This window comes from Reyranella sp. GW821-FHT14A01 (assembly GCF_058803965.1).
On the sequence record NZ_JBXAPM010000013.1, the window covers coordinates 57672 to 168878 of the forward strand.

Here is a 111207-nt window from a genome sequence, read left to right on the forward strand (position 1 = left end):
CGATGCGTTTCGTCCTGCCGCACGAGCCGCACCTGCGGCCGCGCTGGATGCTGCGGCTGGGTCTGTTTCTCTACGATCATCTCGACTGGCACATGACTCTGCCGAAGTCGATCTCGGTCGATCTGCCCACGTCGAAGTTCGGCGTCGGCCTCAAGTCCAGCTTCAAGAAGGGTTTTGTCTATTCCGACGGCTGGGTCGACGATGCCCGGCTGGTGATCTCCAACCTCAAGTCGGCGCGCGAGATGGGGGCGAAGATCTATGCCCGCCACCGCTGCGTCTCGGCCCGTCGAAGCGCCGACGGCAAGCTGTGGAACATCGAGCTGGCCGGCCCCGGCGGCGCGCCCGTCCATCTGCAGGCACGTGGGCTGGTGAACGCCGCCGGCCCATGGGTGAAGCGCTTCCTCGACGAGGAAACCGAGGTCAGGACGCCCAAGCGCGTGCGCCTGGTGAAGGGCAGCCACATCATCGTGCCGCGCCTGCACGAGGGCGACCACGCCTTCATCCTGCAGAACAGCGACAACCGCATCGTCTTCGTGATTCCCTACGAGCGCGAATTCTCGCTGATCGGCACGACCGACATCGCGGTCGAGGACGGCGAGCATCCCGTCTGCTCGCCCGAGGAAATCTCTTATCTCTGCGACCTCGCTAGCCACTACATGGCCAAGGCGGTACGGCCCGAGGATGTGGTCTGGACCTATTCCGGCGTCCGCCCCCTGTTCGACGACGGCGACGACAATCCCTCGAAGGTGACGCGCGACTACCACCTCGAGGTCGACGGCGCCCCGCAGCAGAAGGCACCGATCCTCTCGGTGTTCGGCGGCAAGATCACGACCTATCGCCGGCTGGCCGAGCATGCTCTGCGCGACCTGGAGCCCTATTTCCCGCGCATGGGCGGTCCGTGGACCGACAGCCGCGCCGTCTACGACGGGGAGATGGCCGACGCCCCGACCTTCGAGCAGGCCTTCGACAATTTCGTGGACGGCGCCGCGGCCAACACACCCGCGCTCCCGAAGGACCTCGTGCGCATCCTGGCCCGCCGCCACGGGTCGGGCCTCGAGGATCTACTGGAAAATGTGAAGACCGTGGCCGATCTCGGCCGGCATTTCGGCGGCGCCCTCTACGAGGTCGAGGTCCGGCACCTGGTCCGCGACGAATGGGCGGTCGAGGCCGAAGACATTCTCTGGCGGCGGACCAAGGAAGGCCTGCACATGACGCCGGGCGAACGCGAGGCCTTCGCCGTCTGGCTGGAAGAGCAGCGGCCGAACTTTACATAACTTAACCTTGGGACCGGGCACGTCGGACGGCCTGCGCTCGTAAGTCAGGAACAGCCCATTCACGGTGAGGTTCCGATGTCGATCCGCTCCCTGCTCCTGCCGTCCGCCCTCGTCCTGGCGGCCGGCTTTGCCTTCGCTACCCCTGCCTCTGCCTTTGATTTCTTCGCTGGCGACGACACGATCGAGCTGGCGCAGGCGACCCCGCCGGCCCCGCCGCCGCCTCCCGGCCCGCGCGGCGAGCGTGCCCGCGGCGAACGGGGCGACCGCGCCGTCGAGCGCAGCTTCTCGCCCAAGGCCGTCTGCATCGACATGGTCGCCCGCCGCATCGGCGACCGCGCCTACATCAAGGCCAAGCTTGAGCTGAAGCCCGAGCAGATGACGGCCTGGAACGCCTTCGAGAAGGCGGCCGACGAGGCCAGCGCCAAGTCGATGGCGCGCTGCCAGACCCTGCCGACCGAGGTGAAGGAGCGGCCCGGCCTCGTCGAGCGCCTCACGATGGAAGAGGACATGATGAAGGCGCGCATCGCCACGATCGAGGCGGTGAAGCCCTCGCTGACCGCCCTGGTCGGCGTCCTGACGGCCGACCAGAAGGCCATCCTCGACCGGCCGCGCATGGCCCGCTGGGGCCATAGGGGCCACGAGATGGGCCGGCCGGGCCCGCGCTAAATCCTACCAGTCGCTGTGGCGGACGATCTTCAACAGGTCGTCCGCCATGGTGAGCGCCGTCAGCACGCCGGTCTTGGGATTGTCCGGCATGGCGCGGCCCAGTCGCTCCAGCTTCAGCTCGCCCGAATCGGCCACGACTTCCAGCTTGCTGGCATTGGTGCCGGGCGGCAGGGTCGGATCGGCCACCAGCTCGATCTCCGTCTTGTCGAGCCCCGCGCCGCACAGCGCCACCGTCACCGCCAGATTGGCGTTCTTCGGGTAGAGCCGGCCGGCATCGGCGGGCTTGCCGCGGAAGATCACCGTCGGTTCCTTGATCGACGGCAGGTCGAACTCGGTCTCGGCCGGGGTACCAGTCCAGGCATGCGGCGGCTTGATCGAGATGTATTTCACCTTCTCCAGCGTGCCCAGCCGCATGGCGAGCAGCCCGTCCAGGCCGGCAATGGCGCCCGACGGCAGGCGCAGGCGAGAGCCGCCCTTCTTGGCCGCCTTCAGGTGCTTCTCCCATAGCGCCGGGTCGCCGTAGGCGCCGGTCGCGATCACCATGAAGTCGAAGCCCTTCTTCAGGATGGTCTCGCCCCAGTCGCGCACCGCCTGCTGGCTCGCCGCCTCGACCACGACGTCGGGCTTGAGCTTCAGCAATTCCTTGAGATTGTCGACAACCGCGGCCTTCTTGCCGAGCTTCTTCTGGGTGGCCACGACCCGGCCCTTCCGCACCAGAACACCCACGATATCGATGGGCGGCTTCTTCTCGCGAAACACGTCGAACAGCATCTGGCTGATGGCGCCATAGCCGATGAGCGCGATTTTCAGCCGTTTTTCCTTTGCCATTTGTCCCCCGGGGAGCCGATTTCGCGGCGACTATAGCGGGCCGCCGCGGCCCTTGCGACCGCGGGGGGTCGCGGCTATAACCCCCGCCTCATCGCGGGCCGGAGTCCGTACACCTGACGGAGCGTAGCTCAGCCTGGTAGAGCACTAGCTTCGGGAGCTAGGGGCCGGAGGTTCGAATCCTCTCGCTCCGACCAATAAAGCCCAAGGGCTTTCGCGACGAGAGTGCCGCGTCATCAGAGATGGTGACGCGGCACGTTTCTTTTGGAAACCAACGATTTTCGCCGGGGCAGCACGGCCAACCGGCGTGCTCGCATCCCTATTGCCTGTGGCCCTGCACGACGCCCACAATGGAGGGACGTTGACGAGTTCGCTCGAAGGCGAACACGGTGTTGTCGTAACTGAACTCCCACGCTGCGGTGTCGAAGGCGAAGGGAAGTGCGATGACGGACTCGACCTGGACCAAGTCGACGATCTGCAAGGGATGCTGGCAGCAGATGCACGTGCCCATCCCGTTGCGCGGCGTGTTGTCGGCACCGTTCCGTGCCTTCGGAGTCCGGCCGAGCCGCATGAACCCGAATGTCTGCACGATCTGCGAGCTCATGTTCACGAAGGTCATGAAGGCTCGCAATGTGAAGACGGACGCCACGATCCTGTTTGCAGACCTCAGCGGCTACACGAGGCTGTCTCAATCCCTGTCGTCCGCCGACATGGGTGACCTGCTCGATTCATTCTACGACGAATGCGCCAGCGCGATCTGGCACTTCGACGGCTTGCTCAACAAGACGATCGGCGACGCCGTGATGGCCGTCTTCAATTTCCCGATCAGGAACACCGACCACACGACGCAGGCCTTGCTCGCCGCCCGCGAGATCCAGAACCGCTTCGAAGCGGTGCGAAGGGCGTTCGTCGATCGTCTCGGCGGCGATACCACGCGCGCAGTCGGCGTGACGGTTGGCATTCACTGCGGTGAAATAACCTTCGGAGAATTCGGCCACGCCCATCGCGACATCACGGCCATCGGGACGGTGGTCAACACGGCCGCACGAGCCCAGTCGGCCGCCACGGCCGGCCAGATACTGGTTACGGAGGCCGTGTATGAGCGAGCAAGGTGCGACCTCTCGGGAAGCACCGCGCGAGACTACCAACTGAAGGGGTTCGACGCTCCGGTCCGGCTGTATGCCGCTCCGGCGGCCGCTGAAGCCGGCTAGAAAACCCCGGGAATCGCTGCCCGGGGGGTTTTCGTTTCGTTTGTTTCGTATATTTCGTTTATTTCGTTTGTGCGACTTCGACGATGTCGCCGGAGCGCGGGTCGGATGCCCGTTTCGTTCAGCCGGTCAGAGGAAAGTGGCAGGCGACCTCACGGCTCGGCGCGATCGCGCGCAGCGGCGGCACTTCGTCCGTGCAGCGTGGCTGGGCGTGCGGGCAGCGGGTGCGGAAGCGGCAGCCCGAGGGCGGGTCGAGGGGCGACGGCGGGTCGCCCGGCTTCAGCTTCGTATCTCCCAGCGGGATGTCGGGATCGGGCACCGGGATCGCGGCCATGAGGGCGGCCGTGTAGGGATGCGCCGGCGTGGCGAACAGCGAAGCGGAATCCGCGACCTCGCAGAGCCGGCCGAGATACATGACCGCCACCCGGTCCGACACCGACTTCACCACCGCGAGATCGTGGGCGATGAACAGGAGCGTCAGGCCGAAGCGCGCCTTCATGTCCTCGAGCAGATTGACGATCTGCGCCCGGATCGAGACGTCGAGCGCCGAGACCGGTTCGTCGCACACGATCAGGCTAGGCTCGAGCACGAGGGCACGCGCGATGGCGATGCGCTGGCATTGGCCGCCGGAGAATTCGTGCGGCCTGCGGTTCCACACGAGGTCGGGATCGAGGCCGACCGCCTCCATGACGGCGCGCACGCGGCGGGTGCGCTCGGCGGCATCGGACACGCCCGACACGACCAGCGGCTCGGCGATGATCTCGGAGACCTTGCGGCGCGGATTGAGCGAGGCGATCGGGTCCTGGAAGATCATCTGCAGGCGCGGACGCACCGCGCGCAGCGCCTGGCCGCGCATCCGCGTCAGGTCCTGCCCGTCGAACAGGACGGCGCCGGCCTTGGGCGGCGGTAGTTGCAGCAGCGCGCGCGCCAGCGAGGATTTGCCGGAGCCGGATTCGCCCACGAGGCCCAGCGTCTCGCCTTGCTTCACTGTGAGCGTGACGTCGCTCACGGCATGGACGTGACGGCCACCGCCGACCGGGTATTCGACCACGAGGTTCTGGATGGCGAGGAGATCGCTCACACGCCCACTCCTCGCGGGTGGAAGCAGGCATAGCCGCGCGCGGCTTCCCAGGTCAGGGCCGGCTGCTGCTCGTCGCACCGTTCCGTACGGTAGAGGCAGCGCGGCGCGAAGGAGCAGCCGCCGCTGCGCCGTGCGAGGTCGGGCGGCCGGCCGGGAATGGCGCTGAGGCGCGTGTGCGTGGGATCGGTGAGGCGCGGCAGCGAGCGCAGCAGCGCCTCGGTGTAGGGCATGCGCGGCGAGTGGAAGATCTCGCGCGTCGCCGCTGCCTCCACGGCGCGGCCGGCATACATCACCATGATGTCGTCGGCGCGACCAGCGGCCACGCCGAGATCGTGAGTAATCAGGATCATCGCCATGCCGCGCTGGCGCTGCTCGCGCTGCAGCAGGTCAAGGATCTGGCGCTGCACGGTGACGTCGAGCGCCGTGGTCGGCTCGTCGGCGATCAGCAGCTTGGGCGCACAGGCGATGGCAATGGCGATGGCCACCCTCTGGCGCATGCCGCCCGATAGCTCATGTGGATACTGAGCCGCGCGGCGCTCCGCCTCGGGGATACCGACCTCGCCTAAAAGCTCGACGGCGCGGCGGGCCGCAGCCCTGGAATCGAGCCCGCGGTTGAGGCGCAGCCCCTCGCCGATCTGGCGGCCGATATTCATCACCGGATTGAGCGAGGTCATCGGGTCCTGGAAGACGATGCCGATCTCGCTGCCCAGCACGGTCCGGAACTCCTTGGGCGACAGCGCGCGAAGATCGCGGCCCTCGAACAGCACCTGCCCCGCCACCTGGGCGCCCGAGCTCTCGCCCACCAGGCCGATCAGCGAGCGTACGAGGACCGATTTGCCCGACCCGGATTCTCCCACGATGCCGAGCGTCCGGCCCGCGTGCAGGTCGAACGAGACGCCGTCGACGGCGCGCAATGGCCCCCGCGCGGTGGAGAAGCTCACCTGCGCGTCGCGCACCGACAAGAGTGGTGCGCCGGTCACAGCGCGGACCTGCGTGGATCGACCATGTTGCGCACCATGTCGCCCACGAAGTTGAGCGACAGGACGGTGGCGAACATCACCGCGGCCGGAATCAGCGCCGTGTGCGGCGCCACATCGAGCGCCTCGCGGCCGTCGGCGATCATGCCGCCCCAGCTCGGCTGCGGCGCCGGGATGCCGAGGCCGAGGAAGGAGAGCGCGCCCTCGGCCACGATGATCACGCTGATCGCCACCAGCCAGAAGGCGAACATGGGCGGCAGCAGGTTGGGCAGGATCTCGCGCGTCAGGATGCGCCAGTTGCTGGCGCCGATGGTGCGGGCGGCCAGCACGAAGTCGCGGTTGGCCCAGGCCAAGGTGTTCGCCCGCGACACGCGCGCCGCCGCCGGGATCGACAGGATGCCCAGCGCCAGGGTGACGTTGAACAGGCTCTGCCCGAGATAGGCGGTGAAGGTGAGCGCCAGCACCAGCGACGGGAAGGCCAGCAGGATGTCGATGAAGCCGACCGCCAGCAGGTCGACCTTGCCGCGGAAATAGCCCGCGCTCATGCCGATCGCGCCGCCCACCAGGAAGCCGAGGAACGGCGCGCAGATGCCGACGATCAGCGAGGTCCGGGCGCCGTAGATGATGCGCGAGAGCATGTCGCGCCCGAGATTGTCGGTGCCCAGCAGGAATTCGGCCGACGGCGGCTTGCGGCGCAGGATCAGCTCCTGCGCCGACGGATCGGGCAGGCCGATCCAGTCGGCTGTGATCGCCAGGAAGACGACCAGCAGCAGCCAGGCCAGCGGCAAAGCGAGCGCCCAGTGCCAGCGGCGCCGCGGCCGCGTCGCGGCGATGACCGCGCCCTTAGCTGCGGAAGCGGACATGGCGAACCCTTGGATCGAGCACGGCGTAGAGCATGTCGACCAGGAAGTTGATGACCACGAAGCCCACCGCGATGAAGGCCACGGTGCCCTGCACGAGGATCAGGTCACGGTTGAAGATGCCCCCCAGCAGCAGCCGGCCGACACCCGGCAGGGCGAAGATCTGCTCGACGATCACCGCGCCGCCGATCAGCCCGCCGATATTGAGGCCCAGGATGGTGATCAGGGTGAACGACGAGGGGCGCAGCGCATGCTGCAGCAGCACCCGCCACGGCGGCAGCCCCTTGGCGCGCGCCAGCAGGATGAAGTCCTCCTTGAGCGTGGTCAGCAGGTCCGAGCGCAGCACGCGCATCAGCACCGTCCATTCGATCAGGCCCAGGGTCAGCGACGGCAGGATCATCGATTCGATGTTCTCCCACAGGCCTTCCGACATCGGCGCGAAGCCGGTCGCCGGCAGCAGGTCGAAGCTCACCGAAAAGAGGTAGATCAGCACGATGCCCAGCATGAAGTTGGGCATCGCGAGGAAACCGAAGGCGGCCGAGGCGGAAATGCGATCGAAGATGCCGCCCGGCCGCCGCACCGAGAGCAACGCCACCGGGATCGCGATGCCCAGCGCGATGAGCTGGGCCATCACCATGAGCTGCAGCGACACCGGCAGCCGGTCGACGATCGCCTGCACCACCGGCTCGCCGTTGCGGTAGGAACGGCCGAGATCGCCCGACAGCGCCGAGCCCAGCCAGTCGAAGTAACGCACCAGCATCGGCCGATCGAGGCCGAGATCGGCGCGCAGGCCGGCAATGTCCTGCGGCGTGGCGAGCGATCCCAGGATCACGATCGCCACGTCGCCCGGCAGGATGTTCACGATGAAGAAGGTCAGCAGGGTGACGCAGAACAGCACCACCACCAGCCGCACCAACTGGCGCAAGATCCACGGCATCGCGCGACGCCCTACGCTACCCTACTCTGCACCCGTCGTTACTTCGTGAGCCAGGCGCCCTCGACCTGCACGGCGCCGCCGCGCAGCCCCGGAATGCCGTGCACGTTGGCGCGGGTGATGGCGAAGTCGATGTTGCTGCCGGTCCACAGCCACACCGCATCATCGTTCAGGATCTTGATCAGGTCGCAATAAGCCTGCTTGCGCTTGTTCTCGTCGAGGCTGGTACGGCCGATCAGCAACAGCTTGTCGACTTCCTCGTTGTTGTAGCCAGAGAAGTTGATCGGGCTCTTGGAATGGAAGTTGGCGAACATCTGCGGATCGACGTCGGCCAGGTCGATGATGCGCCAGCCGGTGATCTGGAAGTCGCGCGACAGCGTCTCCTTCACGAGCTGGGTCTGGTCGACCGGCTTGATCTCGATGTCGATGCCGGCCTTCTTCATGTCGGCCTGGAAGACCTGCGCATTCTCGCGGCCGCGCGGCGTGGCGGTGACCGTCATGGTCATCTTCACCGGCTTGCCGTAGTCGGCGATCAGCTTGCGGGCGGCCTCGGGATCGTACTTCAGCGCGCCGGTGTCCTTGCACTCGATGCCCGAGTTCGGCCCGTACGGGTCGTCATGGACGGGACGCAGGCCCTGGGTCAGCACCTGGGCGTTGGCCTTGCGGTTCAGCGCCATCGAGACAGCCTGGCGAACGCGCTTGTCGTTCAGCGGCTCGCGCTGGGTGTTGAGCGGCGTGACCAGCGCACCGCTGCCCACCCAGGTCAGGACCCGCAGGTTCCTGTCCTTCTTGGCCTTCATGATGTTCTCGGCGCGGTCTTCCCAGATCACCTGGACATCGCCCTTCACGAGGCTGGCGTAGCGGGCGTCGGAATCCGGCAGCGGCCGCACGGTCACGCGGTCGAGATAGGGCTTGTCCTTGTCCCAGTAGTCGGGGTTGCGTTCGGCGACCAGACGGTCGGCGGCGCGCCATTCCTTGAACACGAAGGGGCCGGTGCCGACGGGATTGCGGTTGTAGTCGGCACCCTTCTCCTGGGCCAGCTTCACCGGGATGATCAGCGTGGTGACGGTGGGCTGCGCCAGGGTCCGGGGCAGCGCCGCGTTGGGCCCGCGCATCTTGAACACCGCCGTCAGCTCGTCCGGCACCTCGACCTTGTCGATGGCGAGATAGGCGCGGCCGGCGAAGCGGTTGGCCGGATCGATCAGCCGGTTGAAATGGTCGGCCACGTTCTGGGCGGTGAACGGCGTGCCGTCGTGCCATTTCACGTTCGGTCGGATCTTGGCCGTCCAGACGCTGCCATCCTCATTGGGGGTCATGGACAGGGCCAGCGCCGGCAGCAGGTTGCCCTTGTCGTCGAGCCGCATCAGCGTCTCGTAGAACAGCGAGGCCGCCGTCACCGTCGAGTTTGAATAGACGCCGGCGCGGACCGGATCGAAGCCTTCGAAATCGCTCTCGACGCCGATCGTCAGCGCGCCGCCGCGCACGGGCGCCGGTGCAGGCGCCTGGGCAAAGGAAGGCGCCGCGAAAGCCGCGACCAGCGCCGCCGCCAGACCAAATCTGCGAGAAAACAGTGCCATCAGGCCCCTCCCATGGATCGCGCCGTAGACCGGCATCAACTCTATGGACGGGAAGATAACGCGATGGTCGCCGCGAGCCTAGAGGATTGCGGAGGCTCTGAGGTGCCGCACGCTACATGCAGTAGGTCTACATACAATAAGCCTGGGCCGCGACGACAGCGTTGAGGCCCTGCATTTCCTGCGGCGAGAGGTTCGACGGATTGAGCAGGTTGCCGGTCGCGCTCACCGACTGGTTCGACTTGCGCAGGCCGAGGATGGCGTTCGGGCGCTGGTCGGCCGGGATGCGCGCGATGATGCATTCGCACGTTTTCTGGGAAGCGGTGACCAGGCATTCGGTCATAAGTTCGTCGGCACGGGAGGCGGACGAAAAGCCCACGCTCATGACGAGGGCGGCAAATCCGGCGGCGATGATACGCATGCAAGTCTCCATGGATGGTGCATCATACACCGCCTCTCAGGCAACCAGCCAGTTCCTCAAGAGGCCGAACAGGCCGGTCAGGAAAAGGATTGTGAGAGCCACGTTACGGTAGAGTCGCTCGCTGGCGAGGCCGTGGAACAGCCGCCCGCCGGCCCAGGCACCCAGCACCATGACCGGAAACAGCACGACGGCACGGACCAGCGCATCGACGCCCGCCACGCCGGTCGCCAGCACGATCACGATCAGCAGGAACTGCGTCAGGAAGTAATAGGTGACGATGTTGGCGCGGTTGACCTGCGGCGGGTCGTTGCCCGACAGGAGATAGAGCAGTACCGGCGGGCCGCCGATGCTGGTCGTGGCCATCATCGCACCCGAGATTCCGCCGACGATCACCGTCGCCACGGTCGAACGCCGGCGGGTGTATTTCCAACCGCTCCACATCAGCAGCACGAAGGCCACGATCACGGCCGATACCGCGGTCACGATCGTATTCTTGTCGACGTGGGCCAGCAGCCACACGCCCGCCGGCATGGCCAGGCACGCCGCGAGGCTCATGGGCGTCAGCAGCTTCCAGTCGGCATGCCGGCGGACCTGCGGGAAGAGCTGCAGCGACACGACGAGCTCGATGGCGACCACGGTCACCACCATCTCGGCCGAGCCGAACAGGATGGCGAAGATCGGCGCCATCAGCATCGCCGAGCCGAAGCCCGCGAAGCCTCGCATCAGGCCCGCGACCAGCGTGACGCCCAGCGCGGTCCACAGGCCGGTCTCGACGAACAGGGATTGGATGTAGGGGAGCATGAAGCGACGGACTCGATCGGATTGAAGACGTTCGACGACACTGATCCGCCGCCCGAAGGGGGCGGATCAGCGAATAACTCGAAGCGTCGTAAGTCGCGTCATGATGGCCGGAGTGTCGGTGATGGCGAAAGAGTCGTCAACAACGCCACTGCCATTTTGAAGAAATCGAAAGGTCCCTCGCTACGCTCGGGATGACAACGTTGTTGGATCGCACGCTGTGCGCTAAGGCAAAATTGTCATCCCGAGCGTAGCGAGGGACCTTTGCGTCATACGTGGCGGCGCTCAGCGCTTCGCCTGCCCCTCGCCCGTCTTGTCGCGCAGGCGGCGCATGCCGCGCAGCCAGCGGTCGCGGTCGAGCTTGCGCGTCATGTATTCCTTCACCTCGGGATGCGGCAGGATCAGGAAGCGTTCCTCGTCCATCGCCTCGATCACCGTCTGCGCCACCGCATCGGTGTTGATCACGCCGTCTACCGACGCCGCGGTCGCGCCGGCCATGCGCAGCATGTTGGTGTCGACGGCCTGCGGGCAGAGCACCGACACGCGGATGCCGCGGTCGCCATACTGGATCGACAGATGCTCGGCGAGCGCGACGCCCGCGTGCTTGGTGACGCCGTAGGGCGCCGAGCCCATCGAGGCCAGCAGGCCGGCCGCGCTCGCGGTGTTGAGCAGGTAACCCTCGCCGCGCTTCAGCATCTGCGGCACCAGCGCCCGCGCGGCATAGACATGCGCCATGACGTGGATGGCCCAAGAATCGGCCCAGTCCTTGTCGGTCGCATCCTCGTGGCCGCCACGGCCGATACCGGCATTGGAGAAGAAGATGTCGATCTCGCCGAACTTCTTCTCTGTCTCGGCGATCAGGCGCTTCACCTCGGACTCCTGGCCGATGTCGCCCGCCACCGCCAGCGCGCCGATGTCCTTGGCCACCTTGTCGAGCCGCTCGGCATCCCGATCGGCCACGACCAGCCCCTTGGCACCTTCCTTCGCATAGCGCCGCGCGATCGCCTCGCCGATGCCGCCCGCGGCGCCGGTGACGACGCAGACCTTGCCCTTGACCTTCATGTCAGCCCCACGATTGTTCGATCAATTCGATGTACTGCGCCCGGGTCGGCTGGCGCGGCGTCGAGAGATGGCAATGGTCGCCCAGCGCGCCGTCGGCGATCTTCTCGATCGTGTCCTGCGCCAGGCCCGCCGCGCCCAGGCCCTTCGGAATGCCCAGCCGCTCGTTGAGCGCCGCGACGGCATTGGCCACGCCGGCGGCGCTGGCTTCGCTTTCAGGCAGCCCCATCACCTGCGCCACGCGCTTGAACTTGTCGCCGACCGCCGGCTCGTTGAAGCGCAGCACCGCCGGCAGATAGATCGCGTTCAAGGTGCCGTGGTGCAGGCGGTAGCCCTTGAGGCCGCCGGTCGGATGCGAGAGCGCATGCACGGCACCCAAGCCCTTCTGGAAAACCATGGCGCCTTCCATGGCGGCCACCGCCATGTTGTAGCGTGCCTCGCGGTCCTGCCCGTCCCTGGTGGCGCGCTCGACATACTTCCAGGCCTTCTCCAGACCATCGAGCGCGATCGAATCGGCCGGCGGATTGAAGACGTTGGCGAGGAAGCATTCGATATTGTGCGTCAGCGCATCCATGCCGGTGCCGGCCGTGAGACGCGGCGGCAGGCTCATCGTCAGTTCGGGATCGATCAGCGCCAGCCGCGGGATCAGGTACGGGCTGCCGATGGCGAGCTTGCGGCCCGAATCCATGATGATGACGCCGCCGCGGCTCACCTCGCTGCCGGTGCCCGAGGTGGTCGGGATCGCGACCATCGGCGCCACCGCCGCGGTGATCTTGCCGGCGCCACCCTCGACGAAGGAATAGGCCTGCAGCGACGGACCGGGATGCGTGGCCATCAGCGCGACCGCCTTGGCGAGATCCATGGGCGAGCCGCCGCCGATGGCGATGATGCCGTCGCAGCCCTCGTCCTTGTAGATCTTCAGCGCGTCGCGCATGGCGGCCTCCGTCGGGTTCTCCGGCGTGCCGTCGTAGATCGTGATCGGCATGTTGCCGGGAAGCTGCTCCTTGACCTTGGCCCACAGGCCCGCCGCGATGACGCCCTTGTCGGTGACGATCAGGGGCCGGCGCATGCCCATGAGCTGCAGTTCGGACTCGAGCAGCTTCAGCGCACCGAAGTCGAACTGGATACGGGTCAGGTAGGTGATCAGGGCCATCCGTTGATTCCTCTCGATTTTGCGCGGAGCCTACGCGAGAAAAAGGACATGAGCGACACTCCCGTCCTGCGCACGGCCGGCATCGGCGATGCAGCCACGATCGCAGCCACCATCGCCGCCTCCTTCGCGCAGTATCGCTGCGTGCTCGTGCCGGAATCCGGCGCCTTCCGGGAGACCGCCGACGGCATCGCGGCCGAAATGGGCAAGGGCGCGGGGGCGATCGTCGCGGAGCGGAACGGCGAGATGGTGGGCTGCGTGCTGGTGGAAGAGATGGAAGGCGATCTCTATTTCGGCCGCCTCTCCGTCCTGCCGTCCTCGCGCGGGCTGGGGCTGGCCCAGCGATTGATCGAGGCCGTCGAAACCGAGGCTCACCGCCGCGGACTCGCGGGTGTCCGGCTCGGTGTGCGCATCGTCCTGGCCGACAACCAGCGCCTGTTCCAGGCGCTGGGCTATCGCGAGACCTCGCGCGAGGCCCATCCCGGCTTCGACCATCCGACCTCGATCAACATGCGCAAGCCGCTCCGTTGATCGGTCAGGCGGTCGTGCGGTCCGGCCGCAGGGCGTGGAGCACGATCAATCCGATGCCGAAGAGATGGGGCGTGTAGAACCGGACTTCCGCCGACGGATAGAGCACGAAGCGGATCGCCGCGCCGGCCAGCAGCGCCGCCAGCAGCAGGCTTGACCAACGATCTCCGTCCCGCCGCGCGAGCAGCAAGATCGCGATCAGGACCGCGGCCACACCGGCATGCATCCAGCCCAGATGGGAGACCCGGCCGATCTGGACCATGAGGACCTTGAAATAGAGGCCGGGATCGAAAGCCGGCCGGAAATCCGTCAGCACGTTCTGGAGCTCGACGAAATTGAAATAGAACTGAGGCCACCAGCCGATATGGCGGCTGGCGAGCATGTTCATCGCATAAGCGGTGGCGGAGCCGACGAACAGGACCAGCGCCGCACCGTACTGCCGGCGCAGTGCCAATGCGGCGCAGAGGACGACGTTCAGGACGATGCCGTCAGGCCGCAGCAGGACGGCCAGCAGAAAGCAGAAGACCGCCGGACGCACCCTGTCCGACAGAAGGGCCGCGAGGCCCGCGACAGAGGCGAAGGTGAAGACGGGATCGGGCGACACCATGCTGGCGAAGCTGCCCAGACCGAACAGCAGCACGATCGGCAGCCATGCGAGCGTGGCGATGCCGTCGAGACGCCAGGCGGCATGAACGAGGATCGCCAGGATGCCGATGGCGCTCGCCAGGCTCACCAGGACGATGGCGCGCACCGGGTCGGCCGCGAGGGCGACGAGTTTCAGCAGCAGGATATAGCCGTACTTGCTCTCGTAGAGCGGGAGCTGACTGAACAGCGCGGCCGGGTCGAGATATTGGGCCTCGGCGTAGCTGCCCGTCGTCAGATAGGCCAGCCCTTCGGGCGACAGGTGTGGCTTGATCGTCGCCCAGGTGCGGGCATGAAGGGCCGCGATGTCGACAGTGCCGTCGGGCGCGGTCGCGCCGGCCTTCAGGATCGCCATCGTGTAGGGAATCACGTCCCAGTCGAGCGCCGGGCGGGTGATCGCGAAATAAGCGAAATAGAGGGCGATCAAGGTGGCCAGGATGACCGAGACCAGGCGCCAGCCTCTCCAATCCGCAAGCGCGGTCATCATGAATTTTTCTCTCCCTGCAGGCAGTATGCGCGACCGTTTGACCGTTGAGCAACGGGGGGCGTGATCTGCTATTGTATAGTCATGAGCAGCCGCACCCCCCTTACCGGTCCCTCCGTCTGGCATGGCCAGGACATCAAGAATTCGTCGCGCTGGATTCGCAACCTGTCCCCCGAAGGGGTCGACGAACTCGACGCCGCCGTGAAGGGCCTGCGTGGCATGCCGTGGCAGCAGATCGTCCGCGGGGATTTTTACCTGCCCACGCTCGACGATCTCTTCGACGACATCGCCGACGAGCTGGAGAACGGCTCCGGCATCGTCAAGCTGCGCGGCGTTCCGGTCGACCGCTACGACGAAGAGGACCTGCGGCGCCTCTACTTCGCGATCGGCACGCATGTCGGCACGCCGGTGTTCCAGAACCGCACCGGCGAGCTGATGCGCGCCATCCGCGACGAGGGCGCCCATGTCGGCCGCACCTATGGCGAGACCAAGGACGAGAAGGGCTCGACCTTCCTTTCCTCCTATGCCCGCACCCTGACCAACGGCGCGCTGCGCTTCCACACCGATCGCACCGACGTCGTGACCCTGCTGTGCGTGCGCCAGGCGCGCGCCGGCGGCGTCAGCAAGCTCGCCTCGACGCCCGCCATCCACAACGCGATGCTGGAGCGCCGTCCGGACCTGCTCGAGCTGCTGTTCCAGGATTACTGGCGCAGCCGCTTCGGCGAGGAAGGCACCAAGAAGGACGGCGAGGCGACGACGCGCGAGACCGCCTACCCGCTACCGATCTTCGGCCTGCGCGACGGCAAGTTCACCTCGCACTATTCGCTGACCTTCATCGAGGCCGCGCAGATGGCGCCCGGCGTGCCGAAGCTCACCGACGCCCAGCGCGAGGCGATCGACATGCTGATGCAGACCGCCGAGGAACTGTGCTTCGAGATGACCCTCGAGCCCGGCGACCTGCAGCTGATCAACAGCCACGTCACCTATCACGGCCGCACGCCGTTCGAGGACGATGCCTCCTCGGGCAACGACCGCATGCTGCTGCGCCTCTGGCTCACCATGCGCAACAACCGCCCCCTGCCCAAGGGTCACGAGATCCTGTGGCAGGACATCGAAGCCGGCCGCCCCCGCGGCGGCATCCGCCAGGTCGAACTCTAGTTCTTCGCTGGGGGCGCGCCACTGCGCGCGGGGGTTACCCCGCGCGCAGTGGCGCGCCCCCAGCAATGATTGACTAGGAAATAATAATCGTATAGTTTCCTAGTCAACCAATGACCTCCGATCTCGAAACCCATCTCGGCTACTGGCTGCGCTTCGTGTCGAACCACGTCTCGCATGCCTTCAGCCTCAAGCTGCAGGCGCTCGATGTGACCGTGGCCGAGTGGGTCGTATTGCGCGCCCTGTTCGATGGCGACGGCATCCCGCCCAGTGTCCTGGCCGACCGGCTGGGCATGACGCGCGGCGCGATCTCCAAGCTGGCGGACCGGCTGATCGCCAAGGAGCTCATCGAGCGCACGGCCTCGACGGAGGACCGGCGGCAGCAGACCCTGTCGCTGACGGCGGCCGGACGGAAGCTGGTGCCCAAGCTGTCGGCGCTGGCCGACCGCAACGACGCGGAGTTCTTCGGCCACCTGAAACCTGCCGAGCGCGCGGCCCTGGAGAAGACGCTCCGGGACATCGTGCGCCGGCACGATCTCAAGACCATTCCCACCGAGTAGGACAGAGCCATGGATATCGCCGTCATCGAGGAATGCACCCGGGCCTCCCACGAGGAACGCATCACCTTCGGCGAGGTCGTGGGACGCCTGATCGCGGCCGGCGTCGAGCGCTATCACGTCGACCTCGTCCGCGGCGAGACGACCTACTTCATGCCCGACGGCCCGTCCCATCGCGTGACCTACAAGCCGTTCGAGACGCGACCGGCCGACGCCTTCTCGGCCGACGGCGTGCTGGCGGCAGTCCGGTCGATCCAGACCGGCAGGACCAAGTATCTCACCTTCTGCCACCAGATCCTGGAAGCCGGCTGCGTCGGCTACCTCGTCTCGATGTCGGGCCAGCGCGCCGTCTATTACGGCCGCAGCGGCGAGACCTATGTCGAGCCATTCCCCGGCAACCGTTAGCTTCCTTCGTTCGAGATGACCTCGCCGAACAGCTTCCAGGTATCGCCCTCGAAACGTTGAAGCTGCATGGACTGGATGGGATAGAAATCCGTCGGGCTGGTGTTGAGCTTGATGCCCGGCAGCAGCAGCGGCACTTCGAGGTTCTTCATCCCGGCAACCTGCTTCATCAGGTTGTCCCGAGTCAGCTCGTTGCCGCACCGCTTCAGCACTTCGTGCATCGTCGCCGACACCGCGTACGCATAGGTATAGAAGGCGTCGCCGGCATTGGCAGCCGGCAGGTACTTGGCCATCCACGCCTTCCACTCGACGAAGTCGGGCGTGTTGGCCCATTGCGGATCGGTCGGGTCCTTGTAATAGGCCGCGGTGATGATGCCCTGGCAGTTTTCCAGGCCGGCCGGCTTCAGCACGGCATCGACCGAGATCGAGACATTCACGAGATAGAAGGCGGGCTTCCAGCCGAGATCCGCCGCCTTGCGAATCGCCTGCGACGCGTGCTTGGGCGTGGCATGACAGAAGAAGACGGTCGCGCCGGAGCTCTTGAGCTGGATGATCTGGGAATCGACCGTGGGATCGGTGACCTCGTAGCTCACCGCGGCCGCGACCAGCTTCTCGTTCTCCTTGCCCAGGCCCTTCATGAAGCCCGAGACATAGTCCTTGCCGGAATCGTCGTTCAGCCAGAGCACACCGATCTTCTCGCCCTTGTGCTGGACCAGGATGTGCTTGGCGTAGATGCCGCTCTCCGTCACGTAGTCGGGCTGCCAGCCGATCGTCCACGGGAACTCCTTCGGATTGCCCCACTTGGACGCGCCGGTGCTGACGAAGAGCTGCGGCACCTTCTTCTGGTTCATGAACTTGTGGATCGCGGTGTTGCACGCCGTGCCGAGCGTCTGGAAGGTCGCGAAGACCTTGTCGTTCTCGACCAGCTTGCGCACCATCTCGACCGTCTTCGGCGGCGAGAAGCCGTCGTCGTAGGTGATGAAGTTGATCTTGCGACCGTTGATGCCGCCCTGGTCGTTCACCATCTTCCAGTAGGCTTCGATGCCCTTGCCGATCGTGCCGTAGGCCGATGCCGGGCCGCTATAGGGGCCGGTGTGGCCGAGCTTGATCTCGGTGTCGCTGACCCCGTCGGAATATTTCTTCTGCGCGAACGCCGCCTGGGTGCCGGCACCGGCAACGGCCGCCAGTGCAGAAGTACCGCTCACGAAAGTGCGCCTGTTGATAGCCACGGACGATCCTCCTTTATTGAAGTTGTCCGAAGCTTCACGCCCGTCATTGCGGAACAGAAGCTCGATCGTGGGTTGCTTTCCACGATACGAGCAGGGCCGCGTCAGCGTTTCTGGCGCAGCCTGCCGACGATGCCCGCCGGGAAGAAGTATACACAGAGAATGAAGGCGACCCCGAGCCACAGCAGCCAGCGGTCGGGATGGAACAGGTTGGCGAGCAGCGGCACGCCCGTCAGCGCCTTGTTGGCGATGGCCAGCAGGTCTTGCAGGTAGTTCTGCGCGAAGACCAGCAGCACCGCGCCGATCACCGCGCCGTACATCGTGCCCATGCCGCCGATCACCACCATCAGCAGGATATCGACCATGATGTCGAAGCTGAGCGTCGTGTCGGGATTGGTCTGGCTCGACCACAGGGCCAGCAATGCCCCGGCCAGCGCCGCCGTTGCAGCAGCGATGCAACTCGCGATGGTGCGGTAGACCACGGTGCGATAGCCGATCGCCTCGGCGCGGAACGGGTTCTCTCGGATCGCCATCAGCACGCTGCCGAACGGCGAGTTCACGATGCGCAGCAGGACCAGGATCAGCGCCAGCGACGCGGCATAGACGAGGTAGTAGTCGAGCAGCCTTCCGTTGAGCCGCACCCCGAACAGCGTGTCGCCGAACGAGAAGGACGCGCGCAGGGCCGCCGGCAACCGGTAGTTCAGCCCGTCCTCGCCGCCGGTCAGGTCGGAGAGCTGCGAGGCCAGGATCGCGAAGGCGCTGGCCACGGCGAGCGTGATCATGGCGAAGAAGATCGTGCGCACGCGCAAGCTGAACAGGCCGATCACCGTCGCCAGCACGATGGCGACGATCAGGCCCGCCACCACGCCGACGGCGACGGCATCCCACCCTGCCCCCATCCGCGTCAGCGAAATGGCGACGCCATAGGCACCGATGCCGAAGAACATCGTGTGGGCGAACGAGACGATGCCGGTATAGCCCAGCAGCAGGTCGAACGAGGCAGCCAGCACGATGAAGACGCAGATCTTGGCCGCGACGTTCAGCGATTTGGCGCCCGGGAACAGGAACGGCGCGACCGCCAGCCCCACCAGGATGGCGACCAGCGCCAGCGCCAGCCAGCGGCTCTTAGGCAGGTCATCGGACAGGATCGAGCGAAGCATGGCCCTACCTCTTCGCCACGGGATAGAGGCCCTGCGGCCGCCACAGCAGGACCAGCGCCATCAGCAGGATGTTGGAGCCCAGCGCCACCTTCGGCGCCAGGAAGCCGATGTAGTTGGCCGTCAGCCCGACCAGCAGCGCGCCGACGAAGCAGCCGCCCACCGATCCCAACCCGCCGATGATGATGACGATGAAGACCAGCACGGCGACCTGGGCGCCGATCGTCGCCGTCACCGTCTCCTGGTAGAGCCCCCACATGGCGCCGCCCAGCCCCGCCAGCGCCGAGCCGACCACGAACACGCCGACGAACAGGCGGCGGATGCGATAGCCCAGCGCCTCGACCATCTCGCCGTTCTCGACGCCGGCCCGGATCAGCAGGCCGAGCCGCGTGCGGTTGAGGGTGAGCGCCAGGGCGGCGAACACGACCAGCCCGACCACGACGGCCAGCACACGATATTTCTCGATCGCCACGTCGCCGAACAGGAAGGCGCCGCGCAGCGCCGTCGGCCGGCTGAGCGTGATCTGGTCGGGCCCCCAGATCACCTTGAGGAGCTGTTCGGCCACGATCAGGCCGCCGGTCGTCACGAGAATCTGCTTCAGGTGCTGGCCATAGACCGGCCGCACGATGACCCGCTCGAAGCCGAGGCCCAGCACGCCGCTCACCACCATCGCCGCCAGCACGGCCGGCCCGATCGCTGCGAGGTTGAGCCAGATCGAATCGGAGGTCATCCAGGGCGACAATGCCAGCATGACGCTCGCCGCCACGAAGGCGCCGACTGCAATGAACGCGCCATGGCCGAAGTTCAGCACGTCCATCAGCCCGAAGGTGAGCGTGAGGCCCGAGGCCATGATGAAGATCATCAGGCCCATCGCGAGTCCCGCGACGGTGAGCGTCACCCAGCTCGCCGGCGAGCCGATCAGCGGCAAGGCGCCGATCATCAGCGCCGGAATGAGCAGCAGCGGAAGCCAGTCGCGTTTCATGCGCTGGGGGCGCGCCACTCCAGTGGCGCGATCTTCTCGTTGCAACATCCCATGACGCGCCACTGGAGTGGCGCGCCCCCAGCAAAAGAACTCATTGATGTTCCCCCATACCCAACCCGAGCAGATGCTGCTGCAACGCGGAGTCGGCGGCGAAAGCGGCCATGCTGCCCTGGTGCGCCACCTTACCGTCATCCATCACCGCGACAGAGTCGCCGAGCTGCCGGGCGAAGGCGAAGTTCTGCTCGACCACCAGCAGGGTCGACTCGCCATCCTTCAGCTCGCGGAAGGCATCGATCATGTTGGCGATGATGGCCGGCGCCAGGCCCTTGGTCGGCTCGTCGATCAGCAACAGGCGGCGCGGCTCGATGATGGCGCGCGCCACCGCCAGCATCTGCTTCTGGCCGCCCGACAGATGTCCCGCCGGCAGGGTCCAGAACCGCTTCAGCGCCTCGAAGCGCGCGAAGATCCAGTCGAGTCGCTTCTGATCGGGCGGACCCGAGCGTGCCGCCAGGATGACATTTTCCTGCACCGTCAGGTCGGCGAAGATCGCCATGCTCTCCGGCACATAGGCGATACCCAGCCGCGCGATGTCGGGCGTCGCCAGATGCGTGATGTCGCGCCCGTCGAAGCGGATCTCGCCCGCCGCCGCGCGCCACATGCCCATGATGGTGCGCAACGTCGTGGTCTTCCCCGCCCCGTTGCGCCCCAGCAGCATCGTGAGCCCGCCCTCGGCCACGTCGAACTCGACGCCGTGCAGGATGTGATAGCGCCCGATGTTCGTCTGAACACCGCGCAGGGAGAGCAAGGTCGTCATTTGCTGGGGGCGCGCCACTCCAGTGGCGCGTCTTCGCTTGTTACAGACAATGATCGCGCCACTGGAGTGGCGCGCCCCCAGCGAAGATCTTCACGCATCGACGGCTCCACCCAGATAGGCCCCGCGCACGATGTCGGAGTTGATGACCTCGGCGGGCTTGCCGTCGGCCACCAGTCTGCCCTGGTGCAGCACGACGATGCGGTCGGAGAGCGAGCGCACTACATCCATCTTGTGCTCGACCAGCAGGATGGTCTTGTCGCCGCGCTTCTTGATGGACGCGATGATGTCGAGGATGGTCGGGACCTCGTCGATGCTCATGCCGGCGGTCGGCTCGTCGAACATGAAGACGTCGGGCTCGAGTGCCAGCAGGATCGCGACCTCGAGCTTGCGCTGGTCGCCGTGCGGCAGGGTCGCCGCGATCGCCTGGGCGCGGTCCGCCAGCGACACGGCGGAGAGATGCGCCATCGCCTGGTCGATCAGCTCGCGATGCGTGAGGGTGCGGCTGAACAGGTCGTAGCCCTTGCCGCTCTTCACCTGCACCGCCAGCCGCACGTTTTCGAGCGTGCTGAGGTTGGGGAAGAGATTGGTGAGCTGAAACGCCCGCCCGAGCCCAAGCCGCGTCCGGCGAGGCGCCGCGAAGCCGGTAATGTCCTCGCCGTTCAGCGTCACGCGACCCGACGTGGCCGGGAGCTGCCCGGAGATCAGGTTGAAGTAGGTCGTCTTGCCCGCCCCGTTGGGCCCGACGATCGAGGTGAGCGTGCCCTTCCCGAAGGCGCACGACACCCCGTCGACGGCCGCGTGTCCGCCGAAGCGGATGGTGAGGTTTTCGGTCGCTAGCATTCGTCGATGCAAAGCAAGTTTGTCATCCCGAGGCCGTAGGCCGAGGGACCTTTACTGTCCAGCAAAGGTCCCTCGCTGCGCTCGGGATGACAATCTTCGCGTCAGCGCTTGTTCTTGATCGGCAGCGTCATCTCGCTGGCCGGGATCACGCGCACCAGTTCGAGCAGGTCGACATTGTCCGGCGCATCCTTCTTCATGCGCCAGTGATACATCTCCTGCAGGGCCTGGTGGTCTTCCTTGCGGAAGGTCATCGTGCCCTTGGGCGTGTCGAAGCTCATGCCCTCCATCGCCGCGATCAGTTTCTCGCTGTCGGTCGACTTGGCCTTCTTCACCGCCTCGACGAGCGCGATGGCGGCGCTCATGCCGCCCGCCACGAAGAAGTCCGGCGGCACGCCGTTGTTCTTCTTCTTGTATTCGGTGACCAACCAGTCGTTCACCGGGTTCTTGGGGAAGCCCCAATAGTAGTAGATCGCGCCTTCGAGGCCGGGGAACTGCTTCCAGCCGGCCATCACCGGCAGCAGGTTACCGCCCGGCGCCATCTCGATGCCGAAGCGCTCGGGCTTCAGGTCCATCAGCTTCGGCAGCGGATGGGCGCCGGCCCACACCACGACCACGACCTTGCGGCCGGGCTTGTCCTTCAGCGCGTCGAAGATGCGCTGCGCCGAGGCCGTGAAGTCGGTCGTGGCCTGCGGGGCATATTCCTCGTGCACGATCTTGGCCTTGGAGCCGACAGCGGCAAGTGCTGCCTTCACCGCCGCGACGCCGTCCTTGCCGAAGGCATAGTCCTGGGCGAGCGTAGCGATGCTGATGTTCTCGTCCTTCAGGGTCGCGGCGGAAGCCAGCGCGTCCTGCGTCGAGTTGCGCCCGGTGCGGAAGATGTAGCGGTTCCACTTCTCGCCGGTGATCTGGTCGGCCACGGCCGGCTCGACGATCAGCAGCTTCTTGTATTCCTCGGCGACCGGCAGCATGGCCAACGCGCCGGCCGAGCCGGTCGTGCCGACGGCGATGTCGACCTTGTCGTCGCCATAGGCCTGCTCGAGGGCGGCCTTGGCGAGGTCGGGCTTGAACTGGTCGTCCTTCAGGATGACCTGGATCTTGCGGCCATCGACTTCCATCGTGCCCTTGGTCGCGTATTCCAGGCCCAGCATGAAGCCGGCCTCGGTCTGGCGCGCATAGGCCTCGAGCGGACCGGTCTTGCTGTAGATCAGCGCCACCTTGAGCGGGGGCTGCTGGGCGACCGCTGGACCGGCCAGAAGCAGGCCGGTCAGCGCCAGAAATGAACGACGGATCATTTTAAGAACCTCCCTAGAGGAGGCTCTTCTAATCGATGATCGCGGCTTGCACCATCGTGCGGAATTGATTCCGCAGCGCCACCCGGTCGGGATCGCTCACCTGCACCATGTAGATGGCCGTCAGCTCGTTCTTGGGGTCGACCCAGAAGAGCGTTCCGGCATTGCCGGCCCAGCCATATTCCCCGACCGAGCCCGGCAAAGCCGCCTCGCCTGTCATCGTTCTGACTTCAAAACCCAGCCCGAAACCCAGGCCCGGCGGGCGGCCCGGCCGCTCGCCGGTATGGTCGGCCGCCATGAAGGCCAAGGTCTGCTTGCCGACCAGGCGCTTGCCGTTCAGTTCGCCGCCGTTCACCAGCATGGACGCGAACCGCAGATAGTCGTCCATCGTGGAGGTGAGGCCGCCGCCGCCGGATTCGAACTTGGCGCCATCGTCGACCTTGAAGCGCGGCGTCATCGGCTGTCCGCCGGGACGCGGCCCGGGCTGGGCGGCGCGCGCGACCTTGGCGGCCGGCACCTGGAACTGCGTGTCGACCATGCCGAGCGGCTTGAAGATGCGCTCCGACAGCGACTCGCCCAGCGGGCGCTTGTCGATCACCTCGACGAGGCGGCCCAGCACGTCGGTCGAGACGCCGTATTCCCAGCGCGCGCCCGGCGAGAAGCGCAGCGGCAGGGTCGAGAGCTTGGTGACGAACTCCTCGTTGCTCATCGAGCGGTCGCCGATCTTCGAGGCGACATAGGCCTGGTTGACCAGCGACGCGCCGCGGCCGCCATAGATCAGGCCGGACGTGTGACGCAGCAGATCCTGCACCGTCATCGGCCGCTCGGGGTCGGAGAGGAGCATCGTGGGCGTGCCGTCGGCGCTCATCTTCTCCTGCGCGACCTTCATCTTAGCCAGCTCCGGCAGGAACTTGGACACCGGGTCGCTGACCTGCAGCCGTCCCTCCTCCACCATCTGCATGACCGCCAGGCTGACGATCGGCTTGGTCATGGAATAGATGCGGAAGATCGAATCGGCCTTCATCGGATCGGGTGACGCTGCGGGATCGCGCTTGCCGAGCGTCGATACCCACGCGACCTTGCCGCGCCGCGCCACCAGCATGACCGCGCCGGGCACCAGCCCATCGTCGACATGCTTCTGCGTCGCCGCTTCGAGCCGCTTCAACTGCACCGACGAAAGCCCGACATCCTCAGGCTTCGCCGCCATCGGCAGCACCCAGCCCTCGGCATGAGCAGTCGGAGCGAGCATTGCTCCGGCAAAGGCAAATGACGCGAGCCCTACGGCCGCGACGGCAACTCTCTTCATGGCGTTTCTCCCGGTATGTTTTGCCGGAGCATACGCCGCCGAGAGCGCGCTATTCCAGTGGCAGGCGTCTCGCAGAATGAAGGATCCTTCGCTGCGCTCAGGATGACACTTTGCGCTATTTCAAAAACCAGTGTCATCCTGAGCGCAGCGAAGGATCCTTGTCTCGCATCTACAGCAGTGCTCGCTTGAAGGCATGACGCGCCATCGGAGTGGCGCGCTCCCAGCGCTCATGCCTGCAAACGCCCTTCGAGAAGCGGGCGTTCGCGCTGGAAGAGCGCGATGACCTCGTCCATCACGGCGCGCACTCTCGGCAGGGCGCGCAGGTCGCGATGGACCAGCAGCCACTGGTCGGCGAAGACGTCAGGGATGATGCCGCCGATCCGGCGCAGCATCAGGTCGGGATCGGCGAGATGGCAGGGCAGGACGGCGAGGCCGGCGCCGGTCCGCGTCGCCTCGTGCAGGACCAGCCAGTTGTTGCCGCGGACCTCGGGCCGGCGGCCGCCGCGATAGTCCAGCAGCCAGCTCTGTCCGGTCATCCGGATATGATCGTCGTCGAAGCCGACCCAGGGCATTGCGGCCAACGCCGCTTGGGTGGACTTCTTCACAGCGAGCGTCCGCGCGGCATAGATCGCGAAGGCGACGCGGCCCAGCTTGCGGGCCACGATGCCGCCCAGCTCCGGCACCTGCTCGCGGATCAGGAGATCGGCCTCGCGGCGCGACAGGTTGGCCAGCGTATGGCTCGAGATCACCTCGAACTCGATCTGCGGCAGCCTGGCTCTCAGCTCGGCGGAATAGCGGGCGATCAGCGCGGCGGTCGCCTCCTCGGCCGACAGGCGCACCGTGCCGCTCACCGTGTCGCTGAGGCCGGCGCTGCGGCGGTGGATGGACTGCGCCGCCTTCTCCATCGCCTCGGTGTCGGCCAGCAGCTCCTCGCCGGCGCTGGTCGGCACGAAGCGGTCGGGCAGCCGGTCGAACAGGCGGGCGCCGATCTGCGTTTCCAGCGCCTGCACGCGGCGCGACACGGTCGGATGGCTGACGCCCAGAGCCTTGGCAGCCATCGTCAGCGTGCCGCCGCGGGCCAGGGCCAGGAAAATGCGAAGATCGTCCCAGTTGGGGTCCATGTTCAGAATTGTACAGTGGGCTTTCCGAAATGTGGACTGACGAATACCGGTGTTCGCCCTAGCATCCGATCATGCACATCGAACCCCGCCTGCTGGTTTTCACCAAGGGCGTCCGCGCCCGCATCGCCGCCACCGTCGCCATCGGCCTGCTGGGCGTCGGATGCGGCATCGCCCGGCTCGGCCTTCTCGGCTGGCTGATCGGCCAGATCTTCGTCGGGCGGCCGCTGCAGGAGCTGGTGTGGCCGATCCTGCTGATCGCCGCGGTGATGGTGCTGCGCGGCGCGGCGGAGCATTGGCGGGCGGTGATGGCGCATGAGACGGCGGCGCGGGTGCAGAAGGTCCTGCGCCGCACGCTCTACGACAAGGTGGCCTCGCTCGGTCCGGCAACCGTGGGCCGGCAGCGCTCGGGCGGCCTCACCCTGTCGATGATCGACGGCGTGGAACAGCTCGAAACCTATTTCGGCCAGTTCCTGCCGCAGTTCCTGATCGCGCTGCTGACGCCGATCCTGATCTTCGTCGTGATCTCCTTCATCGACCTGCCGGTGGCACTGGTCATGTTGGGCTTCGCGCTGGTGGCGCTTTTCGCCCCCGCGCTCTGGCACAAGTGGGACGTTCGGGCCTCGATTGCGCGCATGACGGCCTACAAGTCGTTCGCCGCGGAGTTCCTCGATTCGATCCAGGGCCTCGCAACCTTGAAGGCCTTCGGCCAGGGCAAGACTCGCGCTGACAAGCTGGAGGTCGAGGCGCGCGATCTCTTCCGCCGCACCATGTGGGTGCTGGGCACCAACTCGCTGGCGCGCGGCATCACCGACACGTCGATCGCAGGCGGCGCGGCGGCGGCGCTGATCTACGGCGCCTCGAGGGTAGAAGCCGGATCGATGACGCTGACGGCGCTGCTCATCATCCTGATGCTGGGCATCGAAATCTTCCGGCCGATGCGCGAACTGCGCTCGGTGCTGCACCAGGGCATGGTCGGCCTCTCGGCCGCGCAAGGCATCTACCGCATCCTCGACGACACGCCGTCGGTGATCGATCCGGCGCCGGCGCGGCTCGACGGGCTGCTGGCGCCCACCATCGCCTTCGAGGATGTGCGCTTCGCCTATCCCGGCACGCGCCGCACCGTGCACGAGCGGCTGAACTTCACGGCCGCCGCCGGCGAGCGGCTGGGCCTCGTCGGCTCCTCGGGTGGCGGCAAGTCGTCGATCGTGCGCCTGCTGCTGCGCTTCTACGATCCCGACCAGGGCCGCATCCTGCTGGGCGGCCACGACCTGCGGACGCTCTCCTTCGCGCAGATCCGCTCGCTGATCTCGGTGGTGAACCAGGACACGTTCCTGTTCCATGGCACCGTCGAGGAGAATATCCGCCTGGGCCGGCCCGGCGCCTCCCGCGAGGAGCTGGAGGACGCCGCCCGCGCCGCCAACATTCACGACTTCATCGAAAGCCTGCCGCAGGGCTACGCGACGATCATCGGTGAGAAGGGCATCAAGCTCTCCGGTGGCCAGCGCCAGAGGGTCGCCATCGCCCGCGCGCTGCTGCGCGACACGCCGATTCTCGTGCTCGACGAAGCCCTCTCCGCCGTCGATGCCGAGAACGAGGCAGTAATCCAGGAGGCGCTCGACCGGCTGATGCAGGGCCGCACGACCTTGATCCTGGCGCATCGCCTGTCGAGCGTCATCGACTGCGACCGCATCCTCGTGCTGGATCGCGGCCATGTCGCCGAGGAAGGAAGGCACGATGCGCTGATGAGCCGGGGCGGCGTCTATTCGCAGCTCATGGCCGAACAAGCGCGCGAGCAGCAGGCCGGCGTCACGATCGATTCCCTTGCCGCGCCGCAGCGCGCCGAGACGATCGCCAGCACGTCGGGCGGCGCGATGAAGCCCGTCACCGAAGGCATCATCAAGGCCGAGGGCCTCACCTGGTACCAGGTCGTGGTCGCCCTGATGAAGGTCATCATGCCGTGGAAGGGCAAGCTCACCGCCACCTTCGTCCTGGGCGTGGCGCGCGTCGTCGCCTTCATCGGCATCGGCGTGCTCTCGGCGCTGATCGTGCTGGCGCTCAAGAACCACCAGCCTTATGGCGGCCTCGCCATCGCGCTGGCGATCCTCGCGCCGGTCTCGGGCATCCTGCACTGGTTCGAATCCTGGCTGGCGCACGACATGGCGTTCCGCCTGCTGGCCGAGATGCGCATCGACGCCTTCCGCAAGCTCGACGCGCTGGCGCCCGCCTATCTCACGCGCCGCCGCACCGGCGATCTGATGGCGCTGGCCACGCACGACATCGAGCTGGTCGAGTATTTCTTCGCCCACACGGTGGCGCCGGCCTTCGTCGCCATCCTGATCCCCGCCGCCGTGGTGATCGCGCTCGCGGCAAACAGCGGCTGGCTGGCGATCACCCTGGTGCCGTTCCTGCTGGCCGTCGGCCTCAGCCCGTTCCTGATGCGCAAGCGTGTGGATCGGCTGGGCAGCCAGGCGCGCGAGGCGGCCGGCGAACTCGGCGCCTTCGCCGTCGACTCGGTCCAAGGGCTTGGCGAGATCGTCGCCAACCAGCAGGAGCGTGCGCGCGGCGACCGGCTCGACGAACTGTCGCAGCGCCACATCTCGCTGCGCCTGCCCTTCTTCAGCGAGCTGACGATGCAGCACGCCATCCTCGAGGTGCTGACGGGCCTCGGTGGTCTCGCCATCGTCGTGGTCGGCGCGATCCTCGCCTCGCATGGCGCGCTCGATCCCGGCCTGCTGCCGCTGATGACCATCCTTGCCATGTCGGCTTTCCTGCCGGTCTCGGAGATCGCACAGATCGGCCGCCAGCTTGCCGACACGCTGGGCGCGACGCGGCGCGTCTATGCGCTGGCCAACGAGCCGATCCCGGTGCGCGACGGCAAGGGCGTGCCGGCCAGGCACGGTGCGGCGGCGCTGGAACTCGATCAGGTGAACTTCACCTATCCCGGCCAGACGCGGCGGGCGCTGTCCGACGTCAGCTTCGCCATTCCCGCCGGCAAGACGGTGGCGCTGGTGGGGACGTCGGGCGCCGGCAAGACCACGACGGCGCAGTTGCTGATGCGCTTCTGGGATCCCGACTCCGGCCGCATCACGCTGAACGGCGCGGACCTGCGCGACTACAAGCTCGACGAACTGCGCGGGCTCGTCGCGCTCGTGGCGCAGGACACCTACCTTTTCAACGACACGCTGCGCGCCAACATCCTGATCGCGCGGCCCGAGGCGACGGAGGCCGAACTGCTGGCCGCCATCGAGCATGCCTCGCTGGGCGAGCTGGTCGCCGCACTGCCGCAGGGCCTCGATTCGCCCGTCGGCGAGCGCGGCACCAGCCTGAGCGGCGGTCAACGTCAACGCGTCGCCATCGCGCGCGCCTTTCTGAAGGACGCGCCCATCCTGATCCTCGACGAGGCGACCTCGCATCTCGACGCGGTGAACGAACAGGCCGTGCGCCGCGCACTCGATGTGCTGAAGGCCGACCGCACGACCATCGTCATCGCCCATCGTCTTTCGACGGTGCGCGACGCCGACCTGATCGTGGTGCTCGACGAGGGCCGCGTGGCGGAAAGTGGAACGCACGCCTCGCTCCTTGCGCGTGGCGGACTCTACGCACGATTGGTGTCGCGCCAGCTTGCGGCCGTCTATGCGCCGGCTGCACAGTGAGGGGATGAAGCGTACCCGCCAACTCCATATCAATCTCTTCATCCAGAGCCGCGGCCATCACGAAGCGTCGTGGCGGCATCCCGGTTCCTCCCCGCTGGCGCTGACCGACATCGAGTATTTCCGCGATGTCGCCCGGCGCGCCGAGGCCGGCCTCTTCGATTCGATCTTCCTGGCAGACCAGCTCGCTTTGGCCGATACCGTGGCGCATGCCGCCAGCACCTGGCTGGAGCCGATCACGACGCTGGGCGCGCTCGCCGGCTCGACCAGCCGCATCGGCCTGATCGCCACGGCCTCGACCACCTATTCGGAGCCCTTCAACCTCGCGCGCCAGTTCGCCTCGCTCGACCATATCAGCGGCGGCCGGGTCGGCTGGAACATCGTGACCTCCTGGCTCGCGCCGGCGGCGCGCAACTTCGGCGGCACCGGGCTGGTGAGCCACGACGAACGCTACGAGCGCGGCGAGGAGTTCGTGCAGGTCGCGAAGGCGCTGTGGGACAGCTGGGCCGACGATGCCGTGCTCGACGATCGCGCCAGCGGCCACTACGCACGGGCCGACCGCATCAAGCCGATCGACCACGAGGGCAAGTTCTATCGCGTGGCCGGCCCGCTCAACATGCCGCGCGGTCCGCAGGGACGCCCCGTGTTCGTGCAGGCAGGCTCGTCCGACACCGGCCGCCGCTTCGCCGCGCGCCATGCCGAGGCGGTGTTCACTGCGCAGATGGAGAAGAGCACGGCGCAGGAGTTCTATGCCGACCTGAAGAAGCTGGCGGCGGCGGAAGGCCGTCCCGCCGAGCATGTGCTAATCCTGCCCGGCCTCAGCCCGGTGATCGCCTCGACCGAGATGGAGGCCAAGCGGCTGGCGAAGGAACTGAACGAGCTCACCGATCCCGAAGTCGGGCGCAAGCGCCTGAGCGGGCGGTTCGGCGGCCACGATTTCTCGCACCTGCCGCTCGACCGGCCGCTCACGGAAGAGGACTTCCCCGATCCCGGCACGGTCCAGGCCGCGCGCAGCCGCACCGAAGTGATCGTGGGGCTGGTCCGTCGCGAGAAATTCACACTGCGCCAGTTGCTGGCCTATCTCGCCGGCGCCCGCGGCCATTACACCACCGCGGGCACGCCCGAGCAGATCGCCGACCTGATCGAGGACTGGTTCAACGACGGCGCCGCCGATGGCTTCAACCTCATGCCGCCCCTGCTGCCCTCGATGCTCGACGTGTTCGTGGCGGAGGTCGTGCCGATCCTTCAGAAGCGCGGGCTTTTCCGCAGCGCCTATGAGGGCACCACCCTGCGCGATCATTTCGGCTTGCCGCGGCCGGGGACTGCGTCATCCTGAAGACGTGAGTCCGGGAAGAGGCGATCCATGTTCAGTCATGTGACGATCGGCAGCAACGATGTGGGCAAGGCCAAGCCCTTCTACGACGCGCTCCTGCAGCCGCTCGGCCTGGTGCGCCACATGGATTATCCCAATGCCGTGGGCTACGGCCCGGCGGGTGGACGACCGCAGCTCTGGATCGTCAGCCCGATCGACAAGCGGGCCGCCTCGGTCGGCAACGGCATCACCATCGGCCTCGAAGCGCCCGATCGGAGCGCCGTCGACGCCGCCCACAAGGCGGCAATGGAAGTGGGCGGCAAGGACGAAGGCGCACCGGGCATTCGCGCGCACTATCACCCCAACTATTACGGCGCCTACCTGCGCGACCTCGACGGCAACAAGATCTGCGTGGTCTGTCACCGCAAGTCCTAGGCGATCCAAAGCCTGTAACGTCGCGTAGTTCAGTCCATGGCCCTGCTTCACCGTCGCGCCCTGCTGGCCTCGGCCGGCCCGGCTTTGTTGTCTCTGCCGGCCTTCGCCCAAGCCGGGCTTCCCGATCGTGCCATCCGCGTCTGGGTCGGCTTCGCGGCGGGCGGCGGCTCCGACGTCGTGGCGCGCGCCATCGCGCCGGCGATCCAGCAGCGCGTCGGCCGCCCCGTCACCGTCGAGAACCGTCCCGGTGCGGCCGGCGCCACGATGGGAGATGCGCTGAAGAAGGCCGCGTCCGACGGCGCGATCATCGGACTGTTGCCGAGTACCACGATGATCGGGCGTCTGACCTCGCCCGCGACCTTCCCGTTCGATCCCCTGCAGGACCTGACGCCGCTCGGCATGGTCGGGACGTTCGAGACGGCGTTCGTCGTCTCATCCTCGATCGGCGTAAGGACGATGGCGGAGTATGTGCAGTGGGTGAAGGACGGGCCGCCGGAGCGTCGCCGCTTCGGCAACGCCGCACCCGAGACCTTCTCGCAATACTTCGCGCAGCTCCTCGCGCAGCAGTACGAGCTCTCGCTCGATCCCGTTCCCTTCCGTGGCACTGGCCCGCTCTCCTCCGATCTCGGCCAGGGCCGCATTCCCGCCGGCTGCGGCGGCCTCGCGTCGTTCGTGCACCAGCATCGCAGCGGCAAGCTCAGGGTCCTCACCACGTCGGGACCGGCGCGCAATCGCGTGCTGCCCGATATACCCACGGTCGTCGAACTGGGCTTCCCGCAGCTTCAGCTCATCGACTGGTACGCCTTCTTCGCGCCCGGCAATCTGCCGCCACCTCTCATCGCCGCCTGGAATCGCGCGCTGACCAGTGCCGTGGAAGCACCCGATGTGAAGGAACAGCTCACGCAGTATGGCGTCATTGTCGGTGTCACCAAGCCGGACGAATGCGCGGTGCGTCTTGCCGCGGATTACGATCGCTGGCGGAGGCTGCTTGACATGCTGGGCATACGGGCAGCCAATTGAGCTTGATCAGGAGTAGGTCATGACAGAGCCACTGAAGGTATTCTGGCAGCCCGGTTGAACCAGCTGCCTGAGACTCAAAGAGTTTCTATCGGTCCGTGGGATCGACTTCGTCTCCGTAAATGTCCTCGAGGATCCGGCCGGCTTGGCCGAGTTGCAGGCACTGGGCGCGCGCTCGGTGCCCGTCCTGTCGCGCGGCAAGAAATTCATCTTCGGCCAGAGCACGCGGGAGATCGTGGCCTTCCTCGGCCTGCAGGAGAAATCGGGGCCTGAACTGTCGCCGGCCGAACTCTACGCCCGGCTCGACAAGTTCATGACCGCGGCCATCGGCCTGCTGCCGCTCATGCCCTACGAGAAGCTCCATATCCACGTGCCGGGCCGCCCGCGCAGCTATCGCGCGCTCGCCTTCCATCTCTTCCGGGTCGTCGCGGCGTTCCTCGATGCCGAGCAGGGCACGACCCTGGTACAGGCGGCGTTCCGCGAGGAGCCGGCCGCCGATGCCGACATGAAATCCGTCGCGGCCTATGGCGCCGCCGTACAGGAGCGGTTCCGCAACTGGTGGGCCCACGGCGACACCGGCGCCGCGCGAATGCTTGCGACCTACTATGGCGCGCAGAGCCTGCATGAACTGCTGGAGCGCACGACCTGGCACTCCGGCCAGCACGTCCGGCAATGGATGATGCTACTGGAGCGCGAGGGCGTGACCCACCACCGGCCGCTCGGCGCCGCCGATTTCGCGCGCCTGCCCCTGCCCCAGAACGTGTGGGACGGCTAGAATCGCAACCTCCGGAGGGGGTTGGGCGTTTGGTCGCTGACACACCCACCTCAATCTTTCCGGAGGAGCAACCATGCGCGCTGCCAGCCACGCCAACGGCAAGGATCTCGCCAAGGAGATCAACATGCTCAAGGCCCAGCTCGAGGAACTCACGGAGTCGATGAACGGCACCGGACACTCGATCGTTGCCAAGGGCGAGGAAGCCGTGGAGGACACGATCCGCGCGGCCCGCGAGCTGATCGCCAAGTATGGCGACACGGCCAAGGCGATTGCCCAGGATACGATCGACCTCAAGAACAAGGCGACGGACAAGCTGGTCGAGCACACCGAAGCCCGGCCGCTGACCACGGTTGCCGCCATCGTCGGGATCGGCTTCCTCGCAGGCTGGCTTTGTCGTCGGCAGTAGCCGGCCAAAGACTGTCCGGCCCCTCAAGGAAGAGAGACCCTCGATGATCGGCCCCATGCTCCGGGTCGCGGCCAGTGCTGCCGCGGCCCGTTCGCTGCGTACGGCTGCCCGCGATGCCGTCGACCGCACGCTCCTCACCGTGGGCGCGGCGCTCGCCATCGCCGTAAGCGCGGTCTGTCTTTCCTTTTCTGCTTATGCACTGATCGAGCGTCAGCTCGATCCGGCCAGCGCCTCGGCCATCGTCGGCGCCTTCTGGGGCGCGCTTGGCTTGGGCTACTTCGTGGCCACGCGGCGACGCCGGACCTGAATGGGTGCCACGGAAGCAAGCGGCGGCTTGACGGCCAGCCGCTGACTTACCGGCCGATCCTCGGACAAGAGAACTTCCAGCCAGCGCAGCGACGGCAGGTGCGCCGCGACCGTGCTGACCAGGATCAGCAGCGGCACCGCCACGATCGCGCCGATCGCCCCCCACATCCAACCCAGCAGCGCCACGCCGGCGAACACCGCCACCGTGTTGAGCGCACAGCGCCGGCTGACGAAAGCCGGTGTGATGAGTTGCGATTCGACGAAATGGATGGCGGCGAGCACCAGCGGTGCCGCTACCATGTGCATCCAGTCCTCGTAGGTAAGAAGCGCCACGAACGCCACCAGCCCGATGGCAACCGGCGGTCCGACGAACGGCACGAACGACGCCAGGCCCATCAGCACGCCCCACAGCACGGGATTGGGAAAGCCCAGCAAGGCCAGCACGATGGTCGAAGCGACTGCCACAAGCGAGTAGATGACCACCAGCGCGAACAGATAGGTACCGACGCGGTCGTTGATGTCCCGCATGACGCGCGCCATCCGCACCCGCGTATGGAAGTTGAGAGGAACCTTCAGGATCTGGCGCTTGTGGTCGTTGCGATGCGCCAGAAGCATGAAAGCCAGCACGGCCGCGTAGCCCATCTGGAGCAACAGCGCCGGCGTGGTGCTCATGACTTCCGAGATCAGGGACTTGTCGCGCACGACGATCTTTTCGGGTGGCTTCTCTTCCTTCGTGGTTTGCGCCGGCTGGGCCTGCGTCGCCTGCTCCACCCGGTCGGTGACCTGCTTCACGATGGCCAGCGACTTGCGCAGACCTTCGAGCTTCCGCTCCAGCGTGTAGGTGAGATAGGGCGCCTGCTCCGCCCAGCTCGTGATCGCCGGGGCCGACACCACCAGCAGGCCCGCAACGACAAGCGCCAGCAAAGACACCGAGGCACCTGCGGCCACGGTCGGCGGCAGGCGCAGGCGTTCGAGCTTCTTGGCGACCGGCGTCATAATGAGCGCGAGGACAATGGCGGCCGCCGTGGGGATCAGGAAGTCGCGGGCGAGATAGGCGACGACACCGACGGCGCAGACCGCCAACACGATCAGCGGACGACGGATGGCCGAGCCGCCTTGCACATGGACGGTCGGCACGCGCAGGACTGAATTTTCGGCCACGGGACCTCGCTGATCGGCAGTAACGCCGCGATGCAACCGGAGTTCCGCTCTGTTCCTCCCTGCGGGATGGACCGTTTGCCCGCACCTCCCTCCCGCCCCTACGCTCGCCCTCGCATGCCGACTTACGCCGATACCGTTCCCGTGATGGAGCGCCATCGTTTCGACGTGGACTCCCTCGGCCGCTACTTCCGCGCGAACCTCGCGGGCTATCGTGGAGGACTTGAAGTCCGGCAGTTCGATTCGGGTCATTCCAATCCGACCTTCTTCGTTGCCGCCGACATGGAAGACGGCCGCCGCGACTTCGTGCTGCGCAAGAAACCGCCGGGCCAGCTGGTCGCCTCGGCGCATCAGGTCGATCGCGAATTCCGGGTGATCTCCGCCCTCGCCGCCACCGACGTGCCGGTCGCGCCGGCCCGGCTGCTCTGCGACGATGACGCCGTCATCGGCCAGATGTTCTACGTGATGGAGGCGGTGCCCGGTCGCATCCTGGTCAACCCGGCGATGCCCGATCAGACGCCGGCCGAGCGCACGGCGATCTTCGATTCGATGAACGACGTGCTCGCCCGCCTGCACAAGGTCGATCCCGTGAAGGTCGGTCTCGGCGACTATGGCCGCAGCGGCCAGTACATCGCCCGCCAGATCTCGCGCTGGAGCCGGCAATATGCCGAGCTGAAGACCGAGGACATCCCGGCGATGGACAGGCTCTCGGCCTGGCTGCCGGAGAACGTGCCCGACGACGGCGATCCCACCACCATCGTCCATGGCGACTATCGCCTCGGCAATCTGATCGTCCATCCGACCGAGCCGCGGGTCGTGGCGGTCCTCGACTGGGAACTGTCGACGCTCGGCCATCCTTTGTGCGACGTCGCCTACAATTGCCTCGGCTACCATCTCAAGGAGCCGCCGCACGGCTTTGCCACGGTCGACTTCGCCGCCATCGGCCTGCCGACCGAGCAGGACTATGTGGCGGCCTACTGCCGGCGCACCGGGCGACGCTCGATTCCGAACTGGAACTACTACCTCGCCTTTTCCCTGTTCCGCCTCGCCGCCATCGCGCAGGGCGTCTATCGCCGCGGCCTGCAGGGCAATTCGTCCAACCCCGAATCGATCAAGATGAGCAAGTCCGCACGAGAACGGGCCGAGCTCGCATGGAGTCTGGTGTCCTAACAAAAGCGACGTGGAGGAAACAAAAAATGACAATGAAGAAGATCGGCCGGCGTACATCGATCCTGATGACCGGCGCAGCACTCAGCACGCCCCTCATACCGAGCGTCCGCGCCCAGCAGACCGGCCTGCCCGACAAGCCGCTCAAGATCCTGGTCGGCTTTCCGGCCGGTGGCGGCACCGACGTGATGGCGCGCCTGATCGCCGAGCCGCTGAAGCAGCGCACCGGCCGCAACGTCATCATCGACAACAAGGCCGGCGCCTCGGGCACCATCGCCGTGGGCGACCTGAAGAACGCCGGCACCGACGGCACGACGATCGCCTACGTGCCCTCGGCCACCATCGTGCAGAAGCTCACCATGCCGGCGGTGCCGTTCGATCCCATGACCGACATCGCGCCGATCACGATGGCCGGCACGGTGCAGACCGCCTTCTGCGTGTCGCCGACCATCGGCGTCAATAACCTCAAGGAATATGTCGAGTGGCTGAAGAAGAACCCGACTCGGGCCTCCTTCGGCACCACCGCGCTGGGCTCCTTCACGCATTTCTTCGGCGTCATGGCCGGCAAGGCCGTGGGTATCCCGCTGGAGCCGATCCCCTACCGCGGTGCCGCGCCGCTGGTCGCCGACCTGCAGGGCGGCCATATCGCGGCCGGCTGCGGCGGCATCACCGACTTCCTGGAGCATCACCGCGCCGGCAAGGTGAAGGTCATCTTCACTTCCGGCGTTAAGCCCACCACCTCGGCGCCCGAGATCCCGACCATCAGCCAGCTCGGCTACCCGCAGCTCTCGATCCTGGGCTGGTACGTCTTCTTCGCCCCGCCCAAGACGCCGGCACCGCTGATCGATGCCTGGGGCAAGGAGCTGAAGGCGGTGCTGGAGATCCCCGAGATCCAGAAGAAGCTGGTCGAGCTCGGCCTCGACGTCGAGACCTCGACGCCCCACCAGTTCACCGAGCGCATGGCCAAGGACCTCGCACACTGGAAGACGATCATCGACACGATCGGCTATAAGCCGCAGGGGTAAACCTACGGAGACGAGTGCATGCCGATCCTGAAACGGCCCGACGCCGAGATCCATTACGAGGTCCACGGAAAGGGCTTTCCGCTCCTGCTCTACGCAGCCGGCGGCCTGCGCTCGTCGATCGAATTCTGGGGGCCCGGCGCCGACGGCGCGCCGCGTCCCTGGATGGACCCGCGCACGGCGCTGGCCGACAAGTTCACCGTCATCTCGATGGACCAGCGCAACGCCGGCAAGTCGGTCGCCGACGTAAAGCCCGACCATGGCTGGCACACCTTCGCCGCCGACCACCTGGCGCTGATCGACCATCTCGGCTTCAAGCGCTTCGCGGTGATGGGCGGCTGCATCGGCGGCAGCTATTGCTTCGAGGCGATCGAACAGGCGCCGGATCGCGTCGCCGCCGCCGTCCTGCAGAACCCGATCGGCCTGTGGGAGAACCGCGACACCTGGGACGAAGCGGTGAAGGGCTACAGCGCGACCGTGCGGGCGCGCGATCCGTCGATCTCCGAAGAGACGATCCAGAGCTTCGGCAAGAACATGTTCGGCTCCGACTTCGTCTTCTCGGTCACGCGCGACTTCGTGAAGAACTGCAGGACGCCGCTGTTGCTGCAGCCCGGCACCGACAAGCCGCATCCCGCCCATACCAGCGACGAGATCGCCGCCCTCGCGCCCAACATCGAGGTCCAGAAGGACTGGCGGGCGCCGCACTTCCTGCAGGAATCGATCAACCGCGTCCGCGCCTTTCTCGAGAAGAACACCCTATGATCCGGAGACTCACGATCCTGCTCGCCACCTTGCTCGCCACGACCGCGACCGCCCAGGCGCAGGAAGTGTGGGGCGCCGTCGCGACCGACAACGAACGCCTGTTCGGCGTCTCGGCCGGCATGGCGACGCGCGAGGCTGCCGAGACCTCGGCGCTGGCCGAATGCGGACCGCTGGAGTGCCAGATCCGCATGGCCGCGCCGCAGCGCTGCATCGCCTATGCCCATAGCGACAACGGGCAGGCCTCGGGCTATGGCGCCGCCCCGACCCGGCAGGATGCCGAACAGTCCGCCTGGAACGAATGCAACGCGCGGGTGCCCAGCAACTCCTGCACCATCCGCAGCGCGCGCTGCTTCGAGTAGGCTTTCGCGTCGGTCAGGCCGGCGGCCGCGAATTCTCGTCGAGCCACTTCCGTGCCTCGTGCAGGCTGTGAAAGACCTTCACCGGGCGCAGGCCGCCGGTGAGCCTGGCGAACGCCTCGGCATTGTCGGCCGCCTGGCCGGGGCTGACGACGAAAGCCACCGGCCCCCGTGGCTTGTCGCTGTTGTGAGCAAGAACGAGATTGGCGATCGCCTCGACCCTGGCCTTGTCCATCGGCGAGGTGGGCGAGGAGATGTCGATGATCTTGCTGTAGTGGAGCATGTCGCCGGCCAGCATCTTCTGCACCGCGTCGCGGACATCGTCGGCCGTGAAAGCGCCCCGGACGACGGCGATGACCAGCCGGCTGGGATGAAAGACATCGACATGGATCGGCATGGATAGCGGTCCGGGTTGCCCACATTCTACCGCATCCGTGCGGCAGGGTGGCGCGATTACCATGCCCGGCCGTTCGTGCAAACAGGAGTAGTTTTGTGGAAAAGATCGCCGTCATCGTCGTTGTGGCCGCGGTAGCCGGCGCCGCGCTTTACCTGTTCGGCCGCAACGCCTCCTCCCGGCAACGGCTGATACGCTCCGCCGCCGCGACGATCGCCGGTGCACTGGCCGCCGCCGGCGCGGTCTATGGGCTCGAAGCCATGACCGGCGACGATACCCAGATGGTCGACAATGCCATGGTCGAAGCGCGCACCCTGCCGCTGGTCGGCCTGGTGCTCGCCGATGTGCCCGATGCCGAGACGCGCCTGCGCGCCTCCCTGAAGGAGGAGCTGCGCAATCCCACGACCACGGGCGCGCCGCGTCCGCTGGTGCTGATGAGCGAGCTGCGCGCCACCCATATCGTGCCGGCCCTGAAGGCGACTGACGCCGCCGACGCCGAGGGCGTTCTGGCCGCGCGCATTGCCCTGATGCGACATCTCCGCGGCACCAATGTCGCGGCCTGCCGCGAGCTCGCGTTGATCGGCATCCAGCATCCCGACCGGCTCGATGCGCAGGGCCAGAAGCTGATGCGCGAGATGCTGACGGCGATGGAGAAGGCCTATCGCTCGGGACGCACCGCGATGAAATCCGGCACCACCGCGCAACCGCCCGTACCGAACGATACCGAAGCGCGTGCGCTCCTCGTCGAGGGCGGGCTCACGCCGGCCGACTTCGAGAAGCTGCAGAACCTCGCGAAGCTTTCGGGCGAAGAGGCCTGCGAATTGGGCATTCGCCTGAACGCAACGCCGTCCAAGCTGCCGCCCGACAAGGCAGGCGGCCTGGCCCGCTATCTGGCGGCGGCTCAGTAGTACCAACCAGAAAGCACGAAAAGGCCGCAAATCGGGCTTCAAAAATCCTCATGCCACGCGCAATATTCACCCGCTCGCGCAAGGGTGTCGTGGGCAGGTGGGGGATCTCGATGTTCTTCAGGATTGGTGCCGCGCTTCTGGGCGCGATGACGCTTGGATTCCTGCCGCTCGCGCAGGCTTCAGCCGACATCAAGTTACAGGATATCAGCATCACGAAGTACGCTGACGGCAAAGTCGTCGGTCAGGCGCGCAGCGATGCCAACGGGCAATTCGTCTTCAAGGACCTGGCGCCCGGGACCTACACGATCAAGATCGACGGGCCGAGCCTGATGACGGCCGTCGCAAAGTCCAAGCAATCGACCCGTTCCCAGGCATCGTCACCGAATGCGGGCCGCGCCACGACCGGCAATCCCGGCCCGGCGGATGTGAGCGGCGACGGAAAGACGGACGTCGTCGTCTCGATGGGCCTGCTCCTTCCGGCCGTACAGAGGGCCAGGGAAGCCGCCACTCGGGTAGCACCGCAGACCTTCCGCCAACCGGCGACGGCGCGCGGTGTCGACATCACCTTCACCGTTCCCGCGTCGGCAGGCGCGACCAGCAGTTGGCAAGGCACCATCGGACGCGAGCCGTGAGGAGGAAACTTCCCATGCGTTCCGTCACCGTGCTTACGGCTCTCGCTCTCACTGCCCTAGCGCCCGGCCTGGCTCAGGCCCAGGTACCCAATCCAGTGGTGCAGAGCATCCAGGCCGGCTGCTTCATGCGCCAGGACCAGCCTTACAACGTGATCGTCAAGGTGGGTCCGGTCACGGCCAACTATCGCTTCATCTTCGTCAACACCGCCAACCAGCAGACGGCGCACGATCAGGTGCTGGGCCTCATCCATGCAGGCCAGGAGGTGCCGTTCCGGCTCCCCAACGCAGGCACCTACCAGCTCACCGTCAAGTATCCAACCAACGTCACCAACCAGACGCCGGCAACGGCGCCCGGGACCATCGCCGTCAAGCCGGTCATGGCAGTGGCAGCCAACGGACAGAAAGTTTGTCGGGACGCCACGCCGGTGTCGCCGCCATCGGGAACCCGGCCGACGAGCCGTTAGCCGGTATCAGCGCGTCAACGAGGGGAAATGTCATGCGTAAGAAAATAGCCTTGGCCCTGACGGGCATGGTGGCCTTCGACCTGGGAACCGTCGTCGTCCACGCTCAGTCGGCCTCGGTCGATTACTTCCTGAAGATCGACGGTCTCGCCAACGAGTTCAATTTCACCAAGATCGAGATGGACGTCCACAAGACGGCTGGCGCGTGCACCGCCAAGCAAGGGACGCTGGTCGAGTTCAAGGGCGAGAAATACTGCCGCACCGCCAAGGCCGGCGTCGCGACCAAGCAGCCGTCGACAGCCCTCCCGGCGACGGCCGGCCCGGCCACCGCTGTACCGTCGACGACCAGCCCGGCGACGGCGGCGCCGTCGAACCAGCGGCGGTGAGCGAAGAGACGCTGCAGCTCCTTGCCGGCGATCCCGAGCGCGACGCGCTGGTCGTCGGCAAGGTCGTGCTGGTCCTCGCCGACGAGCCCGTCACCCTCGAGCTGATCGTGCCCATGCGCCCGGTCGACTTCGAGGACATCCTGCCCATCCTGCAGGACCTCACCGACTTTGTGGTGGACCGCAGTGTCGTGGCGGCCGAGGCAGAAGGCCGCACGATCTCATGCCGCGCCGGCTGCGGTGCCTGCTGCCGTCAGCTTGTGCCGGTCTCCCAGGCCGAGGCACGCGCACTGGCGGCGCTGGTCGAAGCCATGCCCGAGCCGCGGCGCGGCGAGATTCACCGGCGCTTCGACGAGGCCTTGCAGTCGCTCCATGCTGCCGGCGTGGTAGCGGAGATCGACGCTGCCCGGGAAGACACCGCGGACACCTTGTCCAAGCTGGGCATCCGCTACTTCGGCCAGGGCGTGGCCTGTCCATTTCTCGAGGAAGACTCCTGCTCGATCCATCCCGACCGGCCGCTGAGCTGCCGGCAGTATCTCGTGACCTCGCCTGCCGCCAACTGTACCTCGCCTTCGCCCACGACCATCGAACTGGTGAACCTGCCGACGCGGCCTTCGAAGGCGTTGATGCTGGCCGATGCCGATGATTCCGGCGAGACCTGGATGCCGCTGATCTATGCGCTCGCCTATACCGGCCAGGTTGCTCCGGCCACGCCGACGCGCACGGCTTCCGATATCCTGGGCGATATCTTCGCCCGCTTTCGGACCGACGCCGCTAACTAGGCCACCAGCGGTGCGATCACGGCCTTCAGCACCGCAGCGACGTCCTGCGGGGACATGCGTACCTGCAGCCCGCGCTGGCCGCCGTTGAGGAAGACCAGATCGTGCGCCATCGCCTCGGCCTCGATGGCAGTCCGCACCGGCCGCATCTGGCCGAACGGGCTGATGCCGCCCACCTTGTAGCCGGTCATCCGCTCGGCATCGGCGGGCTTCATCATCTCCGCCGACTTGCCCTTGAACGCGGCGGCCAACTTCTTCATGGAGACCTCGCGGTCGGACGGCACGATCACGCAAGCCGCCTTGCCGTCGACCAGGGTCATCAGCGTCTTGAGGACGCGCTGCGGCTCCTCGCCCAGCGCCTCGGCCGCCTGCAGGCCGACCTTGTCGGCGTCGGGATCGTAGTCGTAGGTGTGGACGGTGAAGGCAACCTTCGCCTGCTCCAGCGCCTTCGTGGCGCGCGTGACCTTCGACATGCCTGCTCCTCGCTCGAGAGGAGCAGGATAGCGTCGTCGCCCCTCAGTTTCCCTTCAGAATTTTCGCCGTCGCGTCGGCGAAGACCTGGCAGCCCAGCACGATGTCGGCATCGTGGGTGTTCTCGGTGAAGTGATGCGAGATGCCGCCGATCGAGGGCACGAACATCATCGCCGCCGGCATTTTCAGCCCGATCACCTGGGCATCGTGGCCCGCGCCCGACGGCATGCGCACATGCTTGTCGGCGGCATGGACTGCGGCCGACTCCTCGATCGCTTCGAGGAAGCGTTCGTCCATCACCAGCGGCTGGGTGCGCGAGAGGTTCACGCACTCGACCTTGCAGGGGCTGTTCTTCTGGTGATCGGCGACGATCTCCATCAGCTTGGCCTCGAATGCCTGCAACACCTTGTAGTCGGCGTCGCGGAACTGGAGGATCATCTCGGCCCGGCCGGGCACGATCGCCGGCGCGCCGGGCTCCAGCACCATCTTGCCCACCGTCCACACGCTGCGCGGACCGGAGACGGCGGGGAACTTGTCCATCACGTCGTTGTAGAGCCGCATCATGGCGACGCCCGCATCCTTGCGGATCGGCATGGGCGTGGTGCCGGCATGGTTCTGGATGCCGCTGAAGGTCAGGCGGAACTGCATGATGCCGACGATGGCGGTCACGATACCGATGCGCTTCTCGCCCGCTTCGAGAAGTCCACCCTGCTCGATATGGGCTTCGAGATAACCGCGATACCTGCCTTCTTCCAGATGCTCGCGCGGCACGCCTTCGAGGCCCGCCGCCTTCAGCGCCTCGCGCATCGGCGTGCCCTCGTCACGGTGCTTGGCCTTGTCGATGTCGGCCTCGGAGAAGATGCCGATGAAGGAGCGGCTGCCAGTCATCTGGCCCCAATGGCCCTCCTCGTCGGCCCAGGAGGCGACGTCGACGGCGAGATGCGCCGTCTCGGGATCCTCCGCCAGCGCCCGCGCCACTTCGAGCCCGTAGATCACGCCCATCACGCCGTCGAGCCAGCCGCCGCGCGGCTGGGTGTCAGAATGCGAGCCGATCAGGATGCGCGGGCCGGTCTTCGGGCTCTTGCCGATCACGGTGCCGATGCCGTCGATCACCGGTTCGAGGCCGGCTTCCTTCATGCGCGCGGCGAGCCAGTGCCGGCTCTCGACATCCTGCGGCGACAGATGCGGGCGATGCACGCCGGTCTGGTAGCGGCCGAAATCGGCAATGCGCCGCAGGTCGCCGAGCAGTCGTTCACCGTTGATCGTGGGCATTGGGATGGCCTCAGTTCAGATGCGCCGCGACCCAGGCGGCAAGGGAAAGCACGCGGTCATCATCGTGACGCCGTCCGACAAGCTGGACGCCGAGCGGCAGGCCGTTCGGGCCGGTACCGGCCGGCAGGGTGACGCAGGGCGTGCCCGCGAGCGTCCAGATCGAATTGAAGACCGGATCACCGGTCGCGGCGAGGCCCTTGGGCGCCTCGCCCGGCGCGCTCGGCGTCAGCAGCAGGTCGACCTTGTCGAACAGCGAGTCGACATGGGCCTTGAAGGCGGTGGCCTTGCGCTGGGCCGCGACATAGCGCTCGAAGGAGACGGCGAGGCCGCGCTTCATCGGGCCGTTCATCAGCTCGTCGCTCACCTTGTCGGGATTGCGCAGCCGCTCGTCGGCATAGTTGCGCACGCTCTCGAAACCGGTGATCGCGGCATGGTCGTCGATGATGTCGGTGAATTGCGCGGCAAAGGCCACGTCGACCACCGACGCGCCCTTGTCGCAAAGCCGGGTCGCGGTCTCTTCCATCAGCGCCTTGGTCTCGGGCTCGGCCTTGTCCCAGACCGGCGAGCGGCAGAAGCCGATGCGCGGCCGGCCGATGTCATGATCGATATGCACGACGGGAAGCTTCAGCACGGCGGCGCGGAACAGCGCGATGTCGTCGAGCGTGCGCGCCATCAGGCCCAGCGTATCGACCGAATGGCACTGCATCTTGATGCCGACGCGGTTGAAGTCACCGTAGGTCGGCTTGTAGCCCACCACGCCACAGTAGGCGGCCGGCCGGATCACCGAGCCGCCGGTCTGCGTGCCGAAGGCCAGCGGCACATGCCCGTCGGCCACCGCTGCGGCAGAACCTGACGAAGAGCCGCCCGGCGTATGCGCAGCATTGTGCGGATTGGTCGTGGCGCCGGCGTGGCGGTTGGCAAACTCGGTCGTCACCGTCTTGCCCATGATGACGGCATTGGCGGTCCGGCAGAGCGCCACGCAGGCCGCATCGCCGAACGGCACCTTGCCTTCGAAGATCGGCGAGTTGTGGCCCGTCGGCATGTCGTAGGTATCGATGATGTCCTTCACGCCGACCGGAATGCCGCGCAGCAGCCCGCCGCTGGCCGCATCGGCGGCCTTGGCCTGTGCGATGGCCTGGTCGGGATCGAGATGGACCCAGGCCTTCACGACATCGTCGCGCTCGGCGATGCGGTCGAGATAGCCGCGCACCAGCTTCTCGGAGGTGAGTGTGCCGGCCTCGATGGCTGCGACGGCTTCGACGGCGGTGATCGTCTTCATGACAGCACCCTCCGCGCCCAGGCCGCGATGTCGAGCAGGCCCGCATCCTCATGCTGGCGGCCCACGAGCTGGATGCCGACCGGCAGGCCCGTCGGCCCCTTGGTCAGCGGCAAGGTCACGCAGGGCATCCAGAGATAGGTCCAGAGCAGGTTGAAGGTGGCATCGCCGGTCCGTTCGAGACCGGGAGGCGCCTCGCCCTTGGCCGGGGCGGTCAGAATAACGTCGATATCCGAGAACAGTGCGTCGACCGCAGCACGGCCGGTCTCCCCGAGCTTCCGCGCGGCGACCCAGGTCGCGTAGTCGATCTTCGAGCCGGCTTCGAGCTTGTCCTTCTTCAGGCTCTCGCTCAGCAGGCCGGGGAAACGGCGCGCTTCATCGGCATGGGCACGCGGCCCGTCGAAGGCCGACAGTGTCTTCTGGCCCTCGGTCATGTCGCGCACCGGCGCGGGCAGCTCGATCTCCTTCACTTGCGCGCCGGCCTTGGCAAAGGCCGCCGCCGCATCGTTCACGGCTTGCGTGCCCTCTGGCGAGAGCTCGTCACGATGATGCGTGAACGCGAACGCGATCCGCGGCGGCCGGTCGAGCTTGTTGATGGGCGTGAAAGGCATCGCCATCAGCGCGGCGCGGAACAGGGCAATGTCCTCCACGCTGCGGGCATAGGCACCGATCGTGTCGAGCCATTCGGTATTGGCCTTCATGCCGGCCGGCGCGAAATGGCCATAGCTCGGCTTGTAGGCCACGACACCGCAGAAGGCACCAGGCCGGATCACCGAGCCACCGGTCTGCGTGCCGGTGCCCAGCACGGTCTGGAAATCCGCGACCGCCGCGGCCGAACCGGACGAAGAGCCGCCCGGCGTATGCGCGGGATTGTGCGGGTTCTTGGTCGGACCGGGATGGCGGTTGGCGAACTCCGTCGTCACCGTCTTGCCGAGCAGGATCGCGCCGGCATCGCGCGCCAATGCGATCGTCGCGGCATCGGCCAGCGGCTGGTGCGTGCGGTAGATCGGCGAGCCGTAGGTCGTCGGCTGGTCGTAGGAATCGATGATGTCCTTCACGCCCATCGGGATGCCGTGCAGCAGACCCTTGCGTGGTCCGCGATCGAGCACCTTGGCGGTTTGAAGGGCAGCCTCGCGCGCGAGATGCGACCAGGCGAGCACGTCGGCGTCGCGTTGGTCGATGCGGTCGAGATGGGCGCGCACGATCCCCTCGGCGGTGGCCGCTCCGGAGTCCAGTCGTTGCGCGAGTTCGGTGGCAGTAAGCGTATTCAGCGCGGCCATGATCGGCAGCAAAACAGCAAGAAGCATGCCGCGTCCAGTGCGCTTCGGGGTGGCTCGCTTCGTGCTTCGTGCAGCGGAACCACGGAGGTTTTTTTATGCTTACCCGTCGCGCCGCCCTTCTCGCCGGCACCGCGCTTTCCTTGATCGGCACGAGCTCGGCAAAAGCGCAACAATCCGCGCCCCTGCGCATCGCCATGACGCTGGCCGACATTCCCGCGACCGACGGCGCGCCCGACCAGGGCACCGAAGGCATCCGCTTCATGGGCTACACGATCTACGATCCGCTGGTCGCCTGGGACCTGTCGTCCGCGACCGCACCGGCGAAGCTCGTGCCCGGCCTCGCGACCAAGTGGTACCAGGACCCGGCCGATCCGACGAAGTGGATCTTCGAGCTGCGCCAGGGCGTGAAGTTCCACGACGGCTCCGACTTCAACGCCGACGCGGTGATCTTCACCCTCGAACGCACCCTGAACGACAAGTCGCCGGCCTTCGATCGCACCGGCCGCAGCATCCTGATCGCCGCCGTCTGGCCGGTGATCGCCTACCGCAAGATCGACGACTACAAGGTCGAGATGCAGACCAAGGGCGTCGACACGATCTTCCCCTCGCTGCTCAACCGTTTTCCGATCGCGAGCCCGGCCAACTTCGAGAAGGTCGGCCGCGACTGGCAGGCCTATCGCAAGTCACCGTCGGGTACCGGTCCATGGAAGATGAAGGCCTGGACGCCGCGCGAGCGTGCCGAGCTGGAGCGCAACAACGACTACTGGAACAAGGAGCGCCTGCCCAAGAGCGAGCGCATGGTGCTGCTGCCGATCCCCGACGTCTCGACCCGCACGGCCGCGCTTCTGTCCGGCCGTGTCGACTGGATCGAGGCGCCCGCGCCCGATTCGCTCGATAAATTGCGCGCCGGCGGCTGCAAGATCGAGACGAACGCCATCCCGCACATGTGGCCCTACACGCTCAGCATGCTGCCGGGCGCGCCGACCGCCGACATCCGCGTGCGCAAGGCGCTGAACCTCGCGATCGATCGCGACGCGATGGTGAAGCTGCTGAACGGCCTCGCCGCGCCGGCCGTCGGCTGCGTGCCGGTCGATCATCCCTGGTTCGGCAATCCGACCTTCAAGATTCGCTACGATCCGGCCGAGGCGAAGAAGCTGCTGGCCGAGGCGGGCTACGGGCCGCAGAAGAAGCTCAAGATGAAGGTCGCGATCTCGACCTCCGGCTCGGGCCAGATGTACCCGCTGATCATGAACGAGTTCATCCAGCAGCAGTTCGCCGAGGTCGGCGTCGACCTCGAATTCCAGGTCATGGACTGGAACGCGCTGCTGAACTTCATGCGCCAAGGCGCCAAGGCCCCCGAGGCCGCCACGTTCAACGCCATCAACGTGAGCTGGAACACGATGGACCCGCACAACGCCTTCATGCGCTTCGTCGACAGCCAGCAGGTCCCGCCGCGTGGCTCGAACTGGGGCTACATCAACGATCCCGAGTTCGACAAGCTCTGCGCCGAGGCGCGCAGCACGCCCGATCCGGCCGAGCTCGACAAGGTGCTGGCGAAGATCAACACACGCATGGTCGACGAGGCGGTGTTCGTGTGGTTCGTCCACGACGTCTGGCCGAACGCGATCTCGTCCAAGGTGAAGGGCTACGTCCACCCCAAGAGCTGGTACGTCGACTTCTCGCCGGTGACGGTGAGCTAACCCGGTTTGCGCTGAGACCAACCGATATAGAGGCCGGCGCCGACGATGATGGCGGCGCCGATCCAGCCGACGAAATCCGGGAAGTCACCGAAGAAGAGATAGCCCACGACCACCGAGCCGATGAGTTGCATGTACTGGAATGGCGCCACGATGTTGGCCGGTGCGTAGGTGAGCGCGCGGGCCACGAAATAGTGGCCCATGGCACCGATCACGCCGAGGCTGCAGAAAAAGAAGATGTCGTGGGCGCTGTGCGGCGTCTTCCAGACGAAGGGCAGGACCAGCAGCATGCCGAAGCCGCCGACGACCGAGCTGTAGATGGCCGAGGTCTCAGGCGTGTCGATGGCGGAGATAAGCCGTGTCAGCACCTGGTAGACCGCGTAGCAGGCCGCGCTCAGCAACGAGAGCAGCGCCGCCCACTGGAAGACCGCGCTGCCCGGCTGGATCAGGATCAGAACGCCTACGAAGCCGACCAGCAGCGCTCCGATATGAGCGCGCGCCGCCCGCTCGCCCAGCACAAGCCAGGCGAGAGGCAGCACGAGCAACGGCGCCATCATGGTGATGGCCGCAGCCTTGCCGAGCGGGATGTAGACGATGGCGAGGAAGCTCGCGGCGTTCGACGTGAAGAGCATCAGTGAACGCATGAATTGCGTACCGAGGCGGCGCGTGCGCAGCATGCCCAGCCCGAAGCGCGGCACGAAGAAGATCAGCATAAAGACGATGTGACCGAAGGCGCGCGCCCACGAGATCTGCAAAGTGTTGTAGTCGGCGCCCAGGAACTTCGCGAACCCGCTCATGACGGGAAACAACAAGCCGGCCCCGCACATGAAGAGGATGCCGGCCAGAATGCGCTGGCCGGGGCGCGCCGGTGGAGGTACCGGCCGCGGCGTCAATGCCCGGGCTTCGCTCCCTGCAGCGCCTCCCAGACGCGCGCCGGCGTGGCCGGCATTTCGAGACGCTCGACACCGGCCGGACGCAGCGCGTCGAGGACGGCCGCCATCACGGTCTGAGGCGCGCCGATGCAGCCCGCCTGGCCCGAGCCCTTGACGCCCAGCGGATTGGCTTCCGTCGGCCTCTCCACCAGTTGGATGTCGAAGTACGGCAGGTCAGTCGCGCGCGGCAGCGTGTAGTCCATCAGCGAACCGCTGAGGAGCTGTCCGGATTGCGGATCGTAGACCGTGTGCTCCAGCAGGGCCTGACCGATCCCTTGCGCAAGGCCGCCCTGCACCTGGCCCTCGGTCAGCATCGGATTGATCAGCCGGCCGTAATCGTCGACCGCGGTGTAGCTCAGGAGATCGATGGTGCCCGTCTCAGGATCGATCTCGACCTCGGCGACGTGGCAGCCGCTCGGGAAGGTGAAGATGTCGGTGATGTTCAAGACATGCTCGCCGAGTCCGGGCGACATGCCGTCCGGCAGGTTCGCCGCCTCCTGGGCGCTGGCCGCCAGCGACGCGAGGTCGATGGCGCGGTCGCTGCCGCGCACCGTGAAGCGTCCCCGGTCGTAGTCGAGCTCATGCTCGCTGGCCTGCAATAGATGTGCCGCCAGTTGGCGCGCTTTTGCAAGGGCTGCATCCATCGCCTTGACCAAAGCCGCGCCGCCCATATGCATCGAGCGCGCGCCACCATGGCCGGCCCCGCTCCTCACGGCGCGTGTATCGGCCTGGACGTAGCGGAAAGCTTCGATGGGCAGGCCGAGATGCCGCGAAGCGATCTGGGCAAAGGAGGTCTCGTGCCCCTGCCCGTTCGATTCGGTGCCGACGGCGATCATGACGCTGCCGTCGGACTCGAAGCGCACTTCCGCGCCCTCGTTGGGCGCGCCACGAGACGTTTCGAGGAAGCATGCAACACCAAGGCCGCGCAGACGGCCGCGCGCGCGGGCATCGGCGCGCCGCGCTTCGAAGCCCGGGGCGCGCGCCACGGCGGCATCGAGATTGGCCACGAAGTCGCCCGAGTCGATGGCCATGCCCATCGCGGTCTTGTGCGGAAAGGACGCGATCAGGTTCTGCCGCCGCAGGTCCGCGGGATCGCGGCTGAGTGCACGTGCCGCCGCCTCGATGGCGCGTTCGACGATGTAATTTGCCTCCGGCTTGCCGGCACCGCGATAGGCATCGACCGGCACCGTGTTGGTGAGGGCGCCGCGCACGTCGACGGCGATCGCGGGAATGTCGTAGACACCGCCCTGCGCCGTCGAGGCCGCGACCACCGAGGCGCCGGGCCCGTTGCCCGACAGGTAGGCGCCGAGATTGGCGACCATCGCCACGTCGAGCGCCAGGATACGACCATCGGAGGCGAGTGCGATCCGCGCCGTCGCCTCGATGTCGCGGCCCTGGGCACCCATCACGAAATCCTCGGCACGATCGGCCAGCCAGCGCACTGGGCGCTTCAGGCGTCGCGCCGCCCACAGAAGCAGGATCCATTCGGGATAGAGGAAGTTCTTCATCCCGAAGCCGCCGCCGACATCGGGCGCGCTGAGCTGGATGCGCTCGGGCGCCACCTTGAAGATGAACTCCGCGAGCTGACGACGGATGCCGTGCAGCCCCTGCCCCGTCAGTTCGAGATCCATCGTATCGGTGGCCGCATCGTAGCGCGCGATGCCGGCGCGCGGCTCCAGCGGCACGACGATGACGCGATTGTTCGTGACATCGACCTCGACAATGTGCGCGGCGTTCTTCATCGCCTCGGCGACAGCGACATGGTCGCCACGCTGCACATGATAGACGAGGTTACCCGGCACTTCGTCCCACAGCGCAAGCGCGCCTTCGGTCAGCGCCGTGCGGCCATGGATCACCGACGGCAACGGCTCGTAGTCGATCTCGATCCGCTCCGCCGCCTCGCGCGCGATCTCCGCGCTGTCGGCCACGACGAAGCAGACCGGATCGCCGACATGGCGGACCCGGCCCGTCGCCAGCGCCGGCCGCGGAGGCACGATCATCGGCTTCACCGCGGCCAGGCAGGGCATGTGACCCAAACCATCCGCCACGAGATCGTCCGACGTCGCGACCAGATGCACGCCCGGCATCGAGGCCGCGAACGACACGTCGAGTGAACGGATCACGGCATGGGCGTGCGGCGAACGCAGGACATGACTGTGGAGAGCGTTTGGTTCCTCGATATCCTCGACGTAACGGCCCTGTCCGGTGAGGAAACGCACATCCTCGAGGCGGCGTATCGATCTTGTATCCTGGCTTCCATCCGCCACGTGGTTTCTCCCGAACCGTTCGTTTGCGACGAGCATACACCATTGACGGGCCGCAACGACGGGCGGAGGCTCCCGTCCCCTGGCTCACGACAAGTCTTTTGGAGGAAGCGAATGATCGATCTGCATTACTGGCCGACGCCCAACGGCAAGAAGGTCACCATCCTGCTCGAGGAATGCGGCCTGCCCTACAAGGTCGTGCCGGTGAACATCGGACAAGGCGACCAGTTCTCCGACGCCTTCCTGGAGATGAACCCCAATCACCGCATGCCGGTGATGGTCGACAACGCGCCGGCCGACGGCGGCAAGCCGCTGGTCGTGTTCGAGTCGGGCGCCATCATGATGTACATCGCCGAGAAGGCCGGGAAGTTCTACCCGCAGGACCTTCGCACCAAGCACGAAGTGAACGAATGGCTGATCTGGCAGATGGCCAACCAGGGACCGAAGAGCGGCGAGTGCGGCCATTTCCGCAGGGTCGACCAGGCCAAGGAAGGCGACCAGAAATACGCCATCACGCGCTTCACCGACGAGGTGAACCGTCTCTATGGCGTGCTGAACAACCGGCTCTACAAGCACAAGTACCTCGCGGGCGACCAGTACACGATCGCCGACATGATCTGCTACCCGTGGACGGTGAACTGGAAGTTCCAGGGCCAGGACATCGAGGAGTTCCCCTACTTCAGGCGCTGGTTCGAGGAGCTGGGTGCGCGTCCCGCCGTCCAGAAAGGGATGGCGGTCGGCGCCGACTTCTCGGTCGATCGCGAGAAGCTGCCGCCCGAGGAGCAGGAGCGTATCCGCAAGATGCTCTATAACCAGCGCGCCCGACCGGTTCGCGTAGCCTAGTCAAAAACGCTGCTCGCTGGAGAGGGGTGGCGCCACCTCCTCCAGCGACTTGCCTTCCGCCGCGACGCCGAGCTTCAAGGTCACCAGCGCCGCCGCGATCATCAGCACGGCGCCCAGCATATAGCCCCACATGATCTCGCCCGAGCTGCCGCCGGCGATCAGCACGCCGAACAGCCACGGCCCGCCGACGCCGCCGAACAGGGTGCCGAAAGCGTAAAACAGCGCGATGGTGAGAGCCCGAATCTCCAGCGGGAAGCATTCGCCGACGGTGAGATAGGCCGCACTGGCCGCCGCCGAGGCGAAGAAGAAGACGACGCTCCACATCGCCGTCTGCGTCGTGGCGTCGAGATGGCCGGCATGGAACATCCAGCCCGTCACCGCCAGCAGCACGCCCGAGATCGCGTAGGTGGCGGTGATCATCTGCCGCCGGCCGAGAGTATCGAACAACGGCCCCAGCAGCAGCGGTCCCAGGAAGTTGCCGATTGCGAAGGGCAGGATGTAGAGGCCGACCTTGTCGGCCGGCACGTTGTAGAACCTGGTGAGGATCAGCGCATAGGTGAAGAAGATCGCGTTGTAGACGAAAGCCTGCGAGGCCATCAGCACGATGCCGAGAGTCGTGCGACCGCGATAGTGCTTCAGCAAGGTGCGCGCGACGGAAATCATCGTCGTCTTGTGCGGATCGCCCAGCGACAGCATCTTCGTCACCGGCTCCAGCTTCTGGCCGGTATCGGCCACCACACGAGCCTCGATCTCCTCGACGACGCCTTCGGCCTCGCGCGGCTTGCCGTGGATCATCAGCCAGCGCGGGCTCTCGGGCAGGAAACGCCGCAGATAGAGGATGACGAGGCCCAGCAGCGCGCCACTGCCGAACGCGACCCGCCAGCCCATGTCGGGGTCGAGCACGTTGGGATCGAGCAGCCAGACCGAGAGCAGCGCGCCGCCCGCTGCACCGATCCAGAAGCTGCCATTGATCGCGAGATCGATGCGACCGCGCAGGCGCGCCGGGATCAGCTCCTGGATCGCCGAGTTGATGGCGGAATATTCGCCGCCGATGCCCGCGCCCGTCAGGAAGCGGAACAGCAGGAAGCTGTAGAAGTCCCAGGAGAAGGCCGTGGCCGCCGTCGCGATCAGATAGACGCCCAAGGTCACGTTGAAGAGCTTCTTGCGTCCCAGCCGATCGGTGAGATGGCCGAAGAACAGCGAGCCCAGCACGGCACCCGCGAGATAGGCGCTGCCGGTCAGGCCGACCTGTTCGGCGGTGAGCTGCAGGCGCGGGCTGGTCTGCAGCGCCGCCGCCACCGAGCCCGCCAGCGTGACCTCGAGTCCGTCGAGGATCCAAGTGATGCCCAGGGCAACGACGACCAGCCGATGGAAGCGGCTCCACGGCAGGCGGTCGAGACGGGCGGGAACATCGGTCTGCACAGGCGGTGCAACGCATCGGCCCGCCGAAGGTTCTACCCGATGGGTGCCTCCAGCTCCGCAAGGCTGGGTTGCCGCGTCGGAGATGGCGACAAGGCGAGCTGCCGCTTAAAGTGGCAGCATGACCGACAATACGATGGCAGCCGGCGCCGCGCCCGTTTCTGCCCCCGCGGCCCCGACCGTTTCGGCTTCCGCCAACAACACCACTTTCGCCGTCATCCTCTCCTTGAGCTTCTGCCATCTGCTCAACGACATGATGCAGTCGCTGGTGCCCGCGCTGTATCCCATCCTCAAGGATTCATACGCACTGTCATTCGGTCAGATCGGCTTCATCACGCTGGCCTTCCAGTGCACGGCGTCGATGCTGCAGCCGGTGGTCGGCATGTACACCGACAAGAAGCCCCAGCCTTATTCCCTGATGGTCGGCATGGGCTTCACCCTCGTGGGCCTCCTGCTGATGTCGCAGGCGAATTCATACCCGCTGATTCTGTTTGCCGCGGCGCTGATCGGCATGGGCTCCTCGGTCTTCCATCCCGAAGCCTCGCGGGTCGCGCGCATGGCGGCCGGTGGCCGCTACGGTCTCGCCCAGTCGCTGTTCCAGGTGGGCGGCAACATGGGCTCGGCCGCGGGTCCGCTGCTCGCGGCCTTCATCGTCGTGCCGGCCGGCCAGCAGAGCATCGTCTGGTTCTCGGCCGCCGCGCTGGTCGCGATGATCGTGCTGTTCCAGATCGGCCATTGGTACAAGGCCAACCGCGGCACGCAGAAGCCCGGAGCGCGCAAGACCGCCGCTGCCGCCGGGCACGTGACCCTGTCGAAGGGTCGCGTCGGTATCGCCGTGGCGATCCTGGTGGCGCTGCTTTTCTCCAAGAACGTCTACAGCGCCAGCCTCGGCTCCTACTTCACCTTCTACCTGATCCAGAAGTTCGGCGTGGAAGTGCAGACCGCGCAGCTCTTCCTGTTCGCCTTCCTGGTCGGCATCGTGGTCGGCACGATCCTGGGCGGCGTCGTGGGTGATCGGATGGGCCGCATCCCGGTCATGTGGTTCTCGATCCTGGGGGCGCTGCCCTTCGCACTGCTGCTGCCCTACGCCAACCTGTTCTGGACCGGCATCCTCGCGGTCACGGTGGCGATCATCATGGCCTCGGCCTTCTCCGCCATCCTGGTCTATGCGCAGGAACTCCTGCCCGGCCGGGTCGGGCTGGTGGCCGGCATGTTCTTCGGCGTGTCGTTCGGTCTGGGCGGCCTGGGCGCCGCCGCACTCGGCGAGATCGCCGACCATGCCGGCATCGAGGCCGTCTACAAGGTGACGCCGTTCCTGCTGCTGCTCGGCCTGCTCACGGCCTTCCTGCCCAAGCACCCGAGCGCCCCCAAGCTGCCGGCCTGATCGCTGGCGGGAGGCCTCCAGGTCTCCCTTTAGGGGCCTGTCGCCTGCCAACCGTTACGCTAAGGTGACGGTTGCATGGCACGCCCGATTGCATCCGCGTCACGTCTCGTAACGCCGGTTTCGACGGCCGCCTCTGGTATTGCCCATTCCGGCCACAGCGAAGCACGCTGGCGTGCGTGGCTGCGCCACACCCTGCCGGTGGCCGGCGTCGCGGCCGTCGTTCTGCTGGTCGCGGCCATTGCCGGCTATATCTACGACAGCAACCGGCGCGGCGCGCTCGGCCTGTCCAACGACCTGATCACCGCGATCGACCGGCGCGTCGCCGTGCAGATGCATGCCTATCTGCTGCCGGCGCAGCAATTCCTCGAACTGGCGGATGCTGCCGTGATGGGGCGCGACGTCGACGAGGGCGCGGCCGAAGCAGAGCGTTTGGCGCTCTCGGCCCTTGCCAACGTCCCGCCCGTCACCGCCTTCAGCTACGGCGATCCCGAAGGCGACTTCCTGTTCGTCATCCGCAACGACAGAGGCGGCTTCGACACCAAGCGCATCCAGGTCGAGGGCAGCAGTCGTCGCGTCACCTGGACCCGACGCGATGCAGCGGGAAAGGTGACGGCGATCGAGGACGATCCAACCGACACCTTCGATCCCCGGACCCGGCCCTGGTACCAGGGCGCGGAAGCCACAAGGAAGCCGTTCTGGACCGGCACCTATCTCTTCTTCACGGCCCAGAAACCGGGTCTTTCCTTCGCCATCCCGAGCTTCGGCGCCGACGGGAAGCTGCGCAATGTCGTCAGCGTCGACATCGAGCTCGCCACGCTTTGCGCCTTCCTCAAGGAGCTGGGAATCGGCGTCAGCGGCAAGGCCATCATCGTCGACAAGCAAGGTCGCGTGATTGCCTATCCCAGCGACCGATGGCTTCCCGCCGACCGTCCCGATGTCGTGCCGCCGATGCTCGACGAGCTGGGCGATCCCGTCCTGACCAATACCTACAACCGGCTGCGCGTCGAAGGGTATGGCCGTAAGATCCTGGAGGTGGGCGACCAGCGCATCATCGTCTCGTCGGAACCCGTCAACATCCTCACCGGCCGCGACTGGGTCACGCTGATCGTCGTGCCGGAGGCCGACTTCGTCGGCTTCGTCGCCAACTCCGGCTGGGCCGCGCTGGGCATGTCGATCGTCGTCGTGCTGATCGTGGCCGCGCTGGCGGGACTGATGACATGGCGCAGCGTCCAGGCGGACCGGCGCGTCTCGGCAGCGGCGACGCGCCAGCAGGCTCTCGAAGTGCGCACACAGACCTTCATCGGCCTGGCGCGTGGCGCCGCCGACAAAGAGGGCTTAGGTGGAGAGAGCCTGCAGGGCACGACGCAGAGCGCCGCGGAGGCCTGCGCTGCCAAGCGGGTTGCGATCTGGCGGCTCACGTCGGATCGGCGCGTATTGCAGTGCGAGGATTGTTTCGATCGCACCGCCAACGACCATACGTCGGGGCTCGAACTGCATCGCGACGAGCTGCCCCATCTGTTCGCGGCGCTGGCAAAAGGCCAGCCGATCGATGCCCCGAAGGCCAAGGACGACTCGCGAACGTCCGAGCTGTTCGAGCGCTACCTCAAGCCGCTGGAGATCGGCAACGTCTATCTGGCGCCGATCCTGGCCCACGGTCACACGATCGGCATGCTGTCGGTCGAGGGGCCGCGACGCGGCAACCGGGCGGCCGGTCTCGCGGCTTTCTGCGATGCGCTGGCCATCCTGTTGGCGCTGCGCTTCGCTGCCGCTTCGACGAGCCCTCTCACGACCGCCGCGCCCGCCGTTGCCGCTGCCATGCCGCCTCCGGTCGAAGCCAAGGCCAGCGACAGCTTCGCCCAGCGCGAGGCTCGCCTCGAACGCACCCTGCTGCAACAGGGCTGCGCACTCGACGAGATCCGCAAGAACGCCGCGAGTCGCGCCGCGGTCGGCGTGGTGAAGCTGCCGGACTGGACGACCATCGCACAGCGCCCGCCCGACGGCAGCGAACGCACGGCGATGGACGCCATCGTCCACGAGCTGCGAGGCATCATCGAGCAGAGCGGCGTGACCTACGCCGCCTTGCTCGACGACCAGATCGTCCTGGCCGCCTTCTCGACCGACGCCGCGACGCTGGCCGAGAATGCCCGCTGCGTGGCCACCGCGATCCTCGACCTGCGCGACCGGCTGGTCGAGCTCGAGGAGCGCTGGAGCGTCACTCTCGACTTTCGCCTCGGCGTCGACATCGGCGCGATCATGACCTCCACCATCGCCACCGATCCGCCGAGCAGCAACCTTTGGGGCGGCGCCCTGGGCATCGCCAAGGTCCTGGCGACGACCGCCAACCGGCGCACCATTGCGGCGTCGGAAACCACCTACGAGGTCCTGTCGGGCACCTTCCTCTTCCGCCCGCGCGGCAGCTACTTCCTCCCGGAGACCGGCACGATGCGGACTTTCGTCCTGGTCGGTCGCACATGAGCCTGGGCGCCGCGCGCCTCGTGCCGACAAGGCCATGGCCGCGCCGCGCCCTTGCCTTCGTGGGCGCGGCCACACTGCGCTGGACCAGCACCCTGCTCCTGTTCGTCTCCCTGGCCGCGACCGTCGCGATGCTGTCGCTGCGGCGACGGACCTGGCGCGCCCCGGTGTGGCAGGAGTTCAAGCGTGTCCTGTATGGCGTCGCGGTCCTGTCCCTGCCGACGACCGTCGCCACCGGAATCCTGGTCGGCATCGCGCTCGTGACCCAGGCCGTGTACTGGCTCGAAACCACGGGCCAAAGCGGCATGGTGGGCGCGATCATCGTCGTCCTGCTGATCCGCGAGATCGTGCCGATCCTGGTCGGGTTGATCGTGTTCGGGCGCAGCGGCACCGCCACCCTGATCGTGCTGGGCGAGGCGCAGACCTCGGGTTGGCTGCGGCTGTTCGAACTCCAGGGTCTCGATCCGCTCGTCATGCTGGTCGTCCCGCGCACCCTGGCGTTTGCGCTCGGTGCTTGCTGCATGGCCACGATCCTGCTGCTGTCGACGTTGCTCACCGGCTACCTGACGGCGCACGGGCTGGGTCTCGTGGCCTATTCGATCTGGGATTTCGCCGACCTCGTGCTGCGCGCCATGACGGTGAGAGACTTCATCGTCCCGCCGCTGAAATGCATCCTCATCGGCTTCATGGTCGCGCTCGTCTGCTGCGCGACCGGCCTCAGCCGCCGCGACCGGAGCGACGAGCTGCAGCGGCTGGTGCCGCGCGGTTTCGTCCGCGCGGCACTGGCCATCCTGACGATCAACGGCATCTTCGACCTGGTGGCCTGACATGCCCCCTCGGAGCGCCCAATCCATATTGTCGCTGCAGGGCGTAACGCTCGCGGAGCGACAACACTCGACCCGGCCGACCTGCCTCGACCTCGAACTGCCGCGCGGCACGCTGGCGATGATCCAGGTCGACGACGATGCCGACGCCGCGACCCTGGTCGACATCTGCCTCGGCCTGGCAATACCGGCCGGCGGCCAGGTGGGCTTTCTGGGTGTCGACTGGCAGGCCCTCGGCCCGCACGAACGCCTGGCCCGCCGGCGCAGTATCGGCACCGTCGCACAGGTGCATGTCTGGCCCTCGCACATGACCGTGCTGGAGTCCGTCCTCGTCGCACACCTCTATCATTTCAGCCGGCCACAACAGGAGGTCATTGCCGACGCGACCGCGCTGGCACGGCTGTTCGGCCTGCCGGGACTGCCGACGGGGCGCCGCGATACGACGCCGGCCCGCGCGCTGGCACGCGCCGCCTGCGTGCGCGGCTTTCTCGGTGCGCCCGATCTCGTCGTGGTGCAGGATCAGACGATCGAGGCAACCGCCGATCTCGCCGTGCCGATGGCTCAGGCAATCGCCGGTGTGAAGGATCGTGGCGCCACGGTTCTCTGGATCACGGAGAGTTTGTCCGCCCAGGCGGCACGGTTCGTCCAGCCCGACCAGTTGCTCAGGCTGGGCGACAGCGGATTGATGCGGGTTCGGAGGCTGCAATGAAGCGTTCGATCTTCGGCGTCCACCAGCTCGACGAGATCGTTGGCGCCGTCGTGCTCGTCTGCATCGGCGTGTTCGTGGCGGTGCTGATCAATGCCGGCCTGCTCAAGGACTGGTTCCAGCCCTCCTTCACGCTGCGCATCCTGCTGCCCGACGAAGGCGTGTCGGGCCTGGCGCCCGGTGCCGAGGTACAGGTGCTGGGCACGCGCGCCGGCGAGGTCCGCCGCATCGTGATCGATCCCAACCAGCGCATGCACGCCATCGCCCGGGTCGAGGACCAGATGCGCCCCTTCATCCGGCGCGATTCGCAGGTCTCGATCCGCCGTGTGTTCGGCGTGGCGGGAGCGGCCTATATCGACATCGCCCGAGGCAACGGCCCCGAACTCGACTGGTCCTATGCCGTCGTCACCGCCCAAAGCGAGCGCGGCGCCACCGACACGATCGGCCAGATGGTCGACGAGGTTCGCGCCAAGATCATCCCGGTGATGGACGATGTGCAGAAGGCGGTGATCGCCTTCGCCGCGGTGGCCCAGCGCGCGGCCGATCCGGGCGGTCCGCTGGAGCAGACCCTGACCTCCGCCGCCGGCATCGCGCGGCGCATCGAGAGCGGCGAAGGGCTCGCCGGTCGTCTGATCGCCAGCGACAAGATGGCGACCGACCTCGAAACGACACTGGTCAGCATCCGCGAACTCGCCAGCCAGCTCGAACGCACCTCCAAGGATCCGCGCATCGTGCAGATCCTGGCGCGAACCGATTCGATCCTGACGTCGTTGCAGGCCACGACGCGCAATCTCGCAGCGACGACGCCGCAGATCACCCGTAACGTCACGGCGACCACCGACGCCCTGCCCACAACGCTGCTGCAAGCCCAGCTCGCGGCGCGCGAACTCGAGCTGCTGCTGGGACAACTTCGCCATCACTGGCTGTTCGGCGGCGGCAGCGCGACCCAGGCCCCACCGCCGGGCCGCAGGGCGCCTGCGATCGAGGTGCGGCCGTGAGACCTCGGCCGGTTGTCGCGCTCGGCCTGGCCTTCGTCCTCGCGGCATGCGGCGGCGGCACGCCGGTCGATCCCGGTCCCCCGCCCGACACGAAGCTCGACATGGCCAGCAAGGCCGGCACCCAGGCCCTGTCGATGGGCATGCCGGCGCAGGCCGTCCGCCAGTACAAGCTCGCGCTGAGCCGCGCCTACGAACGCGACGACGCCGATGCCATCGCCGATACCGCCTACAATCTCTCGCTGGCGCAGATGCGGGCGGGCGAACCGAAGGAGGCACTGAGCACGGTGCGCGAGGCCCGCGCCGAACTCGACCGGCGAAAGGTCGCCATCCCCGCCGAACTGGCCCTCGTGCAGGCGGCTGCCGCTTATCGCAGCGGCGACCTGAATGCGGCCGCCGATGCTGCGCAGCAGGCGCTCCAGCTCAAGGCCGGCGATCCCGACACCGTACCGCGCGCCTGGTTCATCCGCGGCCTCGTCGCGGCCGAGCGCGGCGCTGGCTCCATCCTGGCACAGGCCATCGCAGCGCTGCCGCCCAGCAAGCAGGCCGATCTCGAGGCGGATCGGCAGGAGCTGCAGGGTCGCGCAGCCTTGCTCGCCGGCCGGCCGGGCGAGGCCCTGTCGTCCTTCGAGAAATCGGCGGCCAACCGGCAGCAGGCGCTCGACTATCGCGGCATGGCGCGGGCGCTGGCGCTCGCCGGCGAAGCCTCGCTGCGGCTTGGCAACACGGCGGAGGCCGCCGTCTTCTATCTTCGCGCCGGCCGGACGAGCCTGTTGCAGGGGGACACCGCGATGGCCGCGTCGACGCTGAAGCGTGCAGAAGAACTCGCGCGCCAGACCTCCCAGACCGATATAGTCGACGAAATCACGCGCCTCCGTAGAGCCGCCGCCAAAACGTAGGAGACAGATCTTGGTCCTCGGAATGTCGATCGCCACCTTCACCATCGTACACGTCGTCATCAGCCTGATCGCCATCGCCGCGGGCGCCGTCGCCTGCGCCCGTATGCTGGAAGGACGCCGTCTCGATACCTGGAATTCCGTGTTCCTGCTCTTTACGATCCTGACGACGGTGACCGGTTTCCTCTTCCCCATCGCCGTGTTCACGCCGGCACTCGGCGTCGGCATCGTGTCGTCGGTTGCCCTCGCGATTGCGCTGCTGGCGCTCTATGTCGGCCGCCTCGCCGGGGCATGGCGGTGGATCTATGTCGCGAGTGCCCTGTTCGCCTTCTATCTCAATGTATTCGTCCTGGTCGTGCAGTCCTTCCAGAAGATCGGCTTCCTGAACAGGTTCGCGCCGACCGGCGCCGAGCCTCCGTTCGCGGTCGTGCAGGGCATCGTGCTGCTGGGCTTCATCCTGCTGGGCTTCCTTGTCGTGAAGCGCTTCCGCCCGGTTTAAAATCAGGTCAGGCAAGCCCGGCCGAAACGATCCGGCCGGCTTCGGCAATCACCGCACTGCGCGCCTCGTCAGAGATCGTGGAGCCCGTATAGTAGGCCGCGATGAAGACCGGCGCGCGACCGGTTGGCCAGGCAACGGCAATGTCGTTGGCGCTGCCGTTGCCGCCGGTGCCCGTCTTGTCGCCGATACGCCAAGCGGCCGGCAGTCCTGCCCTCAGCCGCTTGTCGCCGGTCTTGTTGGCGACCAGCCAGCCGATCAGGCGTGCGCGTGAGCCCGCGGACAGCACGTTCCCCGCGACGAGCTTCTGCATCGTGCCGAGCATGGCAAGCGGCGAGGTCGTGTCACGCGGATCGCCCGGCGTGCCCTCGTTCAGCTCGGTCTCGATCCGGTCGAGGCGTGTCACCGGGTCGTCCAGCGTGCGCACAAAGGCGGTCAGTCCCGCCGGACCACCGAAGCTCGCGAGCATCAGGTTTCCCGCCGTGTTGTCGCTGAGCGTCATGGCCGCCTCGCAGATCGCATCGACGGTCATGCCGCCCGGCCCGGCATGGTCCTTGGTTGCCGGCGAGTAAGGCACGAGGTCGCTCGCGGCGAAGACGATGCGGCGATCGAGCTTCTCCTCGCCGCGGTCGATCCTGGCCAGCATCAGCGCGGCGGCCAGGAACTTGAAGGTGCTGCACATCGGGAAAAGCTCGTCGCCACGATGGGCAGTGCGACGACCGCTCGCGGTGTCGAGCATGGCGACGCCGAGGCGGCCGCCCTTTTGCTGCTCGAGTTGCCGAAGCAACGATGCCGTGTCCTCGGCGAAGGCCGGCAAGGACAGCAGCGGTACGACCAGCAGTGCACGGCGGGCGATCGAAACGGGCACGCGTTCCTCCTCATGAAAGGACGCGTGCGTAAGGGCCGAATATGGCGGCAACCCGGCCTGTTGCTCCCTCATGATTGCGCTAAGCTTGCCGCAATCAAGGAGGAACGCATGAAGGATTTCGCGGGCAGGATCGCCGTCATCACCGGCGGCGGCACGGGCATGGGGCGCGAGCTGGCGCGGCAGCTTGCGGCCGAGGGCTGCAACATCGCGCTGGGTGACGTGTCGGGCGGCGCGATGGCCGAGACCAAACGGCTTTGTGAGGCGGCAGGCCTGCAACAGGGCCAGCGCATCACCACGCACATCGCCGATGTGGCGGACGAGCCGCAGGTCGTGCACTTCCGCGACGAAGTGGCGGAGCAGCACGAGACCGACCGCATCCATCTCCTGTTCAACAATGCCGGCATCGGCGGCGGCGGCAGCTTCCTCGTCAACGAGCGCGACGAATGGGAGCGCACGTTCAACATCTGCTGGGGCGGCGTCTATCTCTGCACCCGGGCCTTCATGCCGATGCTGCGCCGCGCCGATGCGGGCCACATCGTCAACACGTCGAGCGTCAACGGCTTCTGGGCCTTCATCGCGCCCAACATCCCGCAGACCGCCTATGCCGCGGCCAAGTTCGCCGTGAAGGGCTTCACCGAGGCGTTGGTCACCGACCTGCGCCTGCATGCGCCGCACATCAAATGCTCGGTCGTGATGCCGGGCCATATCGGCACCTCGATCATCGCCAACTCGCGCAAGCTGCAGAGCGGCAACCAGACCGACGAGATCACCGCGCACGAGGTCGGCCTGGCGCGCGCCCGCATCTCCTCGATGGGAATCGACGCGACCAGGCTCTCCGACGACGAGGTGCGCAAGATGATCGCCGAGCGGGCGCAGCGCTTCCTCGAGGACGCGCCGACGACGGCCGCCGAAGCGGCGACGATCATTCTCGACGGCGTGCGCAACGAACGCTGGCGCATCCTGGTCGGCCGCGACGCCGAGCGCCTCGACACGCTCGTGCGCGAAACGCCCGAACAGGCCTACGAGAAGGATTTCTTCGAAGCCTTCGCGAAGGAGACCGGCTGGGTGGCCGGCGGCCGCTGATCGGCCGGCGACGCTACTTGGCCGCGGTGTCGCGCCTGGACATGACACCGGAGCTGAGCGGCGCCGTCTGCCGGTCGTCGGTGTCGGGAAGGACGACGTCGCGCATGTCCGTGGGCGACCGCTGGTTCGCGAAGGCCTGCCGGTCGAACAGGAACATGCGCCGGGCGTTGGCGGGCGGCTTGCGGACCGCCTCGCCGAGGCCCCTCTCGCCCTGGAGGACGACCTCGTAGCGGTCCGGATCGGTCGCCGACAGGCTGACGTAGCAGGCCGCCCGTACGGTGCCGGACCGGTTGAGCGCGACCTCGAAGGTCGGGCCCACGATCTCGGGCAGTGCAACGCCCGCCGCGCGCAGGTCGTCGTAGAGCCTGTCGACCTCGTCCTTCGACCGCATCACCGACCAGGTGGCGAGCTGCTCGGCGAGCTTGCCCTTGGCCTTGGCGGCATTCATGCCGTCCTGCACGCGCTCCAGCATGTACTGACGCACCAGCGGCGGCGCGATCGGGCCGACGATGAAGGACGAGAGCGATGCCGGCGTGGGCAGCGAATTGTTGCAGATGTTGACGGCCTGGTGGGACATCGGCAGCGCCGGGCGTGCGAGGCCGATCGGGCAGATATTGAGCGCCAGGAATTCGCCGATCGTCTCGACATACTGGAATTCCTCGACCGGCCGCGCCATCAGGTTGGCCACGAAGGCCGGCGGCAGCCCCATGTCGGCGGCGTAGCGGATCAGCATCGCGGCACCGCCGCGCGCATCGGCGAAGCCCTGGAGGCGGCTTGCGAGCGGATCGTCGTGGGTCACGCCGCGCAGGTCGGTGCGATCGAGGAAGAAGTTATGGAAGGCGACCTTGCCGCCGACCTCGACATTACAATCCGCCGGATAGGCCGCAGCGGTGCGCACGGCAGTGCCGCCGAGGAGTGCCAGCGCACAGGCCGACAGGCAGAGGTCTTCCTTGCGGACGATCGCGACGACCTTGAAGCTCCGCAGCAGCTCGCCGATCCGGATGCCCTCCGAGAGGCTGCCGCCCATGCTGCTCAATTCGATCGTGGCAAGCGGCATGCCGGGCTTCGGCGGCACCAGGGCCTGGAGCTTGATCAGCTGGCCGCGCAGCTTTTCGGCGTCGCCCGTTTCGATCATGCCGGTGAGGCGCAGCCTGGGGCTTTCCGCCGTGTCGGCTCGTGCAAAAAGGAGAGGAGGTGTGGACGATGCCACGGAGACGATGGTCGCGGCCTGAAGCTCTCCACCTCCCAGGATCGAAACGATCGAGGCGACCGCCACTACCAGAAAAGCAGAAAAAATCCGCATACTCGTCTCGCTTACTCTCAGCCGACTAAGGACCCCGACCCCCCGTCGAGCACCCGTCCGCTGTTCGCACCCCCGTGGACGCATCCCGCGTTTACAGAGGGAAGATCATAAATTTTATGGCGGTAAATAGACTCTATCATTGAAGGGAACCGCCACCATTCGGTTCCCTACCGTACAACGGGTACGCTAGCTGAAAGTTCCGCCAGCGCTCTACGAAAAAGGCTCCAGGCACCGCAGTGAACGGCGACCGGAGCCTCTGGCGTATCATTGCCGCCCGCCTGTAGACGAGCGTGCAATCGTTTCTTTGGTTTCCGGGCGCGCGACCCTAGGCCTTGAGATTGACCGCAGCTTCCTTGCCGCGCTCGACCTGGACATCGTAGCTGATCTTCTGGCCTTCATTCAGGCCGTTGAGCCCAGCACGTTCGACCGCGCTGATGTGGACGAAGACATCCTTGCCGCCCGTATCGGGCTGGATGAATCCGTAGCCTTTGGTGGCGTTGAACCACTTAACGGTACCTGAAGCCATATGGTTAGTGTTCCCTAATGTCCGGCGCGAACGTCGCGCCGCCGTCACGATAACAACATTTCACCCCGTCTGACCATCGCCTGTTCACGGCTGGCAATGACAATCATGGGTTGCCTCGAAAGCGCCGTTTTTGGGGTTTGACCGGCTCAAAATCCTCATGATGCGGGCCGGTAGGCCGCCCTCCGGCCAGGAGCCGTCGATCGCGCGCGCTCTTCACGTGTTCGTTATCGTCGACACCGTCAGCGCGCGGGCGGCGTGAAACCCTTGCTGCGGATCTTCTTCTCGAGGATGGCAATCCCGGCGGCGGTGTTGCCCTTGTTGCACTTGTCGATGCCGTCGATGACGTCGAAATCCGGCCGGGTGCCGCCGTTGCCACCGGCATCGCCCAGATATCGCGTCGCATAATCACCGAGCTTCTTGCAATAGGCCACATCATCGCTTTGGGCGGACGCTTCGCAGGCCAGAACTGTAGAGAGAAGAAACAATAAGGTCAGTCGTGTCATGGATCAGGAAGCTCACCGATATTGTCGGCCAGACGAAAGCACTGGCTCGAGGCCGCGATACGCGTTGTATGCTCGAACGCACAATAGGCGGGCTTTCGCGGTCCCGCCAAGCGAAAGGCCGTTCACGCGGCAGAGGAGGCGTATCTTGAAGACCTACCAGCATTTCATCGGCGGCCAGTACGTGGACCCGATCGGCGGCCAGTGGATCGACAGCATGGACCCGTATCGCGGCGAGGTCTGGGCCCGGATCCCGCAGGGCTGCGCGCGTGACGTCGATCGCGCGGTTGCGGTCGCGTCGCTTGCCCTGCGCGAAGGACCGTGGGCGACAATGTCGCCGTCCAATCGCGGCAAGCTGATGCTGAAGCTCGCTGACCTGATCGCCGCCAACGCCCAGCGGCTTGCGGAAGTCGAGGTGCGCGACAACGGCAAGTTGCTGTCGGAGATGCTGGGACAGGTCAACTACAACCCCGAATGGTGGCGCTACTTCGGTGGCCTGGCCGACAAGATCCAGGGCGCCGTCGTGCCGATCGACAAGCCCAACCACTTCGCCTTCACGCGACACGAGCCGGTCGGCGTCGTCGCGGCGCTCACCGCCTGGAACTCGCCGCTCCTGTTCATCGCCTGGAAATGCGCGGCCGCGATCGCCGCCGGCTGCACGGTCGTCGTGAAGCCGTCGGAATTCGCGTCCGCGTCGACCCTGGAATTCGCGGCCCTGACCAAGGAGGCGGGCTTCCCCGACGGCGTGTTCAACGTCGTCACCGGCTACGGCCAGGAAGCGGGCTCGGCCCTGGTCGATCATCCGGGCGTCTCGAAGATCACCTTCACCGGCTCGGACGCGACCGGCGCCAAGATCTATGCGCAGGCCGCCAAGACGCTGAAGCGCGTGTCGCTCGAGCTGGGCGGCAAGTCGCCGAACATCGTGTTCGAGGATTGCGACCTCGGTGCCGCCGCATCGGGCGCCATCTCCGGCATCTTCGCCGCCACCGGCCAGACCTGCATCGCGGGCTCGCGCCTGCTGGTGCAGAACTCGATCCGCGAGGAGTTCAGCCAGCGCGTCGCCGAGCTGGGACGCTCGGCCCGCAAGGGTGATCCGATGCTGCCGGACACGAATATCGGCCCGGTCACGACCGCGCCGCAGTACCGCAAGATCCTCGACTACATGGAGATCGCCAAGGCCGAGGGCGCGCGCTGCATCCTGGGCGGCGGCGCCGCGCCGTCGATGCCCGGCGGCCAGTTCGTCGAGCCGACCATCTTCGTCGACGTGCGGCCCGACATGCGGATCGCCCGCGAGGAAGTGTTCGGTCCGGTCCTGTCGATCATCGGCTTCGACACCGAGGAGGAGGCCGTGCGGCTGGCCAACGACACGATCTACGGGCTGGCGGCCGGCGTCTGGACCAAGGACATGAACCGGGCGCTACGCATGACCGCCGCGCTCAAGGCCGGCACGGTCTGGGTCAACACCTACCGTGCGATCAGCTACATGATGCCGTTCGGCGGCATGAAGCATTCCGGCATCGGCCGCGAGAGCGGCATGGAAGCGATCCACGAGTATCTCGAAACCAAGAGCGTCTGGATCTCGACCGCGGAGGGCTCGCCCGCCAACCCGTTCGTGATGCGCTAAGCCGACAAGGAAGAACTACGCCAGGCCGTCCTTCAAGCGAAGGACGGCCTGGCGGACGGGTTCGTCCAGCCCCTCTCCGCCCTTCTCCAGATGCGCGACGATCCCGGCACGCATGCGCGGGTCCCAGAATTTCCGGATATGCGTGGCGATGGCGGCCGCCGGATCGGCATTGCGCTGCGGCGCGAAGAACCTGCCGATCTGGTTGGCCATCATCACCAGCTTGTCCTGCGACATCCCCGCCTACTCCGCGGCAATGCGCCGGCTGAGCCGGGCCTGCTCGGCATACTCCTTCTGCCAGTCGCCGGGGCCGTTGGACGGCGACACCTGAACGGCCGTGACCTTGTATTCCGGGCAGTTGGTCGCCCAGTCGGAGAATTCGGTCGTGATCACGTTGGCCTGCGTGTCGGGATGGTGGAACGTGGTGTAGACGACGCCCGGCGCCATCCGGTCGGTGATCCTGGCCCGCAGGCTGGTACTGCCGGCGCGGCTGTCGAGCTTGACCCAGTCGCCGTCGCGCACACCGCGCTGCTCGGCGTCGTGCGGATGGATCTCGAGCAGGTCCTGGTCGTGCCACACGACATTGTCGGTGCGCCGGGTCTGGGCGCCGACATTGTATTGGCTGAGGATGCGGCCGGTGGTGAGCAGCAGCGGGAAGCGCGGCCCCGTGCGCTCGTCGGTCGGCACGTACTCCGTGATCAGGAAGTTGCCCTTGCCGCGGACGAACCCGCCGATATGCATGACCGGCGTGCCGAGCGGCGCCTTCTCGTTGCACGGCCACTGGACCGAGCCGACCTTGTCCAGGAGATCATAGGACACGCCGGCGAAGGTGGGCGTCAGCGCTGCGATCTCGTCCATGATTTCCGACGGATGCCGGTAGGGCATCTCGAAGCCCATCGCCCTGGCGATGGCCAGGGTGATCTCCCAGTCGGCCATGCCGCTCTTCGGCGTCATCACCCGGCGCACGCGATTGATGCGGCGCTCGGCGTTGGTGAAGGTCCCGTCCTTCTCGAGGAAGGTGGAGCCCGGCAGGAAGACGTGGGCGTAGTTCGCCGTCTCGTTCAGGAACAGGTCCTGCACCACGACGCATTCCATCGCCGACAGTGCCTGCACGACATGGGCGGTGTTGGGATCGGACTGGAGGATGTCCTCGCCCTGGACGTAGAGGCCCTTGAACGTGCCCTCGATCGCCGCGTCGAACATGTTGGGGATGCGCAGGCCGGGCTCCGAATCGAGCGGCCGGCCCCACATCTTCTCGAACATCTCGCGGGTCGCGTCGTCGGAGATGTGGCGGTAGCCGGTCAGCTCGTGCGGGAACGAGCCCATGTCGCAGGCGCCCTGGACGTTGTTCTGGCCGCGCAGCGGGTTCACGCCCACACCCGGCCGGCCGAGATTGCCCGTCACCATGGCGAGATTGGCGATCGCCATGACCGTGGTGGTGCCCTGGCTATGCTCGGTGACGCCGAGACCGTAGTAGATCGCGGCGTTGCCGCCGCTGGCATAGAGCCGCGCGGCGCCGCGGATCGCCTCGGGATCGACGCCGGCCATCAGCCCCACCGTCTCCGGGCTGTTCTGCGGCTCCGACACGAAGGCGGCCCAATGTTCGAAGGCGTCGCGGTCGCAGAATTCACGCACGAACCGCTCGTTGACCAGTCCCTCGGTGACGATCGTGTGCGCCAGCGCATTCATCAGCGCGGCGTTGGTGCCGGGCCGCAGCGGCAGGTGATAGTCGGCCGCGACATGTGGCATGCGCACGAGGTCGGTGCGACGCGGATCGACCACGATCAACTTCGCGCCCTGGCGCAGGCGCTTCTTCATGCGCGAGGCGAAGACCGGATGGGCGTCGGTCGGGTTGGCGCCGATCACCAGGATCACATCGCTTTGCTCGACCGAATCGAAATCCTGCGTGCCGGCCGAGGTGCCGAAAGCCTGGCTGAGGCCGAAGCCGGTCGGCGAATGGCAGACGCGGGCGCAAGTGTCGACATTGTTGTTGCCGAAGCCGCCACGGACCAGCTTCTGCACCAGATAGGTCTCCTCGTTGGTGCAGCGTGACGAGGTGATGCCGCCGATGGCGAGGCGGCCGTGCTTCTCCTGCAGGCGGCGGAACTCCGACGCGACCCGGCCGATCGCTTCGTCCCAGCTCACTTCGCGCCACGGCTGGTCGATGCTCTCGCGCACCATCGGCTTCAGGATGCGCTCCTTGTGATGGGTGTAGCCCCAGGCGAAACGGCCCTTCACGCAGGAATGCCCGCGATTGGCCTTGCCATCCTTCCACGGCACCATGCGCACCAGCTCCTCGCCGCGCATCTCGGCCTTGAAGCTGCAGCCGACGCCGCAATAGGCGCAGGTCGTCACCACCGAGTGCTCGGGCTGGCCGATCTCGATCAGGCTCTTTTCCGAGAGCGTTGCCGTGGGGCAGGCCTGCACGCAGGCGCCGCACGACACGCATTCGGAGCTGAGGAAATTGTCGAGCGAAGCGCCGGGCGAGACCTTGGAGTCGAAGCCGCGGCCCTGGATGGTGAGCGCGAAGGTGCCCTGCACTTCCTCGCAGGCGCGGACGCAGCGCGAGCAGACGATGCACTTGGAGGGATCGAAGGTGAAGTACGGGTTGCTCTCGTCCTTCGCCTGCTTGGTGTGGCTCTCGCCGTCATAGCCGTAGCGCACGTCGCGCAGGCCGACCGCGCCCGCCATGTCCTGCAGCTCGCAGTCGCCGTTGGCCGCACAGGTCAGGCAGTCGAGCGGATGATCGGAGATGTAGAGCTCCATCACGCCCTTGCGGATCTGCTTCAACCGCTCGGTCTGGGTCGACACGACCATGCCCGGCGCCACCGGCGTCGTGCAGGAGGCGGGCGTGCCGGCGCGGCCGGAAATCTCCACGAGGCACAGCCGGCAGGAACCGAAGGCCTCGACCGAATCGGTGGCGCAAAGCTTCGGCACCTGGATGCCGGCATCCATCGCCGCGCGCATGATCGACGTGCCGGCCGGAACCGTGACGGAATGGCCGTCGATGGTGAGTGCCACCTGCTCTGCCGCGCGGCTGGCCGGCGTGCCGTAATCGATCTCGGGGACGAGTGACATGAAGGGCCCCTATTCCGCGGCCACGCTGAGCGGCGGGCGGACAAAATCCTCGGGGAAATGCTTGATGGCGCTCATCACCGGATAGGGCGTGAAGCCGCCCAGGGCGCAGAGCGAGCCGAACTTCATCGTCTGGCAGAGATCCTCGATCAGCTTGAGGTTCGCTGCACCGCGCTCGCCGCGGATGATCTTGCCGATGGTCTCGACGCCGCGCGTCGAGCCGATGCGGCAGGGCGTGCACTTGCCGCAGGATTCGATGGCGCAGAACTCCATGGCGAAACGGGCCTGGCGCGCCATGTCGACCGTATCGTCGAACACGACGATGCCGCCGTGCCCGATCAGCCCGTCGCGCGCCGTGAAGGCCTCGTAGTCGAACGCCGTGTCGAACAGCGCGCGCGGGAAATAGGCACCCAGGGGACCACCGACCTGCACCGCCCGCACCGGACGGCCGCTCTGCGTGCCGCCGCCGATCTCGTCGACCAGCTCGCCCAGGGTCACGCCGAACGCCGCCTCGAACAGGCCGCCGTGCCTGATGTTGCCGGCGAGCTGGATCGGCATGGTACCGCGCGAGCGTCCCATGCCGAAGGCGGCATAGGCTTCCGCCCCTTCGGCCAGGATCCATGGCACGGTGGCCAGCGAGATCAGGTTGTTGATGACGGTCGGCCGGCCGAACAGGCCCTTGTGCGCGGGCAGCGGCGGCTTGGCGCGCACCTGCCCGCGCTTGCCCTCGATGCTCTCCAGCAGCGCGGTCTCCTCACCGCAGACATAGGCGCCGGCGCCGACACGCACTTCGATATCGAACCCTGCCGCGGCACCCAGCAGCCCATCGGCCTCGGCCAGCAGCACGGCGCGCTCGAAGGTGCGTATCGCATCGGGATATTCGGAGCGGATGTAGACGTAGCCCTTGGTCGCTCCGACGGCGAGGCCCGCGATCGCCATGCCCTCGATCAGCGCGAAAGGATCGCCTTCCAGAAGCATGCGATCGGCAAAGGTGCCGGAATCGCCTTCGTCGGCATTGCAGACGATGTATTTCCGATCGGCCGGCGCGTCGGCCACGGTCTTCCACTTGATGCCGGTCGGGAAGCCTGCGCCGCCCCGGCCGCGCAGGCCGGACTTCGTGACTTCCTCCAGTGTCCTCGCCGGCCCGAGGCTGCGGGCCCGTTCGAGCCCACGACCACCGCCATGGCGGCGCCAGTCTGCGAACGACAACGGATCGACAATGCCGCAGCGCGCGAAAGTGAGCCGCGTCTGACGCTTCAGGAAGGGAATGTCTTCAGGCCGGCCGAGATACAGGGGATGGCCGGCACTGGGCGGCAGCAATCCCGGAACATCGCGCAGAGTCACCGGCCCGAAGGCGATGCGACCGCCCGGCGTCTCGACCTCGACCATCGGCTCCAGCCAGAACAGGCCACGCGAGCCGGTGCGAACGATCTCGATGTCGATGCCCTGCCGCCTGGCCTCTTCGTGCAAGGCGATTGCAACCTTGTCGGCGCCCACGGCGCGGGCGGCGGCATCGCGCGGCACGAAGAAGCGCGTCGTCATCGCGCCACCTCATCGGCGATCTCGTCGATCGAGTCCGCGTTCAGCCGCGCCATCGGCTCGCCGTCGAGCATCGCCGAGGGCGCGGAGGCGCAGAGACCCAAACAATAGGTCGCCTCGACCGTGACCCTGCCGTCGGACGTGGTGCCGCCCCAGTCGAGGTCGAAGCGGTCGAGCACGCGGCGGGCAAAGGCCTCGCCGTCCATCGACTGGCAGGCCTCGGCGCGGCAGAGCTTCAGCACGTGGCGGCCTGCCGGCTCGCGACGGAAGTCGTGATAGAAGGAAACGACCCCATGCACCTCGGCGCGGGTGATGTTCAGCGCCTGCGCCAGGAAGGGAATGGCCAGCTCCGGGATGTAGCCGAATGCCGCCTGGAGATCGTGCAGGATGGGCAGCAACGGACCCTCCCGCCCGTCATGACGACGGACGATCTCAGTGGCCTCTGCCTCTTTCCAGCGCGACGACACTGTGCATTCCATCCAAAAGCGGCCGGCTGGTTGTTTCCACCGGCTCTGTCTTGCAGATGTTCTGCGCGCGAACGCTCGCCCTCAATAAAGCTGTTCAGTGGTGCAATAGAACAAACCTATCAAACCGCCTCCTTTGGGAGGCGCTTCGACGCCAATCAAACCAATGTCGCGGCCAACTGCGTGGCCTCGGAGACAAGGGCCGTCGCGAGGGGCGTCATGGGCTCGCGCCGGGGTACCACAAGGCCGATCGCATGCGAGGCGTCCGGCTCGACGATGGGGATCGAGCGCAGATGCTCGGTGAGGCCAAGCGTGTCGGCCAGCTTCTGCGGCATGACGCTGGCCCACCGGCCGGTGCGGACATGGGAGAACAGCACGATCATCGAATTGGATTCGAGCGTCGGGTCGGCCTGCCCGCCGGCCTCGGCCAGGAGCTGGTCGATGATGCGCCGGTTCTGCATGTCCGGCGTCAGCAGGCAGAGCGGGATCTTGCCGACCTCCGCCCAGGTGATGCTCTCGCGATCGCCGAACGGGCTGTCCTCCGAGGTGAGCAGCCGGTACTGCTCGGTATAGAGCGGCACGGCGCGCAACCGGCCGAGCGGCTCGTTGTCGATATAGGTCAGGCCGGCATCGACCTCGAGGTTCTCCAGCATCGACAGGATCTCGATCGAGGTCCGCGACAGGATGGTGAACTTCACGTTGGGATGCCTGGCGCGGAACGGCGTCGTGAGGGCCGAAACCATGGCGAGCGCCGTCGGGATGGCGGCGATGCGCAGCCGGCCGCTGAGCCCTTTCCTGAGCGAGCTCACCTCCTGCCGCATCGCCCGCGTATCGGCCACGATACCGCGCGCCCAGTCGAGCACGCGATCGCCCTCCGCCGTGAAGCCGATGAAGCGCGAGGTCCGCTGCACCAGCATCACGCCGAGCATGTCCTCGAGGCTCTTGATGCCGGCGGAGAAAGTGGGCTGCGTGACGCCGCACAGTTCGGCGGCCTTGCTGAAATTCCGCTCCTGGGCGAGTGCAAGCAGGAATTCCAGTTTGTCGATCATGGCGTCAGCCGGCGCCCAGCTTGTCGGCGTGCCACTTCATATGATCCTCGATGAAGCTCTGGATGAACCAGTAGGAATGGTCGTAGTCGGCGTGTCGACGCAGGACCAGTTCCTGCCCCGAAGCCGCGGCCGCCGCTTCAAGCGATCCCGGCTGGAGCTGCGTCTCGAGGAACTGATCCTTCAGCCCCTGGTCGACGAGGATCGGGACCGGCAAGCGCTGGCGGCGCATCAGCTCGCTGGCATCCCATGCCAACCAGCGTTCGCGATCCGACCCGATATAGTTGCCGAAAGCCTTCTCACCCCACGGCACGCCGGCGGGATTGCAGATCGGGGCGAAGGCGGAGACCGACCGGTAGGCTTGCGGATTCTTCAGCGCGACGATCAACGCGCCATGCCCGCCCATCGAATGGCCGAAAATCCCCCGCCGCGCCGTGTCGACCGGGAAGCTCGCCTCGATCAGCGCCGGCAGCTCCCGCGTCACATAGGAGTACATGCGATAGTTCCGCCGCCACGGCTCCGCCTCGGCATCGAGGTAGAAGCCGGCGCCGGTACCGAAATCCCAGTCGTCGTCCTCGCCCGGCAGGCCGAGGCCGCGCGGGCTGGTATCCGGCGCCACGAGGACGAGGCCGAGATCGGCGGCATGACGCAAGGCGCCGGCCTTGATCATGAAGGTCTCCTCGGTGCAGGTGAGGCCCGCAAGGAAGTAGAGCACCGGCCGGGGCCGCGCCGAGGCGCCCGGCGGGACATAGACCGAGACCTTCATCTCGGTGCCGGTCTCCGTCGAGGCATGGCTGTAGAAGCCGATCGTGCCCCCAAAGCACGACTGCTCGCTGCGCGTCGTCATCATCGCCATTTACTCACCACACCTGCTCGCGAACTACGGATTGCGAGCTTAGCCGGTCTCACTCGGCGCGGATATCGGCCGCCTTGATGACCTGGCCCCAGCGCGTCACTTCGGCCCGCAGGTATTCCTGGAAGCGCTGCGGCGTGTTGAGCACCATGTCGCTGCCCGAGGCGAGCAGGCGTTTGCGCACTTCGCCCTCGCCCAGCACCTGGCTGACATCGGTGTAGATCTTCTGCACCAGCTCCGGCGCCATGCCGGCGGGGCCGTAGAGCCCGTTCCAGGTCGCGGTCACGATATCCTTCTCGCCCGATTCGGCGATCGTGGGGACATCGGGCGCGAGCGGCGAGCGGGTCTCGCCGGTACTGACAATCGCCTTGAGCTTGCCCGTCTGCACATAGGGCATGGCCGACGGGATGTTGGCGAAGAGGACGCCCACCTGGTTGCCCATCACGTCGGCGAGCGCGGGTTGCTCGCCGCGGTACGGGACATGCACGCCCTTGAGATTGAGGCGCATGTTGAGCAGCTCGGACGTCATGTGCGGCGAGGAACCGATGCCGCCCGAGGCAAAGGTGACCTTGCCCGGATTGGCCCGCACGTAAGCCACCAGCTCCGCAAAGGTGGAGGCCGGAAAGGACGGATGCGCCACCAGCAGCATCGGCGTGGCGGTGAGGATGGTGATCGGCGTCAGGTCCTTGAGCGGATCGTAGGGCGACTTGGCGAAGATCTGCGGCGCCACCGCGATCGAGGTCTGGGGAGAGACGAGCAACGTGTAGCCGTCGGGCGCCGACCTCACCACCTGCTCCGCCGCCAGCATGCCGCTCGCGCCGGTGCGGCTCTCGATCATGACGGACTGGCCCCAGCGCTCCTTCAGCGCCTCGGCCAGCACGCGCGCCACGAAGTCGGTGCCGCCGCCGGCGGCGAAGCCGACCACGATCTTCACCGGCTTGTTCGGAAATGCCTGGCCGAAAGCCGGCAAGGCGCCTGCGGCCGTGGCTGCCAGCGAACCCATGACGGTGCGACGTGTGAACTTCATTATAGCCTCCCTTTATTCCTGTTCAGTTTTGCCGATTGTCGACGGAACGAATTTTTGCGTCAACGCAGTACCGCAGTCGGCCTCTTTCTGCTCGGTTCGGAAGAGCGTATAATTGGGCCGATGGCTGCAACCCCCTCTCGGATGCAAGGCCTTCTCGCCTTGCAAATAAAGATCTCCGGCTAGCTAGCGCTGATTTCGTGCATCCAGCGGCCGGAGGGCCGTTTTTTGTGCCGAAGTTCCGGGTGCTATCATGCGAATCCATCAACATCTGCTTTCTTTCGCCGTGGCATTGGCCCTGTGGAGCGGTGCTGCGAATGCCGGGTCGCCAGAACTCGAAGAGGCGGCGACCCTTCCGTCCACGGATTACCGTCGGGCGGCATGGATTGCGGTCGAGGTGCGCAATCACAACAGCGGTGCCAGCGGCGTGGCGGCCGTGCTCTTCGGCGTCGCGCAGGAACGCGGGCGCAACCGCCAAGCCAGCCTCCGGGTCCTTTGCCTGGACGGAGCGACGACCGTGCACCTCGATGTGGACGGCCTTCGGTCCAGCCTATGGGTCATCGGCCTGGGGGCGAGCCTCGACGGCAGCCGCCTCGACACGATCTTCTGGAAGTCCAGCCTCCAGGGCGGAAGCCTCGAACTGTCCGGTGAGCGGGCGATCGCTTTCGTGAGCGCCTTGTACGGCGGATCCGAACTGCGTCTCACGATCCCGCGGCCGCTCTCGGTTCCGTTCCTGCTCACCTTCGCCGTGAGCAACGCCGAACCGAGCATGCGTCTGCTGGCGGAGCGATGCCACTGGACGTCCGGACCGGCCCTCAGCGAAGGCGACGGAAAGACAGGGGGCGATCAGAAGTGAGCCTGAGCTGCGGATCTTTCGGTCGCTACATGTGAAGGAGGCGCAGGGCCGCGAGGTTGCACAGGTCGATCGAGCGGCCGCCAGCGCGCAGACCGATCAGGCCGTCGCGCGCGAATTGCATCAGCGTGCGTGACACGGTCTCGATGGTGAGGCCGAGATGGTCGGCGATGTCGGCGCGCTGCATCGGCAGATCCACATGGCCCTTGCCGCCAGCGAGACGTCCCGCGATGTCGAGCAGGAAGCTTGCGATCTTCTCCTGGGCGGTCTTGCGGCCGAGCAGCAGGATATGGTCCTGCGCCCGCTCGAGGCCGCGCATCATCGCGCTCCTGATCTCCTCGCCAAAGCCGGGATCGTCGGCGACGAACTCGCCCAGCCTGGACCGGCGAAAGGCAAGCACGGTCGTGTCCTCCAGCGTCTCGGCCGTGAAACGGTGCTCGGCGCCGGCTTCCAGCCCGAAGATGTCGCCGGGCAGGAGGAAGGCGTCGACCTGGCGGCGGCCGTCGCTCAGCAGCTTGCTGGACCGGATCGAACCAGTAACGACCTTGTAGAAGAACTCCGCCTCGTCCCCCTGGACATATAGCGCCTCCCCCCGGCACAGCCGGCGGCTCTGGCTCGCAAGAGCCGGGCGCCGAATGACCGGTGCGTGCAGGAAAACAGCGGTCGGCATGGCGTGTGAGCGAATGGCGGTGGCGGTCTGCATGGCGTCCCCTGCTGGATGCAACGCAATCTGGGTACCGCCGCCCCTTCCCTGCCACCATTCGGGTCTTGGACTAAGGGATTCTACGTAGCCGGATCGGCGGTCGGCGCCGCCGCCAGGACCATGCGCACCAAGCTCGACAGGCTGTCGGCCTGCATCTTGGTCATGACATTGGCCCGATAGACCTCGACGGTCCGGGCACTGATGCCGAGATCGTAGGCGATCACCTTGTTTGCCTTGCCGTCGACCAGACCCTGCAGCACCTCGCGTTCGCGCTCCGACAGGATGGCGAGCCGGGTGCGGATGGCAGCGATCCGCGCCTCGTGCGTGCTGTCGCGCGCATGCCGCGCCAGCGCCGTGCGGATGGAGCCGAGCAGCACTTCGTCGTCGAAAGGCTTTTCGATGAAGTCGACAGCCCCTGCCTTCATGGCCTGCACCGCCAGCGGCACGTCGCCGTGGCCGGTCATGAGGATGACCGGAAGCCTTGGCTTGAGCTCGGCCAGTCGCTTCTGCAACTGCAGCCCGTCCATGCCGGGCATGCGGATGTCGGTCACGACGCAGCCGTTGTGTATTTCCGGCAGCACCTGGAGGAAGGATGTCGCCGAATCATGGACACGCACGGCGAGCCCCGCCGTGCTGAGCAGGAACGCCAGCGACTGGCGGACGTCCGAATCGTCGTCGATCACATGAACGACCTGGCTAGACACGTTCCAAGTCCTCGGTATTGGCGCTGGGCAAGGTGAAGCGGAAGACCGTGCCGCCGCCCTCCCGCCGGTCGGCGGAGATCCTGCCGCCGTGCGCCTCGATAATGGTACGGCAGATCGAGAGGCCAAGCCCCATTCCCTTGCGCTTGGTGGTGACAAAGGGCTGGAAGAGGTTGCGCGCCACCTCGGGCGCAAGTCCGCTACCAGAATCCGCGACGCTCACCTCGACCAGACCATTCTCACGGGTCGCCGTCGCAATCTCGAGCCGGCGCGGTTGAGGCGAATCGAGCAGCGCCTCGATGGCATTGCGGATGAGATTGACCAGCACCTGCTGGATCTGGATGCGGTCGGCCAGCACGAGGACCGCCTGCGGATCGAGGCGGAAGACGGTCTCGATGCCGCCTTCGCGCGTGCCGATCAGCGCCAGGGTGCTCGCATCCTCGATCAGCCTGGGAAGACTCTCGACCGTGCGTTCGTTCTCGCCGCGCGCCACGAACTCGCGCAGCCGGCGGATGATCTGCCCGGCGCGCAAGGCCTGGTCGGCCGCCTTGCCGATCGCGTCGCGCAACACGACGGCGTCCTCACCGTCGAACCGCTGCAGGATCCGCAGCGAGCCCTTGAGGTAGTTGTTGATGGCGGTCAGCGGCTGGTTGATCTCGTGCGCCAGCGTCGAGGCCATCTCGCCCAGTGCCGTGAAGCGCGACATGTGAGTCACTTCCGACTGCAGCTCCTTCAGCCGCGATTCGGTGATCTGCTGGTCGGTGAGATCCCTGATGAAGCCGGTGAAATGGTGGCGGTCGCCGGTGCGCAGTTCGCCGACGGTGAGGTGCATCGGGAAGGTCGAGCCATCCTTGCGCTGGCCGACCACGATGCGGCCGATCCCGATGATCCGCCGCTCACCGGTCGCGAGATAGCGCCCGATATAGGCGTCGTGCCGCTCGCGATCGGGCGACGGCATCAGGATGCTCACATTCCGGCCCGCGATCTCGTCGTGGGCATAGCCGAACAGCCGCTCCGCGGTGGTGCTGAGGGATTCGATGCGGCCCTTCTCGTCGATGATGATCATCGCGTCGGGCACGGTCTGCAGGATCGACCGCAACCGGGCCTCGGCCGCCTCCAGCGCCAGGCCGAGCGAAGGCTCGCTCATTGTAAAATCGTGCTCATTTCCTGCGGCCGAAGATAGCACGCCGCGGCCGTCGCGCGGCAACGCGTCAACCCGCCGTCACGGACGAATGAAGGACAGCGGCGCATCCTCGTCGAGATTGTCGGCCGCCGCCGCGAGTTCCGCGGCGATGTCGTCGTTCGAACGGCCGAGCCGGAACAACCGGATCGCCTCCGACAGGAGGCAACGCGCGACGACGTCGGGCTCGATGCCCTTGGCCGAGGCTTCGGCCAGCGCTGCCTCGACGTGCCGCGAGACCAGGAGATGGGTGCTCATAGAGAGGTTCCTTCAGATGCCTCGGGAATGGCGGCCGTCGGTGTGGGCAAGATGCGGATCGAAGGCCGCGCAGACGAACCGCACGAACGGCCGGCCGCGATCGGTCACCTGCAGCCGTTCGCCGTCGCAACGGACAACACCGTCGTCGAGCAGATCCGACAGGGACTCGATATCCTTGGTAAACGTGTCCGGCGCCGCGTCATGGCGCTGGCGGACCTCGGCGAGATCCACCGAAAAGTCGCACATCAGCCGTTCGATGACCTCGCCGCGCAGACGGTCGGTGGCGGTGAGTTCGCGGCCGCGCATGGTCGCGAAGGCACCGGCCTCGATCGTCGCGACATAGCGCCGGGCGTCGGCGGCGTTCTGGGTGTAGCCATCGGGCAGGCTGGAGATCGCCGACGCGCCCAGCCCCATCACCGAGGGCTGGGCCTCGGCGACATAGCCCTGGAAGCTGCGTCGCAGCCCGCCGCTTTCTGCCGCGGTCGCGAGCGCATCGCCGGGCCGCGCATAGTGATCGAGCCCGACGCGGACATAGCCTGCCGCGACCAGGCGTTCCGCGACCAGCTCCGCCATCTCCATGCGCACGGTCGTGGCCGGCAGGGCGGCCGTATCGATCAAACCCTGCCGTGACTTCATCCACGGCACATGGGCATAGCCGAACACCGCGAAGCGGTCGGGCGTCAGCGCAATGGCGGCGTCCAGGGTATCGGCAAGCGTCTCCACCGTCTGGTGCGGCAGGCCATAGACCAGGTCGATGTTGATGCCCGCGATGCCGGCGCCGCGCAGCCGCTCGATGGCAGCGGTGGTATCTTCAATCGACTGCCGGCGATTGATCGCCTGCTGCACGCCGATGTCGAAATCCTGCACGCCGAGGCTCGCCCGGCCGACACCCATCTCGGCCATTGCGTCGACCAGCGTCCGGTCACAGAAACGCGGATCGATCTCCATCGACGTCTCGGCACCCACCGCACGCTGGAAGCGCGCGGCCAGCCGCCGCGAAACCTCGATGAGACGCGATGCGCCCAGTTGCGAGGGCGTGCCGCCGCCCCACTGGATCGCGCCGATCTTCATGCCCGGCGCGGCTTCGGCAGCAAGGTCGATCTCGCGCAGCAGGGCATTTGCATAGGCGTCGAGCGATTCCGGCCGGTTCACCGCCGAGGTATTGCAGGCGCAGTACCAGCAGAGCCGCGCGCAGAACGGCACGTGCAGGTAGACCGTCGAGCAGCCCCCGGCGAGCGCGGCAAGCCAGGCGCGATGCTCGACCGGACCAACGGCGCCGTGGAACTGCGCCGCCGTCGGATAGCTCGTATAACGCGGGACCTGCCGGTCATACCTCGCGGATGTCGTGGTCTCCATCGCCGCGATCTCTCAATGCGAGATCAGGACGGGGACGGTCATGCTGGCGAGCAGCGTGCGGCTCACCCCGCCCAGCACCATCTCGCGCACACGGCTATGGCCGTAGATTCCCATCACGATCAGGTCGGCCGCGAGATCGGCCGCCCGCGACAGGATCACGCCGCCGACATCGCTGTCGGTGGCGACGTCGCGCTGCACCGTCACCTTGACGCCGTGCCGCGCCAGCCATTGCGCCACGTCGGCGCCCGGTTCGGCACCATGGCCGTTGGACGACGTCCGCGGGTCGACCACGAGGATCGTCACTTGGGCCGCCGTGCGCAGGAACGGCAGCGCGTCGGCCACCGCCCGCGCGCTTTCCCGCGTCGCGTTCCAGCAGACCATGACGTTGCTTCCCGGCGGGCGGCGCACACCGATATGCGGCACGACCAGGCAGGGCCGACCGGTCGCCAGGACCACCGCTTCGGGAAGATCGGAGGGCGTCGGCGTCCGCTCGTCGGGATCGGTCTGGCCCAGGACCAGCAGGTCGGCGTAACGCGCCTGGATGATGAGTTCGCTGTCGATGAAGCCGTCGGCGACGCGCCATTCGGGCGTGAGCTGCCGGCCTTTCAGGGCCTTGTCGAACGAAGCGCGTGCCGCCGCCTCGTCGGCCTGGGTGCCCGCTTCGTAAGCGGCGAAGGCGCTGTCCATCGCCACGCCGCCTTCGAAGAACACCGGCGCCTGGAAAGGCGGCCGGACATGGACGCCGACCAGATGGGCGCCTACGCGTTCGGCCAGGTCCGCGGCGACCGCGAGCCGCTGCGGCACCTTGGGACTCGCATCGCAATGAACGAGGATCGTCTTGTAGCTCATGGGGACCTCCGCCGGCTGTCGTGCTGTTCTGTCACGGCGGTCGCGGGTCGACCTTGATTCAGGTCAAGACCTCGAAGCGATCGCCGGTGTCCAATCGCGCGATGACCGAGTGGATCTCGAAACTGATCGCCCTGTGCGGCAGCGGCCTTGCCACGGCCGGCAGCGAGCCGCTTGCCCTGCCGGCCGCCCTCTTCGTGGCCGGACTGGCCGGCGGCGCGCTGCATTGCTCCGGCATGTGCGGTCCTTTCGTGCTGGGCCAGGTGATGAGCGCCGGCAATGCCGGCTCGCAGCACTATGGCGAATGGCGCCGGCTGGGCGCGGCCGCGCTTGCGCCCTATCACCTCGGGCGCGCGACCACCTATGTCTCGCTCGGCGCCTTGTCGGGCGGTGCGACCGCTCTCTTCGCCTCGACCACCGGCTTCGCCTGGCTATCGTCCCTCCTTCTCGTCTCGGCTGCGTTGCTGTTGATTGCGCAGGCGGCCGGGCTCGTCGTCGGCCGCACGACGCCGTGGAGCGCGGCCCTCTCGCGTCTCGCCGCCCCGCTGTCGCGGTCGCACCGCGCGGCCGGGCGCTACGGGCAGGGCGTGTTGCTGGGATTCCTGCCCTGCGGCCTGCTCTACGGCGCGCTGGCTGCCGCTGCCGGCTCGGCGTCAATGGTCTACGGCGCTCTCGCCATGCTGTCCTTCGCGCTGGGCACGATGCCGGCGCTGGTGGCGGTCGGCTGGGGCGGCCTGCTGCTGCGGCGTCGCCTGCGCGAGGCCGGCCGATGGATTGCGGCGCCCATCCTCCTGGCCAACGCCGTGCTCATGCTCACCCTGGCAAGTCAGCGGATCTGATCTCGCCCGGCTGCTGCGGCTCGAAGCTCACCACGTCGCGATAGGCGTGCCACGTCGCATGGGCGACCACCGGCAGGACGACGACCAGGCCGAGCAGGCCCGGTACCATCGCCATGGCGACCAGCAGTACGATCAGGCCTGCCCACAGCAGCATCGGCCGCGGATTGAGGCGCACGGCGGCGACCGAAGTGGCGATGGCCTCGAACAGGTTCGAATGCCGGCGATCGAGCAGGTAGGGGATCGAGAAGGCGCCGATGACGAAGGCAAGCGCGGCCAGCACCGCGCCGATCGCCACGCCCGCCGCCAGGAACGGCAGGCTGCGCGCGGAATGCCAGACGATATCCATGAAGCGATCCCACGACGGCACGCCCTGGCCGTCGAAGAGCGCGAACAGGAGCTGGGCGATGCGCATCCAGGCGAGATGCAGCAACAGCAGCACGAGCCCCATCAGCGCGATCTGGTCGGGATTGCGCCGCCAGGCGCCGAGCGTCGTCTCGCCGTCGACCGGCAATCCGGCACCGAGCCGGCGGCTGGTCTCGTAGAGGCCGACGGCCATGAAGGGGCCGACGAAGAAGAAGCCGGCGCTGAGCGGCAGGACCAGCCAGGGCTGGTCGAGCCACAGCAACAGCACGATGGCTGCCCAGCCCGCAGCCACCGGTACGACGCCCCAGGCGAGGCCGCTCACCGGCGAGGCCCACAGGTCGTTCCATCCCGCGGCCAGCCAGATCCACGGCCGGTCGATGGGCACGCGCCTTATGTGCGGCGTCGGCCCCGGGAAAACGGCGACGGAGGAGCTCATGGCGTCTTTGTTCCGGACATGATGCGACACTTCATACCGGGAAGCGGCGCGAAGCCTTGACCCACATCAAGGGAGCCGCCGGCACCCCTCCCTAGTCTCCTCCCGTCAAAGCGGGAGAGATCATGTCGAATCCAGCCATCCTGCCAGCCGGCGCACTTCACGTGCCCTTGCCGCACCGGGCGACCGCGCCGCGCTATGTCGAGGATCCGATCCGCGCCGCCGTGGTGCTGTCGATGTTCTGGGGCATCGTGGCCTTTCTCGCGGGCGTGGTGATCGCCGCCCAGCTCGTCTGGCCGCAGCTCAGCTTCGACAGCCCCTATCTCACCTTCGGCCGCCTGCGGCCGCTGCACACCTCGGCCGCGATCTTTGCCTTCGGCGGCACGGCGCTGATCGGCACGGCCTTCCATGTCGTGCAGCGCACCTGCCGCGCCCGCCTGTTCGGCGGCGCGCCGCTCGGCTGGTTCGTGCTGCTGGGTTACCAGTTCTTCATCGTCATGGCGGCGGCCGGCTACCTGCTCGGCATCACGCAGAGCAAGGAGTACGCCGAGCCCGAATGGTTCGTCGACCTGTGGCTGACCATCGTCTGGGTCGCCTTCCTGATCGCCTATCTCGGCACCGTGATGAAGCGCGAGGAGCCGCACATCTACGTGGCCAACTGGTTCTACCTCGCCTTCATCATCACCATTGCGATGCTGCACATCGTGAACAACCTCGCGCTGCCGGTGTCGATCACCGGGACCAAGAGCTACGGCGCCTGGTCGGGCGTGCAGGATGCGATGATCCAGTGGTGGTACGGCCACAACGCGGTCGGCTTCTTCTTGACCGCGGCGTTCCTCGGGATGATGTACTACTACATCCCGAAGGCTGCGAACCGGCCGGTCTACTCCTACCGCCTGTCCATCGTGCACTTCTGGTCCCTGGTGTTCATGTACATCTGGGCCGGCCCGCACCACCTGCACTACACGTCGCTGCCCGACTGGGCGCAGACGCTGGGCATGGTCTTCTCGGTCATGCTGTGGATGCCGAGCTGGGGCGGCATGATCAACGGCCTGATGACCTTGTCGGGCGCGTGGGACAAGCTGCGCACCGATCCCGGCCTGCGCTTCTCCGTCACCGCCGTCGGCTTCTACGGCATGGCGACGTTCGAGGGCCCGGTCATGTCGATCAAGGCCGTCAACTCGCTCAGCCACTACACCGACTGGACGATCGGCCATGTCCATTCCGGCGCGCTGGGCTGGGTCGCCTTCATCGTGTTCGGCACGCTCTACTACATGGTGCCGAAGCTGTGGAACCGGCCCGCCATGTGGTCGACGCGCCTGATCGGCTGGCACTACTGGATCGCGACCATCGGCATCGTCCTCTACATCACCGCGATGTGGGTAAGCGGCATCATGCAGGGCCTGATGTGGCGTGCCTACGACGAGCTGGGCTTCCTGCAATACTCGTTCGTCGAGACGGTTGCCGCGATGCAGCCCTTCTACGCGATCCGCCTGCTGGGCGGGCTCTGCTTCCTCACCGGTGGCCTGCTGATGGGCTACAACATGTGGCGCACGATCCGCGGCGAGGCCGAAAGCCTCGCCACGCGTCCCCGCCCTGCCCTCGCGGCCTAAGGAGACGCGCGATGTTCATCCGTCACGAATGGATCGAGAAGAACGTCATCCTGATGCTGGTGCTGACGCTGATCACGGTGTCGATCGGCGGACTGGTGCAGATCATTCCGCTGTTCACCATCGAGACGACGATCGAGCGGATCGACGGCGTGCGGCCCTACACGCCGCTCGAGCTGCTGGGTCGCAACATCTACATCCGCGAGGGCTGCTACACCTGCCACAGCCAGCAGATCCGTCCCTTCAAGGACGAGGTCGAGCGCTACGGCCATTACAGCCTCGCCGCCGAGAGCATGTACGACAAGCCGTTCCAGTGGGGCTCCAAGCGCACCGGCCCCGACCTGGCGCGCGTCGGCGGCCGCTACTCCAACGACTGGCACGTCGCCCATCTCGTCTCCCCGCGCGCCGTGGTGCCGGAGAGCATCATGCCGGCCTATCCGTTCCTGGCCGACAAGCCGCTCGAATACGCAGACATCGCCCAGCACCTCAAGACGCTGCGCGCGGTCGGCACGCCCTACACCGACGAGATGATCGCCAATGCCAACGCCGACCTCGAGGCGCAGGTCAATCCCGACCTCGATCCGACGGCCCTGGAGAAACGCTATCCGCGCGCCGTCGTCGGCAAGTTCAACACCGACAAGACCGGCATCACCGAGATGGATGCGCTGGTGGCCTACCTGCAGATGCTGGGCACGCTGGTGCGCTTCGGCGACCTGCCGCCCGAACGGCTGCGGCAATAGGGGGCGATCATGGACCTCCATTCTCTGGGCGAGTTCCTCGGCTCGCTATGGACCGTGTGGGCGCTGCTCGTCTTCGCCGGCATCGCCTTCTGGGCGTGGCGGCCGCGCAACAGGAAGCGCTTCGAGAAGGACGCCCAAATTCCCCTGAACGACGACGATCGCTGAAGGACCCGTCATGCCGACCAAGATCGAGAAGGACAGACTGTCGGGCCGCGACACGACCGGCCATGAGTGGGACGGCGTCAAGGAGCTGAACACGCCGCTGCCGACCTGGTGGGTCTATACGTTCTATGCCTGCATCGTCTTCGCCGCGGTCTACTGCGTGCTCTACCCGTCCTGGCCGTGGCTGAACGGCCATACCGACGGCGTGCTGGGCTATTCGAGCCGAGCCGAGCTCACCCGAGAACTCGACGCGCAGGCCAAGGCACGCGCCGTGTTTGTCGACCGCATTCGCAAGACCAAGCTTGCCGACATCTCGAAGGAACCCGAGCTGTTCAACTTCGCGATGGCGGGCGGCCGCTCTGCTTTCCAGACCAATTGCATGCAGTGCCATGGCGCCGGCGGCGCCGGCAACACGGGCTTCCCCAACCTGGTCGACGACGACTGGCTGTGGGGCGGCAGCCTCGACCAGATCTACGCCACCATCCAGCACGGCATCCGCAATGCCGACGACCAATCGCGCCAGTCGATGATGCCGCGCTTTGGCGCCGACGGGATGCTGACCGGCGCGCAGGTCGCGGCCGTGACCGACTATGTGCTGAGCCTGTCCGGCAAGGCCAAGGCGACCGAGGAAGGCGCGCAGATCTTCAAGGACCAGTGCGTCGCCTGTCACGGCGCCGAGGGTAAGGGCAACCAGGAGCTGGGCGCGCCCAACCTCGCCGACGGGCTGTGGCTCTATGGCGGCGATCGCGAGCAGGTCTATCGCTCCATCTTCTATGCCCGCAACGGCAGCATGCCGGCGTGGAGCGGCCGTCTCGACGAGGCGACGATGAAGATGCTGGCCATCTACGTCCACGCGCTGGGCGGCGGCCGCTAGGCCCGATGAAGGCGGACAGGCAATGGACATCCGGGTCCAGGACGACGAGGCGGTCTCCCTGCGCACGCAGAAGGAGGCGATGCCGCTCTACGTCACGCGCATCAAGGTCTATCCGCGCGCGGTATCCGGCCTCTGGCGCCGGGTCAAATGGGCCGTCCTCGCCGTCCTGCTCGGCATCTACTACCTGGTGCCGTGGATCCGCTGGGACCGCGGACCCAACGCACCCGACCAGGCGATCCTGATCGACCTCGACGGACGGCGCGGCTGGTTCTTCGACGTCGTGATCTGGCCGCAGGAAGTCTACTTCGTCACGGGCTTCCTGATCCTCGGCGCTTTCGGCCTGTTCCTCGCCTCCTCACTGTTCGGCCGCGTCTGGTGCGGCTTCACCTGCCCGCAGACCGTATGGACCGACCTCTTCATGTGGATCGAGCGGCGGATCGAGGGCGACCGCAACGAACGCATGCGGCTCGACCGCCAGCCGATGTCGTTCAACAAGGCGGCGCGCAAGACGCTGAAGCACGCGGCCTGGCTGGTCATCGCCGCCGCGACCGGCGGCGCCTGGGTCTTCTACTACGTCGATGCGCCCGGCACCCTGGTGAAGATCTTCCGCGGCGAGGCCTCGATGGAAGTCTATGCCTGCGTGGCCCTGCTGACCTCGACGACCTATCTGCTGGCCGGCTGGGCTCGCGAGCAGGTCTGCACCTACATGTGCCCGTGGCCGCGCTTCCAGGCCGCGATGCTCGACGAGCAGAGCGTGATCGTCACCTATCAGAAGTGGCGCGGCGAGACGCGCGGCAAGCACAAGGCGGGCGACAGCTGGCAGGGCCGCGGCGACTGCGTCGACTGCAATCTCTGCGTCGCCGTCTGCCCGACCGGCATCGACATCCGCGACGGCCAGCAGATCGAATGCATCGGCTGCGGCCTCTGCATCGACGCCTGCGCACCGACCATGGACAAGGTCGGCCGTCCGCGCGGGCTGATCCGCTGGGACACGCTGGCCAACCAGCAGGTGAAGGAGCAGACCGCGGGCAAGACACGGGCGCGCTGGCGCCCCGTGCGGCCACGTACGATTCTCTACGCTGGCCTGCTGCTCGCCGTTACGACGGTCATGCTGGCGGCCTTTGCGCTGCGCACCCAGACCGATCTCGCGGTGCAGCGCGACCGCAGTCCCAACTTCGTGCGCCTGTCGAATGGCGACATCCGCAACGCCTACACGCTCAAGATCTTGAACAAGCAGCGCGACGAACGTCAGTACCGCGTGACACTCGACGGTTTGCCGCAGGCCGCGCTCGGCTTCGTCGGCGCCGAGGTCGAGGGCGACGGACCACGGGCGACCCTCACCGTGCATCCCGACGCGGTCGGTACTTTCCGGGTCTTCGTCACCGTGCCCGCCGCTGCCGCACCGTCCGGCGCGAAGCCGATCACCTTCGAGGTGAGCGACGAGGCGCGCGGCGGCACCTCTTCGCACGACGCGGTATTCGTCGGGCCAGGACACTGAGGAGAGACGCCATGACCGTCACCACGCAGGATACCGTCCGCCGCAGCCGCCACATCCCCTGGCTGTTCGTCCTGGGCTTCGCGATCGTCATCGCCGTCAACGGGACCATGATCTGGTTCGCGGTTGGCTCGTTTTCCGGCCTCTACACACCGAAGCCGCGCGACCGCGGCCTGCACTTCAACGAAGTTGTTGCCGCCCAGCAGGCCCGCGACGCGCTGGGCTGGTGCATTGCCCCGCTCTGGCATGTCGAAAGCGACCGGCTCGAGCTTGTCCTGTCCGACCGCGACGGCGCACCGCTCCCCGGCGCCCGTGTCACGGTCGAGCTCGTGCGGCCGGCCGAGAAGCGGCCGCCGCTCGCCGTCGCCCTGACGGAAGTCGGCGCCGGCCGGCATGCGGGCTCTGTCGCCCTGCCGGCGCGCGGCAACTGGGATCTCGACATCGTCGTGGAACGCGACGGCCAGCGCTTCGCCCAGACGCAGCGCATGTTCCTCAAATGACCGACGCCGCCCTCTTCGCCGCACCCGCTGCCGCCCGCACGCATCAGGCCTGTGCGCATTGCGGCGCGCCGGTGCGGGGTGCTGGCGAGTTCTGCTGCAGCGGATGCGCCAGCGCACATGCGATCATCGGCGCGGCAGGTCTCGACAGCTTCTATCGCCGGCTGGAAGAACGTCACGCACGGCGTCCCGACCCGTTCGAGACCGACTTCACGGCGCACGCGCGCGAGAACGGCAAGGGCGAGACTTCGCTCGACCTGCTGGTCGACGGGCTCGACTGCGCGGCCTGCGTCTGGTTGATCGAGAGCCTGCTGGCGCGCAATCCCGCGGTCACGAAGGCGCGCGTGCATCTCTCGACGCGGCGGCTCTCGATCGCCTGGCGCGGCACGCCCGCCGAGGCAAATGCGCATGCCGGCCTGGTCGCGGCGCTGGGCTTCCGCCTCGCGCCCTACGACGCGCTGGCCGCAACCGCCGAGGACGACCGCGAGGCGCGCGACCTCCTCCGCGCGCTGGGCGTCGCGGGTTTTGCCGCGGCCAACGTCATGCTGCTCTCGGTCGCCGTCTGGTCGGGCCATGACGGTTCGATGGGCGACGCGACGCGCACGCTGTTCCATTGGCTCTCCGCCGCCATCGCCCTGCCGGCCGTGGCCTATGCCGGCCGGCCCTTCTTCCGCTCCGCCCTCGCAGCCCTGCGCAACGGGCGCACCAACATGGACGTGCCGATCTCGATCGGCGTAACGCTCGCCTGCCTCGTCAGCCTGCACGAGGCCTGGGCCGGCCAGCAGCACGCCTATTTCGACTCGGCGATCACGCTGCTCTTCTTCCTGCTGATCGGCCGCTATCTCGACCGCCGCGCGCGCGGCCGCGCCCGGCGCGCCGTCCGCGCGCTGATGGCGCTGGCAAGCCGCAGCGCCACCGTCGTCACGGAGGATGGCGGCACGGTCTCGCGTCGCGTCGACTCACTGGCGCCGGGCGACCTGCTACTGGTCGCGGCCGGCGAGCGGCTGGGCGCCGACGGTATCGTGAGCGACGGCAGCTCCGCGCTCGATGCCTCGCTGGTCACCGGCGAGAGCGTGCCGCAGCCCGTGACGCCCGGCGCCCGCGTCTTTGCCGGCATGATCAACATGGGCGCTGCGATCCGCGTGAGGGTCACGGCCGCCGGCGAGCGCACCTTGCTGGCCGAGATCGTGCGGCTGGTCGAGGCGGCCGAGCGCGGCCGTTCGCGCTTCGTCGCGATCGCCGATCGTGTCGCGCGTGCCTATGCGCCGGTGGTGCACGCAACCGCGCTGCTCACCTTCCTCGGCTGGTTCTTCCTGGGCGGGCTCGCCTGGGACCGCGCGCTGCTGGTCGCGACGGCGGTGCTGATCATCACCTGCCCCTGCGCACTGGCGCTCGCGGTGCCGGTCGTGCAGGTCGTGGCGGCGACACGGCTGCTGCGCGCCGGCGTGCTTCTCCTCTCACCCGCCGCGCTCGAACGGCTGGCCGAGATCGACCATGTCGTGCTCGACAAGACCGGCACGCTCACCCTCGGCCGGCCCGAGCTGGTCGAGGCGCCCGACGACCCTGAGGCGAGGCGCTGCGCCGCCTCGCTCGCCGCCGCCTCGCGTCATCCGCTCGCGCGAGCCCTGGTGCGCGCCCTGCCCGAAACATCGGTGGCCGGCGGTATCGTCGAGCATCCCGGCCAGGGACTCGCCACCCAGGATGCGCGTCTGGGCTCAGCGACCTTCTGCGGAGTGACCGACGCGGTCGACGACGGGCGCTCCGAACTGTGGCTGGCGCGCACAGGCCACGCACCACAGCGTTTCGCCTTCGCCGACCAATTGCGTCCCGACGCTGCGGCGACGGTCGCCGCCCTGAAGAAGCTCGGCCTGACGGTCGAACTTCTATCCGGCGACCGGCCGACGACCGTCTCCGATGCCGCGCGTGCCACCGGCATCGAGACCTGGCATGGCGAGGTCACGCCGCCGCAGAAGGCCGAACGGCTGGCGGCCCTTGCCGCGCAAGGCCACAAAGTCCTGATGATCGGCGATGGGCTCAACGATGCGCCCGCGCTGGCAGCCGCGCATGCGTCGCTCTCGCCGTCCACGGCCGCCGAAGTGACGCAGAACGCCGCCGACGCGGTCTTCCAGGGCGATGCGCTCGCGCCGGTCGTCGAGCTGCTCGACGTCGCACGTCGCTCGGACCGGCTGGTCCGGCAGAACCTCGCGCTGGCGCTGCTCTACAATCTCAGCGCCGTGCCACTGGCGATCATCGGCGAGGTGACGCCGCTCGTCGCGGCCGTAGCGATGTCCTCATCCTCGCTGCTGGTGATCGGCAATGCCCTTCGGCTCGGGCTGCGGCCGCCCCCTCAAGAGAGGCGCTGATGGACAGCCTCCTGGTCCTGGTGCCGGCCGCGCTGCTGCTCGGCCTTCTCGCCCTCGCGGCTTTCCTGTGGGCGCTGCGCAACGGCCAGTACGACGACCCCGACGGGGCGGCCGGCCGCATCCTGTTCGACGACGACGACAAGTGAAGGAGAAAACGATGTCTCACTGGATCATGGGCGTGTTCGTGGGCCTGCTGGGCCTCGCCGGCCTGTTCATGGCGGGCGCCGCGCGCGACTTCGGCATCCTGGCCTTCGGCCTGTCGGTCAGCCTGTTCGCGGTCCTGTTCTGCGGATGGATGATCAGGACCGCGTTCGACGAAGCCGAACGCGGCATCGACGTTCCGCGCGAGCAGCCGTGACGCCCCCACGCCCCCTTAGGACTTGGGCAGGAAGTCGTTGGTGTAGACGTCGCTTGCCTTCACATCGGTCTTGAACTCGAAGGCCTGCTTCATGAACTTGAGCGTGCCTTCCCAATCCTCGGCCGCCATGTAGCCGAACGGCTTGCCGGCGGTCGCCTTGGTATGGAGATAGGGCGGCGTGCGCTTGAGCTGCTCGAGCAGCAGCTCCTTGTCGGCGCCCGGGCGCGCCGCGACCAGCGCGTCGACCGCGACCTCCTGATTCTTCAGTCCTTCGTCGAACGACTTGGTCGTGGCGGCGAGGAAGCCCTTCAGCAGCTGGGCCTTCTCGGCGGCCGTCTTCTTGTGCACGAAGATGCCGCCGCCCAGCATGTTCACGCCATAGTCGGCGTATTTGATCGGCGGCTCGATCGGCTTCTGGCGGGCGATGCGCAGCGCATCGGTGAATTCCCAGCCGATCATGAAGTCGATCTTGCCGGTCAGCAGCGAGGTGTGGACCACGGCGTGGCTGAGCTGGACCTTCTTCACCTTCGATTCGTCGATGCCGGCCGCCGCGGCGAAGGCCGGGAAGAGCTTGGTCGAATAGTCGTCGGGATTGTAGCCCCAGGTCTTGCCTTCGATGTCCTTGGGCTTGGTGATGCCCGACCCCTTCAGGGAAATAATGCCGTCGGGCATGGTCTGGATCATGCCGGCGATGGCCATGAGCTGGCGGCCCTGCGAGACGCCCAGCGACATGGTGGCGAGACTCGCGATGCCGATCGTGTCGGCGCCTTCCGAAATGGCGGTCATCGTCGACAGGCTGCCCTTGCCGTCGAAGATCTGCAGGTCGACGCCGGCATCCTTGTAGTAGCCCTTGGCCACGCCATAGAAGTAAGGAGCGTGATAGCCCGACGGCGTCCAGTCGAGCCGCAGGGTCGCCGGTTGCGCCTGCGCCCTTGCGCCGCTTGCCCCGAGGCCCGCCGCCACGACAAGACCACCACCCAGCATCGTCCGTCTTTTCATCGTCGTCATTTCAGTCTCCGCTGTTCCCTGTTCTTCTGATTGTCTTCTTCACATCGGCACTTCGCCGCGCACCCAGGTGCGATGAACGACGCGCACATAGCGGTCGCGATCGAAGGGCGTCCCGGTGTGCATCGTGCAGCGATTGTCCCAGACCAGGATGTCGCCGACCCGCCACTTGTGGCGGTAGACGAACTGGTCCTGGACCGCGAACTGCATCAGCTCCTTGATGAGGGCGAGGCCGGCCTCCGTCTCCATGTCGACGATGCCCCTGGGCGTGCGAGTCGACAGGCCCCACAAAGTGCGCCTTCCATCCGCAGGATGACGCCGGATCAGGGGATGGAAGACGTCGGGGAAATCGGCCTTCTCCTTTTCCGACAGTTCGCGATTCTGCCGGGCCGCCAGATTGGCGTAGCTGTGATGGACGACCAGCCCGTCGATTTCCTGCTGCCTCTCCGCGGGCAGCGCATTCCACGCTGCGCAGGTGTCGGCAATCAGCGTGTCGGAGCCCTCGTCCGGCACCTCGCGCGCATGCAGGAACGTGTAGGCCGCCGGGCGCTGCGCATAGTTGAGGTCGGTGTGCCAGGCTCCGCCCGGCTCGGGATCGCCGATCGGCTTGCCGTCGACGATCTTGTTGGAGATCACGAAGACCTCCGGCACGCCGGGGACGGTGAATTTCGGCAGGCCGCCGGGGGCGGGCTCACCGAAGGCGCTGGTGAACGCGACCTGGTCCTCGGGCGTGAGGTCCTGGTCGCGGATGACGATGGCGCCGTTCAGCGCCAGCACGTCGGAAATCTCCTTGAGCGTCTCCGGCGGCGCGGTCCTCACATCCACGCCGCTGATCTCTGCACCGAAATCGTGCAGGAGGGGCCGCGTTTCCATCCCGGTCACGCCCCCTTCTTCGGCAGGAACTCGTCGGAGTAGAGGTCGGCCGCCTTCACGTCGCTCTTGAACTCGAAGGCCTGCTTCATGAGCTTCAGGGTCTGGTCCCAGTCCTCGGCGGCCATGTAGCCGAAGCCCTTGCCGGCGCTGTACTTCGTCTGGAAGTAGGGCTCGGTACGCTTCAGTTGCTCCACCATCAGCGCACGATCGAGGCTCGGCCGTGCCGCGACCAACGCATCGACGGCCGCTTCCGGATTGGCCTTGGCCTCGTCGAAGCCGCGTACCGTCGCCGCCATGAAGCCGCGCAGCAGCGCAGGCTTCTCGGCTGCCGTCTTTTTGTGCACGAACATGCCGCCGCCCAGCATGTTCACGCCCGAATCGGCGTAGCGGATGATCGGCTCGATGGGACGCTGGCGCTCGATATTGAGCCCCGTCGTGCAATCCCAGCCAATCATGAAGTCGATCTTGCCCTGCAGCAGCGAGGGCAGGACGACGGCGTGGCTGAGCTGGACCTTCTTGATCTTGCTCTCGTCGATGCCCGCCGCGGCGGCATACATCGGGAAGAGCCGCGTCGCGTAGTCCTCGGGATTGTAGCCCCAGGTTTTGCTTTCGACGTCCTTGGGCTTGGTGATGCCCGAGCCCTTCAGGGAGATGATGCCGTCGGGCAGTGTCTGGATCATGCCGCCGATGGCCATGAGCTGGCGGCCCTGCGAGACCGAGAGCGCCATGGTCGCAAGGCTGGCGATGCCGATCGTGTCGGCGCCTTCCGAAATGGCGGTAAGGGCCGCGAGGCTGCCCTTGCCGTCGAAGATCTGCAGGTCGACGCCGGCTTCCTTGTAGTAGCCCTTGGCCAGCGCGAAGAAATAAGGGGCGTGATAGCCCGACGGCGTCCAGTCCAGCCGCAGGGTTGCAGGCTGCACCTGGGCCATCGCCTTGCCCGAGCTGAGAAGGGCGGCGGCCGTTGCCGTCCCGAACCCACGTCGCGTGAGAGCGAACCGTCCAGAACCCATGATCCAACTCCTCTGCCAACAGTTGGCATGGATTTGGAATGCAATTGGTATACCACGCCCGAACCGGGCGCGGATGAATCGAGGGAATGCAGGAATCGTGGCTGGTTTGAAGGTGAATGGGCGGTCGCACGAGATCTCCGCGACCCCGGGCACGACCCTCCTTGCCGTCCTGCGCGGCACTTTGAACCTTAAAGGGGCAAAAGAAGCCTGCGGTCGCGGCGAGTGCGGCTCCTGCACCGTTCTGATCGACGGCGTGCCGGTCATGGCCTGCCTCACCCTGGCCGCTCGCGTGCGCGGCGAGGTGACGACGGTCGAAGGCCTGGTCGAGGAATTCGAGGACCTGCGCGAAGCCTTTGCCGATTTCGGCGGCTTCCAGTGCGGCTTCTGCACCTCGGGCCAGCTCGTTCGCGCCGCCGCCCTGCTGCGGGCCGGCCTGCCGGCGACACGGGAAGAGGCGGAACGCGTCATCCGCTATGAGATGTCGGGCAATATCTGCCGCTGCACCGGCTACAACGGCATCGTCGATGCCATCTGGGCCACGGTGGAGAAGCGCCGTGCCCGCCAGCGGGTCGCGGCATGAGCGAATCTGTTCTGGGCCGCAGTATCAGGCCGCTCGACTGGGAAAAGTTCACCTCAGGCCGCTTCACCTATATCGGCGACCTCGCGCCCGAGGGATTGCTGGTCGGCCGCATCCTGCGCTCGACGCACGCCCATGCGCGCATCGTGTCGGTCGACACGAGCCGCGCACAGGGCATGCCGGGTGTCCACGCGATCATCACCGCCCGGGATTTCCCCGAAGGCGCCCGCTACATCCATGACGGCGCCGCCGACAGGACGCCGCTCGCTGTCGATGTCGTGCGCTTCGTGGGGCAGGAGATCGCGGCGGTGGCGGCGGAGACCGCCGAGCAGGCCCAGGCCGCGCTGGACCGTATCGAGGTCGTGTACGCGCCGCTGCCGACCGCCTTCACGATCGACAAGGCAATGGAAGAGGATGCGCCCGTCCTGCACGAGCGGCCGACCGGCCTTGCCAACATTGCCTACAGACTGGTCCGCCGGTGGGGCGACATGGCGAAGGTCAAAGCGGCCACCTCCCTCAGCGTCACAGGCCGATACTGGTTTCCGCCCCAGACCCATGTCTGCATGGAAACCAACGCGACCGTCGCCCTGTGGAAGGACGACGGCACGCTTCATATGTGGACGGGCACGCAGGCGCCGTTCTTCGTCGCCAAGGAGATGGCGCAGCTCCTGAAGCTCGACCAGTCCCAGGTCATCCTGCACGAGGTGGGCATCGGCGGCGCCTTCGGGGCGAAATCGCGCATCGCCGAGCACGAGGCGATCACCGCCGTCCTGGCGCGCGAGGCGAAGCGACCGGTGCGCATCGCCCTGACCCGCGCCGAGGAATTCGCCATGACCAAGACCCGGCATGGCTGGCGGACCGAGCTCACCTTGCACGCCGACGATACGGGATTAGTGCGGGCGGTCGACAGCACCATCAAGGTCGACAACGGCGCCTATGTGCACTCCGGCTGGAGCGTGATGTCGTCCGGTCCCAAGGCGCTCGGCACGCTCTATCGGGCCGAGGCGTTGGCGATTGATGCCTTGCTGATCGACACCAGCAAGCAGCCGGGCGGGCAGTTCCGGGGCTATGGAACGACACAGGCGGTCTATGCCCTGGAATCGCTTCTCGACGATCTCGCCGAGAAGCTCGGCATCGACCCGATCGAGCTCCGGCTGCGCAACGCCAACCAGCCCTTCAGCGAGACGCTGCAGGGCGCGCGCCTCCAGACGGCGCGCCTGGCCGAGTGCCTGAACGCGGTGCGCACGGCACTCGATTGGAACGCGAAGAAGAAGCAGCGCCGCCCCGGCCATGGCCTCGGCATCGCGTCGGGCTTCCATTCGTCCGGCACCTACGCCTTCCCGGGTTCCAACCGCAACGACAGCGTGATTGACCTCGATACCGAGGGCGGCGCCCTGATCCGCTTCGGCGGCGCCGACACCGGCACCGGCCAGCGCACCATCCTGACCCAGATCGTGGCGCACAATCTCGGCCTGCCGCTCGAGAAGATCCGCATCATCTCGATCGACAGCGACAAGACGCCCTACGATCTCGGGGCCTGGGGTTCGCGCGGCACCTACTATTCGGGCCACGCTGTCCTCAAGGCATGCCGGACCATCATCGAGCGGCTGTCGACCGTCGCGGCGCGCGAGCTCGGCAACCTGCCGATCCGCTTCGAGGACGGGCACGCCGTCTCCGACGCCGGCCGCGTGTCCATTGCCCGGCTGGTGGAACGGCATCCCGACACGGTCGACGGCATCCTCAGCACCGAAGTGTCCTATATCGACGAGACCTCGCAGCTTCTCGACGAGAATGGGCGCGGCAATTTCTCGGGCACCTACAGCTTTGCCGCGCACGGCGCCGAGGTCGAGGTCGACCTCAGGACCGGCAAGCTGCGGATCGTCGATTTTGCCGCTGCCCACGACATAGGCACGGCGCTCAATCCCGTGATGGTACATGGCCAGATCGCGGGCGGCGTGCAGATGGGCGGCGGCGCCGCCTTCGGCGAGGAGATGATCCACGAGCAGGGCCGCACCGTGAATCCGGCGCTGATCAACTACGCGATGGCGCGCGCCGGCGACCTGCCGCATATCCGCACGATACTGGTCGAGGGCGGCGATCCCGTCGGCCCGCACGGCGCCAAGGGCGTTGGTGAGCTGTGCAACACGCCTCCCGCCCCGGCCATCGCGAACGCGGTCTATGACGCGACCGGCGTGCGCGTCCACGAGCTGCCGGTGACGCCCGACAAGATCATGAACGGGCTCGCCCAGAAGGAAGGCCGGCGGCGCGACCACCAGCTCTGGCGGCGCCCCACCCGCTGGTGGATCGCGTTCATCCGATGGCTCTATCCGCGCGGGCTGCTGAAGCTGCTGCATGCCCATCGCCTGCGCCAACCGGCACCGCAGCGTCCTCCCGCGATCGATCGCATCGACATGCCGGAGAGCGTCGATGCCGTCGTGGCGTCGCTCAAGACCGGCGGCATCCCGCTGGGCGGCGGCACGGATATCCTGCCCGGCCGCCAGCAGGGACTGGGGGCCGGCGGCCACTTTGCCTCGCTGCTCGACGTGCCGGAGATGAAGGGCGTGCGGACCGAGGCCGACGGCTCCCTCGTGCTCGGCGCCGCGACGACCCTGGCCGAGGTTGCGCGGGCGACCGCGGGAGTGCCGCTCCTTGCGGAGACGATCGCCACCATCGCTTCCAGCCAGATCCGCGCCATGGCGACGGTGGGCGGCAACCTGCTGCAGGGAAAGCGCTGCTGGTTCTATCGCAACGGCTTCAATTGCTACAAACGCGCCGGCCTCACCGCGCCCTGCTACGCCATCGCGGGCGATCACCGCTTCTATCACGCCGCGATCGGCGGCCATCGCTGCCAGGCGGTGACGCCCTCCGATCTCGCGACGGCGCTGGGCGCCCTCGACGCCGTGGCCGTGATCGCCGGCCGCTTCGGCCGCCGGACGGTGCCCATCCTCGCCCTCTATTCCGGCCCGGGCGAGACGGTGCTGGGACACGAGGACGTGCTGGTCGAGATCCGGATACCCGCCGCGGCACTCCAGCGCCGCGCCCGCTTCGAGAAGCTCGGCCTCTGGGAAGGCGATTTCGCCGTCGCCTCCTGCGCGCTCTCCTATCTCGAAGGCAGCGATGGGCGCTGGCGCGACATCAGGATCGTGCTCGGCGCCCTGGCGCCGACTCCCTGGCGCGCCACGGATGCCGAGCGCGCCCTCGAAGGCACGCGCCCCACGCTGGCCGAGCTGCGCCGCCATCTCGACCGGCAGCTCGACCGCACGGCCCATCCGCTGGCGCGCAACGGCTGGAAGCTGGACGCCGCCGCCGGTCTCGCCGAAAACGCCGCGGAACGCCTCCTGGAGAAGACCGCATGAGCAAGGCCCTGGCCCCCCTCGTCCCGCTTGAAGACACCGCCGCCGAAACCAGCCTGAGCGACCTCGCCTATGAGCGGCTGCTCGATCTGATGCTGTCGGGCGAACTGCCGGGCGGCACGCCGCTGCAGGAACGCAAGCTCGCGCTCCGGCTCAACATCTCGCGCACGCCGATGCGCGAGGCACTGGCGCGGCTGGAAAGCCGGGGCCTCGTCGAGCGTCATCTCAATCGCTACCTGATCGTGCGCCGGCTCAGCCTGCGCGAGTTCGTCGAGGTGCTGAACGTTCGCAAGCTGCTCGAATCCGAGGCAGCCGCGCTGGCGGCCGTGCGCGTGCCCCTGACGGAGATCGCGGCCGCCCGCCAGCAGATCGCCGCCGTCCAGGCGGCGCCCGACGCGCAGAACGGCCGCGGTTGGGCCATCGACGAATCCCTGCATGCGATGATCGGCGATCATTGCGGCAACGAGATCCTGGCCAAGACCGCCCTCGAACTGAGGCAGCGCACGCACATGTTCGAGACACGCAGCGTGCCCGGCCGGCTGCACGACAGTTGCGCCGAGCATCTGGCGCTGCTGCAGGCGCTCGAGAACCGCGACGCCAAGGCCGCCCGGCGGTTGATGGCGGAGCACATCGAAAACGTGAAGACGAGCACCATCGAAAAGCTGACGGGCCCCTAGGTAATGTTCATCACCATCGAGAAAGTCTCCAAGACCTACGAGACCCGCGGCGGTCCGATCCGCGCCCTCGAAACCGTCGATCTCACGATCCGCGAGGAGGAATTCGTCTCCATCGTCGGGCCGAGCGGCTGCGGCAAGAGCACGCTCCTGATGCTGCTGTCGGGCCTGGTCGGCCATTCGACGGGCAGCATCACCATCGGCGGCAAGAAGGTGACCGCGCCCTATACCGATATCGGCATCGTCTTCCAGCAGGACGTTCTGCTCGAATGGCGCACGATCCTGCAGAACGTGATGCTACAGGCGGAGGTACGCGGCCTCGACCGGCGTGCGCTGAAGGACCGAGCGCTGCATCTGCTCGAGCTGGTGGGCCTCAAGGGCTTCGAAGGCATGTATCCGCACGAACTGTCGGGCGGCATGCGCCAGCGCGCCTCGATCTGCCGGGCCCTGCTGCACAGCCCGCCGCTGCTGCTGATGGATGAGCCGTTCGGCGCCCTCGACGCCCTGACGCGCGACCAACTCAACATCGACCTGCTGCGCTTCTGGCAGGAGAGCCCGACGACCGTGCTGTTCATCACCCATTCGGTGTCGGAAGCGGTGTTCCTCAGCGACCGGGTCATCATCATGTCGCCGCGCCCCGGCCGGATCGAGGAGATCGTCGACATCGACCTGCCGCGGCCGCGCCGCATGGCGATGCGCGAGCAGCCGCGCTTCATCGAATACAGCCGGCGCATCGGCCGCGTGTTCGAATCGATCGGCATCCTGCGCGAGGAATAGGCAATGAAGTTCCTCCGCCGTATCGAAATGCCCTGGGCGCTGGTGAGCGGCCTCGCCTTCTTTGCCGTCTGGCAGATCGCCGTCGTGGCCCTGAACGTACCGGCCTACCTGCTGCCGACGCCGACCGCCATCGTCGGCGACATGATCAAACACTGGAGCCTGCTGTCGCAGCATGCGCTGGTGACCCTGTCGGAGATCGGCATCGGCTTCCTGGTCTCGCTCGGCATCGCCATGCCGCTCGCCGTGCTCTTCACCTACTCGCGTATCTTCGAGAAGCTGTTCTATCCGCTGATCGTGGGCACGCAGACTATCCCCAAGGTCGCGGTCGCGCCGCTCTTCCTGGTGTGGTTCGGCTTCGGCCTGACGCCCAAGATCATCATCGTGACCCTGATGACCTTCTTCCCGATCGTCATCAACGCGGTGGTCGGGCTGAAGTCTCTGAACTTCCAGACCGTCTATCTCGCCCAGTCGATGGGCGCGAGCGCCTGGCAGGTGTTCTGGCACTTCCGACTGCCCAACGCCCTGCCCAGCATCTTCGCCGGCCTCAAGGTGGCGAGCGTCCTCGCCGTCATCGGTGCCATCGTCGCGGAGTTCGTCGGCGCCGACAGCGGCCTGGGCTATCTCATCGTGGTGGCCGCGACCGACCAGAACGTGACCCGCCAGTTCGCGGCCATCGCCTTCCTGTCCGCGGTCGGCATCCTGTTCTTCTGGTTCGTGGGCTTCCTCGAACGCCGCCTGCTGCCCTGGCACTCCTCGATCCGCCGCGACGAGAAGACGTCGTAAGAAGTGAAGGACTAAGCCAGGACGCCCTCCGTATAAGCCACGTCCGAGGTCGTGCAGCGGCGGAAGTCGCGCGGGTATTGCGGGTCCCATTCGCGGCCGCGATGCAGGGTGCAGCGATTGTCCCAGATCACGAGATCGCCAACCCGCCAATTGTGGATGTAGACGAACTCGCGTTGCGTCACCCTCTCCGTCAGGTCGCGCAGCAGGACACGGCCTTCTGGCACCGGCATGCCTTCGATGTGCGAGGCATGGCTGCCGAGATAGATCGATTCGCGGCCCGACTCTGGATGGCGGCGGATCAACCTGTGCTTCACCGGCGGCCAGGCCGCGTGTTCCTCGGGCGAGAAATCGTCGAAGCCCATCTGCATGCGCGCCGTCGTGTAATCGTGGATGGCGACCATGTCGCGCAGCCGCGCCTTCAGCTCCTCGGGAAAGGAGTCGTAGCCCGACCGCATGTCGGCGAATTCCGTCTCGCCGTCGCGCGGCGGGATCTGGCGGGCATAGAACATCGAGAGCGCGGCCGGTACCCGGCGGAAGGAGCTGTCGGTGTGCCACAGCCGGTTGCCCAGAGCGAACAGGCGGCGGCGATCGTTGAGGCCGCGCACGTTGTTCTCGCCGTCAAGGTTGGTGATGTCGCTGATGACGGCGGCGATGCCTTCGGCGCGGTTGCCCTTGCGGATGGCGTTCAGCGAAATCTCCAGCTCGCCGAAGCTGTTGGCAAAGCGCATGTGGCTCTCGTCGTTGAGAGACTGGCCGCGAAACAGCACGATCGCATAGGTGCTGATCGCCTCGCGGATGGCGGCGACGGTCGCCGCGTCGAGCGGCTGGGCGACGTCGACGCCGCCGATCTCGGCACCGAACAGCGGATGAAGCGGAGTGATCTCCAGAGCCAAGTGGACCTCCCAAGTGTTCTAAAGCGGATCGCGGAAACCGGCGGGACAGAAGGCCGGCGAGCACATCTCGTCGGCGGTGCGGCCGAGCGCATCGGAATTGTGCCAGGCGGCCCACATCGATTCGCCGGCCGCCTGCGCGGCGGCGCGGATCGCCGCCAACTCCAGGCCGGGAATGCGCTTGTCCTGCATGCGGACCTTGCCGGCGACGATGACGGTATCGACGTCGTCGCCGATGCCGCATTCGACCACCGCCTGGATCGGGTCCTTGAACGGCCCCATGCGCAGGGTGCCGCCGCCCGTCAGGTCGATCAGGATGATGTCGGCCCGCGCGCCGGGCGCCAGCTTGCCGAGATCGTCGCGGCCGAGCGAGCGGGCGCCGTTCAGGGTCGCGGCGCTGAACACGTCGGCGCTGGTCGCCGACTTGTAGTCGTGGCTCATCGTCTTGCCGTGATACGAGGCGTTGCGCATGTTCATGATCATGTCGCGCGGATAGGTGTCGGTCCCCAGGGCGATGTTGATGCCGAGCTCGCTGTAGCGCCGCCAGTTGTCGAGGACGCGCGCGCGCCGGATGATGTTGATGGCGCAATGGGAAATCGAGACCCGGGTCTCGCCCATCAGCTTCAGGTCACGCGCGCCGGGATAGTTCAGCCGCACGCTGTCGGACGGCAGGTTGCCGTGCCCGATGTTGAGCGTCGGCCGCAGCAGATCGAGCTCGTGCAGGATCTCGATCGGCGTCTTGCGATGCTCGCGCAGCACCTCGTAGAATTCGAGGATGCTGTAGGCCGCATGCGTCGCGATCGGCAGCCCCGTCTCGTCGGCATAGTCGCGGGTGCGCCGCAGCAGGTCGATGCTGGTGGTCTCGACCTCGCGAGGGACCAGGATGCCGTTGATCAGGCCCCCGCCTGCACCATGGTTCTTCGCGATCCATGCCTTGGCACCCTCGAACTGGCGAAGGCCGGCCTCCTCGTCGAGCATGCGCTTCAGCCGGCCGTCCTGGTCACCGACCCAGCGGCCGGAATCGTAACCCGGTGCCAGGTATCCCCGCACGCCGAGCGCCAGGCATTGCGCCATCAGCGCGTCCTGTATGAGCGGTCCGGCGCCGTACTCGACGAAGGTGGTGATGCCGTTGCGCAGCAGCTCGGCCACGGTGAAGAGCGCATGGAACTCGCGCGCCGCCGCGGCGCCCGGCTCGTCGGGGCCAAGATAGCGAACGTCGCCCTCGATGCGCGTGCCTTCCTTCGGGACACTGATCTCGAGGAAGGGCTGGCCGAAATAATCGCTGCGACCGGCACTGCTGATCAGGCGATGGGCCGCGCGATGGCCGGAATGGACATGCGTATCGATGAAGCCGGGCGAGACGAGCTTGTCGGTGGCATCGATCGTTTGATCGACGGTACCGTCGAAGGCCGGACCGACATAAACGATCGAATCGTCCTCGAAGACGACCTCGTGCCCTTTATCCAGCGTGTGATGGCCCGCCTGATGGCCGACCACCCAACCGCCTCGAATCAACGTCCGCATGCCGCATCGCTAGCGATCCGGGGGCGTCACCGTAAAGATCAGTTTTTAGGCCGGCTTGGACGAACTTTTCGCAGAGGTTCCGGCCGGCGCCGGCGATCGCGCTTCGGAGCGCCAACGCGCCAGCTCCGTCCCCAGTTCCTTCAGCAGGAGGGACGCCGCCATGTTGGGCACCCCTTCCTGGGGGATGCAGCAGCCGAGGACCGCCGAGGCGATGCGAGCGTCCCGCACGGGTACATAGACCAAGTCCGGACGCGCCGGATCGGGGCCGGAAAAGAGCGAGACCTGACAACCAATGCCGAGTCCGCGCGCCACCATGAGGGCGATGAATTCGAAGGAATTCGTGGTGATGCTGAACACCGGCTTCACCGCCATGCGCGCGAACAGCTCGTTGAAGATGCGCCGGGTCATGGAATCGCTGCTGGGCATGATGAAGCGCTCGTCGACGAGGTCGACTACCCGCACGGAGGCGCGCTTGGCGAGAGGGTGCTTGCGATGCACGGTCACGCAAGTCATCAGGTCGTAGGACAGCACCTTCTGCAGCCCGTCCGTGGCCTCGAGCGCATAGCCCAGGATGATGTCGAGCTCGCTGCGCAGCATCATGTCGGACAGGCGATTCGAGTTACCGACCGTGATGTCGTAGGTGATGCGCGGATACTTCTTGCCGAAGGTCTCGATAAAGGTCGACAGGAAGTCACGTGTCATGGTCTCGTTGACGCCGAGCCGCACGTTGCCGGTGTGCATGCCCTGCAGCACGTCGATCTCGACCCTTGCCGTGCTGAGTTCCCTCATCGCACGGCGCAACCGGTAGAGCAGCGCCTCTCCGGCCGCCGTGAGGCGAAGCCCGGCCCGCTCGCGGATGAACAGCTTGGTCCCCAGCTCCTCCTCGAGGAGCTGGATCTGGCGCCGGATCGCGGAGCCGGCGATGTGCACCTTCTCTTCGGCGACCTGGAAGGAGCCGTAGCGGGCCACTTCGTAGAAGTAGCGCAGCGCCGCCGTGTTGACGAAATGGGGCAGGAGTCCGAGGGCCATGGCGGACGATCCTACTCCATGGGCCGAGGTTCCGTACCCTCTGCCGTCTCGCCCGAGACCGGCGGACGCGACCGCTGCCAGCCGGCCGCCTGTTCGTAGGCGTGACCGGCCTGCAGCAGGGTCAGCTCGTCGTTCCGCCGCGCCACGAGCTGGAAGGCGAGCGGCAGTCCCTGGCGGCCGAAGCCGCAGCAGACCGAGAGGGCGGGATTGTCGCTGACATTGAACGGGATGCCGTAGCTCGGCCGCTCCAGGAAGCCCCACTTCGACACCGCGTCGATCGGGATCGCCTCGCCCGGCTGGATCGCCGTCACCAGGAGATCGTGCTCCCCGAAGGCGGCATCGAGCATCGCGGTCAGATGCACCCGGTGGTCCTTCGCCTCCAGATATTCCGTGGCGTCGATCAGCGCGCCCAGCAGGAGTGGCTCGCGGACCTGGTCGCCGTACAGGTGCCCCCGCTCGCGCAGCCACCGTTCGTGGACGGCGAAGGCCTCGGCCAGCAGGATGATCATGCCGACCGCGTTCCATTCGCCGAGCGGCGGCAGGACGACGTCGCGCACGCGGCAGCCCATCGCCCGGAACACTTCGAGCGCGTCGTCGATCGCGGTCACGCCATCGACGCTGATCGGCGCGTCCTTTTCGAAGAAGTGCCGGACGACGCCGATGCGGAGCCCGCGCAGGTCGGCACCGAGCAACGGCAACCGGTCCGGCGACAGCCAGGGCACGCCGGTCTCGGGCGTGGGCGTCATGGCGGCGAACAGGGTGGCGCAATCCTCGACTGTCCAGGCGAGCATGCCCACCGTGTCGAGGCTCTGGGCCAACGGGAAGACGCCCGCCGTGTCGATGCGCTGGCGGGTCGGCTTCAGTCCCGCGACCCCGCACAAGGCGGCGGGGCTGCGCACGGAGCCCGCCGTGTCGGTCCCGATGGCACCCAGCACCATGCCTGTCGCCGCGGCGACGGCCGCGCCGCTCGACGAACCGCCGGCGAAGCGGCTGGTGTCCCAGGGATTGAGCGCCGGCGGTCCGGGCAGTCCCCAGGAGGGCGTGCCGAAGGCGAACTCGTGCGTCGTGAGCTTGCCGACCATCAGCGCGCCGGCATCGACGAGCCGCTTCACGACCGGCGCATGGTGGGCCGGCACGTTGCCCTGCAGTTGCCGGGACTGCGCCGTGGTGGGAACGCCCGCCACGTCGATCACGTCCTTCACGCCGATCGGAATGCCGTGCAGCGGCCCGCGCCAGCGGCCCGCCTTGATCTCGCGTTCCGCCGCCTGGGCCGCGATGCGCGCGCTGCCGCAGGTGCGCGTGACGAAGGCGTGCAGGTTCCGGTCACAGGCCTCCAGCCGGTCCAGGCAGGCTTCCAGCAGGGCGAGCGGGCTCATGGTGCCGGCGCGGATCGCGCGGGCCGCATCCGTGAGCGAAGGAATCGGTTTCATGACCGGCGCGACGGAGACCGGGTCGCGGCCAAGCGCACCGTCTCCTTGAGCTGCTGCAGCCGGTCGGACGCCGCCACCAGTTCGACCGCCTGCTGCTCCGACAGCTCGATCCCGCGCGCCTTGAACTGCGCGGCTACGCGCGCCAGGCGGTCGGCGGCATCGACCGCGAGGCGCGGGTCAGGCGCTGCCATCGCGGGCTTTCTGCCAGGCGCGATAGTCGGCCAGCGCCGCTTCGCCCGGCGGGTAGAGACCGACGATGCTGCGGCCCTTGCTCACTTCCTCGGCGGCGAAGGTTTCGTAGCCGGTCTGTTCCCAGGCCGTCTCCGCCACCTTGTCGGCCAGCGCGGCCGGGATCACGACGATGCCATCGCGGTCGCCCACGATGATGTCGCCCGGATAGACCGCGATGTCGCCGCAGCCGATCGGCACCTGGACTTCCGCCGCCTGCAGATAGCCGAAGCTCGGGGTCGGCACGGTCGCACGCTGATAGGCCGGGAAGCCCAGCGCCTCGATGTCGGCCGTGTCGCGAAAGCCGCCATCGGTGACGATGCCGGCACAGCCGCGTGCCTTCAGCCGGCCGATCAGCAGGTCGCCGCAGGAACAGCCGCGCAGTTCGCCGCGCGTGTCCATCACCAGCACATGACCGGGCGGGCATTCCTCGAAGGTGCGCTGGTGCAGGTTGGCGGCGGTGCCGTAGCTCGCCTGGTCGCTGACATCCTCGCGCATCGGCACGAACCGCAGCGTATAGGCCTCGCCCACCATACGCGGCTGGTCCTGCGAGAGCGGGCGGATGCCGAGCGGGCACACGCGCTTCACGCCCAGGCGGTACAGCACGGTCGAGAGCGTGGAGATGCTCACCTCGTGGAGGCGGGACCGGTTGAGCGCACTCAGGCTCATAGCGGGATGGCGAGCAGCGTGTCGACTTGCGAGGAATCGAGGACGACCGTTCGCGAGCGCAGCAGGCATCGTTCGCCCTGGCTCACGAAATGGTCGCGATAGACGCCGGCCGCGAACAGGCTCTGCCGCCCGTCGAGCATGGTGCGGACGCACATGAAGCTGGTCTCCAGCCGCAAGCCCTCGCCGGCGGCAGCAACGGCGCGGGAATCCGAGAGGATGTGCCGGTAATAGTGCGGCTCGAAGACATTGGCCTCCTCGATCGCCTCGACCCGGTCGTAGAGCATGGCGTGGTTGTCGCACAGCATGATCGAGAGAGGCATGCCCTGCTCCTCGTTCTGCCGCGTCGTGATGCGGTAGAGGCAGGGATCGGTAAAGAAGGTCGGCCATTCCGACAGGCGTCCGTCGTCGATGGCATAGGCATAGTCGACCATGAGACGCCTGGCCTGCGCCTCCGACACGGTTCCCGACTGCACGATCGTGTCCATGATCAAAGCCCCATCAGGGCGCGATAGCCCGTCCAGAAGCCGCGCACGCTGCCCTCGGACACGCGCGATCCCGGGATCGGCTCGATGCCGTGTCCGCCCATCTCGATCACCGCCGCCTTGTCGAGATCGCCGGCGATGCCGCGCTGGACGAGGCCGCCGATCATGCCGTCTTCCATCGCGATGAGCCCGGCCGGTCCCATCATGTTAGCCTGCTTCAGGCGGCCATTCAGCTTGCGCTCGTCGTCATCCTCGAAACCGAAGGCGGTCCAGCGCAGTTCCGATTCGTGCGTTCCCTTCGGCACGATCGTGCGCACGGCCAGGCAGTTGCGAAGCTGCTGCAGGACGAAGTTCGGGAAGATCGTCTGGATCGTCATGCTGACGCCGTCGCCGAAGTCGTCCCAGATGTCGGTCATCGACGTGTCGCGCAAGCCGTGCCCGTAGGCCGTGAGCTCGCCCGAGCGCAGCGCCTTGTCCTTGTAGACCGCGTCGCCCTGGTCGGTGCTCATCTTGGAGTAGCTGATGTGCGACCAGCCGCGCGAGCCCATGACGATGCCGCCTTCCATCGTTAGCCGGTCCTGCTTCATGACGCCGTTGAAGGCGTGCAGGATCGACGCGTGATAGGGATCCTTCACGTTCTCGATGTAGAGCTTCCAGTTCGACGGCAGCTTCTGGCTGTATTGCCCCAGCACGCGCAGCTTGCGGCCGCAGACGCGCTTGATGTTGGCGATCAGGTCGGCGCCGACATACTCCTCGAACGGCGGCGTCTCGTCGCTGAAGGTGCCGAAGATCAACCCGCTCAGTCGATGCACGCGCATCTTCTGCAGGCCGTTCTCTTCCTTCTTGAAGGTCGACGCCATGCCGCCCTTGCCCGCGACGCCGCGCTCGAAGGCAGCCGACAGCATCTTGCCGTTCAGCGCGAAACACCAGTTGTGATAGATGCACAGGAAGCGGCTGGTCTTGCCGCGCGGCAGATAGGCGAGCGGCGTGCCCTTGTGCGAGCAGCGATTGACCAGCGCCTCGACGCCGCCATCGGCCTGTCGGACCACGATGACCGACGTTTCGCCGACCTGCGCCAGCACATACATGCCGGTGTCGGGGATCTGCGCTTCGAGTCCGAGGAAGTGCCAGATCGGCCCCCGGAAGATCGCGCTTTCCTCGCGTGCGGCGATTTCGGGACTCGAATAGACGCCGTAGGGAATGCGGCGAACGCCTTCTTCAGGCCAGCTGATTTCAGAGGAGGTTTCTACAGTCATGAGGGCCAAGACCTACCGCGTCGGGACAGAGCGTAAAGATCATATTTTCGGCAGCGCCGGGCGAAATATTCGAAGCGACGTGCAGGGACGGATTGGACAAACTGGCTCGCCCACAATGGCACCATAGATGCAACGAGCGCGCGAAGTTCACCTCCCGGAGAAGCCGTGACCCTGCCGCTTTTTGACTATGTCGCTCCGCGCTCCCTCGGCGACGCGTTGTCGATCCTCGGCACCAGCGGAGAGGCCGCACGGCCGCTGGCCGGTGGGCAGAGCCTCATGCCCATCCTTGCCTTCCGTCTCGCGTCGCCCGAGTTGCTGGTCGACCTCCGTCATCTCGATGAATTGCGCCGTATCGAGATCGGCCCCGAGGCGACGATCCTGGGGGCGCTGGTGCGCTGGTGCGAAATCGAGCACAGCAGCGCACTGGCGAACGCCCATCCGTTGCTGACCGCCGCGGTCTCGCACATCGCGCATTACCAGATCCGCAATCGCGGCACCGTGGGCGGCAGCCTTGCTCATGCCGATCCTGCGGCGGAACTGCCCGGCATCGCCGTCGCCTGCGATGCGATGCTCACCATCGCCAGCGCAAAGGGACGGCGCAGCCTGCCCGCCGCCGATTTCTTCCTGGCTCCTCTCACCACGGCGCTGGAACCGGACGAGCTGATCGTCGGTCTGAGATTGCCCGCCTGGCCGACGGGCCGCCGCTGGGCCTTTCACGAGTTCGCGCGGCGGCGCGGCGACTTCGCCATCGCCGGCGTGGCCTTGCACTACGATCTCGATGCGGCCGGCCAGGCGATGGACGCCCATGTCGGTGTCTTCGGCGTGGGCCCGACGGCGCTGCGTCTGGCCGAAGCCGAAGCAACACTGAACGGACAAATCGTGGATGGGGCCACAATCGGCGCCACCGCGGCCGCCGCCCGGCAGGCCGTCGACCCTGAGGACGATCTCCATGCCAGTGCCCGCTATCGCCGGGCGCTGGTCGGCACCTTGGTCGAGCGCGCCCTGCAGGACGCCGCAACGCGTGACGTCCCATGCTGATCCGCCTCGAGGTCAACGGCACTCCCATCGAGCGCGAGGTCACGCCGCGGCAGACATTGGCCGAGTTCCTGCGCTCGACCCTGCGGCTCACCGGCACCCATGTCGGCTGCGAGCACGGCGTGTGCGGCGCGTGCACGGTGATCGTCGACGGCGAGGCTGCGCGATCCTGCCTGATGCTGGCGGTGCAGGCGGACGGCAGCCAGGTGACGACGGTCGAGGGGATCAGCCCCGCCGAGGGGCTGAGCCCGCTGCAGTCGGCCTTCCGACGCCAGCATGCGCTGCAATGCGGTTTCTGCACGCCGGGCATCCTGATGACGTTCCATGCGCTGTTCGCGTCCGAACCCGAGGCCGATGAAGACCGTATCCGCGAAGTCCTGTCGGGCAACATCTGCCGCTGCACCGGCTACGTCGCGATCGTCGCGGCCCTGCTGGAAGCCCGCGACGCCTACGCCAGGCCGGTGGCGACGTGAGCCGGCGCAACAACTATGTCGGCAGCCCCGTCGAGCGCATCGAAGACCCGCGCCTGCTGCGCGGCGAAGGCCAGTATGTCGGCGATCTCGCGGTGCCCGGGATGCTGCACGCCGCGATCCTGCGTAGTCCCGTGGCGCATGCGCGGATCACCGGCATCGATGCGGCCGCCGCCCTGAGCTGTCCCGGTGTCCGCGCCATCCTGACGGCGCGCGACATCGCGGGCGACGTGCCCACGATCAACACGCGCGTTCTCGCCGTGCCGGCCATCGCGCCCTTCGCCCAGCCGGTCATCGCCCACGACAGAGTGCGTTACGTCGGCGAGCCGATCGCCGTCGTGGTCGCCGCCAGCGCCGGCGAGGCCGAGGATGCGGTCGGCCTGATCGACGTGACCTTCGATTTCCTCGAACCCGTGGTCGAGGCCCGCACGGCCGCCGAGGCGGCGCCGCTGTTCGACGGCCAGAGCAACCACGCCATCACCTACACGGCCGTCCGGGGCGAACCCTCGACCGAGCCGGACCTCTACCGGCGCCGCGAAAGCTTCTTCATCCATCGCCATACCGGCGTGCCGATGGAGCCGCGCGGCTTCCTCGCCGAATGGGACGATGCGCTGGGCCGCCTGAAGGTCAGCGGGGCGGCCAAGATACCCTTCACCAATCGCCGCACCCTCGCCGCCATGCTGGGCATGAGCGAACAGGCGATCGACATGATCGAGATGGATGTCGGCGGCGGCTTCGGCATCCGCGGCGAGTTCTATCCCGAGGACTTCCTCATCCCCTTCGCCGCCCGCCACCTGCGCGCCGCCGTGCGCTGGGTCGAGGACCGGCGCGAGCATCTGCTCGTCACCAGCCATTCGCGCGACATGCATGCCACGCTGGAACTCGCCTGCCGGCATGACGGCACCATCGTCAGCCTGCAGGCCGAGATCCTGGTCAATGCCGGTGCCTATGTGCGCGGTTCCGCGCCGGTCGGACCGCGCAACGTCTCGCAGTTCCTCTCGGGCCCCTATCGCATACCGCATATCGACATCGCCACGCAGGTCGTGGTGACCAACAAGGCGCCGATGGGCGTCTATCGCGGGCCGGGCCGCATGGAAGCCGACTTCTTCCGCGAACGCCTGTTCGACATCGTGGCGGGCGAGCTGGGCCTCGACCCGGTCGCCTTCCGGCGGAAGAACCTGGTCAGCTCGGCTGAGATGCCCTACCCGGTCGCCACCCTCTCCTCGCCCGAGAAACGCGACGAATACGACAGCGGCGACTATGCCCAGGCGCTGACGCGCTGCCTCGATGATTTCGGTTGGACCGCCAAGTGGCCCCTGCAGGGCCGCGACGTCGGCGGGCGCCGCCATGGCATCGCCGTCGGCTGCTTCATCGAGGGCGGCGGCATCGGACCGAAGGAGACCGCGCGCCTGATCGTCGAGGCCGACGGGACGATCTCGCTCAATGTCGGCTCGGCTGCGATCGGGCAGGGCCTGGAGACGTTCTGTGCGCAGATTGCGGCCGACGCGCTCGGCCTGCCCATCGAGCAGCTGCGCGTGCGGCACGGCTCGACGACGCTGCTCGAAGAGGGATGGGGCGCCTTCCACTCGCGATCGGTCGTCATGGGCGGCTCGGCCATCCTCGACACGTCGGCGAAGCTGCTGGCGGAGATCCGCGCCCGTGCGGCGGCCTGGTTCGGCTGCGCGCTCGAAGAGGTGACGCTGATCGATGACACCGCCCGCGTCGGGACCGGCCTTTCAGTGCCCTGGCACGAGTTGCGCGGCGACGGCTTGGTCGTCGACGGTGCCTTCCTGAACCATCGTCATACCTATTCCTACGGCGCCCATGCCGCGCATGTCGCGGTCGACCTGCGGACCGGTCATGTCGAGGTCGTGGACTATGTCGCCATCCAGGATGTCGGGCGGATCATCAATCCGCTGACCATGCGCGGGCAGATGACCGGCGCCATCGTGCAGGGACTGGGCGGCGTCTTCCTCGAGGAGCTGCGCTACGACGCGCAGGGCCAGCTCCTCACGGGGACGCTCGCCGACTACCTGCTGCCGACATCGCTCGACTTTCCGGTCATCCGGGTCGCAGCGACGGAGAATTCACCCTCGCCGGTCAATCCGCTCGGGGCCAAGGGCGCCGGCGAAGGCGGGATCATCCCGGTCGCCGGCGTCATCACCAATGCCGTATCCGCCGCCCTGCGACCGCTCGGCGTGGAGATCCATACCCTGCCGCTTTCGCCGTCGCGTCTCTGGGAGCAGATCGCCGACGCAAGCCCCGCCGACGCCGGCGAGGTTGCGCCCGCAGTCAGTGGATGAGCTTGCCCAGGATCGCGTCGACCAGCGCGAGATAGCGCGGCGTCGACCGGATGGCGTCGGTGCGGGGCCGCGGCAGGTCGATCTTTACCTCGCTCTCGATACGGCCGGGACGCGGCGTCATGATCAGCACGCGGTCGCTCAGGAACACGGCTTCGGCGACGTCGTGGGTGACGAACAGCACCGTCTTGCGGTTGGCGTCCCACAGTTCGAGCAGCAGGTGGTGCAGCTTCTGGCGCGTCAGCGCGTCGAGCGCGCCGAACGGTTCGTCCATCAGCATGATCGGCGGCTTGAACGACAGGGCGCGGGCGATCGACACGCGCTGCCGCATGCCGCCCGAGAGCTGGCGCGGATAGAGGTTCTCGTAGCCCTTGAGGCCGACCCGCTCCAGCAGCCGCATCGCCTCCTCGCGGCGCGGGACCGTCGCCTCCGCCATCACTTCCGACGGAAGCATCACATTGTCGATCGCCGTGCGCCACGGCAGCATCACGCTTTGCTGGAAGACGAAGCCGAAGCGGCGCGCCAGCCGCGCCTCGTTGGGCGTTTCGCCGTCGATGTCGATCGTGCCGCCGGTCGTGGCAATGAGGCCCGCGATCAGGCGCAGGATCGTCGACTTGCCGCAGCCCGAGGGACCGACGATCGACACGAACTCACCCGCCCGTACGTCGGTGCTGAAATCCTCGACGGCGACGACCTTGCCGCCCTTGCCGTCGAAGGTGATGCCGACATTCTTGAGCCGCATCAACGTGCGGCCAGCGGCTGCCGTATCGACCGGGCTCATGGGATGATGGCCGTCCATCACAACGGCACCAGCTGGCGGCTGCCGCCA

General features: G+C 67.0%; 111 protein-coding genes, 1 tRNA gene and 1 pseudogene (2 of these 113 running past the window's edge). 54 read left to right on the top strand and 59 right to left on the bottom strand.

The window, feature by feature from the left end:
- Together glpD and AC1ROX_RS22755 are read left to right on the top strand one after the other, a co-directional pair.
- Positions 1-1274: the 3' portion of a glycerol-3-phosphate dehydrogenase gene (gene glpD, locus AC1ROX_RS22750; protein WP_493129409.1), read on the top strand. The gene continues 265 nt to the left of window position 1, outside the view; only the last 1274 of its 1539 coding nucleotides appear in the window; its start codon lies beyond the left edge, outside the window; the stop codon is at positions 1272-1274.
- Positions 1275-1349: 75 nt separating this feature from the next.
- Positions 1350-1940 carry a Spy/CpxP family protein refolding chaperone gene (locus AC1ROX_RS22755; protein ID WP_493129411.1) on the top strand — a complete coding sequence of 197 codons (591 nt, stop codon included), beginning with the start codon at positions 1350-1352 and terminating at the stop codon, positions 1938-1940.
- 3 nt (positions 1941-1943) lie between these two features.
- On the opposite strand, the gene AC1ROX_RS22760 is transcribed toward AC1ROX_RS22755, so the two are convergent.
- Positions 1944-2768, bottom strand: a complete 825-nt coding sequence (locus AC1ROX_RS22760) for an aspartate dehydrogenase (protein ID WP_493129413.1) — start codon at positions 2766-2768, stop codon at positions 1944-1946.
- 117 nt (positions 2769-2885) lie between these two features.
- Here AC1ROX_RS22760 and AC1ROX_RS22765 point away from each other — a divergent pair.
- Positions 2886-2962 (top strand) — tRNA-Pro (locus AC1ROX_RS22765).
- Positions 2963-3262: 300 nt separating this feature from the next.
- Positions 3263-3976, top strand: a complete 714-nt coding sequence (locus tag AC1ROX_RS22770) for an adenylate/guanylate cyclase domain-containing protein (RefSeq protein WP_493129734.1) — start codon at positions 3263-3265, stop codon at positions 3974-3976.
- A gap of 118 nt (positions 3977-4094) precedes the next feature.
- Here the strand turns inward: AC1ROX_RS22770 and AC1ROX_RS22775 are convergent, their stop codons facing one another.
- The 9 genes from AC1ROX_RS22775 to gbd all read right to left on the bottom strand — a co-directional run bounded on the left by AC1ROX_RS22775 (position 4095) and on the right by gbd (position 12830).
- Positions 4095-5054, bottom strand: coding sequence for an ABC transporter ATP-binding protein (locus AC1ROX_RS22775; protein WP_493129415.1), 960 nt, complete (start codon positions 5052-5054; stop codon positions 4095-4097).
- Entirely contained in the window at positions 5051-6034 is a 984-nt protein-coding gene (locus AC1ROX_RS22780) for an ABC transporter ATP-binding protein (protein ID WP_493129417.1), read from the bottom strand. Before AC1ROX_RS22780 ends, AC1ROX_RS22775 begins: the two co-directional genes overlap by 4 nt.
- On the bottom strand, positions 6031-6894 hold the full coding sequence (locus tag AC1ROX_RS22785; protein WP_493129419.1) for an ABC transporter permease: 864 nt from the start codon (positions 6892-6894) through the stop codon (positions 6031-6033). The genes AC1ROX_RS22780 and AC1ROX_RS22785 overlap by 4 nt, the downstream gene beginning before the upstream one ends.
- Complete coding sequence (locus tag AC1ROX_RS22790) at positions 6875-7828, bottom strand: ABC transporter permease (protein WP_493129421.1); 954 nt, start codon at positions 7826-7828, stop codon at positions 6875-6877. The genes AC1ROX_RS22785 and AC1ROX_RS22790 overlap by 20 nt, the downstream gene beginning before the upstream one ends.
- 38 nt (positions 7829-7866) lie before the next feature.
- The gene (locus tag AC1ROX_RS22795; protein WP_493129423.1) at positions 7867-9402 is read right to left on the bottom strand and encodes an ABC transporter substrate-binding protein; all 1536 of its coding nucleotides are present in this window, start codon (positions 9400-9402) and stop codon (positions 7867-7869) included.
- A gap of 127 nt (positions 9403-9529) precedes the next feature.
- Positions 9530-9820 (bottom strand): hypothetical protein, encoded by a 291-nt coding sequence (locus tag AC1ROX_RS22800; protein ID WP_493129425.1) that lies wholly within the window; start codon positions 9818-9820, stop codon positions 9530-9532.
- A 36-nt stretch (positions 9821-9856) separates the two neighbouring features.
- Positions 9857-10621 carry a sulfite exporter TauE/SafE family protein gene (locus AC1ROX_RS22805; protein WP_493129427.1) on the bottom strand — a complete coding sequence of 255 codons (765 nt, stop codon included), beginning with the start codon at positions 10619-10621 and terminating at the stop codon, positions 9857-9859.
- Positions 10622-10903: 282 nt separating this feature from the next.
- Entirely contained in the window at positions 10904-11680 is a 777-nt protein-coding gene (locus AC1ROX_RS22810) for an SDR family oxidoreductase (RefSeq protein WP_493129429.1), read from the bottom strand.
- A gap of 1 nt (position 11681) precedes the next feature.
- A complete protein-coding gene (gbd, locus tag AC1ROX_RS22815; protein ID WP_493129431.1) occupies positions 11682-12830 on the bottom strand; it encodes a 4-hydroxybutyrate dehydrogenase in 1149 nt (382 codons plus the stop codon).
- A gap of 48 nt (positions 12831-12878) precedes the next feature.
- On the opposite strand from gbd, the gene AC1ROX_RS22820 reads away from it, so the two are divergent.
- On the top strand, positions 12879-13358 hold the full coding sequence (locus AC1ROX_RS22820; RefSeq protein WP_493129433.1) for a GNAT family N-acetyltransferase: 480 nt from the start codon (positions 12879-12881) through the stop codon (positions 13356-13358).
- A gap of 4 nt (positions 13359-13362) precedes the next feature.
- Here the strand turns inward: AC1ROX_RS22820 and AC1ROX_RS22825 are convergent, their stop codons facing one another.
- On the bottom strand, positions 13363-14484 hold the full coding sequence (locus AC1ROX_RS22825) for a hypothetical protein (protein WP_493129435.1): 1122 nt from the start codon (positions 14482-14484) through the stop codon (positions 13363-13365).
- An 81-nt stretch (positions 14485-14565) separates the two neighbouring features.
- On the opposite strand from AC1ROX_RS22825, the gene AC1ROX_RS22830 reads away from it, so the two are divergent.
- From AC1ROX_RS22830 to AC1ROX_RS22840, 3 genes are all read left to right on the top strand, one after another.
- Positions 14566-15639: a TauD/TfdA family dioxygenase gene (locus AC1ROX_RS22830; RefSeq protein WP_493129437.1), complete on the top strand. Its 1074-nt coding sequence runs from the start codon at positions 14566-14568 to the stop codon at positions 15637-15639.
- A 110-nt stretch (positions 15640-15749) separates the two neighbouring features.
- A complete protein-coding gene (locus tag AC1ROX_RS22835) occupies positions 15750-16196 on the top strand; it encodes a MarR family winged helix-turn-helix transcriptional regulator (RefSeq protein ID WP_493129439.1) in 447 nt (148 codons plus the stop codon).
- Between the two features lie 9 nt (positions 16197-16205).
- Positions 16206-16598, top strand: a complete 393-nt coding sequence (locus AC1ROX_RS22840) for a DUF1398 domain-containing protein (RefSeq protein WP_493129441.1) — start codon at positions 16206-16208, stop codon at positions 16596-16598.
- On the opposite strand, the gene AC1ROX_RS22845 is transcribed toward AC1ROX_RS22840, so the two are convergent.
- The 8 genes from AC1ROX_RS22845 to AC1ROX_RS22880 all read right to left on the bottom strand — a co-directional run bounded on the left by AC1ROX_RS22845 (position 16595) and on the right by AC1ROX_RS22880 (position 25330).
- The gene (locus AC1ROX_RS22845; RefSeq protein ID WP_493129443.1) at positions 16595-17824 is read right to left on the bottom strand and encodes an ABC transporter substrate-binding protein; all 1230 of its coding nucleotides are present in this window, start codon (positions 17822-17824) and stop codon (positions 16595-16597) included. The two genes, AC1ROX_RS22840 and AC1ROX_RS22845, sit on opposite strands and share 4 nt — an antisense overlap.
- 101 nt (positions 17825-17925) lie before the next feature.
- Positions 17926-18981 carry a branched-chain amino acid ABC transporter permease gene (locus AC1ROX_RS22850; protein ID WP_493129445.1) on the bottom strand — a complete coding sequence of 352 codons (1056 nt, stop codon included), beginning with the start codon at positions 18979-18981 and terminating at the stop codon, positions 17926-17928.
- 4 nt (positions 18982-18985) lie between these two features.
- A complete protein-coding gene (locus tag AC1ROX_RS22855; protein WP_493129447.1) occupies positions 18986-19960 on the bottom strand; it encodes a branched-chain amino acid ABC transporter permease in 975 nt (324 codons plus the stop codon).
- Positions 19961-20051: 91 nt separating this feature from the next.
- Positions 20052-20774: a branched-chain amino acid ABC transporter ATP-binding protein gene (locus AC1ROX_RS22860; RefSeq protein WP_493129450.1), complete on the bottom strand. Its 723-nt coding sequence runs from the start codon at positions 20772-20774 to the stop codon at positions 20052-20054.
- A 90-nt stretch (positions 20775-20864) separates the two neighbouring features.
- Complete coding sequence (locus tag AC1ROX_RS22865; RefSeq protein ID WP_493129452.1) at positions 20865-21614, bottom strand: ABC transporter ATP-binding protein; 750 nt, start codon at positions 21612-21614, stop codon at positions 20865-20867.
- Positions 21615-21715: 101 nt separating this feature from the next.
- On the bottom strand, positions 21716-22906 hold the full coding sequence (locus tag AC1ROX_RS22870; RefSeq protein ID WP_493129456.1) for a substrate-binding domain-containing protein: 1191 nt from the start codon (positions 22904-22906) through the stop codon (positions 21716-21718).
- Positions 22907-22934: 28 nt separating this feature from the next.
- On the bottom strand, positions 22935-24209 hold the full coding sequence (locus tag AC1ROX_RS22875) for a serine hydrolase domain-containing protein (protein WP_493129458.1): 1275 nt from the start codon (positions 24207-24209) through the stop codon (positions 22935-22937).
- Positions 24210-24436: 227 nt separating this feature from the next.
- Complete coding sequence (locus tag AC1ROX_RS22880; protein WP_493129460.1) at positions 24437-25330, bottom strand: LysR family transcriptional regulator; 894 nt, start codon at positions 25328-25330, stop codon at positions 24437-24439.
- A 71-nt stretch (positions 25331-25401) separates the two neighbouring features.
- On the opposite strand from AC1ROX_RS22880, the gene AC1ROX_RS22885 reads away from it, so the two are divergent.
- The 7 genes from AC1ROX_RS22885 (at position 25402) to AC1ROX_RS22915 (ending at position 33232) form a co-directional block, all read left to right on the top strand.
- Complete coding sequence (locus tag AC1ROX_RS22885; RefSeq protein WP_493129462.1) at positions 25402-28983, top strand: ABC transporter ATP-binding protein; 3582 nt, start codon at positions 25402-25404, stop codon at positions 28981-28983.
- Positions 28984-28987: 4 nt separating this feature from the next.
- Positions 28988-30316, top strand: a complete 1329-nt coding sequence (locus AC1ROX_RS22890; RefSeq protein WP_493129464.1) for an LLM class flavin-dependent oxidoreductase — start codon at positions 28988-28990, stop codon at positions 30314-30316.
- 27 nt (positions 30317-30343) lie between these two features.
- The gene (locus AC1ROX_RS22895) at positions 30344-30727 is read left to right on the top strand and encodes a VOC family protein (protein ID WP_493129466.1); all 384 of its coding nucleotides are present in this window, start codon (positions 30344-30346) and stop codon (positions 30725-30727) included.
- Between the two features lie 36 nt (positions 30728-30763).
- The gene (locus tag AC1ROX_RS22900) at positions 30764-31747 is read left to right on the top strand and encodes a Bug family tripartite tricarboxylate transporter substrate binding protein (RefSeq protein ID WP_493129468.1); all 984 of its coding nucleotides are present in this window, start codon (positions 30764-30766) and stop codon (positions 31745-31747) included.
- A gap of 67 nt (positions 31748-31814) precedes the next feature.
- Positions 31815-32519: a glutaredoxin family protein gene (locus AC1ROX_RS22905; protein ID WP_493129736.1), complete on the top strand. Its 705-nt coding sequence runs from the start codon at positions 31815-31817 to the stop codon at positions 32517-32519.
- 73 nt (positions 32520-32592) lie between these two features.
- Positions 32593-32925 (top strand): hypothetical protein, encoded by a 333-nt coding sequence (locus tag AC1ROX_RS22910; RefSeq protein WP_493129470.1) that lies wholly within the window; start codon positions 32593-32595, stop codon positions 32923-32925.
- A gap of 43 nt (positions 32926-32968) precedes the next feature.
- Positions 32969-33232, top strand: a complete 264-nt coding sequence (locus AC1ROX_RS22915) for a hypothetical protein (protein WP_493129472.1) — start codon at positions 32969-32971, stop codon at positions 33230-33232.
- Here the strand turns inward: AC1ROX_RS22915 and AC1ROX_RS22920 are convergent.
- The gene (locus AC1ROX_RS22920; RefSeq protein ID WP_493129474.1) at positions 33199-34392 is read right to left on the bottom strand and encodes an AI-2E family transporter; all 1194 of its coding nucleotides are present in this window, start codon (positions 34390-34392) and stop codon (positions 33199-33201) included. The genes AC1ROX_RS22915 and AC1ROX_RS22920 overlap by 34 nt on opposite strands.
- Before the next feature lie 114 nt (positions 34393-34506).
- On the opposite strand from AC1ROX_RS22920, the gene AC1ROX_RS22925 reads away from it, so the two are divergent.
- The 4 genes from AC1ROX_RS22925 to AC1ROX_RS22940 are packed head-to-tail and all read left to right on the top strand — an operon-like array spanning position 34507 to position 37699.
- Entirely contained in the window at positions 34507-35559 is a 1053-nt protein-coding gene (locus AC1ROX_RS22925; RefSeq protein ID WP_493129476.1) for a phosphotransferase, read from the top strand.
- A gap of 26 nt (positions 35560-35585) precedes the next feature.
- Positions 35586-36581: a tripartite tricarboxylate transporter substrate-binding protein gene (locus AC1ROX_RS22930; RefSeq protein WP_493129478.1), complete on the top strand. Its 996-nt coding sequence runs from the start codon at positions 35586-35588 to the stop codon at positions 36579-36581.
- An 18-nt stretch (positions 36582-36599) separates the two neighbouring features.
- Complete coding sequence (locus AC1ROX_RS22935) at positions 36600-37340, top strand: alpha/beta fold hydrolase (RefSeq protein ID WP_493129480.1); 741 nt, start codon at positions 36600-36602, stop codon at positions 37338-37340.
- Positions 37337-37699 carry a DUF4189 domain-containing protein gene (locus tag AC1ROX_RS22940; protein WP_493129482.1) on the top strand — a complete coding sequence of 121 codons (363 nt, stop codon included), beginning with the start codon at positions 37337-37339 and terminating at the stop codon, positions 37697-37699. The genes AC1ROX_RS22935 and AC1ROX_RS22940 overlap by 4 nt, the downstream gene beginning before the upstream one ends.
- Positions 37700-37712: 13 nt before the next feature.
- Here AC1ROX_RS22940 and AC1ROX_RS22945 read toward each other — a convergent pair whose 3' ends face one another.
- Positions 37713-38093 carry a hypothetical protein gene (locus AC1ROX_RS22945; RefSeq protein WP_493129484.1) on the bottom strand — a complete coding sequence of 127 codons (381 nt, stop codon included), beginning with the start codon at positions 38091-38093 and terminating at the stop codon, positions 37713-37715.
- Between the two features lie 95 nt (positions 38094-38188).
- Here AC1ROX_RS22945 and AC1ROX_RS22950 point away from each other — a divergent pair, with 95 nt between their 5' ends.
- From AC1ROX_RS22950 to AC1ROX_RS22970, 5 genes are all read left to right on the top strand, one after another.
- A complete protein-coding gene (locus AC1ROX_RS22950; protein ID WP_493129486.1) occupies positions 38189-38998 on the top strand; it encodes a hypothetical protein in 810 nt (269 codons plus the stop codon).
- Between the two features lie 110 nt (positions 38999-39108).
- Positions 39109-39630 (top strand): prealbumin-like fold domain-containing protein, encoded by a 522-nt coding sequence (locus AC1ROX_RS22955; protein ID WP_493129488.1) that lies wholly within the window; start codon positions 39109-39111, stop codon positions 39628-39630.
- A gap of 14 nt (positions 39631-39644) precedes the next feature.
- Positions 39645-40094: a hypothetical protein gene (locus tag AC1ROX_RS22960; protein ID WP_493129490.1), complete on the top strand. Its 450-nt coding sequence runs from the start codon at positions 39645-39647 to the stop codon at positions 40092-40094.
- A gap of 32 nt (positions 40095-40126) precedes the next feature.
- Positions 40127-40477: a hypothetical protein gene (locus AC1ROX_RS22965; RefSeq protein WP_493129492.1), complete on the top strand. Its 351-nt coding sequence runs from the start codon at positions 40127-40129 to the stop codon at positions 40475-40477.
- The gene (locus AC1ROX_RS22970) at positions 40474-41256 is read left to right on the top strand and encodes a YkgJ family cysteine cluster protein (protein ID WP_493129494.1); all 783 of its coding nucleotides are present in this window, start codon (positions 40474-40476) and stop codon (positions 41254-41256) included. Before AC1ROX_RS22965 ends, AC1ROX_RS22970 begins: the two co-directional genes overlap by 4 nt.
- Here AC1ROX_RS22970 and ybaK read toward each other — a convergent pair.
- Genes ybaK through AC1ROX_RS22990 form a run of 4 tightly spaced genes read right to left on the bottom strand, consistent with a single transcriptional unit; the run spans position 41253 to position 45579 of the window.
- A complete protein-coding gene (gene ybaK / locus AC1ROX_RS22975) occupies positions 41253-41726 on the bottom strand; it encodes a Cys-tRNA(Pro) deacylase (protein ID WP_493129496.1) in 474 nt (157 codons plus the stop codon). The two genes, AC1ROX_RS22970 and ybaK, sit on opposite strands and share 4 nt — an antisense overlap.
- A 43-nt stretch (positions 41727-41769) precedes the next feature.
- A complete protein-coding gene (locus tag AC1ROX_RS22980; RefSeq protein ID WP_493129498.1) occupies positions 41770-42996 on the bottom strand; it encodes a hydantoinase/carbamoylase family amidase in 1227 nt (408 codons plus the stop codon).
- 10 nt (positions 42997-43006) lie between these two features.
- Positions 43007-44275 carry an amidase gene (locus AC1ROX_RS22985; RefSeq protein ID WP_493129500.1) on the bottom strand — a complete coding sequence of 423 codons (1269 nt, stop codon included), beginning with the start codon at positions 44273-44275 and terminating at the stop codon, positions 43007-43009.
- Positions 44272-45579, bottom strand: coding sequence for an amidase (locus AC1ROX_RS22990; RefSeq protein ID WP_493129502.1), 1308 nt, complete (start codon positions 45577-45579; stop codon positions 44272-44274). Before AC1ROX_RS22990 ends, AC1ROX_RS22985 begins: the two co-directional genes overlap by 4 nt.
- 68 nt (positions 45580-45647) lie before the next feature.
- Between AC1ROX_RS22990 and AC1ROX_RS22995 the strand changes: the two genes are divergently transcribed.
- The gene (locus AC1ROX_RS22995; RefSeq protein WP_493129503.1) at positions 45648-47252 is read left to right on the top strand and encodes an ABC transporter substrate-binding protein; all 1605 of its coding nucleotides are present in this window, start codon (positions 45648-45650) and stop codon (positions 47250-47252) included.
- On the opposite strand, the gene AC1ROX_RS23000 is transcribed toward AC1ROX_RS22995, so the two are convergent.
- Both AC1ROX_RS23000 and AC1ROX_RS23005 read right to left on the bottom strand, forming a co-directional pair.
- The gene (locus AC1ROX_RS23000) at positions 47249-48142 is read right to left on the bottom strand and encodes a DMT family transporter (RefSeq protein WP_493129505.1); all 894 of its coding nucleotides are present in this window, start codon (positions 48140-48142) and stop codon (positions 47249-47251) included. The genes AC1ROX_RS22995 and AC1ROX_RS23000 overlap by 4 nt on opposite strands.
- Complete coding sequence (locus AC1ROX_RS23005; RefSeq protein ID WP_493129507.1) at positions 48139-50448, bottom strand: xanthine dehydrogenase family protein molybdopterin-binding subunit; 2310 nt, start codon at positions 50446-50448, stop codon at positions 48139-48141. The genes AC1ROX_RS23000 and AC1ROX_RS23005 overlap by 4 nt, the downstream gene beginning before the upstream one ends.
- Before the next feature lie 111 nt (positions 50449-50559).
- Here AC1ROX_RS23005 and AC1ROX_RS23010 point away from each other — a divergent pair, with 111 nt between their 5' ends.
- Entirely contained in the window at positions 50560-51288 is a 729-nt protein-coding gene (locus AC1ROX_RS23010) for a glutathione S-transferase N-terminal domain-containing protein (protein WP_493129509.1), read from the top strand.
- Here AC1ROX_RS23010 and AC1ROX_RS23015 read toward each other — a convergent pair whose 3' ends face one another.
- The gene (locus tag AC1ROX_RS23015; RefSeq protein WP_493129511.1) at positions 51289-52710 is read right to left on the bottom strand and encodes an MFS transporter; all 1422 of its coding nucleotides are present in this window, start codon (positions 52708-52710) and stop codon (positions 51289-51291) included.
- Positions 52711-52828: 118 nt separating this feature from the next.
- Between AC1ROX_RS23015 and AC1ROX_RS23020 the strand changes: the two genes are divergently transcribed.
- The 7 genes from AC1ROX_RS23020 (at position 52829) to AC1ROX_RS23050 (ending at position 60483) form a co-directional block, all read left to right on the top strand.
- Entirely contained in the window at positions 52829-54091 is a 1263-nt protein-coding gene (locus tag AC1ROX_RS23020; RefSeq protein ID WP_493129513.1) for an MFS transporter, read from the top strand.
- 75 nt (positions 54092-54166) lie between these two features.
- Positions 54167-56566, top strand: a complete 2400-nt coding sequence (locus AC1ROX_RS23025; RefSeq protein WP_493129515.1) for an adenylate/guanylate cyclase domain-containing protein — start codon at positions 54167-54169, stop codon at positions 56564-56566.
- Positions 56563-57390: an MlaE family ABC transporter permease gene (locus AC1ROX_RS23030; RefSeq protein ID WP_493129517.1), complete on the top strand. Its 828-nt coding sequence runs from the start codon at positions 56563-56565 to the stop codon at positions 57388-57390. The genes AC1ROX_RS23025 and AC1ROX_RS23030 overlap by 4 nt, the downstream gene beginning before the upstream one ends.
- Before the next feature lies 1 nt (position 57391).
- Complete coding sequence (locus AC1ROX_RS23035) at positions 57392-58096, top strand: P-loop NTPase family protein (RefSeq protein WP_493129519.1); 705 nt, start codon at positions 57392-57394, stop codon at positions 58094-58096.
- Entirely contained in the window at positions 58093-59091 is a 999-nt protein-coding gene (locus AC1ROX_RS23040) for an MlaD family protein (protein ID WP_493129521.1), read from the top strand. The genes AC1ROX_RS23035 and AC1ROX_RS23040 overlap by 4 nt, the downstream gene beginning before the upstream one ends.
- Positions 59088-59987: a hypothetical protein gene (locus tag AC1ROX_RS23045; RefSeq protein ID WP_493129523.1), complete on the top strand. Its 900-nt coding sequence runs from the start codon at positions 59088-59090 to the stop codon at positions 59985-59987. Before AC1ROX_RS23040 ends, AC1ROX_RS23045 begins: the two co-directional genes overlap by 4 nt.
- A 10-nt stretch (positions 59988-59997) precedes the next feature.
- On the top strand, positions 59998-60483 hold the full coding sequence (locus tag AC1ROX_RS23050; protein ID WP_493129525.1) for a hypothetical protein: 486 nt from the start codon (positions 59998-60000) through the stop codon (positions 60481-60483).
- A gap of 7 nt (positions 60484-60490) precedes the next feature.
- Here the strand turns inward: AC1ROX_RS23050 and bla are convergent, their stop codons facing one another.
- Positions 60491-61348 carry a class A beta-lactamase gene (gene bla / locus AC1ROX_RS23055; RefSeq protein WP_493129527.1) on the bottom strand — a complete coding sequence of 286 codons (858 nt, stop codon included), beginning with the start codon at positions 61346-61348 and terminating at the stop codon, positions 60491-60493.
- Between the two features lie 108 nt (positions 61349-61456).
- On the opposite strand from bla, the gene AC1ROX_RS23060 reads away from it, so the two are divergent.
- Positions 61457-62431 carry an SDR family NAD(P)-dependent oxidoreductase gene (locus tag AC1ROX_RS23060; RefSeq protein WP_493129529.1) on the top strand — a complete coding sequence of 325 codons (975 nt, stop codon included), beginning with the start codon at positions 61457-61459 and terminating at the stop codon, positions 62429-62431.
- 13 nt (positions 62432-62444) lie between these two features.
- Here the strand turns inward: AC1ROX_RS23060 and AC1ROX_RS23065 are convergent, their stop codons facing one another.
- The 3 genes from AC1ROX_RS23065 to AC1ROX_RS23075 form a co-directional block, all read right to left on the bottom strand.
- Complete coding sequence (locus AC1ROX_RS23065; protein ID WP_493129531.1) at positions 62445-63734, bottom strand: hypothetical protein; 1290 nt, start codon at positions 63732-63734, stop codon at positions 62445-62447.
- A gap of 325 nt (positions 63735-64059) precedes the next feature.
- Positions 64060-64260, bottom strand: coding sequence for a cold-shock protein (locus tag AC1ROX_RS23070; protein ID WP_493129533.1), 201 nt, complete (start codon positions 64258-64260; stop codon positions 64060-64062).
- Positions 64261-64499: 239 nt separating this feature from the next.
- Entirely contained in the window at positions 64500-64763 is a 264-nt protein-coding gene (locus AC1ROX_RS23075) for a hypothetical protein (protein ID WP_493129535.1), read from the bottom strand.
- A gap of 145 nt (positions 64764-64908) precedes the next feature.
- Between AC1ROX_RS23075 and AC1ROX_RS23080 the strand changes: the two genes are divergently transcribed.
- The gene (locus tag AC1ROX_RS23080; RefSeq protein WP_493129537.1) at positions 64909-66384 is read left to right on the top strand and encodes an aldehyde dehydrogenase; all 1476 of its coding nucleotides are present in this window, start codon (positions 64909-64911) and stop codon (positions 66382-66384) included.
- Positions 66385-66399: 15 nt separating this feature from the next.
- Here the strand turns inward: AC1ROX_RS23080 and AC1ROX_RS23085 are convergent, their stop codons facing one another.
- The 7 genes from AC1ROX_RS23085 to AC1ROX_RS23115 form a co-directional block, all read right to left on the bottom strand.
- Entirely contained in the window at positions 66400-66618 is a 219-nt protein-coding gene (locus AC1ROX_RS23085) for a formate dehydrogenase subunit delta (RefSeq protein ID WP_493129539.1), read from the bottom strand.
- A 6-nt stretch (positions 66619-66624) separates the two neighbouring features.
- A complete protein-coding gene (gene fdhF / locus AC1ROX_RS23090; RefSeq protein ID WP_493129541.1) occupies positions 66625-69459 on the bottom strand; it encodes a formate dehydrogenase subunit alpha in 2835 nt (944 codons plus the stop codon).
- A gap of 9 nt (positions 69460-69468) precedes the next feature.
- Positions 69469-70998, bottom strand: coding sequence for a formate dehydrogenase beta subunit (locus tag AC1ROX_RS23095; RefSeq protein ID WP_493129543.1), 1530 nt, complete (start codon positions 70996-70998; stop codon positions 69469-69471).
- Entirely contained in the window at positions 70995-71474 is a 480-nt protein-coding gene (locus tag AC1ROX_RS23100; protein ID WP_493129545.1) for a formate dehydrogenase subunit gamma, read from the bottom strand. The genes AC1ROX_RS23095 and AC1ROX_RS23100 overlap by 4 nt, the downstream gene beginning before the upstream one ends.
- Before the next feature lie 143 nt (positions 71475-71617).
- Positions 71618-72508 carry a LysR family transcriptional regulator gene (locus AC1ROX_RS23105; RefSeq protein ID WP_493129547.1) on the bottom strand — a complete coding sequence of 297 codons (891 nt, stop codon included), beginning with the start codon at positions 72506-72508 and terminating at the stop codon, positions 71618-71620.
- Positions 72509-72512: 4 nt separating this feature from the next.
- Positions 72513-73361 (bottom strand): S-formylglutathione hydrolase, encoded by an 849-nt coding sequence (gene fghA, locus AC1ROX_RS23110; RefSeq protein WP_493129549.1) that lies wholly within the window; start codon positions 73359-73361, stop codon positions 72513-72515.
- A 49-nt stretch (positions 73362-73410) separates the two neighbouring features.
- Positions 73411-74385, bottom strand: a complete 975-nt coding sequence (locus AC1ROX_RS23115) for a Bug family tripartite tricarboxylate transporter substrate binding protein (RefSeq protein WP_493129551.1) — start codon at positions 74383-74385, stop codon at positions 73411-73413.
- Positions 74386-74635: 250 nt separating this feature from the next.
- Here AC1ROX_RS23115 and AC1ROX_RS23120 point away from each other — a divergent pair, with 250 nt between their 5' ends.
- Positions 74636-75238: a hypothetical protein gene (locus tag AC1ROX_RS23120; RefSeq protein ID WP_493129553.1), complete on the top strand. Its 603-nt coding sequence runs from the start codon at positions 74636-74638 to the stop codon at positions 75236-75238.
- 25 nt (positions 75239-75263) lie between these two features.
- On the opposite strand, the gene AC1ROX_RS23125 is transcribed toward AC1ROX_RS23120, so the two are convergent.
- The 6 genes and pseudogenes from AC1ROX_RS23125 to AC1ROX_RS23150 all read right to left on the bottom strand — a co-directional run bounded on the left by AC1ROX_RS23125 (position 75264) and on the right by AC1ROX_RS23150 (position 80282).
- Complete coding sequence (locus AC1ROX_RS23125; RefSeq protein WP_493129555.1) at positions 75264-75938, bottom strand: helix-turn-helix domain-containing protein; 675 nt, start codon at positions 75936-75938, stop codon at positions 75264-75266.
- An 80-nt stretch (positions 75939-76018) separates the two neighbouring features.
- The gene (fixJ, locus tag AC1ROX_RS23130) at positions 76019-76642 is read right to left on the bottom strand and encodes a response regulator FixJ (protein WP_493129557.1); all 624 of its coding nucleotides are present in this window, start codon (positions 76640-76642) and stop codon (positions 76019-76021) included.
- Positions 76635-77759 (bottom strand): annotated as a pseudogene (locus AC1ROX_RS23135) (two-component system sensor histidine kinase NtrB); the annotation flags it as partial. The pseudogene AC1ROX_RS23135 and the gene fixJ, both read right to left, overlap by 8 nt.
- Before the next feature lie 102 nt (positions 77760-77861).
- Positions 77862-78077 carry a hypothetical protein gene (locus AC1ROX_RS23140; protein ID WP_493129559.1) on the bottom strand — a complete coding sequence of 72 codons (216 nt, stop codon included), beginning with the start codon at positions 78075-78077 and terminating at the stop codon, positions 77862-77864.
- A 12-nt stretch (positions 78078-78089) separates the two neighbouring features.
- Positions 78090-79433: an oxygen-independent coproporphyrinogen III oxidase gene (gene hemN, locus AC1ROX_RS23145; RefSeq protein ID WP_493129561.1), complete on the bottom strand. Its 1344-nt coding sequence runs from the start codon at positions 79431-79433 to the stop codon at positions 78090-78092.
- Positions 79434-79445: 12 nt separating this feature from the next.
- Positions 79446-80282 carry a universal stress protein gene (locus AC1ROX_RS23150; RefSeq protein WP_493129563.1) on the bottom strand — a complete coding sequence of 279 codons (837 nt, stop codon included), beginning with the start codon at positions 80280-80282 and terminating at the stop codon, positions 79446-79448.
- Positions 80283-80383: 101 nt separating this feature from the next.
- Here AC1ROX_RS23150 and AC1ROX_RS23155 point away from each other — a divergent pair, with 101 nt between their 5' ends.
- Complete coding sequence (locus AC1ROX_RS23155; protein WP_493129565.1) at positions 80384-81118, top strand: sulfite exporter TauE/SafE family protein; 735 nt, start codon at positions 80384-80386, stop codon at positions 81116-81118.
- On the opposite strand, the gene AC1ROX_RS23160 is transcribed toward AC1ROX_RS23155, so the two are convergent.
- Positions 81093-81917, bottom strand: coding sequence for a DUF2189 domain-containing protein (locus tag AC1ROX_RS23160; protein ID WP_493129567.1), 825 nt, complete (start codon positions 81915-81917; stop codon positions 81093-81095). The two genes, AC1ROX_RS23155 and AC1ROX_RS23160, sit on opposite strands and share 26 nt — an antisense overlap.
- 122 nt (positions 81918-82039) lie before the next feature.
- Here AC1ROX_RS23160 and ccoN point away from each other — a divergent pair, with 122 nt between their 5' ends.
- The 9 genes from ccoN to AC1ROX_RS23205 are packed head-to-tail and all read left to right on the top strand — an operon-like array spanning position 82040 to position 90013.
- A complete protein-coding gene (gene ccoN / locus AC1ROX_RS23165; RefSeq protein WP_493129569.1) occupies positions 82040-83527 on the top strand; it encodes a cytochrome-c oxidase, cbb3-type subunit I in 1488 nt (495 codons plus the stop codon).
- Positions 83528-83538: 11 nt separating this feature from the next.
- Positions 83539-84264: a cytochrome-c oxidase, cbb3-type subunit II gene (ccoO, locus tag AC1ROX_RS23170; RefSeq protein ID WP_493129571.1), complete on the top strand. Its 726-nt coding sequence runs from the start codon at positions 83539-83541 to the stop codon at positions 84262-84264.
- A gap of 9 nt (positions 84265-84273) precedes the next feature.
- Positions 84274-84429 carry a cbb3-type cytochrome oxidase subunit 3 gene (locus tag AC1ROX_RS23175; RefSeq protein WP_493129573.1) on the top strand — a complete coding sequence of 52 codons (156 nt, stop codon included), beginning with the start codon at positions 84274-84276 and terminating at the stop codon, positions 84427-84429.
- A gap of 10 nt (positions 84430-84439) precedes the next feature.
- Positions 84440-85300 carry a cytochrome-c oxidase, cbb3-type subunit III gene (ccoP, locus tag AC1ROX_RS23180; RefSeq protein WP_493129575.1) on the top strand — a complete coding sequence of 287 codons (861 nt, stop codon included), beginning with the start codon at positions 84440-84442 and terminating at the stop codon, positions 85298-85300.
- 22 nt (positions 85301-85322) lie between these two features.
- Complete coding sequence (gene ccoG / locus AC1ROX_RS23185) at positions 85323-86798, top strand: cytochrome c oxidase accessory protein CcoG (protein ID WP_493129577.1); 1476 nt, start codon at positions 85323-85325, stop codon at positions 86796-86798.
- Positions 86799-86809: 11 nt separating this feature from the next.
- Positions 86810-87295, top strand: coding sequence for a FixH family protein (locus AC1ROX_RS23190; RefSeq protein ID WP_493129579.1), 486 nt, complete (start codon positions 86810-86812; stop codon positions 87293-87295).
- The gene (locus tag AC1ROX_RS23195) at positions 87292-89655 is read left to right on the top strand and encodes a copper-translocating P-type ATPase (protein WP_493129581.1); all 2364 of its coding nucleotides are present in this window, start codon (positions 87292-87294) and stop codon (positions 89653-89655) included. Before AC1ROX_RS23190 ends, AC1ROX_RS23195 begins: the two co-directional genes overlap by 4 nt.
- Entirely contained in the window at positions 89655-89801 is a 147-nt protein-coding gene (gene ccoS / locus AC1ROX_RS23200) for a cbb3-type cytochrome oxidase assembly protein CcoS (protein WP_493129583.1), read from the top strand. The genes AC1ROX_RS23195 and ccoS overlap by 1 nt, the downstream gene beginning before the upstream one ends.
- Positions 89802-89812: 11 nt before the next feature.
- Complete coding sequence (locus AC1ROX_RS23205; protein ID WP_493129585.1) at positions 89813-90013, top strand: hypothetical protein; 201 nt, start codon at positions 89813-89815, stop codon at positions 90011-90013.
- 15 nt (positions 90014-90028) lie between these two features.
- Here AC1ROX_RS23205 and AC1ROX_RS23210 read toward each other — a convergent pair whose 3' ends face one another.
- Genes AC1ROX_RS23210 through AC1ROX_RS23220 form a run of 3 tightly spaced genes read right to left on the bottom strand, consistent with a single transcriptional unit; the run spans position 90029 to position 92901 of the window.
- Positions 90029-91021, bottom strand: a complete 993-nt coding sequence (locus AC1ROX_RS23210) for an ABC transporter substrate-binding protein (RefSeq protein WP_493129587.1) — start codon at positions 91019-91021, stop codon at positions 90029-90031.
- 39 nt (positions 91022-91060) lie between these two features.
- Complete coding sequence (locus tag AC1ROX_RS23215; protein WP_493129738.1) at positions 91061-91891, bottom strand: TauD/TfdA dioxygenase family protein; 831 nt, start codon at positions 91889-91891, stop codon at positions 91061-91063.
- A gap of 5 nt (positions 91892-91896) precedes the next feature.
- Positions 91897-92901: an ABC transporter substrate-binding protein gene (locus tag AC1ROX_RS23220; protein WP_493129589.1), complete on the bottom strand. Its 1005-nt coding sequence runs from the start codon at positions 92899-92901 to the stop codon at positions 91897-91899.
- 97 nt (positions 92902-92998) lie between these two features.
- On the opposite strand from AC1ROX_RS23220, the gene AC1ROX_RS23225 reads away from it, so the two are divergent.
- Genes AC1ROX_RS23225 through AC1ROX_RS23245 form a run of 5 tightly spaced genes read left to right on the top strand, consistent with a single transcriptional unit; the run spans position 92999 to position 99065 of the window.
- Positions 92999-93481 (top strand): (2Fe-2S)-binding protein, encoded by a 483-nt coding sequence (locus AC1ROX_RS23225; protein ID WP_493129591.1) that lies wholly within the window; start codon positions 92999-93001, stop codon positions 93479-93481.
- Complete coding sequence (locus AC1ROX_RS23230; RefSeq protein ID WP_493129593.1) at positions 93478-96834, top strand: molybdopterin cofactor-binding domain-containing protein; 3357 nt, start codon at positions 93478-93480, stop codon at positions 96832-96834. Before AC1ROX_RS23225 ends, AC1ROX_RS23230 begins: the two co-directional genes overlap by 4 nt.
- Positions 96831-97508, top strand: coding sequence for a GntR family transcriptional regulator (locus tag AC1ROX_RS23235; protein ID WP_493129595.1), 678 nt, complete (start codon positions 96831-96833; stop codon positions 97506-97508). Before AC1ROX_RS23230 ends, AC1ROX_RS23235 begins: the two co-directional genes overlap by 4 nt.
- Before the next feature lie 3 nt (positions 97509-97511).
- A complete protein-coding gene (locus AC1ROX_RS23240; RefSeq protein WP_493129597.1) occupies positions 97512-98282 on the top strand; it encodes an ABC transporter ATP-binding protein in 771 nt (256 codons plus the stop codon).
- A gap of 3 nt (positions 98283-98285) precedes the next feature.
- The gene (locus tag AC1ROX_RS23245; protein WP_493129599.1) at positions 98286-99065 is read left to right on the top strand and encodes an ABC transporter permease; all 780 of its coding nucleotides are present in this window, start codon (positions 98286-98288) and stop codon (positions 99063-99065) included.
- 11 nt (positions 99066-99076) lie between these two features.
- Here AC1ROX_RS23245 and AC1ROX_RS23250 read toward each other — a convergent pair whose 3' ends face one another.
- Genes AC1ROX_RS23250 through AC1ROX_RS23285 form a run of 8 tightly spaced genes read right to left on the bottom strand, consistent with a single transcriptional unit; the run spans position 99077 to position 106573 of the window.
- Positions 99077-99958, bottom strand: a complete 882-nt coding sequence (locus AC1ROX_RS23250) for a TauD/TfdA dioxygenase family protein (protein ID WP_493129601.1) — start codon at positions 99956-99958, stop codon at positions 99077-99079.
- 18 nt (positions 99959-99976) lie between these two features.
- Entirely contained in the window at positions 99977-101479 is a 1503-nt protein-coding gene (locus AC1ROX_RS23255) for a chlorohydrolase family protein (protein ID WP_493129603.1), read from the bottom strand.
- Positions 101480-101524: 45 nt separating this feature from the next.
- Entirely contained in the window at positions 101525-102508 is a 984-nt protein-coding gene (locus AC1ROX_RS23260) for a LysR family transcriptional regulator (protein WP_493129605.1), read from the bottom strand.
- An 11-nt stretch (positions 102509-102519) separates the two neighbouring features.
- Positions 102520-103938, bottom strand: coding sequence for an amidase (locus tag AC1ROX_RS23265; RefSeq protein WP_493129607.1), 1419 nt, complete (start codon positions 103936-103938; stop codon positions 102520-102522).
- Positions 103935-104129 (bottom strand): hypothetical protein, encoded by a 195-nt coding sequence (locus AC1ROX_RS23270; protein ID WP_493129609.1) that lies wholly within the window; start codon positions 104127-104129, stop codon positions 103935-103937. The genes AC1ROX_RS23265 and AC1ROX_RS23270 overlap by 4 nt, the downstream gene beginning before the upstream one ends.
- Complete coding sequence (locus tag AC1ROX_RS23275) at positions 104116-104835, bottom strand: ribonuclease activity regulator RraA (RefSeq protein WP_493129611.1); 720 nt, start codon at positions 104833-104835, stop codon at positions 104116-104118. The genes AC1ROX_RS23270 and AC1ROX_RS23275 overlap by 14 nt, the downstream gene beginning before the upstream one ends.
- Positions 104832-105320, bottom strand: a complete 489-nt coding sequence (locus tag AC1ROX_RS23280; protein WP_493129613.1) for an aromatic-ring-hydroxylating dioxygenase subunit beta — start codon at positions 105318-105320, stop codon at positions 104832-104834. Before AC1ROX_RS23280 ends, AC1ROX_RS23275 begins: the two co-directional genes overlap by 4 nt.
- 2 nt (positions 105321-105322) lie before the next feature.
- Positions 105323-106573: an aromatic ring-hydroxylating oxygenase subunit alpha gene (locus AC1ROX_RS23285; RefSeq protein ID WP_493129615.1), complete on the bottom strand. Its 1251-nt coding sequence runs from the start codon at positions 106571-106573 to the stop codon at positions 105323-105325.
- A 165-nt stretch (positions 106574-106738) separates the two neighbouring features.
- Between AC1ROX_RS23285 and AC1ROX_RS23290 the strand changes: the two genes are divergently transcribed.
- From AC1ROX_RS23290 to AC1ROX_RS23300, 3 genes are read left to right on the top strand one after another with little or no spacing between them, the layout of a single operon-like run.
- Positions 106739-107611 carry an FAD binding domain-containing protein gene (locus AC1ROX_RS23290; RefSeq protein WP_493129617.1) on the top strand — a complete coding sequence of 291 codons (873 nt, stop codon included), beginning with the start codon at positions 106739-106741 and terminating at the stop codon, positions 107609-107611.
- Positions 107605-108081 (top strand): (2Fe-2S)-binding protein, encoded by a 477-nt coding sequence (locus AC1ROX_RS23295; protein ID WP_493129619.1) that lies wholly within the window; start codon positions 107605-107607, stop codon positions 108079-108081. Before AC1ROX_RS23290 ends, AC1ROX_RS23295 begins: the two co-directional genes overlap by 7 nt.
- Positions 108078-110381 (top strand): xanthine dehydrogenase family protein molybdopterin-binding subunit, encoded by a 2304-nt coding sequence (locus AC1ROX_RS23300; RefSeq protein ID WP_493129621.1) that lies wholly within the window; start codon positions 108078-108080, stop codon positions 110379-110381. The genes AC1ROX_RS23295 and AC1ROX_RS23300 overlap by 4 nt, the downstream gene beginning before the upstream one ends.
- On the opposite strand, the gene AC1ROX_RS23305 is transcribed toward AC1ROX_RS23300, so the two are convergent.
- Positions 110371-111159, bottom strand: coding sequence for an ABC transporter ATP-binding protein (locus AC1ROX_RS23305; protein WP_493129623.1), 789 nt, complete (start codon positions 111157-111159; stop codon positions 110371-110373). The two genes, AC1ROX_RS23300 and AC1ROX_RS23305, sit on opposite strands and share 11 nt — an antisense overlap.
- Positions 111160-111176: 17 nt before the next feature.
- Positions 111177-111207 carry the end of an ABC transporter permease gene (locus AC1ROX_RS23310; RefSeq protein ID WP_493129625.1) on the bottom strand. Its footprint extends 752 nt past the window's final position, so only the last 31 of its 783 coding nucleotides appear in the window; its start codon lies beyond the right edge, outside the window — the gene reads right to left on this strand; it ends in the stop codon at positions 111177-111179.

Bases quoted from the DNA above. Each gene is read 5' to 3' on its own strand.
- AC1ROX_RS22755 (WP_493129411.1), top strand. From the start codon at position 1,350: ATGTCGATCCGCTCCCTGCTCCTGCCGTCCGCCCTCGTCCTGGCGGCC.
- AC1ROX_RS22760 (WP_493129413.1), bottom strand. From the start codon at position 2,768: ATGGCAAAGGAAAAACGGCTGAAAATCGCGCTCATCGGCTATGGCGCC.
- AC1ROX_RS22770 (WP_493129734.1), top strand. From the start codon at position 3,263: ATGCACGTGCCCATCCCGTTGCGCGGCGTGTTGTCGGCACCGTTCCGT.
- AC1ROX_RS22785 (WP_493129419.1), bottom strand. From the start codon at position 6,894: ATGTCCGCTTCCGCAGCTAAGGGCGCGGTCATCGCCGCGACGCGGCCG.
- AC1ROX_RS22790 (WP_493129421.1), bottom strand. From the start codon at position 7,828: ATGCCGTGGATCTTGCGCCAGTTGGTGCGGCTGGTGGTGGTGCTGTTC.
- AC1ROX_RS22795 (WP_493129423.1), bottom strand. From the start codon at position 9,402: ATGGCACTGTTTTCTCGCAGATTTGGTCTGGCGGCGGCGCTGGTCGCG.
- AC1ROX_RS22800 (WP_493129425.1), bottom strand. From the start codon at position 9,820: ATGCGTATCATCGCCGCCGGATTTGCCGCCCTCGTCATGAGCGTGGGC.
- AC1ROX_RS22805 (WP_493129427.1), bottom strand. From the start codon at position 10,621: ATGCTCCCCTACATCCAATCCCTGTTCGTCGAGACCGGCCTGTGGACC.
- AC1ROX_RS22810 (WP_493129429.1), bottom strand. From the start codon at position 11,680: ATGAAGGTCAAGGGCAAGGTCTGCGTCGTCACCGGCGCCGCGGGCGGC.
- gbd (WP_493129431.1), bottom strand. From the start codon at position 12,830: ATGGCCCTGATCACCTACCTGACCCGTATCCAGTTCGACTTCGGTGCG.
- AC1ROX_RS22820 (WP_493129433.1), top strand. From the start codon at position 12,879: ATGAGCGACACTCCCGTCCTGCGCACGGCCGGCATCGGCGATGCAGCC.
- AC1ROX_RS22825 (WP_493129435.1), bottom strand. From the start codon at position 14,484: ATGATGACCGCGCTTGCGGATTGGAGAGGCTGGCGCCTGGTCTCGGTC.
- AC1ROX_RS22830 (WP_493129437.1), top strand. From the start codon at position 14,566: ATGAGCAGCCGCACCCCCCTTACCGGTCCCTCCGTCTGGCATGGCCAG.
- AC1ROX_RS22835 (WP_493129439.1), top strand. From the start codon at position 15,750: ATGACCTCCGATCTCGAAACCCATCTCGGCTACTGGCTGCGCTTCGTG.
- AC1ROX_RS22840 (WP_493129441.1), top strand. From the start codon at position 16,206: ATGGATATCGCCGTCATCGAGGAATGCACCCGGGCCTCCCACGAGGAA.
- AC1ROX_RS22850 (WP_493129445.1), bottom strand. From the start codon at position 18,981: ATGCTTCGCTCGATCCTGTCCGATGACCTGCCTAAGAGCCGCTGGCTG.
- AC1ROX_RS22855 (WP_493129447.1), bottom strand. From the start codon at position 19,960: ATGAAACGCGACTGGCTTCCGCTGCTGCTCATTCCGGCGCTGATGATC.
- AC1ROX_RS22860 (WP_493129450.1), bottom strand. From the start codon at position 20,774: ATGACGACCTTGCTCTCCCTGCGCGGTGTTCAGACGAACATCGGGCGC.
- AC1ROX_RS22865 (WP_493129452.1), bottom strand. From the start codon at position 21,614: ATGCTAGCGACCGAAAACCTCACCATCCGCTTCGGCGGACACGCGGCC.
- AC1ROX_RS22870 (WP_493129456.1), bottom strand. From the start codon at position 22,906: ATGATCCGTCGTTCATTTCTGGCGCTGACCGGCCTGCTTCTGGCCGGT.
- AC1ROX_RS22875 (WP_493129458.1), bottom strand. From the start codon at position 24,209: ATGAAGAGAGTTGCCGTCGCGGCCGTAGGGCTCGCGTCATTTGCCTTT.
- AC1ROX_RS22880 (WP_493129460.1), bottom strand. From the start codon at position 25,330: ATGGACCCCAACTGGGACGATCTTCGCATTTTCCTGGCCCTGGCCCGC.
- AC1ROX_RS22885 (WP_493129462.1), top strand. From the start codon at position 25,402: ATGCACATCGAACCCCGCCTGCTGGTTTTCACCAAGGGCGTCCGCGCC.
- AC1ROX_RS22890 (WP_493129464.1), top strand. From the start codon at position 28,988: ATGAAGCGTACCCGCCAACTCCATATCAATCTCTTCATCCAGAGCCGC.
- AC1ROX_RS22895 (WP_493129466.1), top strand. From the start codon at position 30,344: ATGTTCAGTCATGTGACGATCGGCAGCAACGATGTGGGCAAGGCCAAG.
- AC1ROX_RS22900 (WP_493129468.1), top strand. From the start codon at position 30,764: ATGGCCCTGCTTCACCGTCGCGCCCTGCTGGCCTCGGCCGGCCCGGCT.
- AC1ROX_RS22910 (WP_493129470.1), top strand. From the start codon at position 32,593: ATGCGCGCTGCCAGCCACGCCAACGGCAAGGATCTCGCCAAGGAGATC.
- AC1ROX_RS22915 (WP_493129472.1), top strand. From the start codon at position 32,969: ATGATCGGCCCCATGCTCCGGGTCGCGGCCAGTGCTGCCGCGGCCCGT.
- AC1ROX_RS22925 (WP_493129476.1), top strand. From the start codon at position 34,507: ATGCCGACTTACGCCGATACCGTTCCCGTGATGGAGCGCCATCGTTTC.
- AC1ROX_RS22930 (WP_493129478.1), top strand. From the start codon at position 35,586: ATGACAATGAAGAAGATCGGCCGGCGTACATCGATCCTGATGACCGGC.
- AC1ROX_RS22935 (WP_493129480.1), top strand. From the start codon at position 36,600: ATGCCGATCCTGAAACGGCCCGACGCCGAGATCCATTACGAGGTCCAC.
- AC1ROX_RS22940 (WP_493129482.1), top strand. From the start codon at position 37,337: ATGATCCGGAGACTCACGATCCTGCTCGCCACCTTGCTCGCCACGACC.
- AC1ROX_RS22945 (WP_493129484.1), bottom strand. From the start codon at position 38,093: ATGCCGATCCATGTCGATGTCTTTCATCCCAGCCGGCTGGTCATCGCC.
- AC1ROX_RS22955 (WP_493129488.1), top strand. From the start codon at position 39,109: ATGTTCTTCAGGATTGGTGCCGCGCTTCTGGGCGCGATGACGCTTGGA.
- AC1ROX_RS22960 (WP_493129490.1), top strand. From the start codon at position 39,645: ATGCGTTCCGTCACCGTGCTTACGGCTCTCGCTCTCACTGCCCTAGCG.
- AC1ROX_RS22965 (WP_493129492.1), top strand. From the start codon at position 40,127: ATGCGTAAGAAAATAGCCTTGGCCCTGACGGGCATGGTGGCCTTCGAC.
- ybaK (WP_493129496.1), bottom strand. From the start codon at position 41,726: ATGTCGAAGGTCACGCGCGCCACGAAGGCGCTGGAGCAGGCGAAGGTT.
- AC1ROX_RS22980 (WP_493129498.1), bottom strand. From the start codon at position 42,996: ATGCCCACGATCAACGGTGAACGACTGCTCGGCGACCTGCGGCGCATT.
- AC1ROX_RS22985 (WP_493129500.1), bottom strand. From the start codon at position 44,275: ATGAAGACGATCACCGCCGTCGAAGCCGTCGCAGCCATCGAGGCCGGC.
- AC1ROX_RS22990 (WP_493129502.1), bottom strand. From the start codon at position 45,579: ATGCTTCTTGCTGTTTTGCTGCCGATCATGGCCGCGCTGAATACGCTT.
- AC1ROX_RS22995 (WP_493129503.1), top strand. From the start codon at position 45,648: ATGCTTACCCGTCGCGCCGCCCTTCTCGCCGGCACCGCGCTTTCCTTG.
- AC1ROX_RS23010 (WP_493129509.1), top strand. From the start codon at position 50,560: ATGATCGATCTGCATTACTGGCCGACGCCCAACGGCAAGAAGGTCACC.
- AC1ROX_RS23020 (WP_493129513.1), top strand. From the start codon at position 52,829: ATGACCGACAATACGATGGCAGCCGGCGCCGCGCCCGTTTCTGCCCCC.
- AC1ROX_RS23025 (WP_493129515.1), top strand. From the start codon at position 54,167: ATGGCACGCCCGATTGCATCCGCGTCACGTCTCGTAACGCCGGTTTCG.
- AC1ROX_RS23030 (WP_493129517.1), top strand. From the start codon at position 56,563: ATGAGCCTGGGCGCCGCGCGCCTCGTGCCGACAAGGCCATGGCCGCGC.
- AC1ROX_RS23035 (WP_493129519.1), top strand. From the start codon at position 57,392: ATGCCCCCTCGGAGCGCCCAATCCATATTGTCGCTGCAGGGCGTAACG.
- AC1ROX_RS23040 (WP_493129521.1), top strand. From the start codon at position 58,093: ATGAAGCGTTCGATCTTCGGCGTCCACCAGCTCGACGAGATCGTTGGC.
- AC1ROX_RS23060 (WP_493129529.1), top strand. From the start codon at position 61,457: ATGAAGGATTTCGCGGGCAGGATCGCCGTCATCACCGGCGGCGGCACG.
- AC1ROX_RS23065 (WP_493129531.1), bottom strand. From the start codon at position 63,734: ATGCGGATTTTTTCTGCTTTTCTGGTAGTGGCGGTCGCCTCGATCGTT.
- AC1ROX_RS23070 (WP_493129533.1), bottom strand. From the start codon at position 64,260: ATGGCTTCAGGTACCGTTAAGTGGTTCAACGCCACCAAAGGCTACGGA.
- AC1ROX_RS23075 (WP_493129535.1), bottom strand. From the start codon at position 64,763: ATGACACGACTGACCTTATTGTTTCTTCTCTCTACAGTTCTGGCCTGC.
- AC1ROX_RS23085 (WP_493129539.1), bottom strand. From the start codon at position 66,618: ATGTCGCAGGACAAGCTGGTGATGATGGCCAACCAGATCGGCAGGTTC.
- fdhF (WP_493129541.1), bottom strand. From the start codon at position 69,459: ATGTCACTCGTCCCCGAGATCGATTACGGCACGCCGGCCAGCCGCGCG.
- AC1ROX_RS23095 (WP_493129543.1), bottom strand. From the start codon at position 70,998: ATGACGACGCGCTTCTTCGTGCCGCGCGATGCCGCCGCCCGCGCCGTG.
- AC1ROX_RS23100 (WP_493129545.1), bottom strand. From the start codon at position 71,474: ATGGAATGCACAGTGTCGTCGCGCTGGAAAGAGGCAGAGGCCACTGAG.
- AC1ROX_RS23105 (WP_493129547.1), bottom strand. From the start codon at position 72,508: ATGATCGACAAACTGGAATTCCTGCTTGCACTCGCCCAGGAGCGGAAT.
- fghA (WP_493129549.1), bottom strand. From the start codon at position 73,361: ATGGCGATGATGACGACGCGCAGCGAGCAGTCGTGCTTTGGGGGCACG.
- AC1ROX_RS23115 (WP_493129551.1), bottom strand. From the start codon at position 74,385: ATGAAGTTCACACGTCGCACCGTCATGGGTTCGCTGGCAGCCACGGCC.
- AC1ROX_RS23120 (WP_493129553.1), top strand. From the start codon at position 74,636: ATGCGAATCCATCAACATCTGCTTTCTTTCGCCGTGGCATTGGCCCTG.
- AC1ROX_RS23125 (WP_493129555.1), bottom strand. From the start codon at position 75,938: ATGCAGACCGCCACCGCCATTCGCTCACACGCCATGCCGACCGCTGTT.
- AC1ROX_RS23140 (WP_493129559.1), bottom strand. From the start codon at position 78,077: ATGAGCACCCATCTCCTGGTCTCGCGGCACGTCGAGGCAGCGCTGGCC.
- hemN (WP_493129561.1), bottom strand. From the start codon at position 79,433: ATGGAGACCACGACATCCGCGAGGTATGACCGGCAGGTCCCGCGTTAT.
- AC1ROX_RS23150 (WP_493129563.1), bottom strand. From the start codon at position 80,282: ATGAGCTACAAGACGATCCTCGTTCATTGCGATGCGAGTCCCAAGGTG.
- AC1ROX_RS23155 (WP_493129565.1), top strand. From the start codon at position 80,384: ATGACCGAGTGGATCTCGAAACTGATCGCCCTGTGCGGCAGCGGCCTT.
- AC1ROX_RS23160 (WP_493129567.1), bottom strand. From the start codon at position 81,917: ATGAGCTCCTCCGTCGCCGTTTTCCCGGGGCCGACGCCGCACATAAGG.
- ccoN (WP_493129569.1), top strand. From the start codon at position 82,040: ATGTCGAATCCAGCCATCCTGCCAGCCGGCGCACTTCACGTGCCCTTG.
- ccoO (WP_493129571.1), top strand. From the start codon at position 83,539: ATGTTCATCCGTCACGAATGGATCGAGAAGAACGTCATCCTGATGCTG.
- AC1ROX_RS23175 (WP_493129573.1), top strand. From the start codon at position 84,274: ATGGACCTCCATTCTCTGGGCGAGTTCCTCGGCTCGCTATGGACCGTG.
- ccoP (WP_493129575.1), top strand. From the start codon at position 84,440: ATGCCGACCAAGATCGAGAAGGACAGACTGTCGGGCCGCGACACGACC.
- ccoG (WP_493129577.1), top strand. From the start codon at position 85,323: ATGGACATCCGGGTCCAGGACGACGAGGCGGTCTCCCTGCGCACGCAG.
- AC1ROX_RS23190 (WP_493129579.1), top strand. From the start codon at position 86,810: ATGACCGTCACCACGCAGGATACCGTCCGCCGCAGCCGCCACATCCCC.
- AC1ROX_RS23195 (WP_493129581.1), top strand. From the start codon at position 87,292: ATGACCGACGCCGCCCTCTTCGCCGCACCCGCTGCCGCCCGCACGCAT.
- ccoS (WP_493129583.1), top strand. From the start codon at position 89,655: ATGGACAGCCTCCTGGTCCTGGTGCCGGCCGCGCTGCTGCTCGGCCTT.
- AC1ROX_RS23205 (WP_493129585.1), top strand. From the start codon at position 89,813: ATGTCTCACTGGATCATGGGCGTGTTCGTGGGCCTGCTGGGCCTCGCC.
- AC1ROX_RS23210 (WP_493129587.1), bottom strand. From the start codon at position 91,021: ATGACGACGATGAAAAGACGGACGATGCTGGGTGGTGGTCTTGTCGTG.
- AC1ROX_RS23215 (WP_493129738.1), bottom strand. From the start codon at position 91,891: ATGGAAACGCGGCCCCTCCTGCACGATTTCGGTGCAGAGATCAGCGGC.
- AC1ROX_RS23220 (WP_493129589.1), bottom strand. From the start codon at position 92,901: ATGGGTTCTGGACGGTTCGCTCTCACGCGACGTGGGTTCGGGACGGCA.
- AC1ROX_RS23230 (WP_493129593.1), top strand. From the start codon at position 93,478: ATGAGCGAATCTGTTCTGGGCCGCAGTATCAGGCCGCTCGACTGGGAA.
- AC1ROX_RS23235 (WP_493129595.1), top strand. From the start codon at position 96,831: ATGAGCAAGGCCCTGGCCCCCCTCGTCCCGCTTGAAGACACCGCCGCC.
- AC1ROX_RS23240 (WP_493129597.1), top strand. From the start codon at position 97,512: ATGTTCATCACCATCGAGAAAGTCTCCAAGACCTACGAGACCCGCGGC.
- AC1ROX_RS23245 (WP_493129599.1), top strand. From the start codon at position 98,286: ATGAAGTTCCTCCGCCGTATCGAAATGCCCTGGGCGCTGGTGAGCGGC.
- AC1ROX_RS23255 (WP_493129603.1), bottom strand. From the start codon at position 101,479: ATGCGGACGTTGATTCGAGGCGGTTGGGTGGTCGGCCATCAGGCGGGC.
- AC1ROX_RS23260 (WP_493129605.1), bottom strand. From the start codon at position 102,508: ATGGCCCTCGGACTCCTGCCCCATTTCGTCAACACGGCGGCGCTGCGC.
- AC1ROX_RS23265 (WP_493129607.1), bottom strand. From the start codon at position 103,938: ATGAAACCGATTCCTTCGCTCACGGATGCGGCCCGCGCGATCCGCGCC.
- AC1ROX_RS23270 (WP_493129609.1), bottom strand. From the start codon at position 104,129: ATGGCAGCGCCTGACCCGCGCCTCGCGGTCGATGCCGCCGACCGCCTG.
- AC1ROX_RS23275 (WP_493129611.1), bottom strand. From the start codon at position 104,835: ATGAGCCTGAGTGCGCTCAACCGGTCCCGCCTCCACGAGGTGAGCATC.
- AC1ROX_RS23280 (WP_493129613.1), bottom strand. From the start codon at position 105,320: ATGGACACGATCGTGCAGTCGGGAACCGTGTCGGAGGCGCAGGCCAGG.
- AC1ROX_RS23285 (WP_493129615.1), bottom strand. From the start codon at position 106,573: ATGACTGTAGAAACCTCCTCTGAAATCAGCTGGCCTGAAGAAGGCGTT.
- AC1ROX_RS23295 (WP_493129619.1), top strand. From the start codon at position 107,605: ATGCTGATCCGCCTCGAGGTCAACGGCACTCCCATCGAGCGCGAGGTC.
- AC1ROX_RS23305 (WP_493129623.1), bottom strand. From the start codon at position 111,159: ATGAGCCCGGTCGATACGGCAGCCGCTGGCCGCACGTTGATGCGGCTC.